The organism is Mesorhizobium sp. B2-8-3 (assembly GCF_006440815.1).
In the GTDB taxonomy this organism is placed as follows: Bacteria; Pseudomonadota; Alphaproteobacteria; order Rhizobiales; family Rhizobiaceae; genus Mesorhizobium.
Genome location: NZ_VFTW01000007.1, coordinates 1 through 110,006 on the forward strand (window position 1 = coordinate 1; position 110,006 = coordinate 110,006).

Below are 110,006 nucleotides of genomic sequence, written 5' to 3' on the forward strand. Positions count from 1 at the left end.
GTCGAGATATCGGCATGGCCTAGAAGCTGCTGCACCGCTCGGAGGTCGGCGCCGTTCTGCAGCAGATGGCTGGCAAAAGCATGGCGAAGCACATGCGGCGAGATTTTGGCCGCGGTTATCCCGGAACGCGCGGCCAACCCCTTGAGATCGCGGGCGAAAACCTGGCGGGAAAGATGCCCGCTGTCGGATGAGGCCGGGAACAGGAACGGGCTTTCGGCAAAGGCCGGGCGCTCGGCCCTCGCGGCAAGCCAGGCGCGCATGGCGGTTCGCGCCTTGGTCGAAAGCGGCACCATGCGCTCCTTGTCGCCCTTGCCGCGCACCATGAAGAAGCGGTCGTCGCGCAGCGCCACCGTCACCGGCAGGCCAATCAATTCGGAGACGCGCAGGCCGGTGGCGTAGAGCACCTCGACCAGCGCGTGCAGGCGCAACGCGGCCAGCCTGTCGCCGTCCGGGGCGGATTCGCCGGCTTCCAGCGCGGCGCGGTCGAGCAGGCGGCCGGTCTCGGCCTCGCTCATCGTCTTCGGCAGCGGCCGGCCCTTGCGCGGGCTGTCCAGCGTGCCGGTCGGGTCGTCGCCGCGCAGGCCTTCGGCGTAGAGGAATTTGAAAAACTGGCGGATCGCCGACAATTTGCGCGCCTGCGAGGTCGGCGCGAAGCCGCGCGCGGCGATGTCGTCGAGATAGGCGCGGATGTCGGAAGATCCAGCACCTGCAAGCCCGCCCTGGATCGTCTCGGAGGCATCCTCCAGGTCGCGGCGATAGGAGGCGAGCGTGTTTTCCGCCGCGCCGCGTTCGGCGCTCATCATTTCGAGGAAGGCTTCGATGCGGGCGGCGCTGTTCATCGGGCCGGGATCAGCTCTTTGTCGGTTTTCTTGGTCAGTTCTTCTTGGGGTTGAGCTTTTCGGCCGGAATGCGGATGCTCATTTCCGCTCTTTTCGGCTCCACGAACATGGCCAGCGCGAACATCGCGCCATAGGCAATGCCTGCAAGAACCGCCAGCGTCACGACGAAGCGAAACAAAGTCGGCATTCAATTTCGCCCGTCTTGTTGTTCTGCGTTTCCAAAGCCCTGTGCCCTTATGGGACGCCGATCCGGCCAATTCAAGGACGAAGGCTTCCGGTGAACAGAAGGTTTTGCCGGGAAGCTTCGCGCCCGGTTGTCCGGCCGTGCTTGACGCAAACAGGCTTTTGATGTCGATACGGCGCAAAGAGGCTCCGATGAACGCTCTGCCACCCAATCCGACGGACGAAGGCCGCGCCGCGCTGATCGAAGCGCTCGGCAGCCGCTCGATCGTCTTCGTCGGGCTGATGGGCGCCGGCAAGACGGCGATCGGCCGCAAGGTGGCGGCGATGCTTTCGCTGCCCTTCATGGACAGCGACCAGGAGATCGAAAGCGTCTCGCGCATGACCGTGCCGGAGCTGTTCGAGCGCTATGGCGAGCCGGAATTCCGCGCGCTGGAGCAGCGCGTGATCCTGCGCCTGCTGGAGAACGGACCGCAGGTGCTGTCGACCGGCGGCGGCGCTTTCATGAACGCGCAGACGCGCGAGGCAATCACGGCTTATGGCGTGTCTGTGTGGCTGAAGGCCGACCTCGACCTCTTGATGGAGCGGGTTTCGAAGAAGCAGAACCGGCCGCTCTTGAAGAATCCCGATCCGCGCGGCGTGCTGGAGCGGCTGATGGGCGAGCGTTACCCGGTCTACGCCACCGCCGACCTGACCGTGCCGACCCGCGACGACCGCAAGGAGATCATCGCCGGCGAAGTCGTCGCGGCGCTCTGCGCCCATCTCGGCGTCGACGCGATCGCGACAGGCGCTGCAAGCGCCACAACCGACGAGGTGCAGTCGTGAGCGATGCCGAACCGGTGAAGGTCGAGGTCGGGCTCGGCGACCGCGCCTATGACATATTGATCGGCTCCGGGCTGCTGGCGCGCTCCGGCGAAGAGATCGCGCGCCGGCTTCCCGGCACCCGCGCGGCCATCGTCACCGACGAGAACGTCGCCGCCGCGCATCTCGACACGCTGAAGGCGGGGTTGGAGAAAGGCGGTATCCAGTCCGCCGTCATCGCGCTGCCCGCCGGCGAAAAGACCAAGAGCTTTGCCCATCTCGAAGAGGTGGTCGACGGCGTCCTCGCGGCAAAGCTCGAACGCCGCGACCTGGTGATCGCGCTCGGCGGCGGCGTCATCGGCGACCTTGCAGGCTTTGCTTCCGGCATCGTGCGGCGCGGCATGAATTTCGTGCAGATCCCGACCTCGCTCCTGGCGCAGGTCGATTCCTCCGTCGGCGGCAAGACCGGCATCAACAGCGCCCGCGGCAAGAACCTTGTCGGCGTCTTCCACCAGCCCAGGCTGGTGCTCGCCGACACCCAGGTGCTCGACACGCTGCCGATCCGAGAGTTCCGCGCCGGCTATGCCGAGCTCGCCAAATACGGGCTGATCGACCGCCCGGCCTTCTTCGCCTGGCTTGAGCAGAACTGGGGGCAAGTCTTTGCCGGCGGCCCGGCGCGGGTCGAGGCGATCGCCGAGGCCTGCCGCGCCAAGGCAGACGTCGTCGCCCGTGACGAGTTCGAGACCGGCGACCGGGCGCTGCTCAATCTCGGCCACACGTTCGGCCATGCGCTGGAAGCGGCCACGCGCTATGACGGGGCGCGCCTCGTCCATGGTGAGGGTGTGGCCATCGGCGTGGCGCTGGCGCATCGCTTCTCGGCGCGCCTCAACCTGGCGAGTCCGGACGACGCGGAGCGCGTCGAAGCGCATCTTCGCGCCGTCGGCCTGCCCTGGCGCATGGCCGATATTCCGGGCGAGCTGCCGGATGCCGAGGCGCTGCTCGGCTTCATCACCCAGGACAAGAAGGTGTCGCGCGGCGCGCTGACCTTCATCCTGACGCGCGGCATCGGCCAGGCTTTCATCGCCAAGGACGTGCCGCCGTCGGAAGTGCTGTCCTTCCTCAAGACGAGCCATCCCGAAGGGTTCAAGACAGGCCAATCCGGAAGGCTCAAAGTGAGCCATCCCGAACGGTCCAAGAGGAGCCGTTCCGGATGATCGACGCCGGCTGGATCGTCGCCGCCGTCCTCGCCGTCATCGTGCTTTCGGCGCTTCTGTTCCGCGCCCGGTTGCTTGCCGCTTTCGGCTACGCGCTGCGGCCGCTCGAGCCGCCGCAGCGGACCGAGCGCAACGGCAAGGATGAAGGCAGCGACGATGCCCGCCGCGAGGGCGCGGCTGCCGGTGAGGAGCGCAATCGGCTCGAAGGCCTCTTCGACCTCGATGAACTCGAAGTGTCGGATATCATGGTCCACCGCACCAATATGCGCTCCGTCAATGCCGACAATGCGCCGGAGGCGGTGGTGCGCGAGATCCTGCAAAGCCCGCACACCCGCATGCCGTTGTGGAAGGGCTCGCTCGACAACATCGTCGGCGTGCTGCACGCGAAGGATCTTCTCAGGGCCCTCAACGAGGTCGGCAACGATTTCTCGCGGATCGATGTCATGAAGATCGCGGCGAAGCCGTGGTTCGTGCCGGACACCACCACCTTGCAGGAACAGCTCAACGCCTTCCTGCGCCGCAAGGCGCATTTCGCCATCGTCGTCGACGAATATGGCGAGGTCGAAGGGCTGGTGACGCTGGAAGACATCATCGAGGAGATCGTCGGCGAGATAGCCGACGAGCACGATGTCGACATGCAGGGCGTGAAGAAGGAAGCGGACGGCTCCGTCGTCGTCGACGGCACGGTGCCGATCCGTGACTTGAACCGCGCGCTCGACTGGGACCTGCCCGACGAGGAAGCCACGACGATTGCCGGCCTGGTCATTCATGAGACGCAGTCGATCCCGGAGGAGAAGCAGGCCTTCACCTTCCACGGCAAGCGTTTCGTGGTGATGAAGCGGGACAAGAACCGCATTGCAAGGTTGAGGATACGTCCCGCCAGCGAAGGCTAGTTCATTAACACAGAAATCTTGACTGGTCGGCTATGTCGCGTTGGCAGGTGGTATGCCTTGGAGATTGGCCGAAACGGTCCGGCCTCGTCATCCACGGGCGGAGCAAGGAGCGTAGCGACGCGCGCAGACCCGAGGATCCATTCCGTGACGCATGAGCGCTGCTGCGGTGCAGAATTCTGCTCCGCTGCGTTCTTCGATCAGGGTCACGGAATGGATCCCAGGGTCTCCGCGACGCCGCTTCGCGGCTGCTCCGCCCAGGGATGACGAGGTTGAGAGGCTTCAGCCAACCCCCAACGTCTGCGCTGATTTCACCGAAGCGAATGGTGAAAAACTTGGCGCCCGACAACCCTGCAACCTTTCAAAATCCCTACGCCGAAGAAACCAGGCGTCTCAGAGATCCGGCTCACAATTCCTTGGTCGAACGCTCGCTGAGCATCGCGCCGGTTCCAGCATCGATTGCCGCCAGGCTGACGTCATAGCCCCAAAGCCTGCGGATATGGCGCAGGGTTGCGTCGCGGCTCTGGGCCTCGAGCATGACGCCGTCCTTGATCTTGTGCTGGAGCCGCAGATGCCGGTCGCCCAGCAGGTCGACGTCAACCACCTGGATGTCGGGACGGCTGGCGCCAACATCGTAGCTTTGTGCGAGCGCCGACCGTATCTTGGCATAGCCGCGCTCATTGTGGATCGAGGCCACCTCATAGTGCGGCTCGTCGGCGCCGTCGGCGAGCACGAAGAGTCGCCATTTGCGGATCAGCGTCGGGCTCAGATATTGGCGGATGAAGGATTCGTCGCGGTGGTTGGCCCAGGCGTCGAGCAGGGTGTCGCGCCAGTCGCCGCGGCCGGCGATGTCGGGAAACCAGTCGCGGTCCTCGGCGGTCGGCGCGGTCGAGATGCGCTGGATGTCCTGCATCATGTCGAGACCCAGTGCATAGGGATTGATGCCGGAAAAGCGCGGATCGTCATAGGCCGGCTGGAAGATGACGTTCGAGTGGTTGCGCAGGATCTCCAGCATGGCGCCTTCGCCGATGCGGCCACGGTCGAACAGCGTGTTCATGAGCGTGTAATGCACGAAGGTGGCGCAACCTTCGTTCATCACCTGGGTTTGCCGCTGCGGGTAGAAATATTGCGCGATGACACGCACGATCCTGACGATCTCGCGCTGCCAGGGCTCTAGCACCAGGCTGTTCTTCTCGAGGAAATAGAGCAGGTTTTCCTCCGGCAGATTGAGCGATTTCTTGCGCTCGGCAAGGATTTCGTCCCCTGCTTCCGGCTTGTTCTTTCCCTGCGGGGGCGGCAGCGTTCGCCACAGATCGTTGAAGGAGCGTTCCTCGTATTCGAGGCGCTCGCGCAACCCCTCGCGCTGTTGCTCCGATGACAGTTTCGGCGGGCGACGGTAACGGAACACGCCTTGCTCCATCAGCGCATGGGCCGAATCCAGGATCGCCTCCACGGCGGCCAAGCCATGCCGTTCCTCGCATCGGGCTATGTAGCTTTTGGCGAAGTCCAGGTAGCTCAGGATGCCGCCGGCATCCGTCCATTGCCGGAAGAGATGATTGTTCTTGAAGAAATGATTGTGCCCGAGCGCGGCATGGGCGGTCACCAAGGCCTGCAGGGCCATGGTGTTTTCCTCCATGAGGTAGACGATGCAGGGGTTGGAGTTGATGACGATCTCGTAGGCCAGACCGCGAGCGCCCTTGCGGTAGAGAAGCTCGTCGTAAAGAAAACGTTTGCCGAACGACCAGTGCCGGTACATCAGCGGCATGCCGATCGACGAATAGGCGTCGAGCATCTGCTCGGAGGAAATGACCTCCATCTGCACCGGGTAGATGTCGAGGTGAAGCACTTCGCGGCCGATCGCTTCGATCTCGTCATAGACCTGGGACAGCTTGTTGAAATCCCAGTCGGACCCGGAAAACAGCAGTTCGGACTTGCGCGCCTGGCTGACCATCGCCGAAGCCCTCAAGCGCTCTTGCGCAAGCCGGGCTGCCTGGCGAAGAGCTCGCGGAAGACCGGGTATATGTCGGCCGGCGCGGCAATGCGCCTCATCTGGAAGTTCGGCCATTTGCCGTCGACGGCGTTGTAGGCGCGCCAGAGCGACGTGCCGTTCTCGGTCGAGCCGAAAATGTGGCTTTCCCGCTCATCGATGATCTCCACATAGGCGAAATACTGGCAAAGCCCCATGAGTTTGCGGTCCAGCAGTTCTATGCAGCGTTCGGAGTCGGTGGCGAAATTGTCGCCGTCAGAGGCCTGGGCGGCGTAGATGTTCCATTCAGAGGCCGGATATCGCTCTTCGATGATGCGATGCATCTCCTCGAGCGCCGTGGAAACGACGGTGCCGCCGCTTTGCGTGTGGTAGAAGAACGTGTGCTCGTCCACCTCCTTGGCCTCATGGGTGTGGCGAATGAAGACGATTTCGGTGCGCTCGTATCGTCGCGTCAGGAACAGATGCAGCAGCACGAAGAAGCGTTTGGCCAAATCCTTCTCTCGCTCGCCCATCGATCCGGAGACGTCCATCAGGCAGAACATAACGGCACTGGCATTCGGCCGCGGCTGCGGGTCGAAGCGATTGAAGCGGATGTCGACCGGATCGACATAGGCAATCCGCCTGCGCCGGCGCTCCAGCCGATCGAACTCGTCGCGCAGAGCCTCGATGCGTTCGCGTGTCTTTGCATCCGGCGGCCTGGATTCCAGCTCGGCGATCTGCCCGGCGATGGCGTCCACGTCTGCCTGCTTCGGACGCCTGAGCGCGATGCGGCGCCCGTGGCTGTTTCGCATCGTGCGCCCGACATTGATGTTGGTCGGCGCGCCGCTTGCCGCGAAGCCCGCCCGCTTCGGCTTGAAGCTGAGTATCTGCTTTAGACTGAGCTTGACCAGATCCGGCAGTTCGAGGTCCTCGAAGAAAAGGTCGAGCACTTCCTCGCGTGACAGCACGAAGCGGAAGTCGTCCTCGGATTCCGTGGTCCCCGGAGCCGAGCCGTAGCCTCCGCCGCCGCCAGGCTTGTCGATAAGATCGCCAGGGCTGAACGTCCGGTTGCCGGGCAGGATGTGCTGGCGCCGGCCGCTTTCCTTGTCGTCGCCGAAGGTCGGTTCGCCGGTGCCCTTGCGAGGCATCGGCACGGCGTGCTCGCGGTCGAGCTCGGCGATCCCGCCGGCGCGGACCTTGTCGCGGATGGAGCGCTTGAGCTCTTCGCGGGCACGCCTGAGGAAGCGCTGGCGATTGCCAAGGCTTTTGTCCTTCGGATTCAGGCGGCGGTCGATGAAGATCGGCATGGAACCGTCCCGGCTTTGATCAGCCCGCCTTGTTCACGCGCATATACCAGTCGACCAGCCGGCGCACCTGCCGCTGGGTATAGCCGCGTTCCACCATCCGCTGCACGAATTCGTTGTGCCGTTTCTCCGTGACGCTGTCCTGCTTGGAGCCGAAGCTGATCACCGGCAGCAGGTCCTCGACCTGGCCGAACATGCGCTTCTCGATGACCTCGCGAAGCTTTTCGTAGCTCGTCCAGGACGGGTTGCGGCCATGGTTGCGCGCCCGGGCGCGCAAGGTGAATTTGACCACTTCGTTGCGGAAGTCCTTGGGATTGGCGATGCCGGCGGGCTTCTCGACCTGGGACAACTCCTTGTCCAGGACCTCGCGGTTGAGGATCTGGCCGGTGTCGGGGTCCTTGTAGTCCTGATCCTCGATCCAGGCATCGGCATAGGCGATGTAACGGTCGAAGAGGTTCTGACCGTACTCGCTGTAGGATTCCAGATAGGCCTTCTGGATCTCGTGACCGATGAACTCGGCATAGCGCGCCGCGAGTTCCGACTTGATGAATTCGAGATAGGCGGCCTCCGTTTCCTTCGGGAATTGCTCGCGCTTGATCGCCTCCTCGAGGATGTACATCAGGTGCACGGGATCGGCCGCCACCTCCTTGGTGTCGTAGTTGAACGTCTGCGACAGGATCTTGAAGGCGAAGCGCGTGCTTACCCCGGTCATGCCTTCGTCGACGCCGGCGGCGTCGCGATATTCCTGGACGGACTTCGCCTTCGGATCGACCTCCTTGAGGTTCTCGCCGTCATAGGCGCGCATCTTGGTGTAGAGCGGCGAGTTCTCATGTTCGGCAAGGCGGGTCGAAACGGTGAAACGGCTGAGAATGTCCAGCACCTCTGGCGCGCAGGGACTGCTTGCCAATTCGCTTTCGCGCAACAGCTTCTCGTAGATGTGCCTTTCCTCGGTGATGCGCAGGCAATAGGGAACCTTGACCACGAGGATGCGGTCGAGGAAGGCCTCGTTGTTCTTGTTGTTCTTGAACTGCTGCCATTCCGATTCGTTGGAATGGGCAACGACGATGCCCTGATAGGGGAAGGCGCCGAAATTTTCGGTGCCGTTGTAGCTGCCTTCCTGGGTTGCCGTCAGCAAGGGGTGCAGGACCTTGATGGGCGCCTTGAACATCTCGACGAATTCGAGCAGGCCCTGCGTCGTCCGGTTCAGGCCGCCGCTGTAGGAATAGGCGTCCGGGTCGGACTGGCTGAAGTGCTCCAATTGCCTGATGTCGACCTTGCCGACCAGCGCCGAGACGTCCTGGTTGTTCTCGTCGCCGGGCTCGGTCTTGGCGATGGCAATCTGGCGCAGCCGCGACGGCATCAGCTTGACGACGCTGAATTTGGAGATGTCGCCCGACAGTTCGTCGAGGCGCTTGGCCGCCCAGGGCGAAATCAGTCCGTTCAGGCGGCGGCGGGCGATGCCGTATTTATCCTCCAGCAGATCGCCCATGCGGTCGGGATGGAAAAGGCCGAGCGGCGATTCGAAGACCGGGCTGATCTTGTTGCCGACCTTGAGCGTGTAGATCGGGCGCTCCTCCATCAGCTTCTTCAGCCGTTCGGCCAGCGAGGATTTGCCGCCGCCAACCGGACCGAGGAGATAGAGGATCTGCTTGCGCTCCTCGAGGCCCTGCGAGGCATAGCGGAAATATCCGGCGATGCGCTCGATCGTGTCCTCCATTCCGTAGAAATCGGAAAAGGAGGGATAGACCTTGACGGTGCGGTTGGAAAAAATGCGGCCGAGCCGCTCGTCCTTGCTGGTGTCGATCAGGTTCGGCTCGCCGATTGCCGCAACCATGCGTTCGGGCGCCGAGGCATACATGGATTTGTCCTCGCGGCAGGCTAGCAGGTATTGCTGGAGGCTTATCTCCTCCTGAGCCGCGTTGGAATAAATCTCCGAAAACAGATCGAAGACGTCTGTTTGATTCTCGCGCATGATGCTTTGCCTCGGAGCCGACAGGCTGCCAATCGGCTCATCGCTTCATCAACTGCCGGAAAGCATTGTGGTTCCCTTCACATGAAGGGGAGCTCTCCGCACTCCGACATCGGCCCCCCGGAGTTCCCGATTCGGCCGAAAATGCTCGCCTAGTAAGATACGTGGTGATTGCCGGCGGACCGTCAAGGACTGGATTTGTTTTCGCACCGAAAGTTGTCATTTTTGGTCAGTAAATGAGGTGCGTGGCCAGAGTCCGTGCGCTGTCGCCGCAACCTGACTGGAGATGACGATGATCAATCGACGCAGGCTCATCGTGGCATCGCTGGCGGCACTGTTGCCGCCAGGTGCGTCGGCGACCGGGCGTCCGGGCCAGCCGGAACCGCAAACCCTCGATTACGGTCCGGCCAAGCTCGATGTCCATGCAGGCGACGATGCGAACAAGCTGCCGGTGGTCTTCTTCGTCCATGGCGGCGCCTGGCGGTTCGGCAAGCGCAGCCAGGTCGGCGCCAAGCCGGGCTTCCTGCTCGCCAATGGCTTCGTGTTCGTCTCGATCGATTACCGCATGCTGCCGCAAGCGGATGTCGCCACCCAGGCCGGCGATGTCGAAAAGGCCTACGCCTATGTGCGCGCCAACATCGCCCGGCATGGCGGCGATCCGGACCGTATCGTCGGCATGGGCCATTCGGCCGGCTGCCATCTGATTGCGCTGACCGGCATGCGCGGCGGATTGCCCGGTGTCGCCGCGCTGATCCTCGACGACACCAGGGCCTATGATCTTGCCGCGCTTTCCAGGAATGGCGGTATGGTTCGGGCTTATGCGCGTGCCTTTTCCGACCCGGCACAGTGGGCGGCGCTGTCGCCGGCGAGCTATGTCGACGGCAGGAAGCATCCGCCGACCTTCATCGCCTATTCGCGGGCATCCGGGCGAGGCGAAGAATCGAAAGCTTTCGCGGAACGCCTGCGCGCCACCGGCACTAAGGTCACGCTGTTCGACGGCAGCGCCTATACACATATGTCGATCAACCGCGATTTCGGCAAGGACGGCGACGCCTTGACCATGGCGGCGCTGGCCTTCCTCAAGGCGACCGTCGGCTGACTACCAGCGCGTCTTCTCGCCGGGCGCGGCCGGCTCGATCGCCAGCGCATGCACGCCGGCTTTCAATTCGTCGGCGAGCAGTTCGTTGACGGCGCGGTGGCGCTCGACGCGACCCATGCCGGCAAAGGCGGCAGAGACGACGCGGACGCGGAAATGCGTCTCGCCGGCGCCGTCGAACGTCGCATGGTGGCCTGACTCGACATGGTGATGGCCGGCGTGAAGGTGGCTTTCGTTGATGACGGCGAGCCTTTCGGGCGAAAACGCCGCCTTCAGCTTGTTTTCCATCGTCGACTGTATGGACATCCTGGGTTCCCTTCCCCACATCTGCGGCACAGCCGCAAAATCTTGAATTTCGACCGCTTTTAAGCCGCGATTCAGCGGTTAGGGCGATCATCGGCGAAATGTCAATTCTTGTTTCGCACGTGCGAACAGCCCATAAATGGGTGAGATGAAAGCGTATCCCAAATATTTCGAGAAAATTCGAATCCGGCCGGAGAAGGACGCGGAGCTTAAGTCGCGCGCGCCGATCTGCCAGTGGGATGGCTGCAACGAGGCGGGAACGCATCGCGCGCCGGTCGGGCGTCTCAAGGAGGGCGAGTATTTCCGCTTCTGCTTCGACCATGTGCGCGAATACAACAAGGGCTTCAACTACTTCTCCGGCGTGTCGGACACAGAGATCGCCCGCTTCCAGAAGGAGGCGCTGACCGGCCACAGGCCGACTTGGCGCATGGGCGCCAATGTCGGCGGAACGCGCTCGGCGCCGGATTTCGCGCAACAGCGTTCGGGCCGCGCCGGCTACCACAACCGCATGCGCGACCCGTTCAATCTGTTCGGTTCAGGCGCGCGCGAGCCGCGCGAGCGCAAGGCAAAGCCGCTTGAGGCCAAGGCGCTGGAAACGCTTGGCCTTGATACAAAGGCGACTGGTCAGGACATCAAGGCACGCTATAAGGAACTCGTTAAGCGCCACCATCCGGATGCGAATGGCGGCGACAGGGGTTCGGAAGACCGGTTCCGCGATGTGCTGCAGGCCTATCGCGTGCTCAAGCAAGCAGGATTGTGCTGAGCGGCCCTACGGTCCCATGTCGTTTTCCAACTTTCATAAGGTTGGAAAAGGCTCTAAGACCGCCCCCGGACAAAATCGATTGCCGGCGAAACGCGGCGTTTCGCCCGTGGAGACGTTGATAGAGATGAACAAGGTCGATCGCGACATCGCCAACCTGCCCGACACGACGGTGTCGGTGAAGGAGAAATTCGGTTTCGATTCCAAGATGGTCGTGCCCGCCTATTCGGCGGCAACCGAGCATGTGCCGGACATCGACCCGGATTATCTGTTCGACAAGGCGACGACATTGGCGATCCTCGCCGGCTTTGCCTACAACCGCCGCGTCATGGTGTCGGGCTATCACGGCACCGGCAAGTCGACGCATATCGAGCAGGTGGCGGCGCGGCTCAACTGGCCTTGCGTGCGCGTCAACCTCGACAGCCATGTCAGCCGTATCGACCTCGTCGGCAAGGACGCCATCGTCGTCAAGGAAGGCCTGCAGGTCACCGAATTCCGCGACGGCATCCTGCCCTGGGCCTATCAGCACAATGTCGCGCTCTGCTTCGACGAGTACGATGCCGGCCGCCCGGACGTGATGTTCGTCATCCAGCGCGTGCTGGAATCGTCGGGCCGGCTGACGCTGCTCGACCAGAGCCGGGTCATCCGCCCGCATCCGGCGTTCCGGCTGTTCGCCACCGCCAACACGGTCGGCCTTGGCGACACCACCGGCCTCTATCACGGCACGCAGCAGATCAACCAGGCGCAGATGGACCGCTGGTCGATCGTCACCACGCTCAACTACCTGCCGCACGACAATGAAGTGAACATCGTGCTGGCCAAGGCCAAGCACTATCGCGACAGCAAGGGCAAGGACATCGTCAACAAGATGGTGCGCGTCGCCGACATGACGCGCTCGGCTTTCATCAATGGCGACCTGTCCACCGTGATGAGCCCGCGTACCGTCATCACCTGGGCCGAAAACGCCGAAATCTTCGGCGACATCGGCATGGCGTTCCGGCTGACCTTCCTCAACAAGTGCGACGAGCTGGAGCGTTCGGTGGTGGCCGAGTTCTACCAGCGCGCCTTCGGCGAGGATCTGCCGGAGAGCGCCGCCAACGTGGTGCTGGGCTAGGCGCGCAGCCGAAAGGCCTCCAGCCTTTCAGCACCAATCGCGCAAGGAATGATCATGGCGGGTCCGGGCGACAACACGCGCAACAAGCCGAAGAACGGGTCTGAAGCCGACAGCTTCAAGCGCGCCGTCACCGTGTGCATGCGCGCCGTCGCCGGCGACAAGGACCTCGAGGTCGGCTTCGCCAAGGACCGTCCGGCCTTGGCCGGCAACCGCGCGCGCCTGCCCGAGCTGCCGAAGAAAGCCTCCCGCAACGACATCGCGATCACGCGCGGCTTGGGCGATTCCATGGCGCTGAAGCGCGCCTGCCACGATCAGCGCGTCCACAACAAGCTAGCGCCGGAAGGCAAGCTGGCGCGGTCTATCTTCGACGCGGTCGAACAGGCGCGCGTCGAGGCGATCGGCAGCCGCGCCATGCAGGGCGTGGCCGACAATATCGGCTCGATGCTCGAGGACAAATACGCCAAGGCGAACCTCGTCGACGTCAGGGACAAGGCGGACGCGCCGCTCGAGGAAGCGATTGCGCTGATGGTGCGCGAAAAGCTCACCGGACGTCCCGTGCCGAAGAGCGGCGAGCGGCTGGTCGATCTGTGGCGCCCCTGGGTCGAGGAGAAGGCGAGCGGCGACCTCGACGGCCTGTCGGCCAAGCTCGAGGACCAGCAGGCCTTTGCCCGCGTCGTGCGCGACATGCTGGTTTCCATGGAGATGGCCGAGGAACTCGGCGACGACCAGGAAACCGACGACTCGGAGGAAAACGAAGAGAACGAGCAGCAGGGCGAGGAACAGAGCGAGGAAGGCGGCGAGGAGGATTCGGGCTCCGAGCAGTCGCAGTCTGAAGATGCCGAAGCTTCCGCGGACGAGGAAGAATCGGCCGAGACGGAAGCGACCGACGCCACTTCCGACGACCTTTCCGACGAGGACGATTCCGACGCCGAGACGCCGGGCGAGGCCAAGCGCAACGACAATCCGTTCCTGAACCTGCCGAAAGAGATCGACTACAAGGTGTTCACCACCGCCTTCGACGAGACGGTGGGCGCCGAGGACCTGTGCGAGGAGGAGGAGCTCGACCGGCTGCGCGCCTTCCTCGACAAGCAGCTCGCCAATCTCTCCGGCGTCGTCGGGCGGCTCGCCAACCGGCTGCAACGCCGGCTGATGGCGCAGCAGAACCGCTCCTGGGATTTCGACCTGGAGGAAGGCTATCTCGATCCGGCCCGGCTGGTGCGCGTCGTCATCGATCCGATGCAGCCGCTGTCCTTCAAGCAGGAGCGCGACACGAAATTCCGCGACACGGTGGTGTCGCTGGTGCTCGACAATTCGGGCTCGATGCGCGGCCGGCCGATCACCGTGGCCGCGACCTGCGCCGACATTCTGGCGCGCACGCTGGAGCGCTGCGGCGTTTCGGTGGAGATCCTCGGCTTCACCACCCGCGCCTGGAAAGGCGGACAGGCGCGCGAGAGATGGCTGAAGGACGGCAAGCCGCCGAACCCCGGCCGCCTCAACGATCTGCGCCACATCATCTACAAGTCCGCCGACCATCCGTGGCGGCGCGCACGGCGCAATCTCGGGCTGATGATGCGCGAGGGCCTGCTTAAGGAAAACATCGACGGCGAGGCACTGCTTTGGGCGCATAACCGGCTCATCGGCCGGCCCGAGCAGCGCAAGATCCTGATGATGATCTCGGACGGCGCGCCGGTCGACGATTCCACGCTCTCGGTCAATCCGGGCAATTATCTGGAGCGGCATCTGCGCGCGGTCATCGAGCTGATCGAGACGCGCTCGCCGGTCGAGCTGCTCGCGATCGGTATCGGCCACGACGTCACTCGCTATTATCGCCGCGCCGTCACCATCGTCGATGCCGAGGAACTGGCCGGCGCCATGACCGAGCAGCTCGCCTCGCTGTTTGGCGAGGAAAGCGCGCGCGACACGCGGCGCGGCGGATTGCGGCGCGCCGGATGATCTTTTCGGGGCGGCGGGCGCGGCGGACGCTTTTCGCCTGCGTGCTGGCCTGCGCCTTGCCGGCAATTGCCGCGTCGGGCGCTCCCGCCGAGACGGTCGAGATTTCGGCGCGGCCGATCAGCCAGTTCCATGTCGGCCACGACGAGACGCGTTTCGGGCCGCTCGAATTCGTCGGCGGACTGGAGATGACGTCGTCGGCACGCGATTTCGGCGCGCTGTCGGCCTTTCGCTTCCTGAAGCCGGGCAGCGACTTCATCGGTGTCGCCGACACCGGCTTCTGGTTCTTCGGCGCGATCACGCATGACGCCGGCAGGCGCCCATCGGGCGTTTCTTATTTCCGCATGCAGCAGATGGTCGACGCTTCGGGCCAACCGACCGACCGGAAGTGGGAGGTCGACGCGGAAGGGCTCGCCGTCAAGGACGGTATCGCCACCGTCGGCTTCGAACGCGACCAGCGTGTCGCCCAGTTCAAGATCGACCCCGACGATATGAAAGCGCCGATCCGGCAGCTCGATTACCTGGTGCCCGCCAAGGAGCTGCGCCAGAATCGCGGCTTCGAGACCGTCACCCATGCCAACCCTTACGGGCAGCACGCGGGAGGCCTGGTCGTGGTCTCGGAGAGGAGCCTCGACGAAGCCGGCAACGTCTATGCCGCCATCATCGAGGGGGCGCATAAGGGCGTCTTCACCGTCAGGCGCGACGGCGATTTCGACATTACCGACGGCGCCTTCCTGCCGGACGGTGACCTGCTGCTGCTGGAGCGCAGTTTTTCGATCGCGCGCGGGGTGAAGATGCGGCTGCGACGCATCTATGGCGAAAGCGTCGCGAAGGGCGCGGTCGCCGACGGGCCGGTGCTGATGGAGGCCGACATGGGCTACCAGATCGACAACATGGAAGGGCTCGACATCTGGACCCGCGACGACGGCGCGCTGATGGTGTCGCTGATCTCCGACGACAACCATTCGATCCTGCAGCGCAACCTCTATTTGGAGTTCATCCTGCACCAGGATTGAGCAGGATCGCTGGCAGAATCCAGCCGCCCTGGACTTGCTCTAGATCGTGATGGCGTTTCGTTGAATCGCCGTCACGATCTAACTCTTTGCTGGAGCATGGTCTTTCTCCGAAAACCGGTTCCCACTTTTCGGGATCATGCTCTAGCGGCCGACGTGGCGGACTTCGTTCATCACGAAATTGGCGGCGCGCTTGCTCCGGTTGCGGATCTTGAGCGTCGCGGTGTTGTCCACGAAATAGGTGTGAAGGATGCTGTCGCGGGTGCGGACCTCCGGCCCGACGGTATCGACCGCGTGCCAGGTGTCGGTGCCGACCGCAAAGGCGTAGCCGGTGTTCGGGGAAAACGACATCCGGTGCGAATTCTCGAAACGCCCGTCCGGCTTGCGTTCGGCGAATCGGGTGCCGATGTGGTTGATCGAGTCGTCCTCCGGCAGGTAGAACTGGACCGTGATGCCCTTCCATTTCGTGTCGGTGTGGAAACCGATCTTGTAGCCCGCCACGTCGCGCGTCAGCATCGGCACCGGATACATGCCGACCTTCATGAAATCCGACCCGAACCGGCGTTCCAATCCCGGGGCAAGGCGGCGCATGAATGCGTCCTTCAGTTGCGGCGCATGCAGTGCCTTTCCGACCAGGGACCAGACCCCCCGTTTCTCGTCCGGCAGATGGCGGATATATTCGGGGTAGAGGTCGATCTTGACCCGCGTCGCAGTGCCGTCGGCCTGAATGTTGACGTTGTTGCGCCCCTTGTGCGCACGATACTCGCGCGCCTCCGGCATGGCGGCACGCATGCGCAGATAAAGGTCCGCGGGGAAAACATCGGTCATTTCCAGATGCCAGAAAGGCGTTTCCACGAACGCGGCGCGGTTCACGGCGTCCACCATGTGGGAGACAACATGCTGCAGCGTTCGTCTGGCTGATGCTGGCGCCACCGCGCCGTCTATGGCCGACATGGATACCCTTTCCCCAATCTAAAGCCCCGAATCCAAATTTCCTGAATACATATATCGCCGCCCCGGCGAAATGCTAACCAAAGCACAGGCTGGATTGCAATGATCCACGGGACTGACTTCAATCGGGGTTTTCTAAATCACGGAGGGATGCTGCATCAGCGCGAAACGAGCGCGTTGCGAGGAGCGCGGTCGACGATGCTGACATGGCCGCAGGCCGATATTCAACGGACCTTGTAGATCTCGATCGGTCTTCCCGCGGTAGACTGGTCCAGTTCCAGCCATGCCGGCAGGTCGCCCCGCAGCAGCGCCGCGGCAAGGCCGTTCGGAGCGTCCAGGCCCAGCGATATCTCTTCCGTGTTGCCGCGGCAGATCGCGACCAGCCCCACATGCTCGCGCTCGATGACGGCGCGCGCGGCGTCCGGCGTTCCCATGAAAGCGTCGAGCATGGCAAGGTTACCGCCGACATTGCGGTGGTAAGGGCCGGCCAGCGCCCGGTGGCGGGTGAACATCAGTATTCCCGAGCCGAGATTGGACGAGGCAAGCACCGTCGTCGCCGGCATGGCGGCAAGATCGTGGAAGTCGCTTGGCTTGCCGCAGGTCACGGCGTGATCGGGATCGGAATTGATCCGCTGCGGCGCTTTCTGGACCACGGACTGCGCCGCCACCGCGACCCCGGCCCAAGTCGCGTTGAGCGAGACCAGCCACGCCATGACGATGCCGGTGGAAAGGCGCCATGAGGGCGCGGCGTCCGCCCGCAGGCGGATTTTCGCAATCCAGGCCGAGAGCGGCAATACGGCGAAGGCGACGGAAAAGGTCGAGCCGCGCACCTGCCAGAGGCTGACGCCGAAGGCGACGACAAGCAGGATGGCGGCGAGCATCTCCCCGCGGCGCAGGCGACGCGTTCGGAGTTGAAAGCCGATCAGCAGGATGGCGATGAAGGGCGTCACATAGCGCGCCGCCATCAGCTTCGGCTGGTGGACGGCGACGCTCCAGAAGGGCTGCGCTTCGACCACGTCGGCCAGCCAATAGGTGCGGATACGCTCGTCCATGCCCGCATAGGGCGACGCCAGGCATTGCGGGAAGAACAGCATCGCGGCGGCCGCGACCACCACCGCCAGCGCCAGCGTGGAGCCGAGCCGCGCCCGGGTTGTCGGCCCGGTCGATGCAGCGGCGATCGCCAGGCCGAAGCCGGACAGCGCGGCAACCGCGAACTGGAAGGACGAGAAGGCGTCGCAATGGGCCACGCCCCAGTCGGCCGGACGGACGGTAACCACGAAGACCAGCGAGGCGATGCCGGCAAATCCGAGGCCGAAGCCTCGTGCCGTGACGCGCTCCTTGTCGTCGAGGATGAACAGCACAGCGGCACAGATGCCGAGCACCGCCACATAGGGAGCGGTCTCCATGCCGACAGCCAACGTCAGGCCGGCGCAAATGCCCGACAGAAGGGCCGCGGGCCGCCAGGAGGGCGCTTCCATAAGGAGCCAGAGGCTGGCCGCCGTCAGCAACAGCTGGACATTGTGGTGATCGATCACGCCCGGGCTGTAGATCACCAGGAAGAAAAGGCCCGCCGTCGACAGGATGAGCGCCGGCATCGCGACATTCGCGCCGGCGAAGCGCTGCGAGGCGCGCATCAGCACGAATATTGTCAGCCCGTAGAGCAGGGTCGGCCAGATGATCTGCGCGGCGCGTTCGGCGGTGGCGGGGCTGGCGCCGAGCGCATCGAAGGCCATGATGATCAGCGCGAGCGGCGTGTCCACAAGCCGCGACCAGTGCATGACGAAGCCGCCCGAGGCGCCCATCCTGTATTGATGGAGGTCGAACCAGCCCTGGCCGCCGAGCAGGTCGCGGACCTCGACCAGCCGCAGCATGCTGTCATTGTCGGCGCCGTAGTTGGCAAGGGTGGGGAAGCCGGAAACCGCGTTGATCGTCAACACCACCAGGGTGGCGCACAACGCAAGCAGGAGATCGTTTTTCCAACCGGTGCCTTGCACGGTCATGCTGGTCGCAATGCCCTGGAGAATTTTCGCGATCCTGCATCATCGGGCGTAACAAAGCGTAAAGCCGCACGGGAATCCGGATTACGGCGTTCTGGCCGCGATCCAGATTACAGCCTTTTGGCTGCAATCCAGATTATAGGCTTTTGGCTGCAATCCAGATCACAGGCCTTTGGCTGCGATCCAGATCACAGGCCTTTGGCTGCGATCCAGATCACGTGGCGGGCGCCGCGCTTGCCGCGGGCCCGCGTGTTGATCTCCTCGACCGCGAAGCCGGCCTGCTTCAGCCGCCGGGTGAAGCCGCTGTCCGGTCCCTGCGACCAGACCGCCAGAACGCCGCCGGGCTTCAAGGCGGCGCGCGCGGCCGCGAGGCCGGCGGTGTCATAGAGCGCATCGTTGCCCTTGTAGACGATGCCTTCGGGGCCGTTGTCGACGTCGAGCAGGATGGCGTCCCAGGCGGCTGTCTCCGCCCCTATCAACTGGCCGACATCGGTCTCGCGAAGGGTGACGCGCGGGTCGTCGAGGCAGCCGTCGAATATCCCGGACATGGGCCCCCGCGCCCAGGCGACGACCGCGGGAACCAGTTCGGCGACGGTGACGGCGGCGTCGCGATCGAGCGCGGCGAGGGCGGCGCGCAAGGTGAAGCCCATGCCGAGCCCGCCGATGAGGATGCTTGGCCGCTTGCGGCCGGCAATCCGCTCGCAGGAAAGCCTGGCGAGGGCCTCCTCGGAGCCGCTGAGGCGGCTGTTCATCAGCTCGTTGGTGCCGAGCATGATCGAGAATTCATCCCCGCGCCGCTTCAGGCGAAGTTCCTGCGCGCCATCAGGCGTGCGGGCGGAATCAAGCTGAGCCCAAGGGATCACGGTCTCTCTTTTGGTTGGAGCACGATCTTTTCCAAAAACCGAATCCCACTTTTTGGGATCATGCTCTCTCTTTTTGTTTGGAGCATGATCTTTTCCAAAAACCGGATCCCACTTTTTGGGATCATGCTCTGACCGCGACCGCTGGCTGGCTCCAGCGCGCGGCGAGCAGCCGGTAGGGGATCAGCGCCACGACGGCAATGATCAGCTTGACCGAAAGGTCGCCAAGCGCCCAGGACACCCAGCGCATCGTCTCGACCGGCAGCACGCCCATCAGCGGCGCGGTCTCCAGCGCGAAGCTGTCACTGGGGCCGGCAAAGGCGAAGGCGGCGGAGAAGGCGACGCCGAAGAAGACGACGGTGTCGAACACCGAGCCGACCAGTGTGCCGACGATAGGCGCGCGCCACCAGCTCTGCCGGCGCAGCCGGTTGAAAACGGTGACGTCGAGCAATTGCGCGGTGAGGAAGGCGGCACCCGAGGCGGCAGCGATGCGCACCAGCCGGTCGGCGGCGGTCTCGAACTCGATCAGGCCGTGGCGGAACAGGAAAGGCGGGATCAGGATCGAGCAGGTCACCGCCGTCATGAAGCCGACGAACACCACTTTGCGCGCCACGGCCGGACCGTAGCGGCGGTTGGCGAGGTCGGTGACCAGGAAGGAGAAAGGATAGGTGAAGGCGCCCCAGGTGAGCACGTCCGCCAGCGCCAGACCGCCGACCTTGCCCTGCATCGGGAACTGGACAAGGATGTTGGAGGCCACGACGACAAGCGCCATGGCAGCCACGAAGGGCGAATATCGCGTCAGGAAATTCATTTTTTTATCCTGGGTAATGGAACCAGCCGAGCGCCATGCCGACGCCCCCCCCTTGTTTCGAGCACCGGTCTGGCCGGGGCTCGAGGCGGTCGTCCCCCGCCTGAAAGCTGCTTTAAGCGGCCGACTGCTCGGCCAGCTTCTTGGCGATCTGCTTCTTGAGCAGACGCGCGCGCTGCGACAATTCCTTGACGTCGGCCTTGGCCAGGAAGGCGTCGAGGCCGCCGCGGTGCTCGACCGAACGCAGCGCGTTGGCCGAAATGCGCAGGCGAACATTCTGGTTCAGCGCTTCGGAAATAAGCGTCACATTGACCAGGTTCGGCAGGAAGCGACGCTTGGTCTTGTTGTTGGCGTGGCTCACATTGTTGCCAGTCTGAACTGCCTTGGCAGTGAGTTCGCAGGTGCGGGACATTTGTCTAACCTTCAGTTTCTAAACCTGCCAAACCATTCTGCCCGCGCCGGGCGGCGCGCGGTCTCGGTCAGGCGGCCCTTGGAAAAGTTGGCGTTCCATAGTGGCATTTCACCACTGCGTCAAGCTCCGGCACGCGGCCCGTCGTCAGGCGCGCTCCATATAAAGGCCGGATTTCACAGTATAAGCCCATCGCGAAGGGATATGCCAGGCTGGAGCCGCTGCGTTCCGGCCGAACCGCCAGGGATTCGCCAGCCGCCATGCTCCGTCCATCTCATGCATTTGCCAGCCTGCTTGCCCTTGCCGTGCCGGCAACAAGCTTCGCCGCCGCGGCGCCGCAGTCCTTCAAGGGCGAGTATACGGTGTCCTATCTCGGCCTTTCGATCGCCAGGGCGACTTTTTCCAGCCGCTACGAAGGCGACAGCTATGCCATCGACGGCACCGTCTCGGCCGCCGGCCTCGGCAAGCTCTTCGACGACACGAAAGGCACGATTTCGTCGAAAGGCACGATTTCCGGCAAGCAGATGCAGCCGCATGCCTTCCGGGCCGACTATACATCCGGCAAAAAGGCCTCGATGGTCGAGATCCGCTTCAACAACGGTGCGGTCACCTCCACGCAGGTCGTTCCCGCGCCGAAGAAGCGCGATCCGAAGAGCTGGGTGCCGCTCGGCGATAGCGACTTGAAATCGGTGCTCGATCCGATGGCCGCGACCGTCATCCACGCCGACAGCCTGGACAACGTCTGCGGACGGACGGTCAAATTTTACGACGGCGAGATGCGCGCCGACCTGACCTTGACCTATGCGTCCAAGGGTTCGATCTCGGTGCCGGGCTACAAGGGCGACACGGTGACCTGCAAGATGGGCTTCGAGCCGGTGGCGGGCTATCGCAAGGGCCGCAAGGCGCTGAATTTCCTGAAGAACAAGAGCCGCATGCTGGTGACGTTTGCACCGCTCGGCCAATCCGGCGTATATGCGCCGATCCGCGCCACGGTCGGGACCCAGATCGGTCCGCTGACCATCAGCGCGAGACGGTTCGAAGCGGTCGATTAGGTCAGGCGCCACCGCGCGCCGGCGGGGGAACGAATGGCGCGCGCAACACTAATCGGGTTTTCGGCGGTCGCCATGTGGGCGCTGCTGGCGCTGCTCACCGACGCCTCGGGGCGGGTGCCGCCGTTCCTGCTGTCGGCCATCACCTTCGCCATCGGCACTTGCGTCGGCCTGGCAGCGCGGCTGTTGATGCCGGCGCCCGACCGGAGCCAGAAGATCCCGCCACAGGTCTGGGTGATCGGCATTGCCGGCCTATTCGGCTACCACTTCTTCTACTTCACGGCGCTGCGCAACGCGCCGGCGGTCGAGGCGAGCCTGATCGCCTATCTGTGGCCGCTGCTGATCGTGCTCGGCTCGGCGCTGATGCCGGGCGAGCGGCTTGCCTGGAACCATGTCGTCGGCGCGCTGCTCGGCCTTGCCGGCACCTTCCTGATCGTCACCAAGGGCGGCGCGCTCGCCTTCGACGCGCGCTACGCCTTCGGCTATGCGATGGCCGCCGTCTGCGCGCTGTTGTGGTCGTCCTATTCGCTCCTGTCGCGGCGCTTCCCGTCGGTGCCGACCTCGATCGTCACCTGGTTCTGCGTGGCGACGTCGGTGCTGTCGCTTATCTGCCATTTTCTGCTTGAGAAGACGGTGCTGCCGGATGGCCTTGGACAGTGGCTGGCCGTCATCGGGCTCGGCCTGATGCCGGTGGGCGCGGCCTTCTACGCCTGGGACATCGGCGTCAAGCGCGGCAACATCCAGGTGCTGGGCGCCGCGAGCTACGCCGCGCCGCTTTTGTCGACGTTGGTGCTGATCGCCGCTGGCGTCGCCGAGCCGTCGCTGCGCATCCTCGCCGCCTGCGTGCTCATCACCGGAGGCGCCGCGCTCGCGGCGAAGTCGCTGCTGATGCGCAAGCCGGCGGTCACAGAGCTCAACGCATGATGCCGTTTTCCGGCGGCATCGAGGCCAACGCCAACGCGACGCTGCTGTTCTCGTTCGTCGCGGCCGTGATCTACGCCTTTGCGCTCGACATGCCGCCGAAGTGGACGCGCAGCGCGGCAAAGACGCTTGCCGTGGCTTTGCTGGCCGTGCTTGCCGCCATGCAGGGCGGTCCGCTGCTGCTCGTCGCGGCGCTGGGCTTGAGCGCCGTCGGCGACGCCTTCCTGTCGCGCGACGGCGAAAAGGCTTTTCTCGGCGGGCTGGCGAGCTTTCTCACCGGCCACATCGCTTATGTCGCGCTGTTTTTGCAGGCGGGCGGCGGCCTCGGCCTGTTGAGCGCCGAATCCTGGCGGGGCGCGATTGCGCTCGCCATAGCCGCATTCAGCATCGTCATGCTTGCCGCGCTCTGGCGCCGCGTCGGCCCGCAACTGCGTATCCCGGTTGCCGTCTATGTCGCGGCGATCCTCGCCATGGGCATTTCGGCGCTCACCACGGACAAGGTATGGGTCATTGCCGGCGCGGTGCTGTTCATCGCGTCGGATGGGTTGCTGGCAACCGAGCGCTTCCTGCTTGCGGCGATCTCGCCGCATCGCGTGTGGATGCGCTACGCGGTCTGGGTGCTTTATTACGCGGCACAGCTGGCGATCACGCTGGGATTTCTTCTCAGTTAGGCGATCTTCGGCTGCCAGCCCGGCTCGGCCAGCTCGAAGGCGGCGAAGTCGAAGCCCGGCGCCACGGTGCAGCCGACCAGCGTCCATTCGCCGAGGCTGCGCGCCGATTGCCACCAGCCGGCCGGCACGACGATCTGCGGCCGCTCACCGGCGGCAAGGGCCGTGCCCAGCACCTGCTCGACGACCATGCCCGCGCCTTCCTCATGCATCGATAGTGCCAGCGGCGCGCCGGCATAAAAGTGCCAGACCTCGGCCGCGTCCTTAACCCGATGCCAGGCCGAAAGCTGGCCCTGCTCGAGCAGGAAATAGATCGCGGTCGAATGACCGCGCGAGCCGCCTGCGGCGTCGCGAAAGGTCTCGGCATACCAGCCGCCCTCGGGATGCGGCTTGAGGCCTAGCGTTGCGATGATCTCGGCGGCGCTGGTCATTGGCGGTCTTTGCTGCGACGAACGTCGAGCCTTTTGGTCGACATGCGGTGGAACTAAAAATTGTCCTTGCGCTTGCGGATCTCGGCAAACACCTCGGCGTCCGAGGCTTTCTCCATGCCGAGATGCTTGCGGATCGCCGGGTCGTGCCAACGCAGGAACGGGTTGGTCGACAACTCCTCGCCGATGGTCGTGGGCAATGTCGGCTTGTTGTCGGCGCGCAGCGCTTCGATCTTAGCCGCGCGCTGCTTCAGCAGCGGATTGCCCGGGTCGACCGTCACCGCGAAGCGGGCGTTTGCCAAAGTGTATTCGTGGCCGCAATAGATGGCGGTTTGCGCCGGCAGCGCCGTCAGTTTCTTCAGCGATTCATACATCACCGGCGGCTTGCATTCGAACAGGCGGCCGCAACCCAGCGCGAACAGCGTGTCGGCGGTGAAGGCCACCTTCGAGGCCGGCAAATAATAGGAGACATGGCCGGCGGTATGGCCGGGCGTCTCGATGACTTCGACCCTTTCCTCGCCAAGGCGCACGACCGACCCCTGGCCAACCGTCTCGTCGATGCCGGGGATCTTCGCCTTTTCGGCTTCCGGGCCGACGATGCGCAATTTGAAGCGCTCCTTCAGCGCCAGATTGGCTTCGACATGGTCGGCATGATGGTGCGTGGTGAGGATCAATGTCGGCGTCCAGCCGGTGCGCTTGATCGCGGCCAGGATCGGCGCCTCTTCCGGCGCGTCGATGATCGCCGTCTCACCGCTCTTCGAATCGTGGACCAGCACGCCGAAATTGTCGGTGCGGCACATGAACTGCTCGATTTCGACCGGCATCGCATGTCTCCCTTTGTCGTCGCAGACATAGGGCGGGCGGGCGCCGATGTCATCCGCGTTTGTTGAGCCTGGCGCGTTTGTTGAACCGGGTGCCTTTGTTGAACTTGGCAGGCTTCACGGCTACCGTCCCGCGCATGCATTCGGATATCGTCGACCTGCGCTCCTTCTACTCGTCCACGCTCGGCCGCCTGGCCGAGCATTCGATCACCATGGCGTTGTCGTCCATATGGGCAACCGTGCCCAATGAGCGGCTGGTCGGCCTCGGCTATACGCTGCCATGGCTGGAACGCTTCGGCGCCGATGCCGAGCGCGTCTTCGCCTTCATGCCGGCGACGCAGGGCGCGGTGGTGTGGCCGGTGTCGGGGCCGACGGCGACGGCGCTGGTCTTCGACGAGGAACTGCCGCTGGTCGATTCCTGCATCGACCGCGTGCTCCTGGTGCATTCGCTCGAACATGCCGAAAACCCGCGCGAGACGCTGAACGAGATCTGGCGCGTGCTGTCGCCGGCGGGCAGGGTCGTCATTGTCGTGCCCAACCGGCGCGGTGTCTGGGCGCGGTTCGAGCACACGCCCTTCGGCAATGGCCGGCCGTTCTCGCGCGGCCAGTTGACCGAATTGCTGCGCGAGGCGAATTTCACCCCGGCGACATGGAGCGACGCGCTGTTCTTCCCGCCGTCGCCGCGGCGTTTCATGATGCGTTTCCACAATGTGCTGGAGAGAGCCGGCCGGCGGTTCTGGCCGATCTTTTCCGGCGTCATCGTCGTCGAGGCGCAGAAGCGGCTCTACCAGGGCGTGCCGGTCGCGCAGCGCGCCTCTCGCCGCGTCTTCGTGCCGGTCTTCTCGCCGCAGGGCGCAACGCGGCTTGGCCGGCATGCGGCCGACGGCGCGCCCGGCCCAGTGACGCGTTCGTGATCGCCGCCGCGCCTTGCATCGCGCAGCGATCGTCACCCTATCTGAGGGCATGCTCGATCTGAGGATGCTCGCTTGGCGCGGTGTTCGTGACCGCCGAGGAAACCAGGAATATCCTTCATGGACAACCAGACCGATAAAAAGCCAGGTCCAAAAAAGGCCGCCGTCTCGGTCGAGGCGAGCAGCCTCGCCGACCAGGTGGCGACGATCAAGCTGGGGTTGAAGGCCTCGCCGGTGCGCAGGCAACTTGCCTGGGTCTCCATAGGCATCGTCGCGGTCATCATCGCAACCTCGATCGGACAGGTTCTGCTCAACCGCTGGAACCAGCCTTTCTACGATGCGCTGGCCCGGCGCGACATGGCTGCTTTCCTGCACCAGCTTCTGGTCTTCGCGATGATCGCCGGCGGGCTTCTGGTGCTCAATATCGGCCAGACCTGGCTCAACCAGATGATCCGCCTGCGGCTGCGCGAGGCGCTGACGCTCGACCTCATCGATCAATGGATGCGACCGGCGCGTGCCTTCCGGCTGGCCAATGCTGGCGCCATCGGCGTCAATCCCGACCAGCGCATGCAGCAGGATGCCGCTCACTTGTCGGACCTGTCGACGGATCTCGGTGTCGGCCTGCTGCAGTCGTTCATCCTGCTTGTCTCCTTCATCGGCGTGCTGTGGCAGCTGTCTTCCGGTTTCGTGTTCCACGTCGGCGGCTATTCGTTGGCGATACCGGGCTACATGGTGTGGGCCGCGTTCCTCTATGCCGGCATCGCCTCGTGGCTGAGCTGGCTGGTCGGGCGTCCGCTGATCAGTCTCAACAGCGAGCGCTACACCCGCGAAGCGGAGCTGCGCTCCTCCATGGTGCGGGTGAATGAGAATGTCGACGCGATCGCGCTCTATCATGGCGAGCCCGATGCCCGGCGCCGGCTCGAGCTCGACCTCGGCACGGTGCTGGGCGCCATGCGGCGCATCTTCACCGCGCAGATCAACCTATCCTGGGTGACCGACACCTATGGCTGGATAACGGTGGTGGCGCCCATCCTGGTGGCTTCGCCGGTCTATTTCTCGGGCGACATCTCGTTCGGCGGGCTGATGATGGCGGTCGGCGCCTTCAACCAGGTTCACTCGTCCCTGCGCTGGTTCATCAACAATATCGGCAGCATCGCCGACTGGCGCGCGACGCTGATGCGGGTGGCCGATTTCCGCATCGCGCTCACCGAAACCGACGCGCTGCATGACACGGAAAAACGCATCCGGTTCGGCGAAAACGCCAATGGCAGCCTGACCTTCGACACGCTTGAGGTGGCTTCGCCGGAAGGCTGCACCAAGCTTGCCCAGACGGACGTCGAGATCCACGCCGGCGAGCGCGTCATGATCACCGGCGAGCCGGGGGCCGGCAAGACATTGTTCTTCCGGGCCATCGCCGGCCTGTGGCCATGGGGGAGCGGCCGGATCGGCCTGCCGGCCGGCGAGACCCCCATCTTCGTGCCGCGCGTGCCTTATTTCCCGGCCGGCACGCTGCGCGAGGTGCTCGATCATCCGAACGGCGAAGCCCCGGCCGGCGATGCCGAGATCGCGGCGGTGCTTGCCGAGGTCGGCCTCGACCGGCTGGCAACCGCCCTTGATCATCCCGGGCGCTGGGAACGCGAGCTCAGCGACGACGAACAACGGGCGCTGGCCTTCGCCAGGCTCGCCTTGCGCAAGCCGAAATGGGTGATCATCGACGAGGCGCTCGATGCGTTCGACGGGCCGACGTTGCGGCGGGTTCTGGCCATGCTTCAGAAGCGCCTGCCCGAAACCGCGATCGTCAATATCGGACGTGGTCAGCACAACAATCAGTTTTTTCCGCGCTCGCTGAACATCGTCAAGGATACCGGCGCGCCGGCGCTGAAACCCGCGCGAGTCAGGGCCGGGGCGATCGAACCGCCGCCTCCGGCGGCTCGCCGCAAGAAGGAAACCACTGAAGCATAGGGCGTTTCACCGTTCCGCGGAAAACGGCTCTATCTCTTTGTTTTCACGCAGTTCCTGACGGAAAAGTGTGCAGCGGTTTTCGTCGGCGTCGCGTCAAGGAGGCAATCAGACCGCCCGGGCGCCATATTTGGCGCGGAACTCGTCGTAGCAGTCGCGCCGCCAGCGGCGGCCGACGACATAGCCGCGCAAGAGTTCGGCGGGCGAGTAGCCGAGCGACTTGGACGACCGGTTGGCGTGATAGCCCGAAAACGCCTGCGGCAACCTGCCCTTGAGGATATCGGCGATGATCTGGCGCGCAATCATGTAAGGCGGAACGTCGGGATAGCGGTCGGCGATATAAGGATGCTTGTCGATCAGACTGGCGTAGGCCTCGACATAGCCGTCGCGGCGGCCGGAGATCGAATTCTCCGAATTGTACTTCTTCCAGTCGATGTCCTCGGACAGCAAGGCGCCGCTGCGCTGGGCAAAGCGCAGCAGCAATTCGCGATCCTGCATGCGCGTGATGTCGCTGTCATAGCCGCCGATCGCGAGCAGCGACTCGTGCCTTGCCGTGATCGCCGAGCCGGCAATGAAGATGGTCTGCGAGACCAGGGCACGCTGCAGCGTGCTCTTGTCCAGGAAAGCGTCGCGATTGATGCATTTGGTGCTGCGGCTGCCTTTCAGCGACAAGAACGAGCTGATGAGGACTTCGAGCGAGGGATTCTGGTCGAAGCGCGCCAGCGTCCGCTCCAGCCGATCGGGCAGATAGACGTCGTCCGAATCGAGGAAGGTCACGACCGGCGCCCGGGCGCGCTCAATGCCCGCATTGCGCGCGGCATTGGCGCCGCGCCATTTGGCGCCGACATAGATCAGCCTCGGGTCGCGGATTTCGGCCAGCGCGGCGGCCGTCCCGTCGGTCGAACCGTCGTCGACCACGATGTGCTCGAAGCGCGTAAGTGTCTGCGCCAGAACGCTTTCCACCGCGCGCACGACCTGGCTACGCCGGTTGTGGGTCGGCGTGATCACTGAGATCAGCGGAACGTCCTGGTTCGACATCGGGCTGCCACTGCCGGTCGGATCTAGCGTTTGTCGGATGGGTCTGATGGCTATCCTCGCGTCCCACCTCTGATTTGCGACAGACGCTACAAAAAAGCCACGCTTGTGTCACGCAAAGCTATCCGAGAAACGCCGAATTAGTGGCTTTTCCGCAACATTGCGGTTTGATGGCAACACAATCGACGTTCTGGCTATGCGACAGCCCGCCGGGCGATGGCTTAAGGGTCGGTGTTGTCTCGATGACGTCCAAGGTAATCGACCGGACTACCTGACTTTTGCATGATGACCCAACGAGGCCGGCCGATCGGCTTCAGTCCCATGAAGGAGCAGGATCATGACCGCTTACGCCGTTGCCCACATGCGCCAAGTCACGTCGGGTCCCTGGATGATCGAGTACCTGGAGAAGATCGACGCCACGCTGGCGCCGTTCGGCGGACGCTTCGTCGTCCATGGCGGCGATGTCGAGGTCGTCGAAAACAACTGGCCCGGGCATCTGATCGTCATCGAATTCCCCGACAGCCAGCATGTGCGGGACTGGTACCGGTCGCGCGCGTATCAGTATCAACAGATCCTCGAGTTGCGCACCCACAATTCTGAATCCGACGTGATCTTCGTCGACGGCGTCGAGCATCCGCACAAGGCTATGGATGTGCTTGGCTAGCAGAACAGCGCGCCTTTCCTGGAATTGCCCTAACTGTGCACGACATAGTCGGGCACGATTTCAGGCTCGTCGCGAACGAGCCCCACCGCCAGGCTGAAATGGCCGAGAAATGCGAAAGTGTAGAACGTCAGGCCAACAATCGCCGCGAAGGGAATTTGCCAGACCGGCATGCCGGTCTGCGGTGCGAGGTTGACCACGCGCCGCAGCGTGCGCCACGACATTGTCCCCCAGCGCGTGAATGATTTGACGATACGCTGAACCCTGCCAGGCGCGTGGAGCTCGACGAATTTTCGATCGGCGTCCCTGCCGGTCACCAGAGCGCGCCAAAAGAAGAACCGCCAGCCGCGCGGGGAATAGTGGTGAACGCGCGCGTCCACATTGACTATCTTGTGGCCTTCGCTCCAAAGCTCATGCATCAGCAACGTGCAAGAGACCTTGAAGCCGTTGTGTGCTGGAAATGGGTGGCTGGATATCCAGTCGTGCCGAAAGGCGATGTTGTTGGCGTTGAGAGCACGTTTGGCTGCAAATTTTTTGTCCCCTTCGGCCAGGGGAAAGAACCAGAGCAGAGCAAAGGTCCGCGAGAAGAAGTCGTCGTGCAAAAGATAGGTGTAGCCGTTCACGCAGACGGTTTCCGGCCGTTTGAAGGGCGTCAACAGACCTGAAAGCCAATTTGGTTCGGCAACCGAATCCGAGTCGACGAAAACCACGATGTCGGCTTCGGTCAAAAGGACGCCATTGTTCTTGAGATCGTAGTAGCGGCCACCGGCACAGGCCGCGAAGACCAGCTCGGCGACTTGACCCAAGTGGGGTGCTTCGGCCTCGAACCTGCTGCGCAGCAAATCGCCGTCGGATGGCTCTCCGGCATGCGATATGATGACCGTGGGCCTGGCCATGCCGGCTTCGGAAACCGAGGCAATCTCGCGTGCGAGCGCGTTCAACCCTACGCTGACCTCAGCCCAGTCGATGAAGTTGGCATTCTCCATCTCGAGGACAACCGAATAGGTTGGTCGTTCCGCCATCATGTTCCACCCCGCCCGGCGCGAGGCTTAGCAAAAAGCCCGGGGCGAAGCCACCCGTCAGCGCCTCAACAAAAACACCGCCTGCTGGCCGAAGAAGTTCCAGAACCACCAGGGCATCGACAGGCCGATCTTCTGGCCGTTGGCGTCGAGCGCGGTCGCTTTCTCGACCGTCGCGCCGAGTTCCTCGCACAGGTTGACGAAGTCGCGAATGGTGCAGAAATGGATGTTGGGCGTGTCGTACCAGGAGTAGGGCAGGTCCTTGGTGACCGGCATTCTGCCCTTGATCAGCAGCGAAAAGCGCACGCGCCAGTGGCCGAAATTGGGGAAGGAGACGATGGCGCGGTTGCCGATCCGAAGCAGCTCGTCGAGCACGACCTTCGGGTTGCGCGTCGCCTGCAGCGTCTGCGACAGCACGACGAAGTCGAAGCCCTTGTCGGCGTAGAATTTCAGATCCGTGTCGGCGTCGCCCTGGATAACCGATAGCCCGCGCGCCACGCATTCATTGACGCCGCGCTGCGACAGTTCCAGCCCGCGGCCGTCGACCTGCTTGGTCTCCTGCAGGAGTTCCAGAAGCACGCCGTCGCCCGAGCCGACATCGAGGACGCGCGAATTGGCCGGAATGAGATCGGTGACGACCTCGAGGTCGACACGCTGGGCGCGATTGACGCTCATGGCCTTGCCTCCTGCATGGCGCGCGATCCGGCTCCGAAAAGTCTGCAACTTTCTGCGTTCGCTGACCTTCGGTTCGGGGTCATGCGCCGAGCCCCCTGGCGCGGGCGGCCGACGCGATGAAGCCGTTGATGGCCGCGAACAGCTCCGGCTCGTCGAGCAGGAAGGCGTCGTGGCCGCGATCGGTCTCGATCTCGACGAAGGAGACGGAAGCGCCCGCCGCGTTCAAGGCATGCACGATCGATCGGCTCTCCTCGGTCGGGAACAGCCAGTCGCTGGTGAAGGAGACCAGGCAAAAGCGCGTCTTGGTGCCGGCGAAGGCGTCGGCGAGGCGCCCGCCGTGATCGGCGGCAAGGTCGAAATAGTCCATCGCGCGGGTCAGATAGAGGTAGGAGTTGGCGTCGAAGCGGTCGACGAAGGTCATGCCCTGGTGGCGCAGATAGCTTTCGATCTGGAAATCGGCGTCGAAGCCGAAGGTCAGCGCCTCGCGGTCCTGCAAATTGCGGCCGAACTTGCGGTGGAGCGCTGCTTCCGAAAGGTAGGTGATGTGAGCGGCCATGCGCGCGACGGCGAGCCCCTTTTCCGGCCGCTTGCCGAAATCGAGATATTTGCCGCCATGCCATTCCGGATCGGCCATTACGGCCTGTCGGCCGACTTCATGGAAGGCGATGTTCTGCGAGGAATGGCGGGCGCCGCTGGCGATCGGCAGGGCGCAGAACACACGCTCCGAATAGCTCGCCGCCCATTCCAGCACCTGCATGCCGCCCATCGAGCCGCCAAGCACGCAGAACAGCTTTTCGATGCCGAAATGATCGACCAGCATCGCCTGCGCGCGCACCATGTCGCGGATGGTGATGATCGGCAGGTCGAGCCCATAAGGCTTGCCCGTCGCCGGATTGGTCGAGGCCGGGCCGGTCGAGCCGAGACAGCCGCCGATGACGTTTGCGCAGATGACGAAGAAGCGGTTGGTGTCGATGATCTTGCCTGGGCCGATCAGCACTTCCCACCAGCCAGGCTTGCCGGTCACCGGATTGGTATTGGCGACGTGCTGGTCGCCCGTCAGCGCGTGGCAGACGAGGATGGCGTTGGAGCGCGCGGCGTTGAGCGTGCCATAGGTCTGGTAGGCGATCTGGAAAGGCGAGAGGATGGTGCCGGCGTCGAGCTTCAGCGGCTTATCGGGGCCGAACTGCAGCACCGGGCTCGACGGATGGTCGGCCTCGTCCTTGGTCCTTGCAGCGCGCTGAGCGGCCATGTCCATCCTCATCCTGTCCCGCATCGGTCTCGTCCCGATGCGGTGTCCGGCCGGCGGCGGACAACAAAAAACCGGCATTGCCGTCGCAAAGCCGGTTACAGGTTGCAAACGGCCCTTTAGCGAGTTGTTTAACGTGGCTGCAAGCCGACCGGCCAAATCACCACGGAGAAGTCTGGCAGTTCTTCTAGGACCAGCGCAGCGCTTCGTCAACGGGTAGCCCTCGCGGCGCTCCAGTCGGTTCACCGCACCCAAGCAGGCCATTTCCTGCCAAGCCAACACATGGCCTGCCTTGTCTTGTCGCAGTTTCTTGCCGGAAAGCCGTGTGACGCCTTCACGGAATCTGTTCAGCGCTTCGACGCAACACCTAATTCGCTGCGCCGCCAGGCCGAAGGCGAAATGCCAACGGATCGCCTGAATTCGCGACCGAAATGATAGACGTCGCAAAAGCCGCATGTCTCGGCAATCTCGGCGATCGGCTGGTCGTCCTGCACAAGCAGCGACTGCGCGTGCATCAACCGCTCGCGCATCAGCCACTGATGCGGGCTGGTGCGAAGATAGCGCTGAAACATCCGCCGGGTCTGCGACGGCCCGAGCCCGGTGACGGCCGACAGGGCCGACGCGGTCCATGCGAAACCGAGCGCCCCGCGCATCGCTTCGATACCGGAAGCGAGCGGTTTCGGCAGGTCGTCGCTATCCGGCCCCGCCAACGCGCGATCGATCAGGAGCAGGAATTCGGCAACCAGTTGCGAAAGGCGCAGATCGAGGCTGGCGTCGCGGCGGCGCAACGCGGCAAACAGGCGCTCGAACCACGGGACTGGAGTTGTTCCCTCGGCGAAGCTGGCGCGCGGCGTGCCCTCTCCGAACAGCTTGCGCCGCAGGATGGCGGGCTCCGGGCCGTCCAGCCTGAACCAAAGCACCGTCCAAGGATCCCGGGGATCGGCGGAATGGACGTGCGGAGCCTCGTTCGCCATCCAGACCAATTGACCAGCCCCGACGTCTATCCTTTGCCCAAGCGTTTCGACATAGCCGGCGCCGGCAAGACAGTAGATGATGTCCTGTCCGGGATAGACGGCGCGTTCTATCCGGTAATCCGGTCCAGCGGCGACTTTTCCGGCGCGCAGCACGCTGAACGCGGCGCGGGTCCAGGCCGGGGCTGGCACATAGTGGAAACTCTCAATTACGGACGTTCTTTTGTGCATGCGCGTTTTATACAAAAAATACGTTCCCTTTGTCCATTTTGTTCCTCGGCGGAGGGGCTAAATTCTCCTCAAGAGCCTGGGATTTCCGGCCGGAAACGGATCGGGAGCAGGCCTTCAAAAAGGTTCAGGGGCGACCGTGCCGCATCGCGGGACGCTTTGGGGTTCCAGGGAGAATACCGATGCTCGCGATGACCAGACATGAAGCCGAGCTTTACGCTCGCGACGGCTACATCATTCGCCGTGGCCTGCTGGGCGCCGGTGAAGTCGCCAACTTTCGCGACCACGCCCGCAAGCAGCTCGCGGAGGAGCAGAGCAAGGGCGGCGTGATGTCCAAGGGCGACAAGGAGGGCAAGACCACGCTGCTGAAGATGTGGACCAAGGCCGAAGACGACAAATACGGCCTGCTGGCCCGCGACGAGCGCATGGTCGATCTGGCCGAGGACGCCGTCGGCAAGCCGATCTACCTCTACAGCCACAAGATGACGATGAAGCAGCCCAACGAAGGCGGCGCATGGGAATGGCACCAGGACTTCGGCTACTGGTACAATTACGGCTGCCTGGCACCGGAAATGATGAGCATCTACGTCGCGCTCGACAAGGCGACCCGCGAAAACGGCTGCCTTCAGGTGCTCAAGGGCACGCACAAGCTCGGCCGCCTCAATCATATCCGCGAGAACGAGCAGACCAATGTCGAGCATGAGCACCTGGAAGCTGCCCTGAAGCGCTTCGAGCACATCTATGTCGAGATGGAGGCGGGCGACGCCCTGGTCTTCGACGGCAACCTGCTGCACCGTTCGGACGCGAACCGCTCGGACACGTATCGCTGGGGCTATATCTGCTCCTACAACGCGGTCGAGAACGCGCCCTTCAAGAAGGTGCGCGAATACGGCAACTACGAACAATTGCGCAAGGTGCCTGCCGGTTCTTTCCAACAGGCTTCATGAGCAAGCGCGACCGGGTAGAAGCCCGGCTTGAGGACATCGAACCGGGCTTGGGCCCAGGCCGCGGATCGATGGGGAGATGAAGAACAGCGACGGACGGCTGCAGCCGTCGCGCCGCCGTCGAGGGAGGAATGGGATGGCCGATACGGTCAGGAGCGGCGCGCGCGCGGCAGCCGCAGGCCGGTTTGAATTGTCGCGACTCTTGCGGGTCCGTGAGGCTGGCGTGTTCATCGCGCTGGTCGTGATCTGCTTGTTCCTGACCTTCGCGACCGACAGCTTCCTCACGTCGCTGAACCTCTTGAACATAGGCCGACAGGTTTCGCTGCTCGGGATCATGGCGGTCGGCATGACGTTCGTGCTGATCTCCGGCGAGGTGGATCTGTCCGTCGGATCGACCTACGCCTTTTCGGGACTTGCCACCGGCATGCTGATCGTCGCTGGCTGGGGGCTGTTGCCGGCGCTCGCGGTCGGCCTCTTCGCCGGCGCCGTCATCGGCGTCATCAACGGTATCCTGTCCACCTACGGCCGCCTGCCCTCGCTCATCGCCACGCTCGGCATGCTCAGCATCGTCCGCGGCGCCGCGCTCATCCTGACCAACGGCCAGCCCGTCACCGTCAACGCGCGCAACGGCGCGCTTCCCGACGTTCTCGACACCTTCAACTTCATGGGTCAGGGCTATCTGTTCAGCATCATTCCGATGCAGCTCGTGTTCTTCGCCGTCATCGCCGTGCTGGCATGGCTGGTGCTTTCCTATTCGAACTTCGGTTTCAGGGTGTATGCCGTGGGCGGCAGCGCCAAAGCGGCGCGCGTGTCGGGCATTTCCGTCAACACCGTGAAGATCTGGGCTTTCGTGCTGATGGGGCTGCTCGCCGCCTTCGCCGGCATCCTCAGCCTCGCCTTCCTGCCCAGCGGGCAGGCCGGCCGCACCGGCCTCGGGCTGGAGCTCGACGTCATCGCCGCGACCATCGTCGGCGGCGCCTCGCTGTCGGGCGGCGAAGGCACCATCCTTGGAACCATACTCGGCGTGCTGATCATCGGCGTGATGCGCAACGGCCTTGTGCTGATGGGCGTGTCGCCCTTCGTGCAGGAACTGATGATCGGCCTCGTCATCATCATCGCCGTCGGCATCGACAAATGGACAACGCGCCGCGCGGCCTAGAACCGGATTCAGGTTCAGGCCGCATCAACCTGAAATCTGAATCCGGTTCCAAATCAGGGAGATAGAGCATGATGTCGTCCGAAAACCGCTGCACACTTTCGGCATCATGCTCTGAGGGCAATCAAGCCAAACAAAAAAGGGAGGACTATCCATGAAAATCAGACACGTCATTCTCGCGGCGGCGCTCAGCCTGCTGCCCACGCTCGCGCATGCCGAGGCCAAGCTCGCCGATTTCTCGCTCGCCGATCGCATCAAGGCCAAGATTGCCGCAGGCCAGCCGCTCGACATCTACGTTTCCTACCATGACGTCTCGAACGAATTCGCGCCGTTCATGAAGGCCGGCGTGCAGCGGGCGGCGACCGAGGACAAGGTCAGCGCGCAGTTCATTGGCCCGGTCGGCGCCGATGCCGACGGCCAGATCAGCGAGATCGAGACGCTGATGGGCAAGATGGACGGCCTGGCGATTTCATCGGTGTCGACCGACGCGCTGGCGCCGCTGATCGACAAGGTGATCGCCGCCGGTATCCCGGTCGTCACGTTCAACACCGACAATCCCGAAAGCAAGCGCCTAGCTTTCGCCGGGCAGGATCTCGTGCAGTCGGGCCGTGAGGCCGGCAAACTGATGGCCAAGGTCCTCGGCGGCAAGGGCAAGGTGATGATCACCACCATCGACGCCGCCGCCCAGTGGTCGCTCGACCGTGAAAAAGGCGCGCGCGAGGCGCTGAAGGCCGAGCCCGGCTTAGAGGTGGTCAGCACGCTGAACACCGGCACCGATCCGCAGAAGATCTATTCGGCGATCGAGAACGCCATGCTGGCGAACCCCTCGATCTCCGGCATCCTGTCGCTGGAGTGTTGCTCCACTCCCGCCGCCGGCACCTGGGTCGAGCGCAATAAGGCGGCCGACAAGGTGAAGGTGGTCGGCTTCGACCTGCTCGACCAGACCGTGCAGCTCGTGCAGAGCGGCGACGTGCAGGCCACCATCGACCAGGCTCCGGAAAAGCAGGGCTTCGCCGCGGTCGACCTCCTCGTCCAGTTCCTCAAGGGCCAGACGATCGAGAACCTCGACACCGGCGTCGGCGTCTACACCAAGGAGAACATTGCCGAGGTGGCCAAGAAGTAACAATGCCAGCGTGACGGGCCGGCGGGCCGCAGGTTCCGCCGGCCCGTCGAGCCAGCTCGATGACGGCCGCCCCCTCCTTCGCAAACATCGTCGAGATCGCCGGCGTAACCAAGCGGTTTCCCGGTGTGCTCGCGCTTGACCGTATTTCCGTCGGCTTCCGGGCCGGCGAGGTTCACGCCGTGATCGGCGAGAACGGCGCCGGCAAGTCGACGCTGATGAACATCCTGGCCGGGGACCTGCGCCCCGATGGCGGCAAGCTTCTGGTCGAGGGCAGGGAAGTGAAACTTTCCTCCCCGCTCGATAGCCGCGCCCACGGCATCACTGTCGTCTATCAGGAGTTGGCGCTCTGCCCGACGATGAGCGTGGCCGAAAACATCATGATGTCGGACATGGCGGCGCGCTCTGCCGTTTCGTTGCTGCCGCGCGATATGATGCGGCGGGAGGCGCGCGATGCGCTCACCCGGCTCGGCATGGGCGGCCTCGACCCCGACACCAAGGTCGGCCGCCTCTCGGTCGCCGAGATGCAATTGGTCGAAATCGCCGGCGCCATCCGCCAGAATGCCCGCGTGCTCGTGCTCGACGAGCCGAATTCGGCGCTTTCCAAACGCGAAAGCGAAAGGCTGTTCGAGGTCGTCAGGCAGCTCCGCGCCGAGGGCGTGACCATCATCTACGTATCGCACCATCTGCGCGAGGTGCTGGATATCGCCGACCGCGTCACGGTGATGCGCGATGGCCGCACGATCGTGACGATGGACAATGAGGGCCTGTCGGAGGACCAGCTCATTCGGGCCATGGTCGGCCGCGACCTCGACGCCGCCATGCAATGGTCGCTTCAGGTCGAACCCAGGCCTGAAGACGAGGATACCGTGCTGACAGTCGAGAAGCTCGAGGCGGCGGGGCTGGAGGACGTCAGCTTCAGCGTGCGCGGCGGCGAGATCCTCGGCATCGGCGGACTTCCCGATTCCGGCAAGGACGGACTTGGCGACGCGCTTTTCGGGCTCTGCACCCGGCGCGGCAAGGTCACCATCGACGGCAAGGAACTGCGCGGCGCCGATCCACTTGCCGCGATCCGCCTCGGCATGTCCTTCGTTCCGGCCGACCGGCGCGGTTCCGGCGGCCTTCTGCAGATGAGCGTGGCCGACAATGTCGTCTCCGCCTCGCTGCCGCGCTTTTCGCTGGCCGGCTTCGTGCGGCGCGGCGCGGTGAAACGCGAGGCCCGCGCCCAGGTCGCGCGGCTCGATGCGCGGATTTCACATCTCGGCCAGAAACTGGGAACGCTTTCGGGCGGCAACCAGCAGAAGATCATCCTCGGCCGCAGCCTCGTCACCAATCCGCGCGTGCTGGTGCTGCACGAGCCGACACGCGGCATCGATGTCGGCGCCAAGTCGGAAATCTACTCGATCCTGCGCGGCATCGCCGGCGAAGGCATGGCGATCGTCATGATCTCTTCGGAGATACCGGAGTTGATCATGAATGCCGAACGAGTGCTTGTGCTGCGCGACGGCCGCCTGTCGGGCGAACTCACCGGCCAGGCTATCACCGAGACGGCGATCCTCGCATGCGCCATGACATCGTGAGACGGGAATGCGGATGACCAAGCCAAAGATAACCATCGTCGGCAGCTTCGCGGTCGGGCTGACCATGCGGGCGCCCAAGCTGCCCATTTTCGGCGAAACCATGCTCGGCACCGATTTCGACATGGGTCCGGGCGGCAAGGGGTCCAACCAGGCCGTCGCAACGGCGCGTCTGGGCGCTTCGTCGTCGCTGCTCGCCATCCTCGGCACCGACAAGCTCGCCAGCATCGCCACCGATCTCTATGCAATCGAAGGCGTCGACACCGGCCTTGTGAGCACGCGGACGGAGCGGGCGACCGGCGTCGGCTTCATCATCCTCAACGACAAGGGCGAGAACTTCATCATCCTCGACATGGGCGCCAACGAGTTGATGGACGCAGCCACGGTCGACACGGCCGAGGCGCGCATCGCCGAAAGCGATGTCGTCATGACCGTGCTCGAGGTGCCGACGGCCGCCGCCACGCGGGCGATGGAGCTTGGCCGCAAGCATGGCGCAAGGACGATCCTCAACCCGGCGCCGGCGCGCCAGCTGCCGGACACGATCTTCGCCTGGGTCGATTACCTCACTCCGAATGAAAGCGAACTGCGCATCCTGCTCGGCCTGCCCGCCGACGATCCAAGGTCCTCGCGCGAACTCGCTCGGGAATTGCGGCGGCGCGGCGTGCGCAACGTCGTCGTCACACTCGGCCGCAGCGGCGCGCTGATCCTGACCGACGAGATCGACGTCATGGTGCCGGCGGTGCCGGTGGAGGTCACCGACACGACCGGCGCGGGCGATGCCTTCAATTCGGGCTTCGCCATGGCGCTTGCCGAAGGCCGCGGCATCGTCGAGGCCGTGCGTTTCGGCGTCGCCTGCGGCGCGATCGCCTGCACCAGGCTCGGCGTCATTCCCGGCCTGCCCCAGCGCGCCCAGGCCGACGCGCTTTATGCCGAAGCCATGAAAACCGTATGGAAGGAGCAACCGTGAACCGCAACCGACTGCTTAACGCCGAACTCGCTCACGCCATCGCCTCCATGGGGCATGGCGACCTGATGATCGTCTGCGACGCGGGTTTTCCCATTCCGTCGAGCGCATGGCGCATCGACCTCGCCATCGCGCCCGACGTTCCCGATCTCGAGACCGTGCTGACGCCGATCGCGGCCAACCTGATCGCTGAACGCGTCGCCTATGCCGACACGCTGCCCGTGCACAACGCGCCGCTGCTCGCGAAGGTGAAGCGCCTGTTCCCGGACGCCGACCATGAAACCGTCAAGCACGAGGCCATTCTCGGCGAAATGGCCGCCAAGGCCAAGGTGATCGTGCGCACCGGCGCCTTCGACCCCTGGGGCAACATTCTGCTCTATTCCGGTGTCGACGTTCCGGCCTGGTTCTCCAAGCCCGGCGTTGTCGCGCCCGACTACTACGCCAAGAAACTCAAGGGCTGAGCGTGCCGAAGATCTTCGATTTCGGCGGCCGCGAGGTCGAGCGGAGCATCACGGTGGCCGGCCTGCGCGCATTGCGGCAGGCTGGCCACCGCGTCGCCCAGGTGACCGCCGAGACGGCGGACGAGGCCGCCGCGGCCGAGGCGGCCGGCATCGAGATGGTCGTCTGCCGGGCGGCCAATGTGGCCCGCGTCCGCGAGGGGTCGCGCCGCGTCTTCGTAACGGCCGCGCTCGGCTTCGCCGACGCGGTGACCGGCGACGAGATCCTGCGCACCGCTTTTTCGGCAATCACCTCTGGCGCGGACGCCGTCATCACCGGACGCGGCTTCGACACGGTCCGCATTCTGGCCAATGAACGGATACCGGTCATGGGCCATCTCGGTTTCGTGCCGCGCAAATCGACCTGGGTCGGCGGCATCCGGGCGGTCGGCAAGACTGCGGCCGAGGCGGTCGAGCTCTGGGACCAGTTCCGGCGACTGGAGGATGCCGGCGCCTTCGCGGTCGAGTGCGAGATCATACCGGCGGCGTTGATGGCGGAAATCCACCGCCGCACCTCGCTGGTGACCGTGTCGCTCGGCTCGGGCGCCGAGCCGGACGTCATCTTCCTGTTCACGTCAGACATCTGCGGTGAGTCGACCCGTCTCCCTCGCCACGCGCGGGCCTGGGGCAAGCTGGCCGCGTTGCACCAGCAGGTACGCGACGCCCGGATCGACGCGCTCAGCGCCTTCCGCAAGGAGGTCGACGGCGGCAGCTACCCCGGCAAGGCCGAGATCGCGGCCATTGCCGAAGAGGAGTTGGAGGGGTTCCGCGCCCTCGTCGATTCGACGAAGTCATGACTGGCTCCTGAGACGCGGTGTGATTTCAAGGCCTGATCCTCGCGGGCGGTCCGCATGCACCAGGCGCCGGCACTCGACATTCCAGCCCGTGGCCTGTATTTCCGCTGCGGCCTTGAAGGCCTTCTCGATGGATTTGCGACATGAAGCAGGATCAGCCCCGTCCGACGCCCCGCGCGGGCATCATGGACATCGAGGCCTATGTGCCGGGAAAAAGCACCGCGCCCGCCGGCGTGACGAAAGTCTACAAGCTGTCGTCGAACGAAAATCCGCTCGGGCCCTCGCCGAAGGCGATCGAGGCCGCACGCGAAGTGGCGGCGAAGCTCGACGTCTATCCCGACGGCACCGCCCGCCGGCTGCGCGAGGCGATCGCCGAAGTGCATGGGCTGAACCCGGCAAACATCATCTGCTCCAACGGCTCCGACGAGATCCTCGGGCTCCTGGCGCAGACCTATCTCGCGCCGGGCGACGAGGCCGTGTTCACCGAGCACGCCTTCATGGTCTACAAGATCTACATCCAGGCGGCGGGCGCCAAGCCGGTCGCGGTCAAGGAAACCGACGAGCGCGCCGACATCGATGCGATTTTGGCCGCGGTGACGCCGGCGACCCGGATCGTGTTCCTCGCCAATCCGAACAATCCGACCGGCACCTATGTGCCGTTCCAGGAAGTGCGCCGGCTGCACGCGGCATTGCCGAAGGATGTGCTGCTGGTGCTCGACGCGGCCTATGCCGAATATGTGCGGCGCAACGACTATGAAGCCGGCATCGAGCTGGCGGGCAGCTCCGAGAACGTGGTGATGACCCGCACCTTCTCCAAGCTCGGTCTTGGCGGCGCGCGCATCGGCTGGATGTACGGCCCGGCACATATCGTCGATGCAATCAACCGCATCCGCGGCCCGTTCAACGTCAATGCCACCGCGATCGAGGCCGGCATCGCCGCGATCCGCGACCGCGCCCATATCGAGCGCAGCGCGACGCATAACGAGAAATGGCTGGCCTGGCTCAGCGCGGAGCTGACCGGGCTCGGCCTGCGCGTCACGCCCAGCGTCGGCAATTTCGTGCTGATCCATTTTCCCGACGGCAAGAAGCACTCGGCGGCGGCAGCGGACGATTATCTCAGTGCGCGCGGTTACATCCTGCGCCGTGTCACCGGCTACGGCTTTCCCAATGCGCTGCGCATGAGCATCGGCACCGAAGAGGCCAATCGCGGCGTCATCGACGCGCTCAAGACCTTCCTGAAAAGCTAGAACACCATGACATCACCGATGTTCGAGAAAATAGCGCTGGTCGGCATCGGCCTGATCGGCTCGTCGCTCGCCCGCGTCATCCGCCGCGAGGGCCTGGCGCGCCATATCGCCATCGCGACGCGCAGCGCATCGACGCTGAAGCGCGCCGAGGAGCTAAGCCTTGGCGATTCCTACACGACGGATGCCAGCGAAGCGGCGCGTGACGCCGACCTCGTCATCGTCTCGGTGCCGGTCGGCTCGTCCGGCGAGGTCGCGGCCGAGATCGCGCCGACGCTGAAGAAAGGCGCCATCCTTACCGATGTCGGCTCGACCAAGGCCTCGGTCATCGCGCAAATGCAGCCGCATGTGCCGGAAAGCGTGCACTTCATCCCCGGCCATCCGCTGGCCGGCACGGAAAAGTCCGGACCCGATGCCGGCTTCGCCGACCTCTTCGAGAACCGCTGGTGCATCTTCACGCCGCTGCCGGGCACCGATCCCGCGGCGCTCGAGAAGCTTTCGGAATTCTGGCGGCGTTGCGGCTCCAACATCGATACGATGGACCCGCAGCACCACGACATGACGCTCGCGATCGTTTCGCATCTGCCGCATATCATCGCCTACAACATCGTCGGCACGGCGGACGATTTGGAAGCGGTGACCAAGAGCGAAGTCATCAAATATTCCGCCTCCGGCTTTCGCGACTTCACGCGTCTTGCAGCCTCCGATCCCACCATGTGGCGCGATGTTTGCCTGCATAACAAGGATGCCATTCTGGAGATGCTGGCGCGTTTCTCGGAGGATCTGGCGTCGCTGCAGCGGGCGATCCGCTGGGGCGACGGCGAAAAACTCTTCGATCTCTTCACCCGCACCCGCGCCGTCCGCCGCTCGATCATCGAGGCCGGACAAGACATCGATGTGCCGGACTTCGGTCGGCAGGCCGTCGAGCATCCCAAAGGGAACTGATGTTCAGGTGAGGCCGGCCTGCAAATGGCAGCTCCCTGCGCTTCCGGTGCTCACGTACTTCAAGTACGCTCCGCTCCGGTTCTCGGGACCCACCATTTTCGACTCGGCCTGACCTGAATCTCAGCTCCCTTTGCCTTCTCGGGCTGGTGGCCAGTGCGCCGCCATCATCGCTAGCGTCTCGGCTCGATCCGGCGCGCCGAGGCGGCCGCCGAAGCGCAGGCATTTGAGCGCGGCGGCGGCGCTGGCGAAGCGCAGGGCCTCTTCCATGGGCATGGCCTCGGCGAGGCCGACGGCGAAGGCGCCGTGGAAGACGTCGCCGGCGGCGAGTGTGTCCACCGCCTTGACCTTCGGTGCCTCGACATGGCGCACGCGCCCGATCGCCCGGTCATGCCACCATGTGCCTGCCGCGCCGCAGGTCACCGCGACGAAGGCATCGGTGCGCGAGGCAAGGTCGGCGCAGGCGCTTGCGGGGTCGAGCGCGTGGCCGCAGACGATGCGCGCCGCCGGCTCCGAGGCGACGATGTGCGAGGCCAAGGGCAGCAGTCGCTCCAGCACCTCGATGGGCGCGGTGTCGGCATCCAGGATCGCCGGGCGGCCGATCGATCTGGCCGCGCTCAGAGCAAGCGCCGCGGCGCCCGGCCAGCGGACATCCACCAGCACGGCGTCGAAGGCGGAAAGGTCGGCGAGCGGCAGCGCCTCGGGATCGGCTTGCGCCTTCTTGTCGTAGAAGGGGACGATGACGCGCTCGCCATGCGCATCCACCAGGATCGCGGCCAGCGCCGAACGCGCGCCGGCGACGCGGCGGATGAGACTGCAGTCGACGCGTTCGGCCTCTATGTCGGCGATCAACTGGTCGCCGACCGGATCGTCGCCCGCGCTTGCCCATAGCGAGACCTCGGCGCCGAGGCGCCGCGCGGCGCAGGCGGCGCTCGTCGCCATGCCGGAGGCGATCTGGACGCCGTCGCTGGCGATGAACTTGCCTTGATGCGCGGGAAGCGCCTCGACGCGAAGGATCGTGTCGAGGGTGAAGGCGCCGACGCTGAGCAGTCTGACCGGCCGCGCCATCGCTGCGCTACTCTAACGGCTTGATCTTGCCAAGCGGGATGAAGCCCAGCGAGGCCTTGCCCTTGACGATCTTGAGCGGCAAGGACGGTTCCTTGCCAAGCATGGCAATGGCGGCAAAGCCCTGGTCGATTTCGTTTTTGTGCTCCGGCATGGCACCGCCAAGGATGGCCGCCACCGCCTTGGGGTCCTTGAGCTTGATCGTCAGGCTTGCGTCGATCAGGCCTTCCGCGTCGACGGAGACCGGCCCGGAAACGGTGATGCGCGCGGTTCCCGACGACAGGTCGAGCTTGGCGATGTCGATCGACTGGCCGCGCAGGCTCTTCGGCGGCGCGGCGATCAGCGCCACGCCGTTCTTCAGCGTTACGTCGCCACTGCCGTCCAACGCCGGCAGCACGCGTCCGTCGATGGCATCCGCATTGATCTCCAGATCGCCGAAGCTGCCGACATAGTTGATGTCCTGGCCGGCCGGCTGCAACTGGCCGGCCGCTTTGCCGGCGCTGAACAACTGCATCGGGTCTGTGTCGTCCTGCGGATCGGTCTGACCGTTCAAGCCTTCAGCCTGCAGCGAAACGCTCCGTGGCAGCGGCCACCACACTTTGACATTGGCCTGCAACTGGTCCCAGTCGATCCAGAGCGGCGGCATGCCGGGCGCCATCGTCCGCAGCGGCCCGCGCAGATCGGCGACCGGCGACAAGGGTCCGGTGATCCCGGCGACGGCATTGAAGCTTCCGGTGGAGGCGGCGACCTTCCGGGCGTCGTCCTCATAGGCGATGTTGTCGCAGGAGACCGTGAAGCTCATCGGATAGCCGGTGACGGCGAGGTTGGCGCAGCCGGCGGCGATCCCCTTGCTGCCCAGCCTCGCCACCGCCTGGTCGGCCTCGGTCTTGAGCCTGTCGGCGAGATAGAACCAGCCGCCGCTGTAAATGGCGAACAGCACGAGGATGAACGCGGCAAGCCAGAACAGCCGGCGGCGAGGTTTGGGTGATCGCTCGTCACTTGACGTCATGCTGCGGCTCTCGTTAACCCCTCATCCAGCGAGCGGGCATTCACTCTCACGCAAACAAGCGGGGGACAGAAGAAGCACCTTGGCGGTGCGGTGTCGTTCACTCGAATGCGATCAGGCTTGGCGATATGGGCGATTTTTGGGTTTTTGGCTATGGGTCGCTGATCTGGCGGCCCGGATTTGCCCATGTCGAGACGCGCCGCGCCCGGCTTTACGGCTATCGCCGCTCGCTTTGCGTCTATTCCTTCGTGCATCGCGGCACACGCACCCGGCCGGGCCTGGTGCTCGGCCTCGACCGGGGCGGCTCCTGCATCGGCCTGGCATACCGTGTTCCCGGCAATTTGCGCGACGAGGTGCTTTCCTACCTGCGCGAACGTGAGCTGGTGACCAGCGTCTATCTCGAACGCATGCTCGATGTCCGGCTGGATGGCGGCGGTTCGGTCGAGGCGGTCGCCTACACCGTCGACCGGCAGCATGAGCAATATGCCGGCGGGCTCGATGCCGATCACGCCGCAGAGGTCGTTCGCGGCGCCGTCGGCCAGTCCGGCCGGAACGAGGACTATGTCTTGAGCACGCTCGAGCATCTCAAGGCGCTCGGCATCCGCGATCACTGGCTGGAGGAGGTGGGCCGCCGGATCGCGCCTTCGTGAAGAGCATTTCCGGCGAAAATAATTTCGCCTTCAATGGGCTCTATCTCTTTGTTTTTACGCAATTCCGGGCGCAAGGCTACGCAAAACCGCCGAGCCCAACCGCTGCGCACTTTTGCTGGAATTGCCCTGGTCCGATCAAAAAGCAAAACCATGCCTTTGACCTCCGCCGGGCACGACCTAGCTTAGCGGCAACCCCATCCCTTGGGCCTCAAGCCCTTTCCAGCATCACGGAGATCAGTCTTGCAGAAACGCCGTCTCGGTCGCACCGACCTTTCCATCGCGTCGCTGGTCCTGGGCGGCAACGTCTTCGGCTGGACCGCCAACGAGAAGACCTCCTTCGACCTGCTCGACCGGTTCGTGGGCGCCGGCCTGAATGCCGTCGATACGGCCGATGCCTATTCGCGCTGGGTTCCCGGCAACAAGGGCGGCGAATCGGAAACCATCATCGGCAACTGGATGAAAAGCCGCGGCAACCGCGATCATGTCGTCGTCATCACCAAGGTCGGCTCCGACATGGGGCAAGGTAAGAAGGACCTTTCCGCCGCCTATATCGAAAAGGCGATCGACGCGTCACTGAAGCGGCTGCAGGTCGATGTCATCGACCTCTATCTGTCGCACTGGCCGGATCCGACCACGCCTTACGAGGAAACGCTCGGCGCCTATCAGCGCCTGCTCGAAAAGGGCAAGATCCGCTATGCCGGCTGTTCCAATCTCGATGCCGGGCAGTTGCGCGCGGCGCTCGACGTCGCCAGCCTGCGCAGCCTGCCGCGCTACGAGGTGCTGCAGCCTGAATACAATTTGTACGACCGCTCGTCGCTCGACGGACCGCTGCTCGACCTATGCAAGGCCGAGGATATCGGCGTCATCACCTATTTCAGCCTGGCCAAGGGATTTTTGAGCGGCAAATACCGCAGCAAGGCCGATCTCGGGAAAAGCGCGCGCGGCGAGGGCGTTGCCGGCTACCTCAACGAGCGCGGCATGCGCATCCTTTCCGCCCTCGATGCCGTGGCCGAGCGCCATTCGGCCAAGCAGGCGGAAGTGGCGCTGGCCTGGATCATCGCGCGACCGGGCGTCACCGCGCCGATCGCCAGCGCCACGACGCCCGCCCAGATGGACAGTCTGATCCGCGCCGCGTCGCTCAAGCTTTCAGCCGACGATATCGGGGCGCTGGACCGCGCCAGCTCATAGCATTTCGCACGATCGTCCAAGACGGCCATGACGATCCCTCGTAAATCCTGTCGCATCGCGGCAGGAGGAGGTACGGCATGGCCGACGGCATCTTGGGCGAAGCGCAGCCCTGGCAGCAAGTGCTGGCGCTTATCGTGGCCGCGACGGTCGTGATGGGCAGTCCGGGACCGGCGACGATCAGCGTCACCGCCATTGGCGCGGCGTTCGGCCTGCGTCCTTCCCTGCGTTACACCTCTGGCGTGGCGCTCGGCACGATCGCCGTGCTTCTGGCGGTGGCGGCCGGGATTTTCGGCATGCTGACCTCGCTGCCGGGAGTGGCGCCGGTGCTGGCGACCGCCTCGGCGGCCTACATCCTTTATCTCGCTTTCAGAATCGCGACCGCGCCGCCATTGGCCGAGCGCGGCAGCATGGCGACGAAACCTGATTTTCTCGGCGGCTTCATGCTCGCCATCGCCAATCCGAAAGCCTATGTGGCGATCGGCGCCGTGTTCGCCGGCGCAGCGTCGCGGGCCGATACGCTCGGCATTTCCACCAGGCTAATGGTGCTTGCCGCGATGATCGTCGCGATCCATGTGGCGTGGCTGCTTGCCGGAACGGCTTTCGCGCGCTTCCTGCGCCATCCGCTGGCCTCGCGGATCATCAATCTGGCGTTTGCCGCCACGCTCGTGCTGACGACTGCGCTGGCGGCGTTGCGGTAGCCGATCAGGTCTTCGCGGTCGCGCCGAGCTCCGCCAGCCGCTTCACTGCAGTCGGCGGCATGGGCGGCGGGTTCGGCGCTTGCGCCGCCTCGACAAGCATCTGATCGCAGGCGGCTTCGGTCTCGCCGATCAGCCGCTGCATGAATTCGTCCTTGCCGAGACCGGGCGGGATCGGCGGCAGGAAGCGGGCCTTGATGGTGCCGGGATAGCGCAGGAACTTGCGGCGCGGCCAGTAGAGGCCGGCGACATGGGCGACCGGCACCACCGGCACGCCCAGTTGCGAATAGATCTCGACAATGCCGTATTTGTAGGACGGCTCGGCGCCCGGCGGGCGGCGCGTGCCTTCGGGGTAGATGATGAGTTGGCGCGGATTGCGATCCATTTCCTGCCTGGTGGCGGCAACGACCGCCTTCAGCGCCTTCGAGCGGCTGCCCCGATCGACCGGGATCATGCGCATCTTCATGATGTACCAGCCGAAGAAGGGGATCCAGGTCAGCTCGCGCTTCAGGATGTAGAGGGCATCGTCGAGATGGGGGAAGAAGGCGATCGCGTCCCAGAAGGACTGATGCTTCGGCGCCAGGATGAAGGAGCCTTCGGGCAAGTTCTCGACACCCGTGATCTCACTCGTCGTCGCGGCGATCTTGTCATAGAGCCACATCGAGGTGCGCGACCAGAATTTCGGCACGAACCAGGCGCGGTGGCGCGGCGACAGGAAATAATAGGGCGTCCAGAAGATCATCTGGACGATCAGGTTGAGATAGAAGACGAGGTTGAACGCCAGCGAGCGGATGATGAGCATGCAAGGGGCCCGTGAGGAAGTGTGCGTTGGTTACACCAAGCGGCGGCAAAAAGGAAACGGCACGGGGTCGAATGCCGGCCACTCTTGCTTGCCGCAATTTCGGACGGAGGGTTACGGCGAAGTCGCCGAACCGAACCGCGATGCACTTTTCCGGGAATTGCTTAAAGCGACCGCGCCAGCCGCTCCTTCAGGCGCGGTGCCGCAAAATCGAGGAAGGCGCGCAGCTTCACCGGCAGCCGGCCCTGGCCGGCATGAACGAGGCTGACCGGCCAGGGCGGCGGCTCGAACGGCTCCAGCACCACCCGCAGCGCGCCGGCGCGCACGGCAGCGTCGGCCTGGTAGGACAGAACCCTGGTCAGGCCCAAGCCTGCAATCGCGGCATCGAGAGCTGCTTCCGCGGTGTTGACCTGCAGCCGCGAGCGCACCGGCACAACGATCTCCGTCTTGCCCGTGCCGAAAGTCCAGGTCGCGGGCGCGGCGAGACCTTCGAAAGTGACGCAGTTGTGGCCCGCGAGCTCTGATGGTTTCTCCGGCGTGCCATGTAGGGCGAGATAGGTGGGGCTTGCGCAGACGATGCGGCGGATCGAGCCGATGCGGATTGCAACCATGGCCGAATCCGGCAGCTCGCTGATGCGCACCGCCAGATCGATATGCTCCTCGGCCAGTTGTGTGATCCGGTCCGACAAGGTCAGGCGGACGTCCACTTGCGGATAGATGGCTAGAAAGCCAGTGATTACCGGCAGCACATGCAAGCGGCCGAAGACGACCGGCGCGGTGATGGCCAACTCACCGGTTGGATTGAGGTATTCGCCGGCAGCAGAGCGCTCGGCCTCGCTCACCTCGTCGAGAATGCGGCGGCAGGCGATGAGATAGGACTGGCCGGGATCGGTCAGCGTCAGCCGCCGCGTCGAGCGGTTGAGCAGGCGCGTCCCTAAGTGCTTCTCCAGTTCGGAGAGCTTGCGGCTGACGGTCGGCAGCGGCACGCCGACGCGCCGCGCCGCGGCGGACAGGCTGCCGGCCTCAACCGTGGCGACGAACAGCGACATGGCGTGGAGGCGATCCATTATTCTCCCGAAATCTGGAAGGATACCTTACAAATATGCTCCCTACATCCGATTTTCGGAAGGAGCTAAATCATGTGCGATCCTGTCAGAGGAGCGCCAGCATGAATGAATTCACCAGCGACGTCGCCTTCACGCCGACCGTCAAGGCCATCCAGTCCCGCAAGGGGTCGCGCGACTCCTATGCGCGCGTCGAGCAGCGCGGCGGCTGGCGGGCGACGATCACTGCCGACCTCGCCGCCTTCATCGAAGCGCAGACCAGCGTGTTCCTGGCGACGGCAAACGCCGAAGGCCAGCCCTACATCCAGCATCGCGGCGGGCCTGCCGGCTTCCTCAAGGTGCTCGACGAGCACAGGATCGGCTTTGCCGATTTTTCCGGCAACCGGCAGTTCATCACCCAGGGCAATCTCGAGGACAACGACCAGGCTTTCCTGTTCCTGATCGACTACATGCTCAGGCAGCGCATCAAGATCTGGGGCAGGGCGGGTGTCGTCGAAAATGACCCGGAGCTGACGGCGAGGCTGATGCCGCCGGATTACAAGGCGCGGCCGGAGCAGGCGATCCTGTTCACGGTCACGGCCTGGGATGCCAATTGCCCGCAGCACATCCCGCAGCGTTTCGAGGCGGCGGATGTCGCGGCGGCGCTGGCCGAGCGCGACCGGCGCATCGCAAGGCCTGGAGCAGGAGATTGCGCGTCTGCGCGAGAATGCGGCGGCTAAGGTTTAGTTCTTCACCATAGTCGATGCTTCCGCCAGCGTGACGCCCTCGGGCGCCGCGCGGAGCGGCAGGAAGCCGCGCGCCAGCGACAGCACATATTTGCTGTATTCGGTCAGCAGCACGCGCAGGGCCTCCGGCTTGGTCAGCCAGCCGCCATTGCCGAGATTGGTGTTGACCACCGGGTAGGGCTCGAGGCGCGCGCCATGCAGCAGCCGGCTCATTTCGAGCAGGCTGCGCGGCATGTGGTAATTGTTGGTGACGATGATGATGCTGCCATAGGCGTGGTTCTCCACCCATTTGGCGCTTTCCTCGGCATTGCCGATGGTGTCGAGCGCAGCGCGGTCGATATCGACGCAGCAGGAGAAGAGCTGCTTGTCGCCGCCCATTGCCGCCTGCAGCTGGCGCTTGGTGGCCGATGGATGGACGCCGCTGATCAGCAGGCGTTCGCCTTTGCCGGAGGCCAGCAGGTCCATCGCCGCGTCGAGCCGCGACTGACCGCCGGTGAGCACGATGATGGCGTCGGCCCTGGCCGGGTTGAGCGGGGTGGTCATATGGCTGACCTTGTCGGCGAACCAGCCGAAGCCGCCGGCAAAAAGCACCAGCGCGGCGAGAACGATGAAACCGCAGACGCGCAGGGCAAACCTCAAACGGCCCGACGTGGCGGAAGCAGCGGCGCGGGCATGCACCACCGGCATCCGTCCAGTTGTCCCGATCGACTCCCGCGCTTCCATCATCCCCAGGTTAATCCCGAAAGCATCCCATGGTTAACTCCGAAATGCGGCCTTTGATAGGTAAGACGGCGCACATTGCGTTACGGCAAGTGTCTCATCTGTGATCGTTGTCCTGTTTGGATATAACGCTTTGCGCCGATTTTCGGTCTGAACTCATGGGTCAGCCCGCATCCGGTTGGCGAACGTCGATGTCGCTGAGATAGGTGACGACGGTCGCGTGCGAGGTCGCCGCTGTCAGCGCGCCGATCACCAGCACCATCAGGCCGACGCCGAAATAGCCGGCGGAACCGATGGCGAAATTGCCGAACAAAGCGGTGGCCTGGTCGGCCTGGGGCGTGGCCATGTTGCGCGACGACCACCAGGAAAAGACGATGAAGACGGCGATCGCCAGAGCGCCGCCGGCAGCCGCGCCCTTCATGCCGGTGACCAGGAAATGCCAGCGGAATTCGCGCGCGATGAAGCGCGCCTCGGCGCCGACGAAATGCAGCACCTCGATGATATGGCCGTTGCCGGCCATGGCGCCGCGTGTGGCGAACACCACCGTCAGCACGGTCGCCGAAAGCATCAGCACCAGCACGGCGATGCCGATCGTCACCGTCGTGTGCGCCATGGCGACCAGACGGTCGACCCAGGTACGATGATCGTCGAGCGCGGCGGTCGGGATCTTGGGTGTGATGGCGGCGCGCATGGCGGCAAAGTCCGGCGGGCTGGCCTCGTCGATGGTGACGATGATAAGGCGCGGTACCGGCAGCTCGTCGATGTTGAGGCCGCTGCCCAGCCATGGCTCCAGAAGGCGCGCCGTCGCCTCGCGGTCGATGATCTTGGTGCCCTTCACGCCGGGGAACTCGCCGGCGATCTGCGAGGCCTGCGCAAGGGCCGCCTCCATGTCGAGGCCGTCGGCCGGCTTGATCTGGATCGTCGCCTCGCGCGAGATCTGGTTCTCCCAGACGGAGGCGGTATCGCGCACCAGCGTCACCGCGCCGAAGGTGAGGCAGGACAGGAAGGTCATGATGGCGATGACCAGTACCAATGCCCGCCCGGCGATGTTTTGCGCCGGCACGATTGGCGCCGTCTTGCGCTGCACACGCCGGACCGTCACCGGCGCCTCGGCGTCGGCTTCATCCTGCAGGTGATCGGCCGGAAAGTCAGTCATAGACGTCCAGCCTTCCGCCGGCCAGAATCATGCGGCGCGCATCGACCTGCTCCATCAGGCCGAGGTCGTGGGTGGCGATGACCACGGCTGTGCCCAGCCGGTTGAGCTCGATGAACAGCCTGAGCAGCCGGCGCGCCAGCGGCGGATCGACATTGCCGGTAGGCTCGTCGGCAAGCAGGATCTCCGGCTGCTCGATCAAGGCCCGGGCAATCGCGGCGCGCTGCTTCTCGCCGCCCGAAAGCACCGGCGGCAGGACATGCATGCGGTCGCCGAGGCCGACCCATTTCAGAAGCTCGGTCACGTCGGTGCGATAGCTCGCTTCCTCGCGCCCGCGCACGCGCAAAGGCAGCGCGACATTCTCGTAGGTGGTCATGTGGTCGAGCAGGCGGAAATCCTGGAACACCACGCCGATGCGGCGGCGCAGCAGCGGCAGTTCGCCGCGCGGGATGCGCGAGCGGTCCTTGCCGAAGATGGTGATCAGGCCGCGCGTCGGCTTCAGCGACATGAACAAAAGGCGCAGCAAGGTCGTCTTGCCGGCACCCGAGGGGCCGCTCAGGAACTGAAAGGAGCGCTCCGGAATGTGCAGGGAGATGTCGCGGAGGATCTCCGGACCCATGCCATAGCGGAGGCCGACATTTTCGAAGCGGATCACGTTCGGCGACCTGAAACTTTCGGCGGCGACGCGCCACAATCTACTTTAACAGACCATCGGCCGGCATGGTTAACCGGCGGTTAATTTTGCAACGTTCAGCGCGCATCAAAGCCATTCCGGTGGGGAAGCGTTAACCAATTCCGTTTACGCAAAAGAAACGAAGACTGCACTGGTGCCGTAATGGCTGACGAGAGAACCGCGCGCCCTGTTTCCGGCGAAATCATGACCGGCACGGCAACAAATGCCGCGCCGGAGCGCGTCATGTTCGATGCAGCCGATATCGTCGATGCCGATTATGTGGTGCTGCCGCGATTTGCCGCGGCGCCGTCGGCGCCCCCGCCGCAGATCCCTCCGACGCCTTCGATCGAAGGCATGGGCATGCTGCGCAAACCGGAAGCCGTGCCGTCGCGATCCTCGCGCGGCGGCCCGATGTTCTGGATCGCCGGCGTCGGCATAGCGCTGATCTCCTTCTGGGTGTCGGGCGGTCATGCGCTGGTCCGGCAAAGCCCCTTTTGGGCGGCCGCGGCGCCGGCGGGCGCGCTCACCATTTCCGGCGTAACGTCGCGCATCGATGAATCGGGCTTGAAGCCGGTGCTGTTCGTGGATGGCGAGGCGGCCAATGACGGGACGAGGTCGCAAACGCTGCCGCCGCTCGAAATCCGCGTCACCGACAACAATTCCAACATCATCCGCTACAGGCTGGGGACATCCAACCGCTCGCTGGCGCCCGGCGAAAGATTCGGCTTTTCCAGCCGCTTCGATGTGCCTAAAGACGGCGTAAGAACCGTCGCAGTCATCTTCGCCGGCTAGACGGGTCGATATTCAGGTGAGGCCGGCCTGCAAATAGCGGCTTCCTGCGCTTCCGGCCTTCGCCGGCCCAAGCACTTAGGAGTGGCGTGGCAGTTAAATTGAGGCTACGGCCGGCGTAGGCCGGTGCTCACGTGCGCCGATTTTTGAAGGAAAAACTATGCCAGTTGTGCGTGGCAAGGACATTGAGGTCCTGTTTTCGGCGTCGGCGATCGCGCGCCGCAATCTCGAGCTCGCCAAGGAAATCGCCGGGCGCGACTATCACGACCTGCTGGTGATCTCGATCCTCAAGGGCTCGTTCGTCTTCGCCGCCGATCTCATCCGCGCCATGCATGATGTCGGCCTGTCGCCGGAAGTCGAGTTCATCTTCATTTCCAGCTACGGCGCCGGCACCACGAGCGGCGAGGTCAGGGTGCTGCGCGACATCGACAATGAGGTCGCCGGCCGCGATGTGCTGTTGATCGACGACATACTGGAATCCGGCAAGACGCTTTCCTTCACCCGCGACCTGATGCTTTCGCGCGGCGCCAAGAGCTGCGCCATTGCCGTGCTGCTCGACAAGCGCATGCGCCGCCAGACCTCGCTCAACGCCGACTATGTCGGCTTCGACTGCCCGGACTATTTCGTCGTCGGCTACGGCATGGATGTCGCCCATGCCTTCCGCGAACTGCCGTTTGTCGGGGTGGTCAAGGGCGACGCCTGAGGAGGCGCAGGAGTCGTTCCGAAAAGCCGCCGTTCGTTAGAATTTTCAGAAAACGTCAACGTTTCGGCGGCATCTATCTCGGCATGGCAAAGCTTCTGATCGTCGAGGACGATGAGTCCGTCCGCACCCTCGCCGCCCGCGCCCTGGAGCGCGACGGCCACAATGTCACCATTGCCACCGACGGTGCGCAGGGCCTGGACATGATCCGGCGGGCCCGTGGCGGCTACGATCTGGTGGTGTCCGACATCCGCATGCCGGAAATGGACGGCATCGAGATGGCCACGGCGGCCGCGAGGGAATTCCCGACGATGAGGATCGTGCTGATGACCGGCTATGCCGATCAGCGCGAGCGCGCCGAGGAACTCAACGGCATCATCCTCGATGTCGTGCAAAAGCCGTTTACGCTTGCCGAGATCCGCGCCCGTGTCGGCAAGGCATTAAGCTGCTTCGCTTGAGACCGCGCCGGCCGCCGGCGCGGCCCTTCGCCGACGCCCGCCGCCGAGCGCAAGCAGGCCGGCGCCGATGATCAGCGCCGCGCCCAGCACGGTCGTTTCGCGCGGCACCTCGGCGAAGAACAGGAAACCCCACAGCGGCGACCAGAGAATGCCGGTGTATTCGAACGTGGCGACGCGGTTGGCCGGCGCCATGCGGTAGGCCTGCGACAGCAGGATCATGCCGGCGGAAGCGACGAAGCCGCAGGCGGCCATCTTCAGGAAATCCGGCATCGTCGGCCACACCCATGGCCGCACGAGGAATTCGATGCTCGGATGCGCCGCGTGGGTGATGCCGGCGAGATGAAAGACGGCCGCGACGGCAACGGCGCCGCTGAGGTAGGCGCCATTCTGGTAGAAGGCCATCACCGTCGACGATTCGGTGTCGCCGATGCGGCGCGCCATCAACTGCGAAAAGCCGTAGAGGAAGGCTGAGCCGAGCGACAGCAGCGCCGCCCAGTCGAACACGCCGGCGCCTGGACGCACCATCACCAGCACGCCGACCAAGCCAATCAGCACGGTCGCCAGCGTCTTCCACGAGACGCGCTCGTCGAGATAAGGGCCGGCCATCGCCATGATGAACAGCGGCGTCATGAAATAGAGCGCCACCGCGTCGGCCAGCGGCAAGGCGGCGATCGCCAGATAGTAGACCGTGTAGGACGAGAACTGGATGAAGGCGCGCAGCGTCAGCATGCCGAAGCGCTTCGACAGTACCGCCTTCAGGCCGACATCGGCCTGGACGAGCACGATCAGGATCGGCAGCGCGACGATGGCGCGGATCGCCATCACCTCGGTCACCGGATAGCCGCTCGACACCGCCTTCACCAGCGGATCCTGCAGCGAAAAGATCAGCACGCCGAGGCAGAGGCTCAGAATGCCTAGCACCATCCGGTTCTGCATCAATGTCGGCCCCCCGCGAGCCGTTGGTTATCCAATTCACGCAATTCCGGACGGAAAACCGCTGGGCACTTTTCCTGGAATTGCTCGTAGAGCAGGATGACGCTTCGTTGAACCGCCATCCTGCTCCAACTCTTGTCGTCTGAGCATGATCTTGTCCGAAAACCGGTTCCCGCTTTTCGGGATCATGCTCGTAAAAAGAACCCGCTACCATTTTCAGGCAGCGGGTACGAGTGAGGACTCTTCGATTGGTCCGCGGCCGATTTCGCGGTCGCATATCCAATGGGTATGGCGACTATCCTGCGGTGTTTGACATCTTGCAAACGAATTGGAATGATGCCAGCAATCAAATTTTCTTATGGCGGAAATCGATGAAGCCCGTGCTCGACAGCGACCTCCTGCGCACTTTCGTGGCGGTGGCCGAAACCGGCAATTTCACCCGCGCGGCGGAGAAAGCCGGGCGCACGCAATCAGCCGTGTCGATGCAGATGAAGAAGCTGGAGGACATGGTCGGCGACGATCTGTTCGAGCGCGGCTCGCGCGGCGTGGCGTTGACACGCCGCGGCAGCGAATTGATCTCGAACGCCCGGCGGATCGTCTCGCTGCTCGACGAGACGGCCGCCTCGCTGGTGGCGCCGCCGCTCGGCGGGCTGGTGCGCATTGGCATCCCGGCCGAATATGGCCGGTCGATCCTGTCGCGGGCACTCGGCGAATTCGCCAAGCGCCATCCGCGCGTCGAGGTCACGGTGCGCTACGCGCATTCTGATTCGCAGGTGAGGGCGCTCGCGGCGGGCGAGCTCGATCTCGCGGTGGTGTTCGAATGGGAGGGCTCTTCCGGCGGCGAGGTGCTGATGCACGACCCCACGGTGTGGGTGACGTCGACGCTGCACCACATGCATGAGGAACGGCCGGTGCCGATCGCGCTTTACAGCCGCAACGGCTGGTGCCGCGACTTCGCCATCAAGTCGCTGCAGCAGCGCGGCCTCGACTACCGCGTCGCTTATACGAGCGACACCAATGGCGGCCTGACGCTCGCCGTCACTTCCGGCCTTGCGATCGCGCCGATCTCGCGCAGCAACATCCCGGACGATTGCCGCGAGCTGACGGTAGCCGACGGCTTCGGCGACATCGATTCCTCCAATGTCGTCCTGCACCGCAATCCGCTGGCGACCGGCGAGGCGATCGACGGCATGGAGAATGCGATCCGCGAGGCCTTCATGCTGACCAGGCAGCCACCGGTTGCGGCCGGTCTTTGAATTCTGCAACTGTGTCCGGTTTGGAGCGGTTTGCCGATAGAATTCGGGCGCCTTGGCGATGTCGAACATGCGCAGGATCGGGGTGACGGATCCAAGTTTCGGCGTAGGTGACGGAAATCCGGAAGGCGTAGGCGAGCTTACTTCAGCTCCAGCAGCCGCTCGAGATAGCTGCGCTCGATATCGGGGCTGAGCGCATTGCCAAGCCGCTTGCGGATCGCGTCGAGGATCTGGCGCGCGCGCTGCACGTCGATCTCGTCGGGAACCTTGACCGAGGTGCCGTCATCGGGGCCGTTGGTGGCGCGCGGCCGCCCCAGCGGATCGCGGTCGGCGTCCTGCTGGCGGCCGCCCTGTTCGTTGCCGCCCTGATCGCCCTGCATGGCCTGCATCTGTTTCATCATGTCCTTGGCGCCACGGCGCAGCGCCTCCAGCGCGCGGCCCTGGTGGCCGACGGCCTGGTCGCCGTCGCCTTGGCCCAGCGATTGTTCGGCATTGCCCATCGATTTGCCGGCCTCGCCGAAGCCCTCATTGGGCTCCATGCCCATTCCCTCGAGTCCCTTCTTCAGCTGGTCGAGCTCGCTCTGCAGCTGGCCCTGGCCCTCCTGCAGCTGCTTCAGCGCATCGGCCAAATCCTTCGGCGACATTTTCGGACGTCCGAGCGGATCGCGGTCCTGGCCGGGACCGGGCCGCTGCTGCTGGTCGTCGAACTGGCCCTGTTCGCCGTCCTCGCCAAGCTGCTGTTGCTCGCCGCCTTCGCCACGCTGCCCGCGCTGCATCTGGTCCAGCCGGAATGTGTCGTTCATCATTTCCTGCTGGCGGCGCATGATGTCGCCGAGCTTGTCCATCTGCTGCCGCAGCTCGCTGTCCTGCTCGCCGCCCTGCTGCTGGCGGCCGGCCTGCAGGTTGTTCATCATGTCCTGCAGCTCGGAGAGAAGCTGCTGGGCCTTGTCGCGATCGCCCGATTTGGCCAGATTCTCGATCTGGTCCATCATGCGGTCGATATCGCTCTGGCGCAGCTCGCGGCCGTTCTGCTGCATCTGCGGCGCGTTCGGGTTCTGCTGCGCGCGCTGGGCGAATTCCTGCAGGAACTGGTTCATCGCCTCGCGCAGTTCCTTCATTGCCTTCTCGATCTCCTGATCGCTGGCGCCGTTCTTGATGGCATCCTGCAACGCCTGCTGCGCCTGGCGCAGCCGCCGCTCGGCGGCCGACAGATTGCCTTCCTCGATGCCGAGCGCGATCTCCCACAGATAGGACACGACGTTGCGCAGCTGGTCGTCGCTCTCGGAGAGCTTCAGCCGGCTCCTCGCGCTCATGATGGTGAGATAATTCGACATGTTGTCGAACGTGTCCTCGGGACGCAGCGTGATCGCGTCCATCAGGTCGAGGACGCGCGGCTTGGCATTGGTGTCGAGCGCCAGCAGCCGGCGCTGCTCGATCACCGCGCGGGCGAGCGGATTGGCGAAAGGCCGCTCCGGCATCACCATTGTCTTGGTTTCGCTGGTCGCGGTGTGGCCGGCATCGTCGGTGGCGCTCAGCGTCAGCTTGATGTTGGTGCCGGCCCAGACATGCTCGGTCAGGTCCTTGGTCGTCTTGGCCGCGTTCGCCTTGCCGCCGCGGCGCGGCAGCGTCAGCGGCATGTCGGGCGCGCCGTAGAGCGGATGGGCGTTGGCGGCCGGCGGGTTCGACGGCTCGAAAACGGCCTTGGCGGAGGCGGCGCCGTAGTCGTCGTCGATCTGGTAGTTCAGCTCGATGGCGCCGTTGACCGCGCGCTTCGGCTCGCCGACGAAGCGGATCGTCGGCGGCTTGTCAGGAATGACGGCAAAGGCCCAGTGGCCGAGATCGCCCTCGCCGGATTTCAGCGTCAGGGTGCCGTTGGTGTTCAGCTTGCCGGAGAACTGTCGCACCTTTGGCGCCGTCTGGCTGGCGGCGGCGGGCGCGGTCCCCTTGGCTGCTCCGGGGGGCGCCGCGGGCTCGATGGCGCGGTCATTGCCGCCTTGATCGGCATAGCTCAGCGTTTCCTCGCCCGAGCCGCCAGTGACGCGCAGCGAAACGTCGCTGCCTTGCGGAACGGAAAAAGTCTGGACGGTCTGGTTGGCATCGGCGGTCAGGAACAGCGGCGCCTTGCCGGTATAGGCGGGCGGCGTCACCCAGGCGTCGATGCGCGGCGGCAAGGCGTCGTGCGCGGCGCGGGCGACAAAAGCGTCGCTGACCCTGCCGCCAAAGGGTCCGAGGGAGAAGGCCAAAGCCGTAACGAACAGCAGCCCCGCCAGGGCGCGCAGGCCCCAGCGGTCATAATCCGGCACGCCGGTGCGCGGCCGATCGGCGCCGAGGCTCGAAAGCCGCTCGGCCATGCGCTTCTGGTGCTCGCGCCACAGCGCCTGCGAGAAGATGCTGTCGGCGCCGCTTGGCCGGTCGGTCTGCACCTGCACCGGGCTGTGCAGCAATTCGTTCGCCGCCTCGATGCGCCTGTCGACCTCGGCGGCCGAGGGCATGCGGAAGAAACGCAACGGATAGAGCGCCGCGACCGCCGCCAGCGCGAACAGGATCAGAAGGCCGATACGCGCCGAGTCCGGCAGGCGCGGGAAAAGGCCGAACCACGAAAAGCTGAAAAACAGGCTGGCGACGACCAGCAGCGGCAGCACGAGCGGCCAGGCGCGCTCGAAGGTCATCGAGGCCCGCGTCGCCAACCGGCTGAGCGCCAAGCGCCCGGCCAGGCCGCGTCCATCGCCGGCCCGGCCGCGTTCGCCGCTGGAAATGGGTCGTTCGGTCATCGGCCCTTCCTGCCCGGGCACAATAGCCCGGACATCATCACCAGAAGGATACCAGCAAACACGGCAAAGGCGAGGCGGGTTCCAAAAACGTGAAGCGGTTTGGCCGGGTTATGATCAGAAATTGGCGGGATTCGTGTTGGAACCGCAGACGAGGATCGCCACGCGCTCGCCCTCCGCCGGCACATAGCGCCCGGAAAGCATGGCGGCGAAGGCCGCGGCGCCACCAGGCTCGGCGATGATTCGCACGCGGTCCCACAGCGCTTTCTGCGCCGCGACGATGTCGTCGTCGCTGACCAGGATCGAGCGTTCGACGAACGCCTCGGCGATCGGGAACATCATTTCGCCGACGCGCTTCGGCGCCAGCGAATCGGCGGCAATGCCTTCGGCGGGCGCATCGACCGGCTGGCCGGCCTCCAAGGCGCGGTAAAGCGTCGGCGCCCCCTCGGGCTCGATGGCGACGATGCGGATGCGTCCCGAGAACCAGGCGGCGATGCCGCCGATCAGGCCGCCGCCGCCCACGGCGACCAGCAGCGTGTCGATTTCGGGCAAGTCGGCTTCGATCTCCAGGCCGAGCGTGCCCTGGCCGAGCAGCGTTTCCTCCTGGTTGAAGGCATGGATCTGCAATGCGCCGGTCCTGGCCGCAAAATCCTCGCTGGCGGCGAGCGCCTCTGCATAACGCGCGCCGACGACCACCAACTCGGCGCCGTAGCCGCGAATGCGCGCGAGCTTCGCCGGCGGGCTGACCTCGGGCACGAAGATGGTCGCCTTGTGGCCGAGCTTCATGGCGGCATAAGCGACGGCGGCGCCATGATTGCCGCCGGACGCGGCGACCACGCCGGCCTCGGGCACCTGGCGTTCGAGCAGGTTGGTGAAGGCGCCGCGCGCCTTGAAGGAGCCGGAATGCTGCAGGCATTCGAGCTTGAGATCGACCGGAAAGACGGGACGGCCGAAATCCGCCAGGTCGACGCGCATCACCGGCGTATGGCGGACATAGGGGCGGATGCGCGGTTCGACAGCGGCGATGCGCTCGCGCGTGATCGTCTTTTTTTCCAGCATGGCCAACTCCTTAAGGCGCGCCGCTCGGTTATTTCAGCCAGTCGGGAACCGAATCCAGTCCGATCAGGTCCTCATAGGTCTGGCGCGGCCGCACGACATGAAAACGGTCGCCGTCGACCAGCACCTCTGGCACCAGGAGCCTGGTGTTGTAGGTGCCGGCCTGCACCGCGCCATAGGCGCCGGCGGTGGAAACCGCGATCAGATCGCCTGCCTTCAATCTTGGCAGGTCGCGGTCGAGACCGATGAAATCGCCGGTCTCGCAGACCGGGCCGACGACGTCGACCTTCATGCGCGGGGTGGAGGCAGGCGGCTGCACCACCGGCCGGATGTCGTGGAAGGCGTCATAGAGCGTCGGCCGGATCAGGTCGTTCATGGCGGCGTCGACGACGAGGAAGTTTTTGGCGTCGCCTTCCTTCACATAGATGACCTCAGACACCAGGATGCCGGCATTGCCGACGATCAGGCGGCCGGGCTCGAACATCACTTTCAGGCCCAGACTGGTGACGTGCTTCCTGACGATCTCGGCATAGGCGTCGGGCAGGGGCGGCGGGCTGTTGTCGACGCGGTAGGGAATGCCGAGGCCGCCGCCGAGATCGACATGCTCGATCGAATGTCCGTCGGCGCGCAGCGCCCCGACCAGTTCGACCAGCAATGCGAAGGCATCGTCGAACGGCTGCAATTCGGTGATCTGGCTGCCGATATGGGTGTCGATGCCGGCCACCCTGATCCCGGGCAGTTCAGCCGCGCGGGCATAGACCTGCCGCGCGCGCTGCCACGGAATGCCGAACTTGTTCTCGGCCTTGCCGGTCGAGATCTTCTTGTGGGTCCTGGCATCGACATCCGGATTGATGCGCAGCGAGATGGGCGCCACCTTGCCGAGGGCCGCGGCACGCGCCGACAGCAATTCCAGCTCCGGCTCGGATTCGACGTTGAAGCAGAGAATGCCGGCCGAAAGCGCGAAGTCCATCTCGCGCGCGGTCTTGCCGACGCCGGAAAACAGGATCTTGCTGGCCGGGACGCCGGCGGCCAGGGCGCGGCGCAACTCGCCTTCCGAGACCACGTCGGCGCCTGCGCCCTGCCTGGCCAGCGTCCTCAGCACGGCCTGGTTGGAGTTCGCCTTCATGGCGTAGCAGACCAGCGCGTCGAGGCCGGAAAAGGCCTCCTTGAAGACGCGGAAATGCCGGGTCAGCGTCGCCGTCGAATAGCAATAGAAGGGCGTGCCGACCTCGGCTGCGATGTCGGGGATGGCGACGTCCTCGGCATGGAGCACGCCGTCGCGGTAGTCGAAATGGTTCACGGGGTTCGGTTCCGGAAGGTTGAAGCTCGATGAGATCGGGTCGATCTCATCGGCTCTAGAGCAGGGGATCGAGGATGAACTTCCTGTCCTTGACCGGTTTTTCCGGCTCGGGCGGCACCGGCTGCTTGGCCTTTTCCGCATCCTTGCGCGCCTGCTCCGCCGCCTCATAGGGCGTGTCTAGGCCGGTCTTCCTGCCGCAGGCCGTGACGGTGACAACCGCCGCCAGCAGCGCCAGCGTCACCAAAATCCTGCTACGGGTCATCGATCCATCCGTTCGAAACTGTTTCTTGTGACGCCGCTTTTAGCCGAGTTTTCAGCGCTTTGCATCCCGGCAATTGCTTTGATGCATGTCGTTGTCCCAGAACCGCTGCACACTTCTGGGCGACATGCATTAAGCCTTGGCGAGCCGCTTTTTCCAATAGCGGATCTGCTTTCGCACTTCCGACGGCGCGGTGCCGCCGAAGCTTGTGCGGCTCTTCACCGAATTCTGCACGGCAAGCACCGAAAAGATATCGTCGGTGATGCCTGGATGGATCGAGCGCAGGTCGTCCAGCGAGAGCTTTTCCAGCCCGAGCTTCTTCTCCTCGGCAAGCGCCACGGCGCGGCCGGTGACATGATGGGCCTCGCGGAAGGGAAGGCCGAGATTGCGCACCAGCCAGTCGGCAAGGTCGGTCGCGGTGGCGTGACCGGCGCCGGCCGCCTTCTTCATGGCGGCGGCGTTGACGGTCATGTCGCGCACCATGCCGGCGGTCGCCGCCAGCATCAGGTCGAGCGTCTCGGCGGCGTCGAAGACCGCTTCCTTGTCTTCCTGCATGTCCTTGCCATAGGTCAGCGGCATGCCCTTCATCACGGTCAGCAGGCCGACGAGATGGCCGTTGACGCGGCCGGTCTTGCCGCGCACCAGCTCGGCGGCGTCCGGGTTCTTCTTCTGCGGCATGATCGAGGAGCCGGTGGAGAAGGAATCCGACAGGCGGACGAAGCCGAATTGCGGCGTCGACCAGATGATGATCTCCTCGGCGAGCCTGGACAAATGCGTCGCGCAGATCGCGGCGAGGCTCAGGAATTCGAGCGCGAAATCGCGATCCGAAACGCTGTCCAGCGAATTGCGCGTCGGCTCGCGGAAACCCAGCGCCTTCGCGGTCATGTGGCGGTCGATGCCGAAACTTGTGCCGGCAAGGGCCGCCGCGCCGAGCGGGCTTTCGTCCATGCGCTCGATGGCGTCGCGGGCGCGCGCGAGGTCGCGGCCGAACATCTCGACATAGGCCATGCAATGGTGGCCGAAAGTCACCGGCTGCGCCGCCTGCATATGGGTGAAGCCGGGCATGACGGTCGCCGCATGTTCCTCGGCGCGTTCGAGCAACGCGGCGATCAGGTGCTTCAACGCCCGGGTGACGCGCTGGCATTCCTGCTTGACCCAGAGCCTGAGGTCGACCGCCACCTGGTCGTTGCGCGAGCGGGCGGTGTGCAGGCGTCCCGCCGTCGGGCCGATCAGGTCGGCAAGGCGGGCCTCGACATTCATGTGGATGTCTTCCAGCTTGGTCGAGAATTCGAACGTGCCGGCCTCGATCTCTTTCAGGATCGTGTTCAGCCCGTGAGCGATTTTTTCTTGATCTGCCGCCGAAATAATGCCCGTTTCGGCCAACATCTCGCTATGGGCGATCGATCCGCTTATGTCCTGCGCATAGAGCTTGCGGTCGAAGCCGATCGACGCGTTGATCGCTTCCATGATTGCGGCCGGACCCGAGGCAAAACGTCCGCCCCACATCTGGTTGCTGGCCTTCTTGTCGCTCATCGCTATAACCCGTGCTCCGGAGCAGTTTTGAAAATGGCAGACGGCAAGAGATTCTTTTTTCCGGCTACGCGCCTCATCCTGGCCGCCTTGCTGGCGGGCGTGCTGGCGGGCGCGGTCGCGGTATATGTCAGCGAGAGCGGTTCTGGCAACAACGCTCCCGAGAAGGTCGCAGCGGCTGCCGGCAAGGATGATGCCGCCTGCGCGGCCAAGGCCGGGCGCGCCAAGCAGATCGCCGCCAAGGCCGTCGGCCAGGTGGCCGCGCTGCAGCCGGCCGACCCGCCGCAGTCGCTGAAGAGCCTGGCCTTCAACGGCCCCGACGGCAAGCCGATGACGCTGGCCGACCATGCCGGCAAGACGGTGCTGCTCAATCTATGGGCGACATGGTGCGCGCCGTGCCGCGCCGAGATGCCGGCGCTCGATGCGCTGCAGAAGGAAAAGGGCGGCAATGCCTTCGAGGTGGTCGCGGTCAATGTCGACACCGGCGACGACACGAAGCCGAAGAAGTTCCTCAACGAGATCGGCGTTCAAACGCTTGGTTTCTACCGGGACCCGACGATCGCCCTGTTCAACGAGGTCAAGACGCGCGGGCTGGCGCTCGGGCTTCCGGTGACCATGCTGATCGACGCGGATGGCTGCCTGATCGCACATATGAACGGCCCGGCCGAATGGTCGAGCCCCGATGCCAAGCGGCTGGTGGAAGCGGCGCTCGAACCCTGATCGTATCAGGCTGAGCGCGCCGCCGCGGCAGGCTCGAGCATCAGGATGCTGCCGCCGCTCCTGCCGGCAGGCTTGACGCCGTCATCGGCGGCCGAAACGCCGGTCAGCTCGCCGAACGCCTCGATCGGGCCAGGCCTGCCGAGATAATATCCCTGGCCGATGTCGCAATCCTCGGCATCGAGAAAGCGCAGCTCGTCCAGCGTCTCGACGCCTTCGGCCAGGACCGGCAGGCTGAGGCCGCGCCCCAAACCCAGCACGGCGCGCACGATGGTCGCCACCTGGTCGTTGCGGTCGACAGACTTGATGAAGGATCCGTCGATCTTGATCTTGTCGAAAGGGAAGGCGCGCAGGTTGGACAGCGACGAATAGCCGGTGCCGAAATCGTCCATCGCCACCCGCACGCCGAGCGCCTTGATCTGGCGCAAGGTGGCCAGCGCCCGCGGCATGTCCTTCACCAGCGCCGTCTCGGTGATCTCGAGCTCGAGCCTGCCCGCCGCCAGGCCTGAACGAAGCAGCACCTCATGCACCCGGCGGCTGAAATCGAGGTTGTGAAGCTGCACCGCCGAAACGTTGACCGCGACCGTCAACGGGTTCTTCCATGTCGCGGCCTCGTTGCAGGCCGTCGCCAGCACCCACTCGCCGATCTGGGCGATCGAACCGCTATCCTCGGCCACCGGGATGAACACCGAGGGCGGAACCTCTCCGCGTTCGGGATGCTGCCAGCGGAGCAAGGCCTCGAAGCCGACCATCCTGCCGCTGCTGATTTCCTTCTGCGGCTGGTAGACGAGCCGGAATTCGCCGCGCGCCACGGCCTGGCGCAGGTCCTGCTCCATGATGCGCCGGTCTCGCGCCTCGGCGCCCATCGAGGCCTCGAAGTAGCGGAACGTATCCTTGCCCTCGGCCTTGGCGCGATAGAGCGCGGTGTCGGCATGGCTGATCAGCGCCGCCTGTTCGTCGGCGTCGAGCGGGTAGAGCGCGATGCCGATGCTGGCCGAAACCATGCCGCCGGGCGACAGCCGGTTTTCCTGACGCAGCGCCGAAAGCACCGCTTCGGCAATGCGGCCGGCCGCCCGCGGGTCGGGAAGGCTGGGGGCTATGATGGCGAATTCGTCGCCGCCGAGCCGGGCCAGCATCTGGCCGTGGCGCAGCACGCCGGAGGCGCAGTGAGCCACCTTTTGCAACACGGCGTCGCCGGCGGCGTGGCCGAAGAGGTCGTTCACTTCCTTGAACCGGTCGAGATCGAGAAGCATGAGCGCCAACTGGCCGTCTTTGCCGCCTTCCCCGGACGCGGCGATCTCGGCTTCCAGGCGGCCGGTGAAGCTGCGGCGATTGGCAAGCCCGGTGAGCGGGTCGTAATGCGCGAGGCGTATGATCTCCTGCTCGGCCTTCCTGCGCTCGCGAATATCGCGGACGGCAACGACCAGGTGCGGCTTGCCGCAATAGTCGATGCTCCTGGCGATCAGTTCCACCGGAATCCGGCTGTCGTCCTGGCCGCGCAGGTCGACCTCCTGCGCCTGCCCGTTGCCGGCGGCGACGGCGGAAGCAATCCGCTCGCCGAACAGGTCGCCCAGCGTCATCGCGTTCAGCGTGCCGGCGGCGATACCGCTCAGCGCAGCGATGCTGTCATTGGCGCTGACGATGCGGCTGCCGTCGCAGACGATGAGGCCTTCGACGGCGGCATTGGCAAGGCCGTGCATACGCTCCGCCTCTGTCCTGTGGCGGCGGAAGCGCAGGTCGATCCACAGCGCCGTGGCCGACAGCACCAGGATGACGAGGCTTGCCGCCGCGGCGGCAAAGGCCTGCGACATCGGCGCAATCGTGAATTTCGAGATCTCGATCGAGGAATCCGGATAGATCGAGACGGCGGCCATGGCGATGAAATGCAGCGTGCAGATCGCCAGCGTGAGCAGGACAGCGCCGGCGACCGTCGCCTGTGTGGACGGCCGGCGAAGCACGACAAGCATGGAGAGCGCGGCAAGCGTTACACCCGAGGCCAACGATGCGGCGACCAGCAACCGGTTCCAGACGATCCGACCTTCGACTTCGAAAGCCGCCATGCCGGTATAATGCATCGTGGCAATGCCGATGCCGAGCACGGCGCCGCCGACGAGGTAGTGGTCGATGCTACGGCGCACCGTCGCGATCCACATACCGGCCGCGGTCAGGATGACGGACATCGCCAGCGAAGCCACCGAAAGCTCGGCGTTGTAGGCGTTGGGTATTCCCGGCGTGAAGGCGATCATGGCGATGAAGTGCGTCGCCCATATGCCGAAGCCGGTCGACGCGGCTGCAATCAGCAGCCACACATGACGGTTTCGGCTGGTCGATTGGTCGACATGGCGAAGCAGGTTGACGGCGGAGAAACAGGAGATTCCGCAAATGAGCGCGGCCAGTGCCACCAGTCTCAGGTCGTGCTCGTTCACGATGCAATTATAGACGGTCAGCATCTTGCTTCACCTGATCTCCCCCATCAATCAAGGCAACATGATTGATTAGGACCGGACGGCTGAAGAATCGATTATGCTGCCCGCAACCGTTGCGTGCCTTCCAGGTTGTATTGATGCGCCGGAACGATCTCGGGATCGATTGTGTCGATCCGGCAGGCTGTTACTTCACCCGCACCGTGACCACCAGCGCCTCGTGATCGGCGCTCGGGCTGCCGTCCGGCAAGACCGCCGGCAGCGTCGCCGGCGCGCTTGCCGTGAGGCCGCGGGTGAAGAACCAGTCGATATGGCCGGCCGGCGTCAAGTCGCCGACCGCGCGCCGCTGGGTGGGCTTGTCGAAAGCATTGGCCGTCTTCCAGTCGTAGCCATGCTCGGCAAACACCGCGAACAAAGGCTCATGGCGCTCCGGATACATCAGCCGGTCCGGTTCGGCGGCAACGCGCTTTAGCCACGCCGCAGGATCGTCATTGCGTTCCGGGTATGTGGCGGTCAACGTGTTGAAGTCGCCGCCGATCAGGACCGGCGCCTCCGCGTCATACCTGTCGATGGCGTCGAGGAGATGGCGCGTCTGGTCGGCGCGGCCGGCAGGCGTGGTGCGGTTTTCGAGATGCACCGAAACGACGGTGACCCGATGGTCGCCGACCACCACCTGCCCGCCAAGCGCCATGCGGCCGCCAATGCGCGGCTGGCCGTGCTCCGGCAGGAACCAGGCGCCGGCCGCGTCCAGGCGAATGAGAAAAGGCCGCAGCAGCGGAACGGCACTGGTTACGGCGTTGCCATGGAAGCCCTCCGTGTTCTCGGCGCCGCCATTTGCCACTTGCTCCGTCTCATTGCCGGTGCCGAGTTCCAGGAACTCGACGCCATAGGCGTAGGAATGACCCAGACGATCGGCAAGCCGGCTCAACAGATGGCCGTTGCCGGAGCGGGCCATGCCTTTGTCGACCTCGGACAGCAGCCCGACGTCCGGCGCCCGGCCGGCGATCGTTGCGGCGATGGCATCGACATGACGCAGCCGCTCGACGTTCCAGGCCATGACGGTCAGGCTCCCGCCGACGCTCCCGCGCGTCGCCTGGCCGCCGATCTCGATCTCGCCCAGGGCGGGAATGGCGGCGGCGTGGCGCAGATGGGTGGCGCTGTCGCGCGGTCCGTTCCGCATCGCGTTGCGGGCGGCGACAGGCACGTGCGTGAGCTGCGGGACCAGCATGTCTCTTCTCATCCAGTTAGCCGGTTAATCACGGAAGGCCTTTTCGGCGCTTCGAGGCGCCCTAGCTTCCTAGAGCGCCGATGTGACGTTTTCATGCCGGCGCGACCGCTGCCAGGGGAGGAGAGACTGGCTGTCCACAGGAACCGCTTACCGGTCCAGGGGCCACAACAGAACTGTCACATACCTTCTCTATGAGAGCGGGCAAGGACTTGCGCAAAACCCTTGTCACACTGCCAATCAAGAGGGAAAAACCATGACGATCATCAAGCGGGGCTTTGCCGCCCTTGCCGCCGGCGCGCTCAGCACCGCGCTCGCGGTTCCTGCTTTTGCGGAGCCGGTCAAATTCGATTTCTGGTTCGGTCTTTCGGGCGATCTCGCCGGCGTCGTCGATACGCTGTGCAAGAACTTCAACGAATCCCAGAAGGACTACGAGGTCGTCTGCACCAGCCAGGGCAATTACGACGCCACGCTGCAGAACACGATCGCCGCCTTCCGCGCCGGCAAGCAGCCCACCGTCGTCCAGGTCTATGACGTCGGCACCGCCACCATGATGTTGTCGGGCGCCTACAAGCCCGCCGACAAGCTGATGGAAGAAAACGGCTACAAGATCGACTACAGCGACTATTTCCCAGGCATCGCGCGCTATTACGCGACGTCGAAGGGCGAGATGCTGTCCTTCCCGTTCAACTCGTCGACCGCGCTGATGTACTGGAACAAGGACGCCTTCGCCAAGATCGGCAAGACCGAGGCGCCGAAGACCTGGGAAGATGTCGCCGCCGACCTCCAGGCTCTGAAGGACGCCGGCTATGATTGCCCGATGGCGATCAACATCTCGGCCAACGAAAGCTGGCAGCTGATGGAGCAGTTCTCGGCGCTGCACAACCAGCCGGTCGCCACCAAGAACAACGGCTATGACGGCCTCGACGCCCGCCTCGAAGTCAACAAGACCAAGTTCGTCCAGTACGTCACCGACCTCAAGAAGTGGTATGACGCCGGCTTGGTCAAGATCAAGTCGAAGGATCTCGGCCAGGATATGGTTCAGGCTTTCGCCACCGGCACCTGCCAGCTCATCCTGACCTCGGTCGGCGACCACGGCACGGTCGGCCGCACGCAGAAGGAAGGCATGAACTGGGACGTCGCCGAGCTGCCGGTCTATGCCGGCACCGAGCGCAAGAATTCGCTGGTCGGCGGCGCTTCGCTGTGGGTGCTGTCGGGCAAGTCGGACGGCGAATACAAGGGCGCGGCCGCGTTCCTCAACTTTATCCACGACCCCAAGACCGCTTTGTTCTGGTCGACCAACACCGGCTACATTCCGGTGACGAAGTCGGGCTTCGATTTCATGAAGTCCAACGGCTTCTACGACAAGGCGCCCTATAAGGGCCGCGAAGTGGCTATCGCCAGCCTGACCGCGTCGGAGCCGACCGACATCACCCGCGGCGTTCGCCTCGGCAACTTCACCCAGATCCGCGCCGAGTTCGGCACGCAGATGCAGGCGATCTTCGCCAACAAGGTCAGCGTGCAGGAAGGCCTCGACGCGCTGGTCAAGAATGGCGACGCGATCCTCGATCGCTTCCAGCAGACCTATCCGGGTAAGACCCTGCCCTGATCCCGGATACTGGAACGGCCGCCCGCCGAGCATCGACGGGCGGCCATTTCATATGGGTTTTTGATTTACGCATGTCTTTGTCCCGAAACCGGTTCCCACTTTCGGGAGACATGCTTTAGTCTTGTGCCGCGAGAGCGGGTTGCGGTTCAACGACATCGGCGGATCGATGGAAAAACGCGTCACTTTCAGCAAATGGACGATCGGCATCCTGTTCGCCGTGCCGCAGCTTTTCCTGATCTTCACCTTCTTTTACTGGCCGGCCGGGCAGGCCGTGTACTGGTCGCTGACGCTGCAGCAGCCTTGGGGCGGCGGCAATATCTGGGTCGGGCTCGACAATTTCCGCTCGATCCTGTCCAACGCCAGTTACTGGGACTCGATTACCGCCAGCATGATCTTCGCCGGCATCAGCACGGGTCTGGCGATGACAATCGCGCTGGTGCTCGCCGCCTTGACCGACCGGCAACTTGCCGGCTCATGGCTGTATCGCGTGGTGCTGATCTGGCCCTACGGCATTGCCGCGCCGGCGCTTGCGCTGGCATTCCGCTTCATCCTGGCGCCGGAAGCCGGCTTCATGGCCGTCGTCAACCGAGCCTGGCCCGGCTTCTGGGACCCGGGCCTCGACGGCGCCGACGCCATGGCCTCGATCATCATCGCCTTTTCCTGGAAATATGTCGGCTACAATTTCATCTTCTTCCTCGCCGCTTTCCAGGCGATTCCGCGCTCGCTGATCGAGGCGGCGGCGATGGACGGCTCCGGCGTCATCCGGCGCTTCTGGGATATCCAGTTCCCGCTGATCACGCCGACCATCTTCTTCCTGCTGGTCATCAACATCACCGAGAGCTTCCAGGACTCCTTCGGCATCGTCGACATCATGACCGCCGGCGGCCCGGCCAACGCCACCAATCTGATGGTCTACAAGATCTATTCCGACGGCTTCAAAGGTTTGGATTATTCAGGCGCCGCCGCGCAGAGCATCATCCTGATGCTGCTGATCATCGCCCTTACCATCGTTCAGTTCCGCTTCATCGAGCGGCGCGTGCATTACCGGTGAGGCGGCCATGGTCGAGCGCACCCCGATCCTCAATTTCTTCACGCATCTGATCCTGTTCGCCGGCTTTGTATTCTGCGTGGCGCCGTTTGTTATCGTCGCGATCGCCGCCTCGCACAATCTGAAGGACGTCAACGACGTGCCGATGTCGCTGCTGCCCGGCAGCGATTTCTGGGTCAACATCAAGACGGCGTGGGCGACCGCCGATCTCGGTCCGAAGCTGCTCAACTCCTTCATCATGGCGTTTGGCGTGGCTGCCGGCAAAGTGATCATCTCGGCGCTGACCGCCTTCTCGATCGTCTATTTCCGCTATCCCGGCCGCATGCTGATGTTCTGGCTGATCTTCATCACGCTGATGCTGCCGCTCGAGGTGCGCATCGTGCCGACCTACGCGGTGGTCGCCAACGTGCTCGAGCCCTATCAGGCGATCATGGACCTGACCGGCCTCTCCTGGCTGATCGAAAAGGTCTCGGGCGTGCAGGTTTCGCTCAGCCTGGGACTGCTCAACTCCTATAGCGGCCTGATCCTGCCGCTGGTCGCCACCGCCACCGGCACCTTCCTCTACCGCCAGTTCTTCCTGACCGTGCCGGACGAGTTGACCGAGGCGGCGCGCATGGACGGCGCCGGCGCGCTGCGCTTCTTCGTCGATATCCTTCTGCCGCTGTCGCGCAACAACATGGCGGCACTCGGCACCATCATGTTCCTGTGGGCCTGGAACCAGTATCTGTGGCCGTTGCTCATCACCACCGACCAGTCGCATGCGATGGCGGTGACCGAGCTGAAGCAGCTCATACCCAATGTCGGCGGCGCGCCGGAATGGCATATCGCCATGGCCGGCACGCTGATCGTCATGCTGCCGCCGCTGATCGTCGTGGTCTTGATGCAGCGCTGGTTCGTGCGCGGCCTGATCGCCACCGAAAAATAGGGAGACAAAAATGGCCTCCATCACCATTCGCGGCGTCAAGAAGAACTACGCCAAGACGCAGGTCGTGCACGGCGTCGACCTCGACTTCGCCTCGGGCGAATTCGTCGTCATCCTGGGGCCGTCGGGCTGCGGCAAGTCCACGCTGCTCAGGATGATCGCCGGGCTGGAAGAGATTTCCGACGGCACGATCGCGATCGACGGCACGGTTGTCAACAGGCTCGAGCCGCGCGAGCGCGGCTGCGCCATGGTGTTCCAGAACTACGCGCTCTACCCGCATATGAGCGTGGCACAGAATATCGGCTATTCGCTGAAGGTAGCCGGCGTTGCGTCGGCCGAGCGCGCCCAGCGCGTCCAGGCGGTGGCGCGCGTCCTGGAGCTGGAGCACCTGCTCGACCGCAAGCCGATGGCGCTCTCCGGCGGCCAGCGCCAGCGCGTCGCCATGGGCCGTGCCATGATCCGCGAGCCGAAGGTGTTCCTCTTCGACGAGCCGCTCTCCAACCTCGACGCCAAGCTGCGCGTGCAGATGCGCTCCGAGATCCGCAAGCTGCACCGGCGCCTCAGCGCCACCTCGGTCTTCGTCACGCATGATCAGGTCGAGGCGATGACGCTGGCCGACCGGCTGGTGGTGATGAATGGCGGCCGCGTCGAGCAGGTCGGCACGCCGGCGGAAGTCTACAGCCGCCCGGCAAGCCGCTTCGTCGCCACCTTCGTCGGCGCGCCGGCGATGAACATGCTCGAAGGCACCGTCACGCTCGACGGGCTGTCATTGCTCGGCGGCAGCCGCAAGCTCAATGTCTCGCGCACGGGCGTTCCCGTGGGCGCGAAAGTCGCGGTCGGGATTCGGCCGGAGGCGGTGCGCATGGTGGCGCCGGGCATGCCGGGAGCGCTCGCGGCGACTGTCGATCTCATCGAGGAGTTGGGCGCCGGCCGCGTCGTCTATGTCGATCTCGACGGCGCGCCGTTCTCCATCGTGACGTCGGAGACCGTCCACCCCGAACCGGGCAGCACGATCGGCCTGCAGTTCGCCGAAGCGGACCTGCATTTCTTCTCCTCGGAGACGGGCGGCAGGCTCGACGTGTTCAAAGCCTCGGTGCCGGAACCGGCTCCGGCGACGTTGTGAATTTGATTTGAGGGTTCATGCAATGAAAATCATCCAGGTCACCGACGTCCATCTCGGTCGTCGGCGCGAGATACGCTACGGCGCGAACCTGAATGAACGACTCGATCGATGCATCGATCATATCAATCAACGTCACAGCGATGCGACGCTCTGCATCTTCACCGGCGACCTGACCGATGACGGCGAAGCCGAGAGCTATGCCGACCTGAAGGCGGCGCTGAGCCGGCTGACCGTGCCTTACCGTCTATTGCCCGGCAACCACGACCGGCGCGCCAATCTCATCGCCGCCTTTCCCGAGAATGGAACCGACGGCAACGGCTTCGCGCAATCGGTTTTCGACACGCCGGAAGGGCGGCTGGTTTTTCTCGACAGCCTGGCGGAGGGCCGCGTCACCGGCGAGTTGTGCGACAACCGGCTTGCCTGGCTCGATGCACGGCTTGGCGAGGCGGCAGGCAAGGCGGCCTATATCTTCCTGCATCATCCGCCGGTAGAACTCGGGCTCACGCTGCTCGACCCGCTCGGCCTCGAACAGCCGCAGCGGCTACTCGATGTGCTGACCCGCCACGGCAATGTCCGCTACATCTTCTTCGGCCATGTCCACCGCGACATAGCCGGCACCGTCGCCGGCATTCCCTTCTCGGTGCAGCGAGGCCTGCATGCCCGCTTCATGCTCGATCTCGTCGGCGACGAGGTCGTCGAGCAGGCGCCGCCCGCCTATTCGATCATCCTGATCGACAGCCAGCGCGTCGTCATCCACAGCTGCGATTTCCTCGAGCAATGGCCGCTATGGTCGCCAGCGACGGGACAGCGCGTACGGTAGAAATCACCCGAGCAACAGTGTGGGCGTTCCCTGCCCATCGACCAGCTTTACCGCTTTCCTATCGAAGGACACGAAGGTTTCGCCGCCGAGCCACTGACCGTCGAACGCGATCACGCCATCCGCGAAATCTCCACCAGCGTCGAGCACAACCAGGCCCGCTTCGATCGTTGGTCGGTTGGCTACGACGTTGCGCATATCGAGGATGCGGCGGATCGAAGCGGATATATCCGGCCGCGTAACCCGGTAACTTCTATCCAGCACCCAAACAAACTCGCAGAGCGCTTGAACGCTGATCGCGACCAACTCGGCCCCTTCCAGGGTCTCGGCTGCTGTCCGTTGCTGCGCTTCGTCGTCTCCGACAACAAGGCGCAACAGCACGTTGGTGTCGAGGTTGACCTTCACTTGCGCTCGATTCCGCGCATCCCGCTCGAAGCACCGGCGCCGGCGATCGCATCGTTGATCTCCTCGATCGAAAGCCGTGCGCCGTTCGTTTTGCCCTTGAGCATCCCGCTCAGCTCTTGCCACGAGCCCTTGCCCTGGTCAGCTTTCAGCTCCGCCCGTCCACCAGGCAGAAGATCAAGCCTGATCTTGTCGCCGGGCTGGATGCCAAGGTGCTTGAGCACGTCCTTCCGGAATGTGACCTGGCCCCGTGCGGTAACCGTCAATGTCGTCATGATGTGGCCTGCTAGAGTGGTTCACCGTTTCATGGAAACGGCGAACCGCTCTATCTCCTTCTTTTGTCGCAATTCCTGACGGAAAACCGCTCACACTTTTCCTGGAATTGCTCAAGCGCTAAAAATAATGCAATATTGCATTATTCTCAAGACGGAGATCAAGCAAAGACATGCGCCTTGCCGGTGAAGGTGAGGCGCACGATCTCGCCGACAGCCGGCGCGTCCATGCCTGTCCTGCGCAGGATGAGCGGCGTGTTGCCGATGGCGGCGGCATCGGGCGGATCCGGGCTGTTGAGCAGCCGCACCGCGACGGTGCAGACCGAGCCGGCGAACTCGCAGTCCGTCACTTCGCCGAACAGCATGTCCGGCGTGCCGGACATGCCCTCGCGCGAGGTCCGCTTGAGCAGGACCTGCTCGGGCCGCAGCATGATGCGCGCGACATCGCGCCGTTCCTTTGTGTCGACCGCGATGCGACCGAGCCGCGACACGGCAAAACCGTCCGCGATCCTCGCCGGCACGATGATGGCGTCGCCGAGGAACTCGGCGACCATCCGGTCCCTGGGCTGGAAATAGAGCTCGCGCGGGGTGCCGACCTGCGAGAACAGGCCGTCGCGCATCACCGCCACCTGGCTGGCGAAGGAGAGCGCCTCGGCCTGGTCGTGCGTGACCAGTATGGTGGTGATGCCCGCCTCTTCCAGAAGCTCGGCCACCGCCTTGCGCATCGACGCGCGAAGCCCGGTGTCGAGCGCCGAGAACGGCTCGTCGAGCAGCATCAGCCTGGGCTTCATGGCCATGGCGCGGGCAAGCGCCACGCGCTGCTGCTGGCCGCCGGAAAGCTCGTGCGGCCGGCGCTTCAGGATCGCCTTGTCCAGTCCGACGATGTAGGCGAGCTCGACGATATGCTCGGCTCGTCTATCGGCATTGCGCGCGATGCCGAAACCGATATTGTCGGCAATGGTGAGATGTGGGAACAGAGCGCCGTCCTGCGCGACGACGCCGATACCGCGCCGATGCGCCGGCACGGCCGCGCCGCCATTGGCGAGCACCTTGCCGTCGAGCGCGATGCGACCGCGGTCCGGCGCCTCGAAGCCGGCGATCAGCCTGAGCAAGGTGGTCTTGCCGCAGCCGGACGGCCCGACGATCGCAGTGCGGCTGCCGCTCTCGACAGCCAGGTCGACGCCGGCGAGCGCCGCCACGGGGCCATAATTCTTCGCGACGCCACTGAGTTCGAGAAAGCTCATCGTCCGGCCATCCGCTTCGATTGGACGTAGAGCCACCAGGTCATCGGCAACGACATCGCCACCATGATCAGCGCGTAAGGGGCGGCGGAGGCGTAGTCGATCTCGCCGCTGTAGGACCAAAAGGCCATCGCCAGCGTGCGGGTGCCGTTGGGCGCCAGCATCTGGGTGGCGGTGAGCTCGTTGGTGATGCCGAGCGCCACCATCGCCATGCCGGCTGCCGCACCCGGCGCCGACAGACGGATGGTCGTCGACCACAGCGCCTTGACCGGCGGACGGCCGAGGCTGGAAGCGGCGCGCTCTAGCTCCACCGGCGCCTGCGCGATCGAGGCGCGCAGGCTTATCAGCGCGCGCGGCAGGAACATCAGCGCGTAACCGAACAGGATGGTGAACAGCGTCTGGTAGAGCGGCAGCGCGACGCGCACGGTGATGGTCACCAATGCCAGCGCGATGACCACGCCCGGCAACGCGCCGACGATATAGTTGCAGCTCTCGAGCAGTCGCTGCAGCCGTCCCGGCGCGCGGATCGAGATCCAGGCCATCGGCATGGCGGCAATCGTTGCAAGCACCGCGCCGGCGATGGCGAGGAACAGCGTCTGGCCGAGCGCCAGGCCGATCTCGTCCCAACGCCAGACTTCCGTGCCGCCGGCGAGCAGCCAGCGGCTGACCGTGACGAAGGGCACGCCGAGCGACAGCAGCGCGACGCCCGCCGGCAAAAGCAGGCAGGGCAAGGTGGCGCGGCCCAGGCGAGCGCGCTGCTGCTGGCGCGCGGCGCCGGAACCGACGCGGGCATAGCGCTCCTCGCCGCGTATCATCACCTCGAGAGCGAGTAGGAAAAGGCAGCAGACCACCAGCACGGCGGCCAGCATGTTGGCCGCCGGACCGTTGAAGGTCGACTGGAACTGGTCGACGATCGCGGTGGTGAAGGTGTCGAAGCGGATGAAGACATAGAGGCCGTATTCGGCCAGCAGATGCAGGCCGACCAGCAGCGAGCCGCCGCAGATGGCGAGCCTGAGCTGCGGCAGCACGACGCGCGCGAAAACCCGCCAAGGATCAAGACCAAGTGCCGCGGCCGCGTCCTCCAGCGCCGGATCGAGCCGGCGCAGCGCGGCGGCGATCGGCAAGTAGAGGAAAGGGAAATAGGCGATGACGGAGACCAGCACGCCGGCCCACAGCCCGTGCAGGCCCGGAACGAAGCTGATCCAGGCATAACTGTGCACGAAAGCGGGAATGGCGAGCGGCGCGACCGAAAGCCACGACCACCAGCGGTTACCTGGCAGGTCGCTGCGCTCGGTCAGCCAGGCCAGCGCCACCGACAGCACGATGGCGATCGGCACGGCGACAACGACGAGGAGCACGGTGTTGACCAGCAATTCGCCGACGCGCGGGCGGAAGATCAGCGCCGCCACGGTATCCCAGCCGGTCTGGATCGCCACCCAGACGATGAAGGCGAGCGGCAGCAGCGCGATAAGCGCGATCAGAGCGGCGGCGAGCGTGATCCACGAGATGGACCGGTGCTTCTTCATCCCGGCCGCCGGCAGTCTTGCCGGCGTCATGTCGATCGCCGACTGCATCAGGCAGGCCGCTGCGCCGCTGCCGCCGGGCGGCGGAAGCGATCTGATACGCCGCGCGAGCGGCTCGAAGCGCAGTCGATCGTCATCGACGAAGCCATCTCCAAACAAAAACGCTCCCGCGGAAGGCGAATTGCCGCGGGAGCACGGTCGTTTGCCCTTTTAGGACCAACGCGAACTAAAGCAAGCCGGCTTGCGTCATCAGGTCGATGACCTTCTTGGAATTCAGCGTCGCCGGATCGACTTTCGGCGCCTGCAGGTCGGGGAGCGGCACCAGCTTAGGGTTGGATTCGGCACCCTTGCCGACCGCATATTCATAGGACGTGCCGGTCTTCAGCACGTCCTGGCCGCCCTTGCCGGTCACCCACTTCAGGAATGCCTGGGCTTCCTTCGGATGCTTGCTGGAAGCCAGCACGCCGCCGCCCGACACCGAAACGAAGGCGCCCGGGTCCTGGTTCTTGAAATAGTGCAGGGCGACATTCCCGCTGTTTTCGCCCGTCTTGGCCTGATCGCCGAAATAGTAATAGTGGTAGATCACGCCGCCATCGATCTCCCCGGCATTGACCGCCTTCATCACCGTCGAGTTGCCCTTGTAGGCGGTGAAATTCTCCTTCATCGCCTTCAGCCAGTCGGCGGTGGCGGCTTCGCCCTTGATCTGCAGCAGCGCGCTGACGATGGCCTGGAAGTCGGCGCCGGACGGCGAAGCGGCCCAGCGGCCCTTCCAGCTCGGGTCGGCAAGATCGAGCACCGACTTGGGCAACTGGTCTTTCTTGAGCTTGTCCTTGTTGTAGGCAAAGACGGTGCTGCGGGCGGCGACGCCGACCCACTTGCCGCTCGACGGCTGGTATTCCTGCGGAACCTGCGCCAGCGTATCGGCGTCGACCGGCGCGAACAGGCCGGCCGCCTCGACCAGCGCCATGGCCGGCGAATTCTCGGTCAGGAACACATCGGCCGGCGAGGCCGCGCCCTCGGCGACGATCTGGTTGGAAAAATCGCTGTCGCCGCCGTTGCGCAACGTGACCTTGATGCCGGTTTCCCTGGTGAAGCCCGCCGCCCATTCCTTGGCGAGGCTCTCATGCTGGGCATTGTAGACGATGATGCCTTGATCCTCGGCCATGGCCGGGGCGATCAGGCCGAGCGCCAGCGCGGTGGCGAGCGTGGAAAGGGCAATCTTCATGGGCATCATCCTCAAATCTGGAGACAGGGTTCGGGCACGGCTGCACCTATCAATACCTGATTATTGTAGTCAACATTGTGACCCTGCTTCAATCGGTCGCCGTGCCGCAAACTTTCGTGATTTTGCGGTAGTTTGGCTTGGACATTATTTCGCCGGCCACGTAACAAACCAGGGCCGAGACGCGAACATCTGGGGGTAAACTCTTGTGACCGGCAAGGACGAGGCCGAGCTTTCCCGGCTGCTCAGGGCCGCGATCGGTGGAGACGAAAGGGCTTATGCCGACTTTCTGCACCGGGTCGCCACCCTCGTTCGCGGCTTTGTCCGGCGCAAAATCGTTCAAGGCGGGGTCGACCCCGAGGATGTCGTGCAGGAAACCTTGCTGGCCATTCATGTGAAACGCCACACTTGGCGGCCGGATGCGCCGGTGTTGCCCTGGATCTATGCGATCGCCCGCTTCAAGCTGATCGACGCGTTCCGCAGGCGCGGGCGGCGCATCGAGGTCGAGATCGACGAGATCGCCGAAACCTTCGCCGAGCCGGAGACGGAGACGGTGAGCGAGCGCGATATCAACCGGGCGCTCGACGGGTTGCCGCCCGCGCAACGCTCGGTGGTCTCCTCGATCTCGGTCGACGGGCAGTCGATCGGCGAGACGGCGGCCAAGCTCGGCATCAGCGAGACGGCGGTGCGGGTGTCCCTGCATCGCGGCCTCGCAGCGATCGCCAAAAGATTCGGACGACAGTGACATGAGGACCGAGGATCTCATCAAGGCGCTCGACGCCGATGCCCGCGACAAGGCGATGCCGATGGGCAACGCCTGGTGGCTGGCGGTCGGCGTGGCCGTGGTGATCGCGGCGGTGGTTTTCTTTGCGACCATCGGGCCGCGCCCCGACATCATGCTGGCCATGCACACGATGCGCTTCATGTCGAAATTCCTGTTCACGCTGGTGCTTGCGGTCAGCGCCTTCGCGCTGATCCGCGCGCTGTCGATGCCGGGTGCTTCGACCAGGCGGGCAATGGCCTGGATGATTGCCGCGCCGCTTCTGGTCGTGTTGGCCGTGATCCTCGAGCTATTTGTCGTGCCCGAGGCCGATTGGGGCAAGCGGCTCGTCGGCACGAACATGATGATCTGCATGAGCTTCATCCCGCTGATCGGCATCGGTCCGCTGGCGATTTTCCTCGGCATGCTGCGTTACGGCGCGCCGACGCGGCCGGTGCTTGCCGGCGCCGTCGCCGGCTTGCTCGCGGGCGGGCTCGCGGCAACCTTCTATGCCGCGCATTGCTTCGACGATTCACCGCTCTTCGTTGCCACCTGGTATACGGTCGCGATCGCCTTCCTCACGCTGCTCGGAGCCATCGGCGGCCGGCTCTTCGTGCGCTGGTAGCCGCCGCACACCGATTCTTCGGTACAGTTTGGAAACAGTACCTTAAGCATGCCGGCAATTGTTTGCCGGTTAGCGGAGTGATCGCCAGCGTCCACGCAACCATTCCTTAAAACCGATCCGCCAGGGTTGTGGCAACGTGCAGTTGCGTGTTGGGTGGGATCGCATCGTGGCGTGGTTGAACTGGAAAGGGCTCCGTGCCGACAGGCACGCTGCGCAGGGTCTGCTGGCGGTCGGCCTGGTTGCCACCGCCGTGTCGATCCTGCTGCCGCGCCTTGAACTGGGCACCGACGCGCTGAGGCTCTGCCTGCAGATATCCGTCGCCATCACCGCCGCGACGCTGTTTTTGTCGGCGCTGTTCATTCACCGCATCGTCGACGATCGCCGGCAGATAGCCGAGAGCGAGCAGCGCTTCCGCCGCGCCATGGAGGATTCGGCGATCGGCGTCGCCATTGTCGGCCTCGACGGTCGCATCCAGCAAGCCAACCCCGCCTTCGCCGCCATGCTCGGCTACAGCCGCGCGGAGATCGAGGCGCTGACCTTCCCGCAGATCACGCATCCGGACGATCTTTCGATCGGCCGCGAGACGATGATGAACGTGCGGGAAGGCCGGATCAGCTCCTACCATTTCGAAAAGCGCTACCTCAGGAAAGACGGGACCCCGGTCTGGGCGCAACTTGCCGGCTCGGTCATCCGCGACGAGGACACAGGCAAGCCGCTTTATCTGGTGTCGCAGATCGAGGACATCGACGCCCGCAGGCAGGCCGAGGCGCGCATCGCCGAGGCCGAGACCCGATGGAATTTCGCGCTTACCAGTGCCGGGCAGGGCATCTGGAGCCTCGATATGCGCAAGGGCGGCACGACCTATTCCGAAACCTGGGTGAAGATGCTGGGCTATGCCGACGGCGAGCTCGACGGCGACCCCGACCGCTGGCTGACCATGATCCACCCCGACGATCGCGAGCGCGTCGCCGAGGCGGATCGCGCGCATCTTGCCGGCGAGACGGCCTTTTTCGAGGCGGAGTTCCGGATGCGGCACAAGGACGGCCACTGGGTCTGGATCCTCGACCGCGGCAAGGTGATCGAGCGTGACGGCGAGGGCCGGCTGGTCCAGGCCATCGGCAGCCTGACCGATATCACCGAGCGCAAAGAGGCCGAGGCGCGGCTGATGGTCTCGGCGGCGATGCTGGCCGACGAGAAGGAACGTCTCAGGGTGACGCTGCAGTCGATCGGCGACGCGGTGATCTGCACCGATGCCGCCAATCGCGTCACCTTCATGAACCCGGTTGCCGAAAAGCTCACCGGAGTTGACGTTGGCGAGGCTATGGGCAAGGTGCTCGGCCATGTTTATTGGGCGGTCGACGAGGAAAGCGGGCAGAGGATCGGGCTGACGCGCCCTTCGACGAGCGAGCGGCCGCACTGCGACCAGAACACGCGGGCTGTCCTTGTCCGGCGCGACGACACGCGCTGCAGCATCCGCCAAGTGGTGTCGCCGATGATGAACGACCGCGACGAGTTCTGCGGCCTCGTCATCGTCTTCCAGGATTTCACCGACGCGCGCGCCCTGCAGCGCCAGCTGGCCTACGCCGCCGCCCATGACGCGCTGACCGGGCTCGCCAACCGCTCGAGCTTCATCCGCACTATGGAGGAACTTGTCGACCAGTGCCGTCTCAATGGCGGCGAGCATCAGTTCATGTTCGTCGACCTCGACCACTTCAAGGCGGTCAACGACACCGGCGGCCATGCCGCGGGCGATGCGCTGCTCAAGCGCGTGGCCGACACCCTGCGCAATGTGCTTGGCCTGGAAGACATCGTCGCGCGGCTCGGCGGCGACGAGTTCGCTGTCATCCTCAAATCGGGCGCCGCGGCGCGCGGGCCGATCGCGGCGCGCTCTGTCATCGACGCCATCCGCAACCTCAATTTCAGCTGGGACGGGCGCCCGCATTCGATCGGCGCCAGCATCGGGCTCGCGCCGATCCGCGCCGGTTGCGGCGAAGTGGACGAGATCATCGCCCGCGCCGACTCCGCCTGCTATGCCGCCAAGGCGGCAGGACGCGGCTGCGTTTCGGCGGCACCCGACGAAGTTTCGACCGAGGATGTTTCGAAAGGCGTCGTGCGACCTCCGCCGCTTGCCGCGGCCTCCTGAGCCGCGCCGAAGGGTTCAGCCGGCGAAGATCAGCGCGTCGGCACCGGATGGTCGCCGCGATAGTCGTAGAAGCCGCGGCCGGTCTTGCGGCCGAGCCAGCCGGCCTCGACATATTTCACCAGCAGCGGGCAGGGGCGGTATTTCGAATCCGACAGGCCCTCATGCAGCACCTGCATGATCGACAGGCAGGTGTCGAGGCCGATGAAGTCGGCGAGCTGCAGCGGTCCCATCGGGTGGTTGGCGCCGAGCCGCATGGCGGTGTCGATGGCGTCGACCGTGCCGACGCCTTCGTAGAGCGTGTAGATCGCCTCGTTGATCATCGGCAGCAGAATGCGGTTGACGATGAAGGCCGGGAAATCCTCGGAAACGGTGATCGTCTTGTCGAGGTGCTTCACATAGGTCTTGGCCGCCTCGAAGGTCTGGTCCTCGGTGGCGATGCCGCGCACCAGCTCGACCAGCTTCATCACCGGCACCGGGTTCATGAAATGTATGCCGATGAAGCGCTCGGGACGATCGGTCTGGGCGGCAAGCCGGGTGATCGAGATGGACGAGGTGTTGGTCGCCAGGATCGCTTCCGGATTGAGCTGCGGGCAGAGCTGCGCGTAGATCTTGCGCTTGACCGTCTCGTCCTCGGTCGCCGCTTCGATCACAAGGTCGGCGGCGGCGAGGTCGGCCATGGCCGGGGCGGCGGAGATGCGCGCCATCGCTTCGTTGCGCGCCGTCTCCTCCAGCTTGCCGGAACCGACCTGGCGCGCCATGTTGCCGCTGACGGTGGCGATGCCCTTCTCGATCCGGTCGGGCGACACGTCGTGGATCAGGACCTTGTAGCCTCCGAGCGCCGAGACATGGGCGATACCGCCACCCATCTGACCCGCGCCGACAATGCCGATCGTCTCGATCTTGCTCATTACCCCGATCCCGTCCGGAGCATCTTCCGCTTCTTTGAAGCGCGGAAACGCTCCTATTTGTTTATTTCCTGCAATCCGGATGCAAAACCGCCGGATTGGCTTCAGGCCTTGATGGCCCGCTTTTTGTGCAGTGCAAACTAAAAGGGCGGGGCGACTTCGTCTACCCCACCCTTCGGATTTTAATATGCCGGAACCGGCTGCGTCAAAGCGCCTTTTGCAGCTCCGGCAGGATGACGAAGAGATCGCCGACCAGGCCGTAGTCGGCAACCTGGAAGATCGGGGCTTCCTCGTCCTTGTTGATGGCGACGATGACCTTCGAATCCTTCATGCCGGCCAGGTGCTGGATGGCGCCGGAGATGCCGACGGCGATGTAGAGGTCGGGCGCGACCACCTTGCCGGTCTGGCCGACCTGCCAGTCGTTCGGCGCGTAGCCGGCGTCGACCGCGGCGCGGGAGGCGCCGACCGCGGCGCCGAGCTTGTCGGCGACCGGCAGGATCACCTCCTGGAACTTCTCCGAGGAGCCGAGCGCGCGGCCACCCGAGATGATGATTTTGGCCGAAGTCAGTTCCGGCCGATCGTTCTCGGAGAGCTTGTTCTCGACGAAGGAGGAGAGGCCCGGATTGGCGGCGGCGTTGGCCGTTTCGACCGAGGCCGAGCCGCCTTCCGGCGCCGCCGAGAAGGATGCGGTGCGCACCGTGATGACCTTCTTGGCGTCGGTCGACTGCACGGTCTGGATGGCGTTGCCGGCATAGATCGGCCGCTTGAAGGTGTCGGGCGAGACGACCTCGATGATCTCGGACACCTGGGCGACGTCGAGAAGGGCGGCCACGCGCGGCGCGACGTTCTTGCCCGACGAGGTGGCGGGCGCGACGATCGTGTCGTAGCCGGCAGCCAGCGAGACGATGAGAGCCGCGGTCGGCTCGGCGAGGCGTTCCGAAAGCTCGTCGGCCTCGGCGAGCAGCACCTTGCGGACGCCCTTCAGCTTGGCGGCGGCGTCGGCGGCAGCCTTGGCGCCCTTGCCGGCCACCAGCACGTCGACATCGGAGCCAATCTGCAGCGCGGCCGACAGCGCCTTGGCCGTCTGGTCGGAAAGACTTGCGTTGTCGTGTTCGGCGATGAGGAGAATTGCCATTTTCTTTATCCTTTCCTGACCGCTCAGAGCACGCCGGCTTCGTTCTTCAGCTTCTCGATGAGTTCGGCCACCGACTTCACCTTAACGCCCGCCTTGCGGCCGCTCGGTTCCTCGGTCTTGACCACCTTGAGGCGCGGCTTGACGTCGGCGCCGTAGTCAGCCGGGCTCTTCTCGTCGAGCGGCTTCTTTTTGGCCTTCATGATGTTGGGCAGCGAGGCATAGCGCGGCTGGTTGAGGCGCAGGTCGGCGGTGACGATCGCCGGCATCTTCAATTCCACCGTCTGCAGGCCGCCGTCGACTTCGCGCGTCACCTTGGCGTGATCGCCTTCGAGCACGATCTTGGACGCGAAGGTGCCCTGCGACCAACCAAGCAGTGCCGCCAGCATCTGGCCGGTCTGGTTCGAATCGTCGTCGATCGCCTGCTTGCCGAGGATGACAAGGCCGGGCGCCTCGGCCTCGACCACGCCCTTCAGCACCTTGGCGACGCCCAGCGGCTCGGTCTGCTCGTCGGTCTTGACCAGGATGGCGCGGTCGGCGCCCATGGCGAGCGCGGTGCGCAGCGTCTCCTGCGCCTGCTGCGGGCCGACCGAGACGACGATGATCTCTTCCGCCTTGCCGGCTTCCTTGATGCGGATGGCTTCCTCGACCGCGATCTCGTCGAACGGGTTCATCGCCATCTTGACGTTGGCAAGCTCAACGCCCAGTCCATCGGCTTTCACCCGGACCTTGACGTTGGCGTCCACAACCCGCTTCACGGGCACAAGGATCTTCATTTTCCTGTCACCTCTCCTGAGATAGTCGGGGCGCTATACCAGCGTGCGCCCTGTCAGAGTTGTCGAAAGCCGACATTACGGGCGGAATATCCGCCCAACGGTGCCGTTTCCGTAGTGGCGGCAAATCGGCGCGTCAATATCCCACGACGCACCCAAATCGGTTCAGTCGCGGGGCGTCGCTGCTCCACGGCCCCATTGCGACGCCGGCTGGGCCGGGTCGCCAGCGGCCGGTTCGACAGGAACAGGCGGCTGCTGGACGTTGGGCGTCGGGTCCGGCTCGCCGTCGGCGCCGGCCAGCAGCGGCACGCCGCGGCTGCGCAGCACCAGCACCAGGATCGATCCGGCGATGATGCCGCCGATATGGCAGGCCCAGGAGATCTGGTCCTCGCCGCCCGCTGCAAACATCACAATCTGGAACAGGATCCACAGGATCAGCGGAATGAAGGCCGGGATGCGTAGCGGAATGCGGGCAAAGGCCAGCACCCAGACTTTCACCTGGGGGTAGAGGATCAGATAGGCGGCGACGACGCCGGCGATGGCGCCCGAGGCGCCGATCAACGGCACCTGCGAATCCCAGGCCACCAGCCCCTGGAAGAAGGCGCCGGCGACGGCGCAGGCGAGATAGAAGATCAGGTAGCGTATGTGGCCGAGCGCGTCCTCGACATTGTCGCCGAACACCCAGAGGAACAGCATGTTGCCGCCGAGATGGAAGATATCGGCATGCAGGAAGGAATAGGTGAGATAGCTCAGGCTCTCGGGGATGACGACGAATTCGGGCGAGAGCTCGACCTTGTCGTGAACCACGGACGGGATGAAGCCGAGACCGAGAATCGCGGCATTGGTGAAGTTTTCACCGCCAAGCGTGGTCGCCAGATAGACGAGCACGTTCGCCACGATCAGGCCGATCGTCACATATTGCAGGCGGATGTGGCGCAGCCTGTTGGTGTCGTAAAGCGGGATGAACATCGGACCCTCCCGCCCCCAAAGTTCAGCGGTTCTTGCCAGGCACCCATAGCACGTCGGCCTCTCCATTGTCATTGACCGCGCGGGCGGCGACGAACAGGAAATCCGAGACACGGTTGATGTATTTGAGCGCCTCGTGGTTGATATGCTCGGCCGGATCCTGCGCCAGCGCCACCATCAGGCGCTCGGCGCGGCGCGCCACGGTGCGGGCCAGATGGAGCGCGGCGGCCGCCGGCGTGCCGCCGTTCAGCACGAAGGATTTCAGCGGCTGCAGGCTTTTGTTGAGCGCGTCAATGTCCTGTTCGACGCGGTCGGTCTGGGCGGCGACGATGCGCAGCGGCTCGTATTCCAAGGGCTTGCCGTCGTCCGGCACGGCGAGGTCGGCTCCCAGATCGAACAGATCGTTCTGGATGCGCGACAGCATGGCGTCGATCGCGGGATGCGCCGCGCCGGTGTGAAGGCGGGCCATGCCGATGCAGGCATTGGCCTCGTCGACGGTGCCGTAGGCATCGACGCGCAGGTCGGATTTCAGCCGCCGCTCGCCGGTGCCGAGCCCTGTCGTGCCGTCGTCGCCGGTGCGGGTGTAGATCTTGTTGAGCTTGACCACGCGATCCCCCTCAGCCGCGCTATTTGCGCGTGAAATACACCACCAGCAACAGCAGCGCCAAGGCCACGGCCTGCAGCATGATGCGCGTCTGCATCAGCTTGTTCGAGGTGATGCCGGAGCCGCCGCGCATCATGTTGATCAGACCGCGGACCAGCACGATCACCACGGCGGCCATGGCGACGACGGCGAGGATCTTCAAGGTGATGAGCATCTGGCTGGCTCCGGTTCAGGTTCGGTCAGGCGCGTCTGGCGAGCACGCGATAAAGCAAGGATGCCGGCAAGACGCGTTTCAGCGCCACACCGATCCTGGCCGGCACCGTTACCACATAGTGCGGGCGCGGGCGCTGTGACAGAAGCACGTGGCGCAACGCCCTGTGCACGATCTCCGGCCCTGGTTTCAGCTTCGACACGCTGCCGCCCGCCTGAAGCCGGGCGAGCTGCGCCTGATAGTCAGCGCGGTGGACGGAATTCTCGACATCGATGTTTTTCAGGAACCAGGGCAGACCATTGCTGGCGATCTTCGACGTCACCGGTCCCGGTTCGATGAGGGAAAGGTGGATGCCGCTGCCTTCGAGCTCCTGGCGCATGCACAGCATCAGGCCTTCGATGGCGTGCTTTGAGGCCGAATAGGCGCCGCGGAAGCGGACCGGAGCCAGCCCGAGGATCGAGGAGCAGTGGACGAGCCGGCCGTGCCCCTGGCGACGCATGACCGGCACGATGCGCCGGGTAAGATCATGCCAGCCGAAGAAATTGGCCTCGAACTGCTCGCGAAGTGCCGCGACCGGCAGATCCTCGACGGCGCCGGGCTGGGCGTAGGCGCCGTTGTTGAACAGCGCGTCAAGCGTGCCGCCGGTACGCTCCAGCACCGCATCGACCAAGGCGGCGATGGATTGAGGTTCTCGATAGTCGAGGTAGAACGCCTCTATGCCGTCCGCCTCGAGGATCGAAATATCGGCCGGCTTGCGCGCCGTGGCGAACACCCGCCAGCCTTCCGCCTTCAACGCCCGCGCGCAATAGGCGCCGATGCCGGAGGAGGCGCCGGTGACGATGACGGTGCGCAAGTCTTTGGCGGCGGGGCGCGTTGTGGGACCTGGGGTTGCCATTTGCCGCAATCCCTTCCCATATTCGCGGCGTCGACACAATCGAGCGGAGCGCGGGTCCTTGCTGCGGAATATCGTTGCCCTCAAGCGCGTGCTCTACGATGCAATTGGACATTTCAACACCGATGACGGCTGGGCAATGGCCAGCCATCTGGCGATCACCTCGCTGATGGCGCTGTTTCCGTTCCTGATCTTCGCCACGACGCTCGGCAGCTTCCTCGGCGCGCGCGCCTTCGCCGACACGGCCGTGCATCTGGTCTTCGACACCTGGCCCGAGCAGATCGCCAAGCCGATCGCGCATGAGGTGCAGAACGTGCTCACCGTGCGGCGCACCGACCTTCTGACCTACGGCGTGCTGCTTGCGGCCTATTTCGCCTCGAACGGCATCGAGGCGCTGCGCACCTCGCTCAACCGCGCCTATCGCGTCACCGAGACGCGCGGCATCGTCCACCGCAGGGTGCAGAGCATCATCTTCGTCCTGATCGCCACCGCCTGCTTCCTCGCCATCAGCGTGCTTCTGGTGTTCGCGCCGCTGCTCGCGCGGCTGGCGGAAGCGCATCTGGAATGGATCAAGCCCTATATGGGAACGATCACCATCTGGCGTTACGTGATTGCCTCGACGGTCATCGTCATCGGGCTGTTCTCGGTGCATATCTGGCTGCCGGCCGGCAAGCGCCGCTTCGTCTCGATCATACCGGGCATCGTCTTCACGCTGGTCGCCTGGCTGGTCGGGTCGACGATCTTCGCCACCTATCTCGACCATTTCTCGTCCTATGTGACGACCTATGCCGGGCTCGCCTCGATCATGATCGCGGTCGTCTTCCTCTACATCATCTCGGCGATCTTCATCCTGGGCGGCGAGCTCAACGCCGCGATCAGCCGCTATCTGGAGGCGCGCGCGCGCGTCGGTTGAACCCCGTTAGATCTGGCGGTTGCCAGTGCGACGCCGAGCGTGGCGATCGCCATGCCGGCGATCTGCAGCAGGTTGAGCCGCTCGTTGAAAAGCACCCAGGCGATGACCGCGGTTACGGCCGGCACGAGGTAGAACAGCGAGGCGACCTTAGACATCTCACCGTCCCTGATCATCACCATCAACAGGAATATGGCGCCGATCGACAGCACCAGGACCAGCCAGGCCATGGCGAAGATCAGCTCGCCATTGACGGTGACGGCGCGCGTCTCGAAAGCGAGCGAGCCCAGGATCATCACCGCGGAACCGCCGACATACTGCCACATCGTCGCCGACACCAGATCGCCGCCGGAGGCATAGCGCTTCTGCCAGATGGTGCCGGCGCTCATGCCGAGTACGGAGACGAGCGAAGCCGTCAGCGTCGCCGGCGTGACGCCGCCGCCAAGCGTGCCCAGCTTCGGCCAGAGCACGATGACGACGCCAAGCAGCCCGACCGCAAGGCCGGCCCAATGGCGCGGCAGGATCGCTTCGCCGAGGAATTTTCCGGCAAGCACCGCCGTGATCAGCGGCTGCAGGCCGACGATCAGTGCCGATAGACCCGCCGGCATGCCCCTGTGGATCGCCCAGAAGACGGCGCCGAGATAGACGCCATGCATGAGGACGCCGGCCACCGTTGCGTGCAGCGCCTCTTCGCGCGTCGCCTTGTGCGAGCCGAGCAGCACGGTCAGCCCCGCAAACAGGATCGCCGCTATCACGAAGCGGATGGCAAGGAAGGTAAAGGGTTCCGCCCAGGGCATGGCATAGCGCGCGCCGATGAAGCCGGTCGCCCATAGAACGACGAAGGAGGCGGGGATGAACCGCTTGATGCTCTGCATGGGGGAGGCTGCCAGGGTGAACGGTTGATGACGGCAATTGCTCTAAAGCCGTTCAATCCCGCAAGCAAAACGAAACGGTTGATCCATAAGCTAAGTCGAATTCAACAAACCGTGCCAAGAGGGGCATGGCGCGTGGTCGCGCCATGGTGAGGCATGTTTTTGCATCTCGACACGACCTGGCTTCTGTTCGCCTTCGCGATCATCGCCGGCTTCGGCTTCTTCTTCGGCACGGCGCTCGACGCGATCATGAAGGAGAGCGGTTTCGGCCCGACCGGCAATACGCTGCTGTTCATCTTCGGCTTTTTCGTCGCGGTGGCGGTCGCCAACAAGCATGGCATCAGCCTGAGCGATCTCAAGCTGGCGGTTGCCTGCGGGCTGGGCGGCGCCTTTGTCTTCATCAGCGTGCTGGCGCTGATCAAGGCTGGGATGGCGCGACTTTAATCAAGTTCGAGAAGACGCCTGACGTCCCGTACCGGCACGCCCGCGTCTCGAAGCGCGGCAAGACCGGTGTCCTTGAAGCTCTTGGACAGTTTGCGGCCGTCCGGGCCAAGGATCAAGCGGTGGTGGAAATAGCGTGGCTGAGGCAGGCCGAGCAGTTCTTGCAGCAGGCGCTGCACCCCGGTCGCCGAATAAAGGTCCTGGCCGCGCACGACGTGGCTGACATCCTGCAGCGCGTCGTCGACGATGACGGCGAGATGGTAGCTGGTCGGGATGTCGCGGCGGGCGACGATGATGTCGCCCCAATCCTGTGGTCGTGCTGCGACGGTTCGCGTCGCCGACATCGTCTCATCGATGAACTCCGCCCATGACAGGCCGGCCGCGAAGCGCGCCATCGCCGCTTCGACGTCGAGCCGCCAGGCAAAAGGCATGTTCTCGGCAATCCGCCGCTTGCGCTCCCTGGCGGGCAACGCCTTGTCGAGCGGCGGGTAGAGCGGCACGCCGTCGGGATCGCGCGGCCAGTCGCGGCCGCCGGTCTCGGCGATGAAGGCGCGGATCTCGCCGCGGCTCATGAAAGCGGGATAGACGAGTTCCTCGGCGATCAAACGGTCGAGCACCGTGCGGTATTCGGCGAAATGCTCGGACTGGCGGCGCACCGGCCGCTCCCAGTTCAATCCCAGCCATTCGAGGTCGCGGAAAATGCCGGCCTCGAATTGCGGCGTGCAGCGGGCGACGTCGATATCCTCGATGCGCAACAGCAGGCGTCCGCCCGCTTGCGCCGCCATCCGCTGGTTGAGCAGGGCCGAGTAGGCGTGGCCGAGATGCAGTTCGCCATTGGGGCTCGGCGCGAAGCGGAATGTCAGGAGCGTCATCTTTCAGGCGGCATTCGGGTTGAAAGGCGCGTTTGCCAATTGGTATTTAGCCCTCCATTGCCACTTCGCGGGCGCCCTGGGAACAAGCAACGTGCAACGCATCGCCTCGCTCGACGACATTGCGACAGGGCTCGACGCGCTCTGCCGGATCGATCCGCGGCTGGAGACCATACGCGGCAAAGCGGGCGAAGTGCCGCTTCGGCTGTCGGAGCCAGGGTTCAGGAGCCTCGCTTCCATTATCGTTTCACAGCAAGTTTCCCGCGCGAGCGCCGACGCCATCTTCGGGCGGCTGGTGAAGCTGGTCGATCCGCTGACGCCGCAGGGGATTCTTGCCGCCGGTGAAGGGATTTTTCGCGAGGCCGGGCTGTCGCGGCCGAAGCAGCGCGGGCTGCTCGCCGTCGCGCAAGCCGTGGCCGGCGGGCTCGATCTCGATCACCTGTGCACGCTGGACGCCGGCGAGGCGATCGCGGCGATGACGGCCGTGCCCGGCATCGGCCCATGGACGGCCGAATGCTACCTGCTGTTTGCCGCCGGCCATCCCGACGTGTTCCCCGCGCGCGACGTCGCTTTGCAGACGGCGGTTGGCCATGCGCTCGGCATCGATCCGCGTCCGCCGGAGAAAATGCTTATCCGGCTGGCCGAATCATGGAGCCCGTGGCGGGGTGTCGCGTCGCGGCTTTTTTGGGCCTATTACCGGGAATTGAAGGGCAGGGATGCGGCGCCGCCTGTCGAAATGGTCAAAAAAGCATGAAAATCATGCGTTTTTGACGGCTTCGGCGAGAGACAATCCGCTTCACATCCCTGTCATGTCGGGCTTACAGTATCCGCGCCGTTCGGTTCTAGAAGCAAGGAGGCGAGGACGTGACGGTTGCCGTATCTCCGGATGGGCTTCCCGCGCTGGTGCTGAATGCGGACTACCGTCCGCTCAGCTATTACCCCCTGTCGCTCTGGTCGTGGCAGGACGCCATCAAGGCCGTCTTCCTCGACCGGGTCAACATCGTCGCCGAATACGAGCACGCCGTCTCCTCGCCGACTTTCTCCATGAAGCTGCCGAGCGTGGTGAGCCTGAAAGCCTATGTGAAGCCGTCGCGGCATCCGGCCTTCACCCGCTTCAACGTCTTCCTGCGCGACCGCTTCCAGTGCCAATATTGCGGCACGCCGGAGGATTTGACGTTCGACCATGTCATCCCGCGCCATCGCGGCGGGGCGACGACCTGGGAGAATGTCGTCGCCGCCTGCTCGCCTTGCAATCTTCGCAAAGGCGGCATGATGCCGGCCCAGGCCAAGATGTGGCCGCTGCAAAAACCCTATCAGCCGACGGTACACGACCTGCACAACAACGGCCGCCTGTTCCCGCCCAACCATCTGCATGAAAGCTGGATGGATTATCTCTACTGGGATGTCGAACTCGAACCTTAGAGTTCGGCAGAAATTCGCCATGCTGGTCGCCTGCCGCAGCTTTCTGCGCTTCCGGTGCTCACGTACCTGACAGACCGTGATTATCAGACACACCCTGATATCGGACCAACTCGGTCATCCCTACTTGTCAATCGCTTCGCGTTTAAGGACGGGCTTCCCCCACTCCGTCGCTGCTTCGCAGCGCCACCTCTCCCCCCTCCGGAGTCCCTCCGGAGGGAGAGGAAAGCCTGCTTGAAGGAGCGCTGGCTACTAGGCTCGCGCCGTTCCTCTACCCCGTCGATCGGGGGAGAGGTGGCTCGGCGAAGCCGAGACGGAGTGGGGGGTCGACCTGGCTCGGACGTCGAAAGCCGCGCCATTCGACTCAGCCTGCCGAATTTTTGCTCGAACCCTGCGCCGCTGAATCCAATCAATCTCGCTCAATCCCGCGCGAGCGCGCTGCGGAAGGCGACGGCGGCGAGAATGAGGCTGGCGATGGCGTTCCAGCCGGCGAGCGACAGGCCGAGGATGCGCAGCGCCGCCTTGTCGCAGGAGGGCGGCACGAATTTGTCGAGCGCGTCGAGCACGCCCTTGCCGCCGGTGTCGACCGGGCCGGCGCCGGCGGTGCAGTCGGCCGGACCTTGCCACCAGGCCCATTCGACACCCGAATGGTAGACGCCGAGATAAAGGCCGTAGAGCATCAAAAGGCCGCCGATCGCGAGCAGGCCGCGCGTCACCCAGGCCGGCGCGCGCAGCATCGAGGCGATCACCGCCAGCACCATCAGCGGCACGCCGATATAGTAGGGGGTGCGCTGCTCGAGGCAGAGGTGGCAGGGGATGTAGCCGCCGATATATTGGAAGGCCAGCGCCGAGCCGACGGTCGCCGCCATGGCGACGGCAAGAAAGAGCGCCGCGCGCGTGCGCTGGCGTCCGGTGTCGGCAATCATGGTCGCTGTCATCGATGGAGATCCGTTGTTGCGTCGCTATCCGTGGGCGTATCTGACGAGGATATAGAGCAAAATCAGGGCAGCGGCGCCGGCGCCGACAATCAATCCCAAACGCTTTTCGATGAACTCCCTGATCTTTTCGCCATAGCGGCGCAGCAGCCAGGCAAGCAGCAGGAAACGGGCGCCGCGCGCCACGATCGCCGAGACGATGAAGACCAAAAGATTGACGTGAAGCGCCCCGGCCAGAATGGTGACCACCTTGATCGGCGGCAGGTGCGCGGCGCCGGATGTGACGAGCAGCACCAGCATCAGCCCGGCGCCGGACGACTGCCATTTCTCGAACGTGGATAGGCCGCCGAAATGCTCCAGGATCGGGCGTGCTATCGTGTCGTAGGCATAGTAGCCGATCAGCCAGCCGGCTATGCCGCCCAGCACGGACGCAACAGTAGCCGTCAACGCGTAGCGATAGGCGCGTTTGGGCGCCGCCAACGCCATGGGCAGGAACAGCACGTCGGCCGGTATGAAGAACACGGAGCTTTCGACGAAGGCGATGAAGGCCAGCCACCATTCGGCGGATTTGCGCGCCGCCAGCGACAGGGTCCAGTCGTAAAGTCCGCGAAGCATCGGCTCTCCTGATTTGGTTCCGAACGGCGGAGTGGTTTTCGGGCACCGGCATGCACGAAACAAGGACCCAAAGCGCCGCAGCCGGCGTTTCCAGCCAGACGCGATAAGTTTCGTTTCTCTAGAAAGATTTTACGCGCCGCACAATGGCGGCGCCCTTACGGAACCGTAAGGCGCGGTCCGGGCGCGGCTACCACTGGTAAATCGGCAACAGGCCAGTTGACGAAAGCCCGTCCAACCGTATAGTCCGCGCCCATCCAGGCCGCCCGGCCTGAGCCCCTATGGCGGAATTGGTAGACGCGCTCGACTCAAAAGCGACTACCCAACCTACCTCCCAGCACACAGTCCACCGCGAGAACCCAGGAAAGGCAAGGCCTCATGCTTTCCGCCCTCACTACGCTTCTGCACAGAGTGTCGAGTAAATGTGCCCCTTCCGCGCCACCAGTGGCAGACGCCAAAAAGCAGTGGCCGGCAACCCACCGGACACCCGCCGAGAACTTCAAGACCATGAAGCTCCTCTACCGCGTCCATACGGTCGATGACCTGGGGCGGTGGTGGAGGATCGAGACCCGCCAGTGCCAATGGACCGGCACCATCATCAGAGAACAGACGAGGATTTCCGACTAATGGACGAGACATCATTCAAGGAAGAGTTCCGGCGCGAGACCGAGAAGGCCATCCTCCGCAAGCTCAAGAACCAGAAGCCCCACGAGAGGGCGATCATGGCGGGTATGTGCATAGCCACCCTGAAGGTTTTCGGGCAGCACTTCCAGGCGAACGGGAAGGAGCGGGTCACCCAATGAACTCCCCCTATACGACCCTCCTCAACGATGCCCTCCAGCGGGGCCTCCTGGAAATGGGCCTGATGCCACCGCTCACCGGGGCGGAGACCAGGGTGCCGGACCAGTGGGTCCTGTACGCCAAGGTCGGCGGTGCCCGTTACCGCGTCCATAGCCTCACCCAGGCAGAGTACCACGAGCTTACCGCCAAGGAGACCGCATGAACCAACCCGCTTACCTCCACGACCGCTGGGACGACCAAGTAGCCTTCGAGGAGGAGATGATGGAGACCGGCAAGCAGCGCATGAAGGCCCGCATCGACAAGGCAAGGGAGAAGCACAACCTGGGCGGCCTCCGTCCCCATCGGAGCCTCCTCTATGAGTGGGTCGTCCCCGTGTCGCAGGCCCTCCAGCGCTGGCTCAACACCCCCAAGCGCGGCACCGTGCCAATCTCCCGAGCACCCCTACAGCAGCTCAACGCCGACACCGCCGCGATGGTCGCACTCAAGGCGGTCCTTCGGATGCTTGGCATGGAGCACCGCAACCTCCTGTCCATCGCCATGGAGATCGGCACCAATTGCGAGCACGAGGCACGGATGCAGTTCTGGAAGGAGAGCGACCCCGAAGACTGGCGCACCCTCCAGCAACGCTTCCGAGACCGGAAGTCAACCTCCATCCACCAGCGCCGCTCCACCATCGCCATCTTCAACAAGTCCAAGCACGATGAGCTGGGGTGGCTCGACTGGACATCCACGGAGCGGGAGCGGGTGGGCCTCACCATGATCGATATGGTGATCGAGGGCACCCAGCGCTTCCACGTTGTGGGCGATCCCGCCTGGGAGCCTTACCGGATCAAGGGAGGAGCCTGGGCGCAACGACCCAAGGTCCTCATGCCGGACAACGAGCTGGCCCAGTGGATGGATAGCGCCCTCGACGATGAACTCCTCCACCAGCCGGCCTTCGCACCGACCCTCATTCCGCCCCTCGACTGGGATGGGCCTCGCGGTGGCGGCTACCATACGCCCTTCGTCAAGTCCCCAGTGCTCATCCGCTTCAAGGCCAACCACGAGGAGCAGCGCCAGGTCGCCCTGGAGGAGTTCGAAGCCCTGGACATGCCGGAGGTCTACGCGGCGGTGAACTACGTCCAGCGGACGCCCTGGGCGATCAACACCAGGGTCCTTGAGGTGGCCGAGCGCATCTTCGAAAAGGACCTCGCCATCGCCGGCATCATCCGCCAGGAGAAGATCGACCCCCCGGCCTTGCCCGAGGGTGTCGTCAAGGATACCCCAGAGTACAAGGCCTGGGCCAAGATCGCAGGGGACATCCACGCCGAGAACGCCTTGCGGGTCTCCAGGTTCATCGCCCAGCGCCGGACCCTGACGCTCGCCCGGAGGCTGGCCGAGGAGGGGGAGTTCTTCTTCCCCCATCACCTCGACTTCCGGGGCCGCATGTACAGCATCGTGTCAGACCTCTCGCCGCAAGGGAGGGACCTGGACCGGGGTCTCCTGACGTTCGGGAGGGGGAAGCCCGTCGAGGAGGACGATGAGCAGTGGCTCGCGATCCACCTGGCCAACGTGCATGGGGTGGACAAGACGGACTACGCCGAGCGCATCAAGTGGGTGAAGGACCGTGAGGCCCGCTGGCGGCAGATCGCGGCGGACCCCCTGGACAACCGGCTCTGGGCCGACGAGGACGACCCGTGGCAATGCCTCGCGGCGATCTTCGAGTGGGTGCGCTGGCTGGACGAAGGCCCCGGCATGATCAGCTCCCTTCCGATCCGGGTGGACGGCACATGCAACGGCATCCAGCACCTCTCCGCTATGGTGCGGGACGAGGAGGGTGGCCGCAAGGTGAACCTGGTACCGGGCAACCGGCCTAGGGACATCTACATGGACGTGGGGAACATCGTGCAGCAACTCCTGGACGACCAGCCCCTCAACCCCCACGTCCGTATGTGGGGCCGTCTCTTCGGGGCTACCGTCCCGAGGGAGGTGGCCAAGCGCCCCGTCATGATCGTGCCCTACGGCGGGACCAGGAGCGCCTACTTCAAGTACACCCTGGCGTGGCTCAAGAAGCACGACAAGGACGGCGCGGCGATCCCCAAGGACCAGCGCAAGGATGCCGTCAACCTCCTGGTGGACTTCCTCCTCAAGGCGGTCAAGGAGGTCGTCATCCGTCCTATCGAGGTGATGGAGTGGATACAGCACAACTGCGCCATCGCGTCCCGGAGCGGCAAGGCCCTTTGCTGGTGGACCCCTGCTGGCTTCTACGTCCGGCACTTCTACGCCACCGAGGAGGAGTACCGGATCGAGACCAAGCTGGATGGTCAGTTGCTCAAGCTCCGGGCCTACCGGGAGACCAAGGAGCTGAACACCGCGAAGCAGTCCTCGGGGGTCGCCCCGAACTTCGTCCACTCGATGGACGCCTCGGCCCTCATGACGTGCGCCAACATGCTCCGGGAGGCAGGGGTGGAGTGCTTCACCTGCATCCATGATGCCTACGGCACCGTGGCGGGGGACATGTGGACCCTGGAGCAATGCTTGAGGGAGGCCTTCATCTTCACCCACGAGCAGCCCGTCCTGGCCCAGTTCCTGGACGCCTGCAAGTACGTGGCCAACGGGGATGAGACCGGAGAGTGGAGGGAAGTGCCCCCGATGGGTTCGCTGGACCTGGGGCAAATCAGGCAGTCGGACTACTTTTTCGCCTGACGCTACGCATCTGCACATAATGCCGACCTACTTGATAAAAGGAGATAGCAGCTCAATGATCGTCAATTCGCTGTCATCGCGCATCGACCCTACGCAACTGCACATGGTGTCCCGCGACACCGTGGCGAATGCCGCTCATGCCCTCCTCCATGGGGGCTCCCACGAGAAGGGCGAGGTGGTGGTTGCCGCCGCTGCCGTCCTCTTCGCCGTGATGGCCGAGCGGGCTGCGATGGACCCCCAGGACCTCTTCCGCCTGGGCCGCCGCATCCTGACCGCGCCGTCCGACTTCCACACCAAGCCCAACGTCCAGATGGAGGCCCTCCGCGACTACGCCGGCCTGCACATCCGCGACCAGCCTGTCATCTAAGGAGACCACTCATGGCCAACTTCCATTTCAGTCACTTCGGCACCTTCGTCCACCCGTGGCTCAACAAGCCGGACACCGAGTACAACGCGGACGGCCTCTACCACACCGACCTGGACAGCTCCGGCCCCGAGGCCGAGAAGTGCGCCGCCGACATCGAGGCAGCCTCCAAGGCCTACCTCGCGGAATACACCAAGGACATGAAGCCTGCCGAGGCCAAGAAGTGGTCTCTCTACCTTCCGTTCGAACGCCTGGAGGACGACGAGGGCAACCCGACCGGCGTCATCCGGTTCACCTTCAAGCAGAACGCCAAGATCAAGTCCGACAAGGAGCCCTCCGGCTTCAAGACCGTGAAGATCGAGCTGCGTGACAGCCAGAACCAGGTCATCGACGTGCCGGTCTGGAATGGCTCCGAGGGCCGCACCCTGTACTCCATGCGGGGCATCGCGGTGTCGTCCTCCAAGACTGCCGGCGTTCGCCTCGACCTCGCCAAGGCCCAGATCACCAAGCTGAAGCGCGGTGGCGGCGGCGGCCAGGGCTTCGGCACCGTGGACGGCGGCTTCGTGGCTGACCAGGCGGATGCCGGGTTCGACAACAAGGCTCCCCAGGACAACGGCCCGGACGAGACGGGCGGCGACTACTGATGATCGACTTCGTGGTCCAGATCATCATGGCCATCTGCATGTCGGCGCTCATGGGGACCTCCTTCGGTCTCCTCGCCGGCATCACGGTGGACAACGGGGTGGTCGGGCTACTCTCCGGCCTGGTGGCCTTCTCCGTCAGCATGTCCCTGTTCTTCGACTCCGAGAATGGGCGTTAGCAGGGGCAACTGGCGGCAGGCTCGCAAGACATCCTGGAACCGTACCGACAAGTCACCGGAGGCCGTTGGCCTTCGGCAGGGCTTCCGGTCGGGCCTGGAGGAGATCAACGCCCGCCACCTGGAAGCTCACGGGGTCGAGGTTCGCTTTGAGACGCTGAAGGTGCCCTACGTGGTGCCGGAGACGCGGCGCACCTACACCCCGGACTTCCCACTACCCAACGGGATCATCGTGGAGACGAAGGGGAAGCTGGAGCCCAAGGACAGGGCCAAGCACCTCTTCATCAAGCTCCAACATCCCGAGCTGGACATCCGGTTCGTCTTCCAGCGCCCCCACGACAAGATCGTGAAGGGGTCCAAGACCACCTACGCCATGTGGTGCGACAAGTACGGCATCAAGTGGGCCACCAGGGTCATCCCCGTGGAGTGGCTCAAGGAGCCCGGACCCACCCGAAAACCCGAGGAAGTTCTCAATGGATAGCTCCACCATCGACCGCGTGGCCGCCCGCCCTGCCACCCTCCTGACCTGGCTCGATAAGGCCAACAAGCAGGCCATGGCGGCGATTCTCGCAGGGGACATGTCTCCCCAGACCACCAAGATGTTCCTCATCGGCAGCGCGGCGGCGGTCGCCATGTGGCTCCGGGGCCGGCTCCACTATGAGCGCCCCGAGTACCTGGCCCACGTCCTCAACATCATGGATGCCCTACCGAAGGACGCCGAGGTCCTCAAAGACCCCCTGGACAAGCTCGCCCAGGCGGAGGTGGAGGGGACCGCTTGATCCGCTACAAGGACCGCAAGGAGACCAAGCTGGTCATCCTGCACGACAGCCACACTCAACCGGGCACCGCCATGGATGTCCCGAGGTGGGCGGCCCTGGCGCATGACGGCGGCCTCAAGATGGGGCTCCTGGCCGTGGGCTACCACTACATCATCGAACGCGATGGTGAGCTGGTTCACTGCCGGGGACGCGAGAAGATCGGCACCCACACGCCGGGTCTCAACCTGGAGTCTATCGGGGTCTGCCTGGTGGGCGGCAGGGAGGAGCCTGGCGGAGACGGGGTGGACAACTTCACGACCGCCCAGCGCCACACCCTTCTGAGCCTCCTGCACGAACTGCGGCAGGCCTACCCCGGCATCAAGGTTCGGGGCCACACCGAGGTCCAGCGCTATCGACGCGCCGGCCACCCAGCCTGTCCTCCAATCGACATGGACCTCCTCCGGGAGGACCTCGACCTCTACGCCCAGGGCATCGTGCTCTAGGCCCACCCTCCCAAATCGAAAGGCTACTTCATGCGCTTCTATGCAGCGATCACCGGGCTTGTCTTCGCGGCACTCGTCGCCCTGACCGTCCTGTTCGGCTCCTGGTACACCATCGATGAGGGTGAGCGGGGCATCCTCCTGACCAACGGCAGCTTCACCTCGGTCGAGGGTCCGGGCCTGCACTTCAAAACCCCGTGGTTCCAGTCGGTGCGCAAGATCAGCACCCGCCAGGGCAACCTCAACTGGGAAGGCACCTCCGCCCTCCTGTCCTACTCCAAGGACCAGCAGACCGCGAGCCTTGCCGTGACGGTGACCTATCATGTGCCCGAGGGCGACGTGAAGGATGTCTACCAGCACTACGGCAGCATCGAGACCCTCTTGAGCCGGACCATCGAGCAGACCGTACCGGCGAGCGTCAAGACGGTGTTCGGCCAGTACACGGCGGTCAAGGTCATCCAGGAGCGCGGCACGTTCAACTCCGAGATCGCCAAGGCGGTGATCGAGGGCGTCAACGGCCCCATCGTGGTCGATAGCGTCCAGGTCAAGAACATCGACTTCTCGGATGCCTACGAGCAGACCATCGAAGCCCGCATGATGGCCGAGGTCGAGGTCCAGAAGCAGAACCAGGTGCTCGCCCAGGAGAAGGTGAAGGCGGACATCGCCGTCGCCCAGGCCAGGGGTCGCGCGGACAGCCTCAAGGCGGAAGCCGACGCCAACGCCTACAAACTCAAGGCCGAGGGTGAGGCCAGCGCCTTCAAGCTCAAGGCTGAGGGTGAAGCCACCGCCGCTGCCATCGAGGCCCGCGCCAAGGCCCTGGCCGCTAACTCCGCCCTGGTGGAGCTGACCAAGGCCGAGAAGTGGAACGGCGCTCTGCCGGTCACCATGCAGCCGAACGCGGCGATCCCCTTCATGAACGTGGGCAAGGGCGAGTAGCCGTGGGCCTCACCTTCACCATCGCAACCGCCTGGGTCCTCATCGTGCTGGCCATCACCGGCTACCGATGGGGAGCCCCCGAGATCACCCGGAGACCCTCATGACCAAGACCAAGAAGCTGTCCGACGCGGACATCATCAACCTCGGCCCCCAGCAGCGCCTCGTCTACGACTACCTGATGACGGGCCGCCAGCTCTCCCGCCAGGTCGCCATCAACACCCTGGGCGTCCAGGAGGTCACCACCCGCATCTCCGAGCTGAACAAGCTGGGTCTCGACATCCAGACCGAGTGGAAGCGGGACTTCGGCGGCACCCGCTACAAGGCCTACTGGGTCGAGGTCGGGGTGGACGCATGAGCGAGCGCCTCAAGATCACCGTCTTCGACGCCGGCAACCGGAAGCGCAAACTGGGCTTCATGTACGCCGACAAGATCGGCCAGATGCATGGCAAGTGCTGGGAGTTCGTCGCCTGCCAGTACCCCTTCCACGAGCCCTGGTACATGAGGAACCCGGACCCTACGGAGACCGTGACGACCGTCCGGTTCACCGTGGCGGACTGCGAGGAGACCGCTCCCGGTAGCCTTGGCTGGGTCCGCCAGATGGCCCTGGTGACCGACGCTCCGCTCACGGACCTCATGCGTCTCTCGGGCTTCCACCTCCCCGGCGAGACCGACCGGGAACATGCCATGAGGCACAACTCCTACCGTTGGCCCTGACATGCAGGAGGACAGCACGGTCATCTCCAAGGGGCCGTGCCCAGAGTGCGGCTCCAAGGACAACCTCGCGACATACAGCGACGGCCACCAGTTCTGTTTCACCCCCAACTGCGGCCTGCGGCGCAAGGCGACACACTCCATGGATACCGACGACCCAGGCTTCGGGGCGGTCCCGACAAGGACCCCCGAGGCCGCCATTCCGTTCACCACCGAGTACATGCCGGATGGCCTGAAGTCCCGAGGCATCAAGCTGGAGACCCTCCAGCGCTTCGGGTACTTCGTCCATAAGGAGCGGGGCAAGACGCGGCAGATCGCGCCGATCTACAACCAGAAGGGCGAGCTGGTCCACCAGAAGTCCCGCGACAAGGACAAGCAGTTCTGGTTCGACCCCGTGGTGGACAATGCGCCGGCCCCGAGGCAGTGCCAGCTCTACGGGCAGCACGTCTGGGGCGACAAGTACGACCGCAAGGTGGTGATCACCACCGGGGAGCACGACGCTCACAGTGTGGCCGAGGCGATGGCCTTCAAGGTGCCCGCTGTCTCGGTGGTGGGTGGAGACGGCTCCGCCCTCGACCAGCTCAAGGCGAACTACCGTTGGCTCGACCGCTTCGAGGAGATCATCCTCTGGTTCGACAACGACGAGAGCGGCCAGAAGGTCGTGGCCGACTGTGCTGCCCTCTTCGAGCCTGGCAAGGTGAAGACCATCAAGGTTCAGGGCGTCAAGGATGCCAACCAGCTCGCCCAGGCCGGCAAGAGCGGGGACATCTACGCGGCGGTCTATGGGGCGACCCTCTGGGCTCCTGACGGGATCGTCAACGCGGCCCTCTGCATCACCGACATGGATGAGCCCGAGGCCGAGACCATTTGCTCCTACCCCTGGCCAGCCACCGAGGCGATGACCCGTGGCATCCGGGAGAAGGAGGTCATCTACCATGTGGCCGGCACCGGCATCGGCAAGACCTCCATCATCGTGGAGATCATGGAGCATCTCCTCCAGAACAACATCAAGTTCGGGGTGATGCGCTTCGAGGATACCCGCCGCAAGGCCCAACTCGACCTCATGTCCGCCAGGGCCAACCGCCGACTCCACCTCAATCCCCTCCCCAAGGAGGAGCTTCGGACCCTCCATACGGCAGTCTTCGGATCGGGCCTGGTGGAGCTGTTCGACCCCGAGGTGGCCGAGTGGTCCTTCAACGCCCTGGAGCGCTACATCCGGTACATGGCCAAGGGCCTGGATTGCAGGGTCATCTTCATCGACCCGCTGTCCTTCATCGTGGCCGCCGTGGATGCCCAGGACGAGCGCAAGGCGCTGGACAAGGTGTCCTACAACTTCGCTCGCCTGGTGAAGCAGACCGGAGCCAACCTCCAGATCACCCACCACCTCAATCGCGGTGAGGGGAAGGCCTTCGAGGAAGGCGGCCAGATCAGCCTCAAGAACATCCGTGGGTCTGCCGGCGTGGCGAACTTCTCCATGGGCGTCCATGCCTATGAGCGGAACCAGCAGGGCGAGCGCCCAGACCTCACCCAGGTCCGCATCCTCAAGAACCGGCATGTCGGCACGACAGGTGTCGCGGACGTGCTGAAGTGGATGGAGGACGTGGGCCGCCAGGTGGCTACCAACGAGCCATATCCAGACAACGATAACGACGAGAAGGCTCCGTCCTTCCCAGCAGTACAGGGTGATTACTGACGTGAACGACAAATTGCAGAAAGAGATCGAGGAGGTCCGCAAGGAGGTCCACGTCCTGGGGGTGAGGCTGACCCTGGCCCAGGCATGGGTGGGCTTCCTCAACTTCGCCTATGACGCCCTCCTCCACCATGGGGTCAACTACCGATCCCTCAAGGAATACACCAACTCAACGGAACTCGACGATGCCCAGAAGCTCCCGGTCTCGGCAGCCCGCGACAAGATCGTCGGCTGGCTTGGAGGCCTCCAAAGCGCCATCCATGCGGCGGTCAGGAGGAAGCAGTTCAAGGTCCATACCCACGACCCTAGCTGACATCGACGGGGAGCCGGACGGCGAGAACTACCTGGCTCGAGAAATCCACGAGGACGGCTTCAACCCTGACCACCAGGGCTTCATCGGCTTCATACCCCCCAAGGACGGCCCCATGACACCCATCGAGAAGACGGCGAAACGCATTGCCGCCGAGCTGGTCCTGACGCCGCGCTCCAAGCGCCCCAAGGGGTATGACGAGGAGTACCTCCGCCAAACCGCTGGGTGCCGCTCCTGGCACCGCCTGAAGTGCGCCCACTGCGATTGCTGGAAGGCAGACTGAAATGACCCTTCAAGAGATTGTCGAGATCATCGGCAGGATCACCTACAAGCCTGGCTGGTCGCTCCTCCTCGGCTGGGACGGCGGCAGGCCCTACCTCCAGGTCGAGGTCTCCACCGAGGCGGAAGCCTCCCTGGACAGCCAGAAGCGGGACGGCACCAGGGAGCCCTGGAAGTCCCGCAAGCAGCACCTCTCCCTCCACATGTGCCGGCAAGAGGTCGTCGGCGCGGCGTTCGGCCTCATCAAGGATGCCGAGCTGCATGAGGTCCACGAGTGGTTCCGCTATCGCGGGGCCTCCATCTTCAACCCGCACCTGGACCCCGATGTCCTGGCCGAAGTGGCGAGGAAGAAGACCTCCTTCGTCACCCGTCTCAATGCCATGAGCATGGAGGAGCCTGGATGAGACTGGCGTTCGATATCGAAACGAACGGCCTCCTCCCAGAACTGACAACCATCCACTCCCTGGTCCTCAAGGACCTCGACACGAGGCAGCTCTATAGTTGCCACGCGGAGGATGGGCCGTACTCAATCCTGTACGGGCTGTCACGCCTCCAGGAGGCCGACTACATCACCGGCCACAACATCCTCTCCTACGATATCCCGGCCATCCAGAAGCTACACCCCTGGTGGAAGCCGGAAGGCACCGTCCGCGACACCCTCATCATGGCCAAGATGATTTGGCCAGTGGACCGGCTCAAGGACCTGGACTTCCCGAGGTGGAGGGCAGGCAAGCTCCCCGGTCAGCTCATCGGCGCTCACAAGCTGGAAGCCTGGGGCTACCGCATGGGGCAGATGAAGGGCGAGTACTCCGCGACGGTCAAGGAGTACGCCAAGAAGCTGAAGGAGGAAGGCCTTGACGCCGTACCAGAGGAACTTCGAGTCCTGGTCACCGTGGACAGTAAGGGCGAGCCCACACTCGACCCCTGGCTGGCCTGGAACAAGCCCATGCAGGATTACTGCGTCCAGGACGTTGAGGTCACCCACGCACTCTGGAACCTCATCCAGGGACACTTCGACGGCACCGGAAAGGCAGCCGGAGGAGTAGGCTGGTCGGAGCGCTCCATCGACCTGGAGCACCGCACCTGGCTGCACATCGACAAGGAGACCCAACGCGGCTACGGCTTCGACAAGGAGGGGGGCGTCAAGCTCGCCGCCAAGATCAAGACCCGCCAGGCCGAGCTGGAGAAGGAGCTGGTCAAGGCGTTCGGCTCCTGGTGGGAACCGCAAGACGACCCGAAGACCGGCGCAGCGCCGGCCAGGGCCTACAGCGAGAAGCTCACCCAGTTCCCCGACATCACCGTGCGCCGGGTCTCCGAGAAGACGGGCAAGGAGCTGACGCCCTATGTCGGCCCGCCCCAGGCCCACTATTCCCCGGACGCTCCCTTCGTCCGCATCAAGCGGGTCACCTTCAATCCGAAGTCCAGGCAGCACCTCGGGGATCGCCTCCAGGCTGTCTACGGCTGGGTGCCCACGGAGTTCGGCGGCAAGAACAATGACCAGGCCAAGGTGGATGAAACCACCCTGAAGACCATCCCGGAGTCGGTCCTCCCGAAGGACCTCCGGGAGGTCATCCTGGAGTTCTTGGTCAATGCCAAGACACTGGGTCAGCTCTCGGACGGTAACAAGTCCTGGATCGGCCTGGTGCAGGAGGATGGCCGGATACATGGCCGGATGGACACCCTGGGTACGGTATCCCACCGCGGCGCCCACAAAGATCCGAATAAGGGGCAGGTACCCTCCGTCACCAAGGCGAAGGACGCGGAGGGTGTCGAGCGGGAAGTCCTGGGCTGGAAGGGTGGCTTCGGGGTGGAGTGCCGGACCCTATGGGGACCTGGCAAGCCCTTCCCCTGGCAGACCGGCGTGGACTGTTCCGGCTTGGAGCTACGGCTTCTCGGCCACTACCTCTGGGAGTTCGACGGTGGGGAGTTCGCTCGACGTGTCTCGACCCCAGGCCTGGACATCCATGCGGAGAACGCCAAGATCACCGGCCTCTCCCGCGCCGCTACCAAGACAGTGACCTATGCCTTCCTCTACGGGGCAGGGGCCTTGAAGATCGGCCTCGGGGTCGGGGTGCCGGACGAAGAGATCGACGCCCTGGCCGACAGTCCAGCGGCCAAGAGCTACATCGCCTGGGTCAAGCGGACCATGAAGGGCAAGTTCATCATGCCCGATCGCTCGACGCTCGCCCACACCATGCGCGGCCAGGAGGTCAAGAAGGCCTTCCTGGAGGGCATCGCCGGCCTCAAGGACCTCAACAAGTCCCTGACCGACCAGGCCAAGGCGCAAGGCTTCATCGTCGCACTCGACGGTCGCAAGCTGTCCATCCGCAAGGAACACGCAACGCTCAACCAGGCCCTCCAAGGCGGGGGTGCCATCGTGTGCAAGGAGTGGATGCTGGAGACCGACCGGGTGCTCAAGGAAGAGGAGCGGTGGGTGGAAGACAAGGACTTCGGCCAGATGGCCTGGGTCCACGACGAGTTGCAATTCGAGCATATGGAAGAGGCCCAAGGTGCAGTCATCCAAGCGGCCTCCAAGAAGGCAGTCCAGAACGTCGCCCAGTCCCTCGGCTTCCTCGGAGCCCTCGATACGGACGGGCGCACCGGACACAACTGGAAAGACTGCCACTAAGGCCAGGTCCAGGGCCTCCTCGGGGGGCTACTTCGGGGAGTACCCGGACGGCCTATGGGAGATCGTGGACAAGGCGTGGTTCGACCCGCCGTCCATCTCTTCGAACTACTCGCGCGAACGCGCACCCCTCATCGCACTGGCCGCCTCCCTGGGGTGGATCAGCATCATCGCCCCTGACGGGCTCTCCCTCTCTCGCTCCTGGCACGTCACCGCTGAAGGCCTCTCGGCTATGCGGCACCGGGACCTCATGCAGCCGAAAGGAACACCGTAATGCTCCTCGCCTTCGTCATCTACCTCATGGTTGCGATCAGCGTGGCCACCTTCACCAATATCGAGATCAAGGCCGTCGAGCCGGCGCTCGCCCGGAAGCTCCTGGTCATCTACCTCCTGCCCGCCGAGTTGGCCTGTGGCGTCATCATCTCCGTGGCCGAGTACCTCAATGGGGTCCGCGTCAAGGAGATCGTGGAGGACTGGTACCTCCTGGCCGCCGAGGTGCAGGAGGCCTGGAATGGCTACTAAGAAGACCATCATCCTCCTCGACGGGGACACGATGGCCTTCAAGGCTGCCGCCGCAGTCCAGCACCAGGTGTTCTACCCCTCCGGCATGGTCGAGCCTATGGCCCGGACCTGGGAAGGGGAGTCGTGCATGGACAACATGATCGACTGGATACGCCGGAGCCTCAAGGCTGACGAGCTTCGCGTCTTCCTGTCCTGCCCCACGGCTGACAACTGGCGGCTCAAGGTGGACCCCTCCTACAAGTCCAACCGCAAGGACAGCGTGAGGCCGATGCTCCTGGAGCACCTCAAGAACTACCTCCGCCTCCGCTACGACGCGACCAACCTGGCGTACCTAGAGGCCGACGACGCGATTGGCATCTGGGGGACCGCCCCCGAGCTGGCCGAGCATAACGTCATCATCGTGGGCCGCGACAAGGACTTCGCGACGATCCCCGGCCAGCACTACCAGCTCCGGGACGATGACGAGAACGGCAAGCCTATCGTCCGCACCGTCACCCCCATGGAGGCGGCCAAGTGGCACTACACCCAGGCCCTCTCGGGGGACGCGGTGGACGGCTACCCAGGGTGCCCTGGCATCGGCAAGACCCGCGCCCAGCGCATCGTGGAGGAGCCGGTCAAGCTCTACCCCAAGGAGGGGGTGATCCCTCGGGGCAAGGACAAGGGGCAGAAGACCATCAAGTGGCACACTGGGGAGCCGTGCTCCATCTGGGAGGCCATCGTCTGCAACTACGAGAAGGCCGGTCTCACCGAGGCGGACGCCCTCAAGACCGCTCGCCTGGCCCGCATCCTCCAGTGGGGCGAGTACGACCTCGAAACCCATACCGTCACCCTCTGGGTGCCCGGAAAGGAATAACCATGAACGTATCTGAATTGCTTGGACCTGGGGCGGATCGCTCCGGGGCCATCACCGCTGGCAACACCGCCCAGCAGCTCGCGCCGGCTAACCCCAGCCGCCGCTCTCTCACCTTCCAGAACATCTCCGCAGCGGACCTCTGGATCAACCCTCATGGCAACCCGGCGGGCATCGACACGGCGGGTAGCTACAAGCTGGTCTCGGGAGCCTTCTACCAGGTCCAGACCAACAAGGCGGTCAGCGTGATCGGCGCGACGACCGGCCAGAAGTTCACCGCAACGGAGGTCTGACATGGACAACGCAATGGAACCCATCCAGCCGGACATCCCAGGACCCGGTGAGAAACGCCTGGAGCCGGTCGAGGTGGACGTGATCGACAACCTCCTCAACGCCCAGGCCGCCTACCTGGAGGCCATCGCGGTCGCCGGGGATCACTTCGGGCTCCGACTGGACGATGACATCGCCACGGAGATCACCAAGAAGCTGGCCTTCCCGATTGGCTTCATCATGTCGGGCGTCGCGGCCAGGAGGGTCTGATGCTGGTGATCAACCTCTGTGCCGGCCCTGGCGCGGGGAAGTCCACCACGGCAGCCGGCCTCTTCAACATCATGAAGCTCAAGGGCCACAACTGCGAGCTGGTCACTGAGTTCGCCAAGGACCTGACCTGGGAGGGGAGGTTCAACACCCTCTCTAACCAGCTCTACGTCCTGGCCAAGCAGGAAGCCCGCCTGTCCCGTCTCGTGGGGAAGGTGGACTACGTGGTGACCGACAGCCCGCTCCTCCTGGGCCTGGTGTACGCCAACGAACGCTTCGACAAGGAGTGGTATCGGCAGGCGGTGCGCGGGGCCTTCGACCTCTACGAGAACGCCCTGTTCTATCTGAAGCGCGTCAAGCCGTACCAGACGGTGGGCCGCAACCAGACCCTTGATGAGGCCCGCGTCCTGGACCAGGCCATCTGGGGCATGCTGGGGATGCAGGGTCTCACCGTCACCATGGTCCCCGGCGATGAGCTGGCGGCCAGGGCCATCTATCAACACGTCTTCGGGGAGCCCGCCGAATGAGCAACCTCCGCAAGGACCTGATGTTCCAGGTCTTCCTCCACGTCAATCGCGAGCTGACCGACTTCCAGCGGGAAATCCTCAAGCTCATCGTTGGGCCGGAGGCCTCGCCTGCCACCATCCAGGAGGCCCACCTCCGCATCAACCAGCAGATCAAACTCCTCACGGATGCCGGCTGGAAGCCCAACAAGGTCACCGGGGAGCAGGTCCTCAAGCCGAACCACTACGACCGCCTCCCGATGGAGCCGACCTACTTCCTGGTCGAGTCCGGGGGCTACCACTGGTGCATCGAGAACGCCGTCAAGTATACCTCCAGGTTCCCCTGGAAGAACGGCATCGAGGACCTCGGCAAGGCAGGCAGGAACCTCTTCATGTACCTGGCCTACCTCGCGGGCGACCCAGCATGGTCGCGGTGAAGCAACCCCGGATCGGCCTCGACCTCATCGACTACCTCCGCAAGAACTTCCCGCCCAAGTGCATCGGTCCCGACGAGACCATGGCGGAAGCCCAGCGCTACGCCGGCAAGGTGGAGCTGGCCCGGAAGCTCATCCGCATGGGCAAGGGCGATGAGGATCACGACCTCCCTCAAGACGACGAGGACTAGCCATGTGCATTGGCGGCCAGCCTTCAGCACCAATCAACAAGCCGGCCTATGCGCCGGAGGAGGCGGACGCCCACTTCGTCTCCAAGATCAAGAACCCGGACGGTACCGAGCAGACCCTCAAGCAGGGCGGCCCGGTGGACGCGACCCCAGCGGTTGCCGTCAAGCCGACCGTCAAGACCACCCCACACCCGATAAGGATGTAACGACAGCATGTGCCTTGGAAAGCAACAGAAAGCGGAGGAGCCCGCAGCGGCCCCAGCTCCGCCCCTCCCGGCCCCTGATGCTCCCGCCGTGGGCCAGACCCGCAAGCAGGAGACGATGGACAACTTTGGCGACGACGCCCCGAACTACCGCGTCAAGCGGACCTCGAAGAAGCCCACGGTGACGCCCTCCGGCTCCATCCAGATGTGAGGTGATCCATGGACACCCTAAGTGACACCGACCTGGGGATCACCGCCGAGGACTTCTACGAGAGCCAGCTTGCGGATCGCACGGGTCCGGTGGAACTGGGTCGTCGCCTGGCTGCCATCTCCAGCCCCTCCACCTTCCCCCCGGAGCAATACAAGACGGGCGACCCTCTGGAGGTGACCAACCAGTCCATCAACGCAAACGCCATCAACACGCTAGCCTCCAAGATGATGCTGACGGGTCTCCCTCCGGGGCAGGCCGGCTGGAAGTTCATCCCGAGGGAAGACAAGATCGACCCGGAGATCAAGCAGGACCCCGAGATGTACGGCCAGGTGCTCTACGCCCTGTCCCGCCGTGAGGAGATGCACCGGGTCCGCCTCGAAGCCACCCAGGCCCGAGCGGCGATCACCAAGTACTACAAGCTCCTCCTCCTGACCGGCAACTCGGCCTGCCTCTGGCTGGAGATCGATAACCCGGTCATCTACAACATGCACAACTACGTGGTGAAGCGTGACGCCGGGGGTGTGCCCCTGGTGGGTGTCATCAAGGTCTCCGTGTCCCGCATGGTGGCCGACCAGGACATCATCGACGCGGCGGACTTCCACAAGGCCAAGGTCGAGCCGGGGAGCAATCCTTGGGATGACGAGATCACCATCTTCCACTGCCAGAAGCTGGTCGTCCGTGAGGGCGGCAAGAAGGAATACGTCTACTGGCAGGAGGTCGAGGGCGGCCATGTGGTGGAAGGTACCGAGGCGGTCACCGACTTCGACACCCCGACCATCCACTTCGGCGGCATGATCCCGGAGTATGGCTCCAACTGGTTCCTGCCCTACTGCCAGGACTACGAGGGCGACATGATGGCGGTCGAGAACTTCTCGGCGGCGCTCCAGGACGGCGGCGCGGCAGCAGCCCGCTTCCTGACCCTGGTGGACCCCAACGGGACGACCGAGATCAAGGACATCCTGGAGGCCGACAACCTGGACGTGGTGCCAGGCCGTGAGCAGGACGTGAAGACCCTCCGAGCCGACAAGGGCGGTGACCTCGCGGTTACCTCCCAGGAGTGCGAGAAGGCCGTCAAGCGTCTCGGCCAGGCGTTCCTCATGTTCTCCTCCGTGCAGCGCACCGGGGAGCGGGTTACCGCCGAGGAATGGCGCATCCTCGCCCAAGAGATCGACCAAGCGATGGGTGGCTTGTGGTCCGCCGTCGCGCAGACCTCCCAGAAGTACTTCGTGCTCCGCTTCATCATGATGCACGAGGAGGTCGAGGACATCGGGAAGCTCCCCGAGGGTCTGGTCCGTACCAGCATCATCACCGGCATCGACAGCCTAAGCCAATCATCCGAGGCCAGCCGCCTCCGGGAAGGCATGGCGGAAGCCAAGGAAGTCCTGGGCGATGCCCTTGCCCAGTTCATCAACCCGACCGGCTACCTCCGC

The 110,006-nt window shown here is 64.5% G+C and carries 117 protein-coding genes, 1 pseudogene and 1 riboswitch (1 of these 119 running past the window's edge); of the genes and pseudogenes, 69 read left to right on the forward strand and 49 right to left on the reverse strand.

Features of this window, described 5'->3' with window-relative positions; genetic code table 11:
* A partial coding sequence (locus FJ418_RS13080) for a site-specific tyrosine recombinase XerD (protein WP_140865954.1) occupies nt 1–839 on the reverse strand: 839 nt, incomplete at its 3' end.
* 34 nt (nt 840–873) lie between these two features.
* Complete coding sequence (locus tag FJ418_RS13085) at nt 874–1,026, reverse strand: histidine kinase (protein ID WP_140648190.1); 153 nt, start codon at nt 1,024–1,026, stop codon at nt 874–876.
* Between the two features lie 188 nt (nt 1,027–1,214).
* Between FJ418_RS13085 and FJ418_RS13090 the strand changes: the two genes are divergently transcribed.
* The 3 genes from FJ418_RS13090 to FJ418_RS13100 are packed head-to-tail and all read left to right on the forward strand — an operon-like array spanning nt 1,215 to nt 3,927.
* Nucleotides 1,215–1,844 carry a shikimate kinase gene (locus tag FJ418_RS13090; RefSeq protein WP_140865957.1) on the forward strand — a complete coding sequence of 210 codons (630 nt, stop codon included), beginning with the start codon at nt 1,215–1,217 and terminating at the stop codon, nt 1,842–1,844.
* Nucleotides 1,841–3,034: a 3-dehydroquinate synthase gene (aroB, locus tag FJ418_RS13095; RefSeq protein WP_140865960.1), complete on the forward strand. Its 1,194-nt coding sequence runs from the start codon at nt 1,841–1,843 to the stop codon at nt 3,032–3,034. The genes FJ418_RS13090 and aroB overlap by 4 nt, the downstream gene beginning before the upstream one ends.
* Nucleotides 3,031–3,927 (forward strand): transporter associated domain-containing protein, encoded by an 897-nt coding sequence (locus FJ418_RS13100; RefSeq protein ID WP_140865963.1) that lies wholly within the window; start codon nt 3,031–3,033, stop codon nt 3,925–3,927. Before aroB ends, FJ418_RS13100 begins: the two co-directional genes overlap by 4 nt.
* 403 nt (nt 3,928–4,330) lie before the next feature.
* Here FJ418_RS13100 and FJ418_RS13105 read toward each other — a convergent pair whose 3' ends face one another.
* The 3 genes from FJ418_RS13105 to FJ418_RS13115 are packed head-to-tail and all read right to left on the reverse strand — an operon-like array spanning nt 4,331 to nt 9,166.
* Nucleotides 4,331–5,875, reverse strand: coding sequence for a SpoVR family protein (locus FJ418_RS13105; RefSeq protein ID WP_140866457.1), 1,545 nt, complete (start codon nt 5,873–5,875; stop codon nt 4,331–4,333).
* A gap of 11 nt (nt 5,876–5,886) precedes the next feature.
* Nucleotides 5,887–7,197 carry a YeaH/YhbH family protein gene (locus tag FJ418_RS13110; protein ID WP_140659657.1) on the reverse strand — a complete coding sequence of 437 codons (1,311 nt, stop codon included), beginning with the start codon at nt 7,195–7,197 and terminating at the stop codon, nt 5,887–5,889.
* A 19-nt stretch (nt 7,198–7,216) separates the two neighbouring features.
* A complete protein-coding gene (locus tag FJ418_RS13115; protein ID WP_140645146.1) occupies nt 7,217–9,166 on the reverse strand; it encodes a PrkA family serine protein kinase in 1,950 nt (649 codons plus the stop codon).
* Nucleotides 9,167–9,455: 289 nt separating this feature from the next.
* On the opposite strand from FJ418_RS13115, the gene FJ418_RS13120 reads away from it, so the two are divergent.
* Nucleotides 9,456–10,262: an alpha/beta hydrolase gene (locus FJ418_RS13120; protein ID WP_140865966.1), complete on the forward strand. Its 807-nt coding sequence runs from the start codon at nt 9,456–9,458 to the stop codon at nt 10,260–10,262.
* On the opposite strand, the gene FJ418_RS13125 is transcribed toward FJ418_RS13120, so the two are convergent.
* Entirely contained in the window at nt 10,263–10,565 is a 303-nt protein-coding gene (locus tag FJ418_RS13125; protein WP_140645148.1) for a BolA family protein, read from the reverse strand.
* Nucleotides 10,566–10,701: 136 nt separating this feature from the next.
* Between FJ418_RS13125 and FJ418_RS13130 the strand changes: the two genes are divergently transcribed.
* The 4 genes from FJ418_RS13130 (at nt 10,702) to FJ418_RS13145 (ending at nt 15,402) form a co-directional block, all read left to right on the forward strand.
* Nucleotides 10,702–11,325 carry a J domain-containing protein gene (locus FJ418_RS13130; protein ID WP_140659654.1) on the forward strand — a complete coding sequence of 208 codons (624 nt, stop codon included), beginning with the start codon at nt 10,702–10,704 and terminating at the stop codon, nt 11,323–11,325.
* A 124-nt stretch (nt 11,326–11,449) separates the two neighbouring features.
* A complete protein-coding gene (gene cobS, locus FJ418_RS13135) occupies nt 11,450–12,436 on the forward strand; it encodes a cobaltochelatase subunit CobS (RefSeq protein ID WP_140633012.1) in 987 nt (328 codons plus the stop codon).
* A 54-nt stretch (nt 12,437–12,490) separates the two neighbouring features.
* Nucleotides 12,491–14,389 (forward strand): cobaltochelatase subunit CobT, encoded by a 1,899-nt coding sequence (cobT, locus tag FJ418_RS13140; protein ID WP_140645150.1) that lies wholly within the window; start codon nt 12,491–12,493, stop codon nt 14,387–14,389.
* Nucleotides 14,386–15,402, forward strand: coding sequence for an esterase-like activity of phytase family protein (locus tag FJ418_RS13145; protein ID WP_140865969.1), 1,017 nt, complete (start codon nt 14,386–14,388; stop codon nt 15,400–15,402). Before cobT ends, FJ418_RS13145 begins: the two co-directional genes overlap by 4 nt.
* Before the next feature lie 141 nt (nt 15,403–15,543).
* Here FJ418_RS13145 and FJ418_RS13150 read toward each other — a convergent pair whose 3' ends face one another.
* From FJ418_RS13150 to rpmB, 5 genes are all read right to left on the reverse strand, one after another.
* Nucleotides 15,544–16,353: a hypothetical protein gene (locus FJ418_RS13150; RefSeq protein ID WP_140865972.1), complete on the reverse strand. Its 810-nt coding sequence runs from the start codon at nt 16,351–16,353 to the stop codon at nt 15,544–15,546.
* Nucleotides 16,354–16,574: 221 nt separating this feature from the next.
* Nucleotides 16,575–18,350: a GtrA family protein gene (locus tag FJ418_RS13155; RefSeq protein WP_140865975.1), complete on the reverse strand. Its 1,776-nt coding sequence runs from the start codon at nt 18,348–18,350 to the stop codon at nt 16,575–16,577.
* A gap of 185 nt (nt 18,351–18,535) precedes the next feature.
* Nucleotides 18,536–19,210, reverse strand: a complete 675-nt coding sequence (locus tag FJ418_RS13160) for a hypothetical protein (protein ID WP_140865978.1) — start codon at nt 19,208–19,210, stop codon at nt 18,536–18,538.
* A 121-nt stretch (nt 19,211–19,331) separates the two neighbouring features.
* The gene (locus tag FJ418_RS13165; RefSeq protein WP_140865982.1) at nt 19,332–20,018 is read right to left on the reverse strand and encodes a queuosine precursor transporter; all 687 of its coding nucleotides are present in this window, start codon (nt 20,016–20,018) and stop codon (nt 19,332–19,334) included.
* Between the two features lie 112 nt (nt 20,019–20,130).
* Nucleotides 20,131–20,427, reverse strand: coding sequence for a 50S ribosomal protein L28 (gene rpmB / locus FJ418_RS13170; protein WP_095767449.1), 297 nt, complete (start codon nt 20,425–20,427; stop codon nt 20,131–20,133).
* 257 nt (nt 20,428–20,684) lie between these two features.
* Here rpmB and FJ418_RS13175 point away from each other — a divergent pair, with 257 nt between their 5' ends.
* The 3 genes from FJ418_RS13175 to FJ418_RS13185 are packed head-to-tail and all read left to right on the forward strand — an operon-like array spanning nt 20,685 to nt 23,065.
* Nucleotides 20,685–21,476 carry a DUF3108 domain-containing protein gene (locus tag FJ418_RS13175; RefSeq protein WP_140865985.1) on the forward strand — a complete coding sequence of 264 codons (792 nt, stop codon included), beginning with the start codon at nt 20,685–20,687 and terminating at the stop codon, nt 21,474–21,476.
* Between the two features lie 33 nt (nt 21,477–21,509).
* On the forward strand, nt 21,510–22,397 hold the full coding sequence (locus FJ418_RS13180; protein WP_140865988.1) for a DMT family transporter: 888 nt from the start codon (nt 21,510–21,512) through the stop codon (nt 22,395–22,397).
* Nucleotides 22,394–23,065 carry a lysoplasmalogenase family protein gene (locus tag FJ418_RS13185; RefSeq protein ID WP_140865990.1) on the forward strand — a complete coding sequence of 224 codons (672 nt, stop codon included), beginning with the start codon at nt 22,394–22,396 and terminating at the stop codon, nt 23,063–23,065. The genes FJ418_RS13180 and FJ418_RS13185 overlap by 4 nt, the downstream gene beginning before the upstream one ends.
* Here the strand turns inward: FJ418_RS13185 and FJ418_RS13190 are convergent.
* Nucleotides 23,062–23,493 (reverse strand): cupin domain-containing protein, encoded by a 432-nt coding sequence (locus tag FJ418_RS13190; protein WP_140865993.1) that lies wholly within the window; start codon nt 23,491–23,493, stop codon nt 23,062–23,064. The genes FJ418_RS13185 and FJ418_RS13190 overlap by 4 nt on opposite strands.
* A 53-nt stretch (nt 23,494–23,546) precedes the next feature.
* Nucleotides 23,547–24,314: a hydroxyacylglutathione hydrolase gene (gene gloB, locus FJ418_RS13195; protein ID WP_140784037.1), complete on the reverse strand. Its 768-nt coding sequence runs from the start codon at nt 24,312–24,314 to the stop codon at nt 23,547–23,549.
* A gap of 134 nt (nt 24,315–24,448) precedes the next feature.
* On the opposite strand from gloB, the gene FJ418_RS13200 reads away from it, so the two are divergent.
* Both FJ418_RS13200 and FJ418_RS13205 read left to right on the forward strand, forming a co-directional pair.
* The gene (locus FJ418_RS13200) at nt 24,449–25,225 is read left to right on the forward strand and encodes a methyltransferase domain-containing protein (protein ID WP_140865996.1); all 777 of its coding nucleotides are present in this window, start codon (nt 24,449–24,451) and stop codon (nt 25,223–25,225) included.
* 117 nt (nt 25,226–25,342) lie between these two features.
* Entirely contained in the window at nt 25,343–27,184 is a 1,842-nt protein-coding gene (locus tag FJ418_RS13205; protein ID WP_140858641.1) for an ABC transporter ATP-binding protein/permease, read from the forward strand.
* A 105-nt stretch (nt 27,185–27,289) separates the two neighbouring features.
* Here the strand turns inward: FJ418_RS13205 and FJ418_RS13210 are convergent, their stop codons facing one another.
* Nucleotides 27,290–28,219, reverse strand: a complete 930-nt coding sequence (locus FJ418_RS13210; RefSeq protein WP_140658753.1) for a glycosyltransferase family A protein — start codon at nt 28,217–28,219, stop codon at nt 27,290–27,292.
* Between the two features lie 334 nt (nt 28,220–28,553).
* Here FJ418_RS13210 and FJ418_RS13215 point away from each other — a divergent pair, with 334 nt between their 5' ends.
* A complete protein-coding gene (locus tag FJ418_RS13215; protein ID WP_140858637.1) occupies nt 28,554–28,880 on the forward strand; it encodes a DUF1330 domain-containing protein in 327 nt (108 codons plus the stop codon).
* 29 nt (nt 28,881–28,909) lie between these two features.
* On the opposite strand, the gene FJ418_RS13220 is transcribed toward FJ418_RS13215, so the two are convergent.
* The 4 genes from FJ418_RS13220 to FJ418_RS13235 form a co-directional block, all read right to left on the reverse strand.
* Nucleotides 28,910–29,902, reverse strand: a complete 993-nt coding sequence (locus tag FJ418_RS13220) for a glycosyltransferase (protein ID WP_140865998.1) — start codon at nt 29,900–29,902, stop codon at nt 28,910–28,912.
* Between the two features lie 54 nt (nt 29,903–29,956).
* The gene (gene metW / locus FJ418_RS13225) at nt 29,957–30,571 is read right to left on the reverse strand and encodes a methionine biosynthesis protein MetW (protein WP_140645165.1); all 615 of its coding nucleotides are present in this window, start codon (nt 30,569–30,571) and stop codon (nt 29,957–29,959) included.
* 79 nt (nt 30,572–30,650) lie between these two features.
* Nucleotides 30,651–31,820 (reverse strand): homoserine O-acetyltransferase, encoded by a 1,170-nt coding sequence (locus tag FJ418_RS13230; protein ID WP_140866001.1) that lies wholly within the window; start codon nt 31,818–31,820, stop codon nt 30,651–30,653.
* Nucleotides 31,821–31,916: 96 nt separating this feature from the next.
* A riboswitch (SAM riboswitch) is annotated at nt 31,917–31,994 on the reverse strand.
* 170 nt (nt 31,995–32,164) lie between these two features.
* Nucleotides 32,165–33,019 (reverse strand): AraC family transcriptional regulator, encoded by an 855-nt coding sequence (locus FJ418_RS13235; RefSeq protein ID WP_140866004.1) that lies wholly within the window; start codon nt 33,017–33,019, stop codon nt 32,165–32,167.
* A gap of 188 nt (nt 33,020–33,207) precedes the next feature.
* On the opposite strand from FJ418_RS13235, the gene FJ418_RS13240 reads away from it, so the two are divergent.
* The 9 genes from FJ418_RS13240 to FJ418_RS13280 all read left to right on the forward strand — a co-directional run bounded on the left by FJ418_RS13240 (nt 33,208) and on the right by FJ418_RS13280 (nt 42,257).
* The gene (locus FJ418_RS13240; protein WP_226892106.1) at nt 33,208–33,963 is read left to right on the forward strand and encodes a phytanoyl-CoA dioxygenase family protein; all 756 of its coding nucleotides are present in this window, start codon (nt 33,208–33,210) and stop codon (nt 33,961–33,963) included.
* A gap of 133 nt (nt 33,964–34,096) precedes the next feature.
* Nucleotides 34,097–35,119 carry an ABC transporter permease gene (locus tag FJ418_RS13245; RefSeq protein ID WP_140866008.1) on the forward strand — a complete coding sequence of 341 codons (1,023 nt, stop codon included), beginning with the start codon at nt 34,097–34,099 and terminating at the stop codon, nt 35,117–35,119.
* Nucleotides 35,120–35,270: 151 nt separating this feature from the next.
* On the forward strand, nt 35,271–36,239 hold the full coding sequence (locus FJ418_RS13250) for a sugar ABC transporter substrate-binding protein (protein ID WP_140704860.1): 969 nt from the start codon (nt 35,271–35,273) through the stop codon (nt 36,237–36,239).
* Nucleotides 36,240–36,298: 59 nt separating this feature from the next.
* Complete coding sequence (locus tag FJ418_RS13255) at nt 36,299–37,816, forward strand: sugar ABC transporter ATP-binding protein (RefSeq protein WP_140866011.1); 1,518 nt, start codon at nt 36,299–36,301, stop codon at nt 37,814–37,816.
* 13 nt (nt 37,817–37,829) lie between these two features.
* Complete coding sequence (locus FJ418_RS13260) at nt 37,830–38,780, forward strand: ribokinase (protein WP_246683037.1); 951 nt, start codon at nt 37,830–37,832, stop codon at nt 38,778–38,780.
* Nucleotides 38,777–39,238, forward strand: a complete 462-nt coding sequence (gene rbsD, locus FJ418_RS13265; RefSeq protein ID WP_140858623.1) for a D-ribose pyranase — start codon at nt 38,777–38,779, stop codon at nt 39,236–39,238. Before FJ418_RS13260 ends, rbsD begins: the two co-directional genes overlap by 4 nt.
* A gap of 2 nt (nt 39,239–39,240) precedes the next feature.
* Nucleotides 39,241–40,071 carry a 3-methyl-2-oxobutanoate hydroxymethyltransferase gene (locus FJ418_RS13270; RefSeq protein ID WP_140866017.1) on the forward strand — a complete coding sequence of 277 codons (831 nt, stop codon included), beginning with the start codon at nt 39,241–39,243 and terminating at the stop codon, nt 40,069–40,071.
* Between the two features lie 140 nt (nt 40,072–40,211).
* Nucleotides 40,212–41,315: a histidinol-phosphate transaminase gene (gene hisC / locus FJ418_RS13275; RefSeq protein WP_140658765.1), complete on the forward strand. Its 1,104-nt coding sequence runs from the start codon at nt 40,212–40,214 to the stop codon at nt 41,313–41,315.
* Between the two features lie 6 nt (nt 41,316–41,321).
* Nucleotides 41,322–42,257 (forward strand): prephenate/arogenate dehydrogenase family protein, encoded by a 936-nt coding sequence (locus tag FJ418_RS13280; protein WP_181166924.1) that lies wholly within the window; start codon nt 41,322–41,324, stop codon nt 42,255–42,257.
* A 120-nt stretch (nt 42,258–42,377) separates the two neighbouring features.
* Here the strand turns inward: FJ418_RS13280 and FJ418_RS13285 are convergent, their stop codons facing one another.
* Entirely contained in the window at nt 42,378–43,322 is a 945-nt protein-coding gene (locus tag FJ418_RS13285; RefSeq protein ID WP_140866023.1) for a sugar kinase, read from the reverse strand.
* Between the two features lie 7 nt (nt 43,323–43,329).
* The gene (locus FJ418_RS13290) at nt 43,330–44,328 is read right to left on the reverse strand and encodes a DUF2125 domain-containing protein (protein ID WP_140866026.1); all 999 of its coding nucleotides are present in this window, start codon (nt 44,326–44,328) and stop codon (nt 43,330–43,332) included.
* Nucleotides 44,329–44,453: 125 nt separating this feature from the next.
* Here FJ418_RS13290 and FJ418_RS13295 point away from each other — a divergent pair, with 125 nt between their 5' ends.
* The 3 genes from FJ418_RS13295 to FJ418_RS13305 all read left to right on the forward strand — a co-directional run bounded on the left by FJ418_RS13295 (nt 44,454) and on the right by FJ418_RS13305 (nt 46,861).
* Nucleotides 44,454–44,975 carry a gamma-glutamylcyclotransferase gene (locus tag FJ418_RS13295; protein WP_140784054.1) on the forward strand — a complete coding sequence of 174 codons (522 nt, stop codon included), beginning with the start codon at nt 44,454–44,456 and terminating at the stop codon, nt 44,973–44,975.
* A 240-nt stretch (nt 44,976–45,215) separates the two neighbouring features.
* Complete coding sequence (locus tag FJ418_RS13300) at nt 45,216–46,163, forward strand: aldo/keto reductase (RefSeq protein ID WP_140866029.1); 948 nt, start codon at nt 45,216–45,218, stop codon at nt 46,161–46,163.
* Between the two features lie 77 nt (nt 46,164–46,240).
* Nucleotides 46,241–46,861 (forward strand): LysE family translocator, encoded by a 621-nt coding sequence (locus FJ418_RS13305; RefSeq protein WP_140866032.1) that lies wholly within the window; start codon nt 46,241–46,243, stop codon nt 46,859–46,861.
* Nucleotides 46,862–46,865: 4 nt separating this feature from the next.
* Here the strand turns inward: FJ418_RS13305 and FJ418_RS13310 are convergent, their stop codons facing one another.
* A complete protein-coding gene (locus FJ418_RS13310) occupies nt 46,866–47,660 on the reverse strand; it encodes a 1-acyl-sn-glycerol-3-phosphate acyltransferase (protein WP_140658772.1) in 795 nt (264 codons plus the stop codon).
* Nucleotides 47,661–47,821: 161 nt separating this feature from the next.
* Entirely contained in the window at nt 47,822–48,724 is a 903-nt protein-coding gene (locus FJ418_RS13315) for a LysR family transcriptional regulator (RefSeq protein WP_140866035.1), read from the reverse strand.
* Nucleotides 48,725–48,825: 101 nt separating this feature from the next.
* Here FJ418_RS13315 and FJ418_RS13320 point away from each other — a divergent pair.
* Nucleotides 48,826–49,447, forward strand: a pseudogene (locus FJ418_RS13320) (pyridoxamine 5'-phosphate oxidase family protein).
* Here FJ418_RS13320 and FJ418_RS13325 read toward each other — a convergent pair.
* The 3 genes from FJ418_RS13325 to ftsE form a co-directional block, all read right to left on the reverse strand.
* The gene (locus tag FJ418_RS13325) at nt 49,444–50,172 is read right to left on the reverse strand and encodes a YdcF family protein (protein ID WP_140866038.1); all 729 of its coding nucleotides are present in this window, start codon (nt 50,170–50,172) and stop codon (nt 49,444–49,446) included. The pseudogene FJ418_RS13320 and the gene FJ418_RS13325 sit on opposite strands and share 4 nt — an antisense overlap.
* Nucleotides 50,173–50,329: 157 nt before the next feature.
* Nucleotides 50,330–51,322 carry an ABC transporter permease gene (locus FJ418_RS13330; RefSeq protein ID WP_140858606.1) on the reverse strand — a complete coding sequence of 331 codons (993 nt, stop codon included), beginning with the start codon at nt 51,320–51,322 and terminating at the stop codon, nt 50,330–50,332.
* Nucleotides 51,315–51,974: a cell division ATP-binding protein FtsE gene (gene ftsE / locus FJ418_RS13335; protein WP_140645185.1), complete on the reverse strand. Its 660-nt coding sequence runs from the start codon at nt 51,972–51,974 to the stop codon at nt 51,315–51,317. Before ftsE ends, FJ418_RS13330 begins: the two co-directional genes overlap by 8 nt.
* Before the next feature lie 180 nt (nt 51,975–52,154).
* Between ftsE and FJ418_RS13340 the strand changes: the two genes are divergently transcribed.
* From FJ418_RS13340 to FJ418_RS13350, 3 genes are all read left to right on the forward strand, one after another.
* A complete protein-coding gene (locus tag FJ418_RS13340) occupies nt 52,155–52,784 on the forward strand; it encodes a hypothetical protein (RefSeq protein WP_140866040.1) in 630 nt (209 codons plus the stop codon).
* A 157-nt stretch (nt 52,785–52,941) separates the two neighbouring features.
* Nucleotides 52,942–53,484: a hypoxanthine phosphoribosyltransferase gene (hpt, locus tag FJ418_RS13345; protein WP_027167478.1), complete on the forward strand. Its 543-nt coding sequence runs from the start codon at nt 52,942–52,944 to the stop codon at nt 53,482–53,484.
* Nucleotides 53,485–53,567: 83 nt separating this feature from the next.
* Complete coding sequence (locus tag FJ418_RS13350) at nt 53,568–53,939, forward strand: response regulator (protein ID WP_140704891.1); 372 nt, start codon at nt 53,568–53,570, stop codon at nt 53,937–53,939.
* Here FJ418_RS13350 and FJ418_RS13355 read toward each other — a convergent pair.
* Nucleotides 53,922–54,875: a DMT family transporter gene (locus FJ418_RS13355; protein WP_140866044.1), complete on the reverse strand. Its 954-nt coding sequence runs from the start codon at nt 54,873–54,875 to the stop codon at nt 53,922–53,924. The two genes, FJ418_RS13350 and FJ418_RS13355, sit on opposite strands and share 18 nt — an antisense overlap.
* Nucleotides 54,876–55,243: 368 nt before the next feature.
* Between FJ418_RS13355 and FJ418_RS13360 the strand changes: the two genes are divergently transcribed.
* Nucleotides 55,244–56,128 carry a LysR family transcriptional regulator gene (locus FJ418_RS13360; protein WP_140866047.1) on the forward strand — a complete coding sequence of 295 codons (885 nt, stop codon included), beginning with the start codon at nt 55,244–55,246 and terminating at the stop codon, nt 56,126–56,128.
* Nucleotides 56,129–56,265: 137 nt separating this feature from the next.
* Here FJ418_RS13360 and FJ418_RS13365 read toward each other — a convergent pair whose 3' ends face one another.
* The 5 genes from FJ418_RS13365 to argH all read right to left on the reverse strand — a co-directional run bounded on the left by FJ418_RS13365 (nt 56,266) and on the right by argH (nt 63,041).
* Complete coding sequence (locus FJ418_RS13365; RefSeq protein WP_140866051.1) at nt 56,266–58,896, reverse strand: TIGR02302 family protein; 2,631 nt, start codon at nt 58,894–58,896, stop codon at nt 56,266–56,268.
* Between the two features lie 114 nt (nt 58,897–59,010).
* Entirely contained in the window at nt 59,011–59,952 is a 942-nt protein-coding gene (locus FJ418_RS13370; RefSeq protein WP_140866054.1) for a threonine/serine dehydratase, read from the reverse strand.
* Nucleotides 59,953–59,980: 28 nt separating this feature from the next.
* Nucleotides 59,981–61,249, reverse strand: a complete 1,269-nt coding sequence (gene lysA, locus FJ418_RS13375) for a diaminopimelate decarboxylase (RefSeq protein ID WP_140866057.1) — start codon at nt 61,247–61,249, stop codon at nt 59,981–59,983.
* Nucleotides 61,250–61,304: 55 nt separating this feature from the next.
* Complete coding sequence (locus FJ418_RS13380) at nt 61,305–61,511, reverse strand: lipoprotein (protein ID WP_127253283.1); 207 nt, start codon at nt 61,509–61,511, stop codon at nt 61,305–61,307.
* A 129-nt stretch (nt 61,512–61,640) separates the two neighbouring features.
* The gene (gene argH, locus FJ418_RS13385) at nt 61,641–63,041 is read right to left on the reverse strand and encodes an argininosuccinate lyase (RefSeq protein ID WP_140866059.1); all 1,401 of its coding nucleotides are present in this window, start codon (nt 63,039–63,041) and stop codon (nt 61,641–61,643) included.
* 33 nt (nt 63,042–63,074) lie between these two features.
* On the opposite strand from argH, the gene FJ418_RS13390 reads away from it, so the two are divergent.
* A complete protein-coding gene (locus FJ418_RS13390; RefSeq protein ID WP_140866061.1) occupies nt 63,075–63,758 on the forward strand; it encodes a TlpA disulfide reductase family protein in 684 nt (227 codons plus the stop codon).
* Between the two features lie 5 nt (nt 63,759–63,763).
* Here the strand turns inward: FJ418_RS13390 and FJ418_RS13395 are convergent, their stop codons facing one another.
* Entirely contained in the window at nt 63,764–66,205 is a 2,442-nt protein-coding gene (locus FJ418_RS13395; protein ID WP_140866063.1) for an EAL domain-containing protein, read from the reverse strand.
* A 160-nt stretch (nt 66,206–66,365) separates the two neighbouring features.
* Nucleotides 66,366–67,406 (reverse strand): endonuclease/exonuclease/phosphatase family protein, encoded by a 1,041-nt coding sequence (locus FJ418_RS13400; RefSeq protein WP_140866065.1) that lies wholly within the window; start codon nt 67,404–67,406, stop codon nt 66,366–66,368.
* Nucleotides 67,407–67,659: 253 nt separating this feature from the next.
* Here FJ418_RS13400 and FJ418_RS13405 point away from each other — a divergent pair, with 253 nt between their 5' ends.
* The 5 genes from FJ418_RS13405 (at nt 67,660) to FJ418_RS13425 (ending at nt 72,925) form a co-directional block, all read left to right on the forward strand.
* Nucleotides 67,660–69,012 (forward strand): extracellular solute-binding protein, encoded by a 1,353-nt coding sequence (locus FJ418_RS13405; RefSeq protein ID WP_140866067.1) that lies wholly within the window; start codon nt 67,660–67,662, stop codon nt 69,010–69,012.
* Between the two features lie 166 nt (nt 69,013–69,178).
* Nucleotides 69,179–70,063, forward strand: coding sequence for an ABC transporter permease subunit (locus tag FJ418_RS13410; protein ID WP_140658787.1), 885 nt, complete (start codon nt 69,179–69,181; stop codon nt 70,061–70,063).
* Between the two features lie 7 nt (nt 70,064–70,070).
* The gene (locus FJ418_RS13415; RefSeq protein WP_140866069.1) at nt 70,071–70,985 is read left to right on the forward strand and encodes an ABC transporter permease subunit; all 915 of its coding nucleotides are present in this window, start codon (nt 70,071–70,073) and stop codon (nt 70,983–70,985) included.
* 10 nt (nt 70,986–70,995) lie between these two features.
* Nucleotides 70,996–72,105, forward strand: coding sequence for a sn-glycerol-3-phosphate ABC transporter ATP-binding protein UgpC (gene ugpC, locus FJ418_RS13420; RefSeq protein ID WP_140866072.1), 1,110 nt, complete (start codon nt 70,996–70,998; stop codon nt 72,103–72,105).
* Nucleotides 72,106–72,127: 22 nt separating this feature from the next.
* Nucleotides 72,128–72,925: a phosphodiesterase gene (locus FJ418_RS13425; protein WP_140645201.1), complete on the forward strand. Its 798-nt coding sequence runs from the start codon at nt 72,128–72,130 to the stop codon at nt 72,923–72,925.
* 3 nt (nt 72,926–72,928) lie between these two features.
* On the opposite strand, the gene FJ418_RS13430 is transcribed toward FJ418_RS13425, so the two are convergent.
* The 5 genes from FJ418_RS13430 to FJ418_RS13450 form a co-directional block, all read right to left on the reverse strand.
* The gene (locus FJ418_RS13430; protein WP_140866075.1) at nt 72,929–73,327 is read right to left on the reverse strand and encodes a type II toxin-antitoxin system VapC family toxin; all 399 of its coding nucleotides are present in this window, start codon (nt 73,325–73,327) and stop codon (nt 72,929–72,931) included.
* The gene (locus FJ418_RS13435) at nt 73,324–73,599 is read right to left on the reverse strand and encodes an AbrB/MazE/SpoVT family DNA-binding domain-containing protein (RefSeq protein ID WP_140645203.1); all 276 of its coding nucleotides are present in this window, start codon (nt 73,597–73,599) and stop codon (nt 73,324–73,326) included. The genes FJ418_RS13430 and FJ418_RS13435 overlap by 4 nt, the downstream gene beginning before the upstream one ends.
* Before the next feature lie 158 nt (nt 73,600–73,757).
* Complete coding sequence (locus tag FJ418_RS13440) at nt 73,758–74,840, reverse strand: ABC transporter ATP-binding protein (protein WP_140866077.1); 1,083 nt, start codon at nt 74,838–74,840, stop codon at nt 73,758–73,760.
* Nucleotides 74,837–76,393 carry an iron ABC transporter permease gene (locus tag FJ418_RS13445; RefSeq protein WP_246683045.1) on the reverse strand — a complete coding sequence of 519 codons (1,557 nt, stop codon included), beginning with the start codon at nt 76,391–76,393 and terminating at the stop codon, nt 74,837–74,839. Before FJ418_RS13445 ends, FJ418_RS13440 begins: the two co-directional genes overlap by 4 nt.
* Before the next feature lie 193 nt (nt 76,394–76,586).
* Nucleotides 76,587–77,585 (reverse strand): iron ABC transporter substrate-binding protein, encoded by a 999-nt coding sequence (locus tag FJ418_RS13450; protein WP_140866080.1) that lies wholly within the window; start codon nt 77,583–77,585, stop codon nt 76,587–76,589.
* A gap of 205 nt (nt 77,586–77,790) precedes the next feature.
* On the opposite strand from FJ418_RS13450, the gene FJ418_RS13455 reads away from it, so the two are divergent.
* The 3 genes from FJ418_RS13455 to FJ418_RS13465 all read left to right on the forward strand — a co-directional run bounded on the left by FJ418_RS13455 (nt 77,791) and on the right by FJ418_RS13465 (nt 81,110).
* Complete coding sequence (locus FJ418_RS13455) at nt 77,791–78,327, forward strand: sigma-70 family RNA polymerase sigma factor (RefSeq protein WP_140784000.1); 537 nt, start codon at nt 77,791–77,793, stop codon at nt 78,325–78,327.
* Nucleotide 78,328: 1 nt separating this feature from the next.
* The gene (locus FJ418_RS13460) at nt 78,329–78,967 is read left to right on the forward strand and encodes an NrsF family protein (protein WP_140866083.1); all 639 of its coding nucleotides are present in this window, start codon (nt 78,329–78,331) and stop codon (nt 78,965–78,967) included.
* 166 nt (nt 78,968–79,133) lie between these two features.
* A complete protein-coding gene (locus tag FJ418_RS13465) occupies nt 79,134–81,110 on the forward strand; it encodes a PAS domain S-box protein (RefSeq protein ID WP_246683038.1) in 1,977 nt (658 codons plus the stop codon).
* Nucleotides 81,111–81,139: 29 nt separating this feature from the next.
* Here the strand turns inward: FJ418_RS13465 and FJ418_RS13470 are convergent, their stop codons facing one another.
* The 7 genes from FJ418_RS13470 to FJ418_RS13500 form a co-directional block, all read right to left on the reverse strand.
* Nucleotides 81,140–82,018: a 3-hydroxybutyryl-CoA dehydrogenase gene (locus FJ418_RS13470; protein ID WP_140658797.1), complete on the reverse strand. Its 879-nt coding sequence runs from the start codon at nt 82,016–82,018 to the stop codon at nt 81,140–81,142.
* A gap of 202 nt (nt 82,019–82,220) precedes the next feature.
* Nucleotides 82,221–83,150, reverse strand: coding sequence for an electron transfer flavoprotein subunit alpha/FixB family protein (locus tag FJ418_RS13475; protein ID WP_140866090.1), 930 nt, complete (start codon nt 83,148–83,150; stop codon nt 82,221–82,223).
* Nucleotides 83,151–83,173: 23 nt separating this feature from the next.
* On the reverse strand, nt 83,174–83,923 hold the full coding sequence (locus tag FJ418_RS13480) for an electron transfer flavoprotein subunit beta/FixA family protein (protein WP_140866094.1): 750 nt from the start codon (nt 83,921–83,923) through the stop codon (nt 83,174–83,176).
* Nucleotides 83,924–84,085: 162 nt separating this feature from the next.
* Complete coding sequence (locus FJ418_RS13485; RefSeq protein ID WP_140866097.1) at nt 84,086–84,889, reverse strand: rhomboid family intramembrane serine protease; 804 nt, start codon at nt 84,887–84,889, stop codon at nt 84,086–84,088.
* A 22-nt stretch (nt 84,890–84,911) separates the two neighbouring features.
* The gene (locus FJ418_RS13490; protein WP_140866100.1) at nt 84,912–85,493 is read right to left on the reverse strand and encodes a cob(I)yrinic acid a,c-diamide adenosyltransferase; all 582 of its coding nucleotides are present in this window, start codon (nt 85,491–85,493) and stop codon (nt 84,912–84,914) included.
* Between the two features lie 19 nt (nt 85,494–85,512).
* Nucleotides 85,513–85,704 carry a twin transmembrane helix small protein gene (locus tag FJ418_RS13495; protein ID WP_140866102.1) on the reverse strand — a complete coding sequence of 64 codons (192 nt, stop codon included), beginning with the start codon at nt 85,702–85,704 and terminating at the stop codon, nt 85,513–85,515.
* A 25-nt stretch (nt 85,705–85,729) separates the two neighbouring features.
* Nucleotides 85,730–86,596 carry an SDR family oxidoreductase gene (locus FJ418_RS13500; RefSeq protein ID WP_140866105.1) on the reverse strand — a complete coding sequence of 289 codons (867 nt, stop codon included), beginning with the start codon at nt 86,594–86,596 and terminating at the stop codon, nt 85,730–85,732.
* A gap of 58 nt (nt 86,597–86,654) precedes the next feature.
* Between FJ418_RS13500 and FJ418_RS13505 the strand changes: the two genes are divergently transcribed.
* Complete coding sequence (locus tag FJ418_RS13505) at nt 86,655–87,506, forward strand: YihY/virulence factor BrkB family protein (protein WP_140645216.1); 852 nt, start codon at nt 86,655–86,657, stop codon at nt 87,504–87,506.
* Here the strand turns inward: FJ418_RS13505 and FJ418_RS13510 are convergent.
* Nucleotides 87,476–88,378 (reverse strand): DMT family transporter, encoded by a 903-nt coding sequence (locus FJ418_RS13510; protein WP_140866107.1) that lies wholly within the window; start codon nt 88,376–88,378, stop codon nt 87,476–87,478. The two genes, FJ418_RS13505 and FJ418_RS13510, sit on opposite strands and share 31 nt — an antisense overlap.
* Before the next feature lie 153 nt (nt 88,379–88,531).
* Between FJ418_RS13510 and FJ418_RS13515 the strand changes: the two genes are divergently transcribed.
* A complete protein-coding gene (locus tag FJ418_RS13515; RefSeq protein ID WP_140658855.1) occupies nt 88,532–88,819 on the forward strand; it encodes a hypothetical protein in 288 nt (95 codons plus the stop codon).
* Here FJ418_RS13515 and gluQRS read toward each other — a convergent pair.
* Nucleotides 88,816–89,688 (reverse strand): tRNA glutamyl-Q(34) synthetase GluQRS, encoded by an 873-nt coding sequence (gene gluQRS, locus FJ418_RS13520; protein ID WP_140866110.1) that lies wholly within the window; start codon nt 89,686–89,688, stop codon nt 88,816–88,818. The two genes, FJ418_RS13515 and gluQRS, sit on opposite strands and share 4 nt — an antisense overlap.
* 91 nt (nt 89,689–89,779) lie before the next feature.
* Between gluQRS and FJ418_RS13525 the strand changes: the two genes are divergently transcribed.
* Nucleotides 89,780–90,439, forward strand: coding sequence for a DNA-3-methyladenine glycosylase (locus FJ418_RS13525; protein ID WP_140866113.1), 660 nt, complete (start codon nt 89,780–89,782; stop codon nt 90,437–90,439).
* 110 nt (nt 90,440–90,549) lie between these two features.
* Nucleotides 90,550–91,107 carry an HNH endonuclease gene (locus FJ418_RS13530; protein ID WP_027167440.1) on the forward strand — a complete coding sequence of 186 codons (558 nt, stop codon included), beginning with the start codon at nt 90,550–90,552 and terminating at the stop codon, nt 91,105–91,107.
* Between the two features lie 416 nt (nt 91,108–91,523).
* On the opposite strand, the gene FJ418_RS13535 is transcribed toward FJ418_RS13530, so the two are convergent.
* Nucleotides 91,524–92,042: a disulfide bond formation protein B gene (locus tag FJ418_RS13535; protein WP_140645221.1), complete on the reverse strand. Its 519-nt coding sequence runs from the start codon at nt 92,040–92,042 to the stop codon at nt 91,524–91,526.
* Between the two features lie 24 nt (nt 92,043–92,066).
* Entirely contained in the window at nt 92,067–92,654 is a 588-nt protein-coding gene (locus tag FJ418_RS13540; protein WP_140866116.1) for a YqaA family protein, read from the reverse strand.
* Between the two features lie 623 nt (nt 92,655–93,277).
* Here FJ418_RS13540 and FJ418_RS31900 point away from each other — a divergent pair.
* From FJ418_RS31900 to FJ418_RS13655, 25 genes are all read left to right on the forward strand, one after another.
* A complete protein-coding gene (locus FJ418_RS31900; protein WP_181166926.1) occupies nt 93,278–93,454 on the forward strand; it encodes a hypothetical protein in 177 nt (58 codons plus the stop codon).
* Complete coding sequence (locus FJ418_RS13545) at nt 93,451–93,654, forward strand: hypothetical protein (protein ID WP_140866119.1); 204 nt, start codon at nt 93,451–93,453, stop codon at nt 93,652–93,654. The genes FJ418_RS31900 and FJ418_RS13545 overlap by 4 nt, the downstream gene beginning before the upstream one ends.
* A complete protein-coding gene (locus FJ418_RS13550; protein ID WP_140866122.1) occupies nt 93,651–96,137 on the forward strand; it encodes a DNA-directed RNA polymerase in 2,487 nt (828 codons plus the stop codon). The genes FJ418_RS13545 and FJ418_RS13550 overlap by 4 nt, the downstream gene beginning before the upstream one ends.
* A gap of 55 nt (nt 96,138–96,192) precedes the next feature.
* Nucleotides 96,193–96,504 carry a hypothetical protein gene (locus FJ418_RS13555; RefSeq protein ID WP_140866125.1) on the forward strand — a complete coding sequence of 104 codons (312 nt, stop codon included), beginning with the start codon at nt 96,193–96,195 and terminating at the stop codon, nt 96,502–96,504.
* 11 nt (nt 96,505–96,515) lie between these two features.
* On the forward strand, nt 96,516–97,145 hold the full coding sequence (locus FJ418_RS13560; RefSeq protein ID WP_140866128.1) for a hypothetical protein: 630 nt from the start codon (nt 96,516–96,518) through the stop codon (nt 97,143–97,145).
* Entirely contained in the window at nt 97,145–97,321 is a 177-nt protein-coding gene (locus FJ418_RS31905; protein WP_181166927.1) for a hypothetical protein, read from the forward strand. The genes FJ418_RS13560 and FJ418_RS31905 overlap by 1 nt, the downstream gene beginning before the upstream one ends.
* Complete coding sequence (locus tag FJ418_RS13565) at nt 97,311–97,799, forward strand: hypothetical protein (protein ID WP_140866131.1); 489 nt, start codon at nt 97,311–97,313, stop codon at nt 97,797–97,799. Before FJ418_RS31905 ends, FJ418_RS13565 begins: the two co-directional genes overlap by 11 nt.
* The gene (locus tag FJ418_RS13570; protein WP_140866134.1) at nt 97,792–98,097 is read left to right on the forward strand and encodes a hypothetical protein; all 306 of its coding nucleotides are present in this window, start codon (nt 97,792–97,794) and stop codon (nt 98,095–98,097) included. Before FJ418_RS13565 ends, FJ418_RS13570 begins: the two co-directional genes overlap by 8 nt.
* Nucleotides 98,094–98,579: an N-acetylmuramoyl-L-alanine amidase gene (locus tag FJ418_RS13575; protein WP_140866137.1), complete on the forward strand. Its 486-nt coding sequence runs from the start codon at nt 98,094–98,096 to the stop codon at nt 98,577–98,579. Before FJ418_RS13570 ends, FJ418_RS13575 begins: the two co-directional genes overlap by 4 nt.
* Before the next feature lie 30 nt (nt 98,580–98,609).
* On the forward strand, nt 98,610–99,512 hold the full coding sequence (locus tag FJ418_RS13580; RefSeq protein WP_140866140.1) for a prohibitin family protein: 903 nt from the start codon (nt 98,610–98,612) through the stop codon (nt 99,510–99,512).
* Between the two features lie 100 nt (nt 99,513–99,612).
* Nucleotides 99,613–99,867 (forward strand): helix-turn-helix domain-containing protein, encoded by a 255-nt coding sequence (locus tag FJ418_RS13585; protein WP_181166928.1) that lies wholly within the window; start codon nt 99,613–99,615, stop codon nt 99,865–99,867.
* Nucleotides 99,864–100,226, forward strand: coding sequence for a hypothetical protein (locus FJ418_RS13590; protein WP_140866146.1), 363 nt, complete (start codon nt 99,864–99,866; stop codon nt 100,224–100,226). Before FJ418_RS13585 ends, FJ418_RS13590 begins: the two co-directional genes overlap by 4 nt.
* A 1-nt stretch (nt 100,227) precedes the next feature.
* A complete protein-coding gene (locus tag FJ418_RS13595; RefSeq protein ID WP_140866149.1) occupies nt 100,228–101,916 on the forward strand; it encodes a DnaB-like helicase C-terminal domain-containing protein in 1,689 nt (562 codons plus the stop codon).
* Nucleotide 101,917: 1 nt separating this feature from the next.
* Nucleotides 101,918–102,226 (forward strand): hypothetical protein, encoded by a 309-nt coding sequence (locus FJ418_RS13600; protein WP_140866152.1) that lies wholly within the window; start codon nt 101,918–101,920, stop codon nt 102,224–102,226.
* Nucleotides 102,227–102,507: 281 nt separating this feature from the next.
* Nucleotides 102,508–102,906 carry a hypothetical protein gene (locus FJ418_RS13605; RefSeq protein ID WP_140866154.1) on the forward strand — a complete coding sequence of 133 codons (399 nt, stop codon included), beginning with the start codon at nt 102,508–102,510 and terminating at the stop codon, nt 102,904–102,906.
* A complete protein-coding gene (locus tag FJ418_RS13610) occupies nt 102,903–105,131 on the forward strand; it encodes a DNA polymerase (RefSeq protein WP_140866157.1) in 2,229 nt (742 codons plus the stop codon). Before FJ418_RS13605 ends, FJ418_RS13610 begins: the two co-directional genes overlap by 4 nt.
* A gap of 270 nt (nt 105,132–105,401) precedes the next feature.
* Nucleotides 105,402–105,650 carry a hypothetical protein gene (locus FJ418_RS13615; RefSeq protein ID WP_140866160.1) on the forward strand — a complete coding sequence of 83 codons (249 nt, stop codon included), beginning with the start codon at nt 105,402–105,404 and terminating at the stop codon, nt 105,648–105,650.
* Nucleotides 105,640–106,503 (forward strand): hypothetical protein, encoded by an 864-nt coding sequence (locus FJ418_RS13620; RefSeq protein WP_181166929.1) that lies wholly within the window; start codon nt 105,640–105,642, stop codon nt 106,501–106,503. The genes FJ418_RS13615 and FJ418_RS13620 overlap by 11 nt, the downstream gene beginning before the upstream one ends.
* Nucleotides 106,504–106,505: 2 nt before the next feature.
* A complete protein-coding gene (locus FJ418_RS13625) occupies nt 106,506–106,793 on the forward strand; it encodes a hypothetical protein (protein ID WP_140866165.1) in 288 nt (95 codons plus the stop codon).
* A gap of 1 nt (nt 106,794) precedes the next feature.
* Nucleotides 106,795–107,040: a hypothetical protein gene (locus FJ418_RS13630; protein ID WP_140866167.1), complete on the forward strand. Its 246-nt coding sequence runs from the start codon at nt 106,795–106,797 to the stop codon at nt 107,038–107,040.
* Nucleotides 107,040–107,564 carry an AAA family ATPase gene (locus FJ418_RS13635; protein WP_140866170.1) on the forward strand — a complete coding sequence of 175 codons (525 nt, stop codon included), beginning with the start codon at nt 107,040–107,042 and terminating at the stop codon, nt 107,562–107,564. Before FJ418_RS13630 ends, FJ418_RS13635 begins: the two co-directional genes overlap by 1 nt.
* Nucleotides 107,561–107,977, forward strand: a complete 417-nt coding sequence (locus FJ418_RS13640; protein ID WP_140866173.1) for a DUF3310 domain-containing protein — start codon at nt 107,561–107,563, stop codon at nt 107,975–107,977. The genes FJ418_RS13635 and FJ418_RS13640 overlap by 4 nt, the downstream gene beginning before the upstream one ends.
* Entirely contained in the window at nt 107,965–108,165 is a 201-nt protein-coding gene (locus FJ418_RS13645; RefSeq protein WP_140866176.1) for a hypothetical protein, read from the forward strand. The genes FJ418_RS13640 and FJ418_RS13645 overlap by 13 nt, the downstream gene beginning before the upstream one ends.
* Before the next feature lie 2 nt (nt 108,166–108,167).
* Nucleotides 108,168–108,368: a hypothetical protein gene (locus tag FJ418_RS13650; protein ID WP_140866179.1), complete on the forward strand. Its 201-nt coding sequence runs from the start codon at nt 108,168–108,170 to the stop codon at nt 108,366–108,368.
* Between the two features lie 216 nt (nt 108,369–108,584).
* A protein-coding gene (locus FJ418_RS13655) for a portal protein (protein WP_140866182.1) crosses the window boundary here: on the forward strand, nt 108,585–110,006 show its 5' portion. Its footprint extends 210 nt past the window's final position; the window shows 1,422 of its 1,632 coding nt (coding positions 1–1,422); its start codon is at nt 108,585–108,587; its stop codon lies beyond the right edge, outside the window.

Coding starts and splice junctions, on each gene's coding strand:
- FJ418_RS13085 (WP_140648190.1), bottom strand. CDS start 1,026: ATGCCGACTTTGTTTCGCTTCGTCGTGACGCTGGCGGTTCTTGCAGGC.
- FJ418_RS13090 (WP_140865957.1), top strand. CDS start 1,215: ATGAACGCTCTGCCACCCAATCCGACGGACGAAGGCCGCGCCGCGCTG.
- FJ418_RS13100 (WP_140865963.1), top strand. CDS start 3,031: ATGATCGACGCCGGCTGGATCGTCGCCGCCGTCCTCGCCGTCATCGTG.
- FJ418_RS13105 (WP_140866457.1), bottom strand. CDS start 5,875: ATGGTCAGCCAGGCGCGCAAGTCCGAACTGCTGTTTTCCGGGTCCGAC.
- FJ418_RS13110 (WP_140659657.1), bottom strand. CDS start 7,197: ATGCCGATCTTCATCGACCGCCGCCTGAATCCGAAGGACAAAAGCCTT.
- FJ418_RS13115 (WP_140645146.1), bottom strand. CDS start 9,166: ATGCGCGAGAATCAAACAGACGTCTTCGATCTGTTTTCGGAGATTTAT.
- FJ418_RS13120 (WP_140865966.1), top strand. CDS start 9,456: ATGATCAATCGACGCAGGCTCATCGTGGCATCGCTGGCGGCACTGTTG.
- FJ418_RS13125 (WP_140645148.1), bottom strand. CDS start 10,565: ATGTCCATACAGTCGACGATGGAAAACAAGCTGAAGGCGGCGTTTTCG.
- FJ418_RS13130 (WP_140659654.1), top strand. CDS start 10,702: ATGGGTGAGATGAAAGCGTATCCCAAATATTTCGAGAAAATTCGAATC.
- cobS (WP_140633012.1), top strand. CDS start 11,450: ATGAACAAGGTCGATCGCGACATCGCCAACCTGCCCGACACGACGGTG.
- cobT (WP_140645150.1), top strand. CDS start 12,491: ATGGCGGGTCCGGGCGACAACACGCGCAACAAGCCGAAGAACGGGTCT.
- FJ418_RS13145 (WP_140865969.1), top strand. CDS start 14,386: ATGATCTTTTCGGGGCGGCGGGCGCGGCGGACGCTTTTCGCCTGCGTG.
- FJ418_RS13150 (WP_140865972.1), bottom strand. CDS start 16,353: ATGTCGGCCATAGACGGCGCGGTGGCGCCAGCATCAGCCAGACGAACG.
- FJ418_RS13155 (WP_140865975.1), bottom strand. CDS start 18,350: ATGACCGTGCAAGGCACCGGTTGGAAAAACGATCTCCTGCTTGCGTTG.
- FJ418_RS13165 (WP_140865982.1), bottom strand. CDS start 20,018: ATGAATTTCCTGACGCGATATTCGCCCTTCGTGGCTGCCATGGCGCTT.
- rpmB (WP_095767449.1), bottom strand. CDS start 20,427: ATGTCCCGCACCTGCGAACTCACTGCCAAGGCAGTTCAGACTGGCAAC.
- FJ418_RS13175 (WP_140865985.1), top strand. CDS start 20,685: ATGCTCCGTCCATCTCATGCATTTGCCAGCCTGCTTGCCCTTGCCGTG.
- FJ418_RS13180 (WP_140865988.1), top strand. CDS start 21,510: ATGGCGCGCGCAACACTAATCGGGTTTTCGGCGGTCGCCATGTGGGCG.
- FJ418_RS13185 (WP_140865990.1), top strand. CDS start 22,394: ATGATGCCGTTTTCCGGCGGCATCGAGGCCAACGCCAACGCGACGCTG.
- FJ418_RS13190 (WP_140865993.1), bottom strand. CDS start 23,493: ATGACCAGCGCCGCCGAGATCATCGCAACGCTAGGCCTCAAGCCGCAT.
- gloB (WP_140784037.1), bottom strand. CDS start 24,314: ATGCCGGTCGAAATCGAGCAGTTCATGTGCCGCACCGACAATTTCGGC.
- FJ418_RS13200 (WP_140865996.1), top strand. CDS start 24,449: ATGCATTCGGATATCGTCGACCTGCGCTCCTTCTACTCGTCCACGCTC.
- FJ418_RS13205 (WP_140858641.1), top strand. CDS start 25,343: ATGGACAACCAGACCGATAAAAAGCCAGGTCCAAAAAAGGCCGCCGTC.
- FJ418_RS13210 (WP_140658753.1), bottom strand. CDS start 28,219: ATGTCGAACCAGGACGTTCCGCTGATCTCAGTGATCACGCCGACCCAC.
- FJ418_RS13215 (WP_140858637.1), top strand. CDS start 28,554: ATGACCGCTTACGCCGTTGCCCACATGCGCCAAGTCACGTCGGGTCCC.
- FJ418_RS13220 (WP_140865998.1), bottom strand. CDS start 29,902: ATGATGGCGGAACGACCAACCTATTCGGTTGTCCTCGAGATGGAGAAT.
- metW (WP_140645165.1), bottom strand. CDS start 30,571: ATGAGCGTCAATCGCGCCCAGCGTGTCGACCTCGAGGTCGTCACCGAT.
- FJ418_RS13230 (WP_140866001.1), bottom strand. CDS start 31,820: ATGGCCGCTCAGCGCGCTGCAAGGACCAAGGACGAGGCCGACCATCCG.
- FJ418_RS13235 (WP_140866004.1), bottom strand. CDS start 33,019: ATGCACAAAAGAACGTCCGTAATTGAGAGTTTCCACTATGTGCCAGCC.
- FJ418_RS13240 (WP_226892106.1), top strand. CDS start 33,208: ATGACCAGACATGAAGCCGAGCTTTACGCTCGCGACGGCTACATCATT.
- FJ418_RS13245 (WP_140866008.1), top strand. CDS start 34,097: ATGGCCGATACGGTCAGGAGCGGCGCGCGCGCGGCAGCCGCAGGCCGG.
- FJ418_RS13250 (WP_140704860.1), top strand. CDS start 35,271: ATGAAAATCAGACACGTCATTCTCGCGGCGGCGCTCAGCCTGCTGCCC.
- FJ418_RS13255 (WP_140866011.1), top strand. CDS start 36,299: ATGACGGCCGCCCCCTCCTTCGCAAACATCGTCGAGATCGCCGGCGTA.
- FJ418_RS13260 (WP_246683037.1), top strand. CDS start 37,830: ATGACCAAGCCAAAGATAACCATCGTCGGCAGCTTCGCGGTCGGGCTG.
- hisC (WP_140658765.1), top strand. CDS start 40,212: ATGAAGCAGGATCAGCCCCGTCCGACGCCCCGCGCGGGCATCATGGAC.
- FJ418_RS13280 (WP_181166924.1), top strand. CDS start 41,322: ATGACATCACCGATGTTCGAGAAAATAGCGCTGGTCGGCATCGGCCTG.
- FJ418_RS13285 (WP_140866023.1), bottom strand. CDS start 43,322: ATGGCGCGGCCGGTCAGACTGCTCAGCGTCGGCGCCTTCACCCTCGAC.
- FJ418_RS13290 (WP_140866026.1), bottom strand. CDS start 44,328: ATGACGTCAAGTGACGAGCGATCACCCAAACCTCGCCGCCGGCTGTTC.
- FJ418_RS13295 (WP_140784054.1), top strand. CDS start 44,454: ATGGGCGATTTTTGGGTTTTTGGCTATGGGTCGCTGATCTGGCGGCCC.
- FJ418_RS13305 (WP_140866032.1), top strand. CDS start 46,241: ATGGCCGACGGCATCTTGGGCGAAGCGCAGCCCTGGCAGCAAGTGCTG.
- FJ418_RS13310 (WP_140658772.1), bottom strand. CDS start 47,660: ATGCTCATCATCCGCTCGCTGGCGTTCAACCTCGTCTTCTATCTCAAC.
- FJ418_RS13315 (WP_140866035.1), bottom strand. CDS start 48,724: ATGGATCGCCTCCACGCCATGTCGCTGTTCGTCGCCACGGTTGAGGCC.
- FJ418_RS13325 (WP_140866038.1), bottom strand. CDS start 50,172: ATGATGGAAGCGCGGGAGTCGATCGGGACAACTGGACGGATGCCGGTG.
- FJ418_RS13330 (WP_140858606.1), bottom strand. CDS start 51,322: ATGACTGACTTTCCGGCCGATCACCTGCAGGATGAAGCCGACGCCGAG.
- FJ418_RS13340 (WP_140866040.1), top strand. CDS start 52,155: ATGGCTGACGAGAGAACCGCGCGCCCTGTTTCCGGCGAAATCATGACC.
- hpt (WP_027167478.1), top strand. CDS start 52,942: ATGCCAGTTGTGCGTGGCAAGGACATTGAGGTCCTGTTTTCGGCGTCG.
- FJ418_RS13350 (WP_140704891.1), top strand. CDS start 53,568: ATGGCAAAGCTTCTGATCGTCGAGGACGATGAGTCCGTCCGCACCCTC.
- FJ418_RS13355 (WP_140866044.1), bottom strand. CDS start 54,875: ATGCAGAACCGGATGGTGCTAGGCATTCTGAGCCTCTGCCTCGGCGTG.
- FJ418_RS13360 (WP_140866047.1), top strand. CDS start 55,244: ATGAAGCCCGTGCTCGACAGCGACCTCCTGCGCACTTTCGTGGCGGTG.
- FJ418_RS13365 (WP_140866051.1), bottom strand. CDS start 58,896: ATGACCGAACGACCCATTTCCAGCGGCGAACGCGGCCGGGCCGGCGAT.
- FJ418_RS13370 (WP_140866054.1), bottom strand. CDS start 59,952: ATGCTGGAAAAAAAGACGATCACGCGCGAGCGCATCGCCGCTGTCGAA.
- FJ418_RS13380 (WP_127253283.1), bottom strand. CDS start 61,511: ATGACCCGTAGCAGGATTTTGGTGACGCTGGCGCTGCTGGCGGCGGTT.
- argH (WP_140866059.1), bottom strand. CDS start 63,041: ATGAGCGACAAGAAGGCCAGCAACCAGATGTGGGGCGGACGTTTTGCC.
- FJ418_RS13390 (WP_140866061.1), top strand. CDS start 63,075: ATGGCAGACGGCAAGAGATTCTTTTTTCCGGCTACGCGCCTCATCCTG.
- FJ418_RS13395 (WP_140866063.1), bottom strand. CDS start 66,205: ATGCTGACCGTCTATAATTGCATCGTGAACGAGCACGACCTGAGACTG.
- FJ418_RS13400 (WP_140866065.1), bottom strand. CDS start 67,406: ATGCTGGTCCCGCAGCTCACGCACGTGCCTGTCGCCGCCCGCAACGCG.
- FJ418_RS13405 (WP_140866067.1), top strand. CDS start 67,660: ATGACGATCATCAAGCGGGGCTTTGCCGCCCTTGCCGCCGGCGCGCTC.
- FJ418_RS13410 (WP_140658787.1), top strand. CDS start 69,179: ATGGAAAAACGCGTCACTTTCAGCAAATGGACGATCGGCATCCTGTTC.
- FJ418_RS13415 (WP_140866069.1), top strand. CDS start 70,071: ATGGTCGAGCGCACCCCGATCCTCAATTTCTTCACGCATCTGATCCTG.
- ugpC (WP_140866072.1), top strand. CDS start 70,996: ATGGCCTCCATCACCATTCGCGGCGTCAAGAAGAACTACGCCAAGACG.
- FJ418_RS13425 (WP_140645201.1), top strand. CDS start 72,128: ATGAAAATCATCCAGGTCACCGACGTCCATCTCGGTCGTCGGCGCGAG.
- FJ418_RS13435 (WP_140645203.1), bottom strand. CDS start 73,599: ATGACGACATTGACGGTTACCGCACGGGGCCAGGTCACATTCCGGAAG.
- FJ418_RS13440 (WP_140866077.1), bottom strand. CDS start 74,840: ATGAGCTTTCTCGAACTCAGTGGCGTCGCGAAGAATTATGGCCCCGTG.
- FJ418_RS13445 (WP_246683045.1), bottom strand. CDS start 76,393: ATGACGCCGGCAAGACTGCCGGCGGCCGGGATGAAGAAGCACCGGTCC.
- FJ418_RS13450 (WP_140866080.1), bottom strand. CDS start 77,585: ATGAAGATTGCCCTTTCCACGCTCGCCACCGCGCTGGCGCTCGGCCTG.
- FJ418_RS13460 (WP_140866083.1), top strand. CDS start 78,329: ATGAGGACCGAGGATCTCATCAAGGCGCTCGACGCCGATGCCCGCGAC.
- FJ418_RS13470 (WP_140658797.1), bottom strand. CDS start 82,018: ATGAGCAAGATCGAGACGATCGGCATTGTCGGCGCGGGTCAGATGGGT.
- FJ418_RS13475 (WP_140866090.1), bottom strand. CDS start 83,150: ATGGCAATTCTCCTCATCGCCGAACACGACAACGCAAGTCTTTCCGAC.
- FJ418_RS13480 (WP_140866094.1), bottom strand. CDS start 83,923: ATGAAGATCCTTGTGCCCGTGAAGCGGGTTGTGGACGCCAACGTCAAG.
- FJ418_RS13485 (WP_140866097.1), bottom strand. CDS start 84,889: ATGTTCATCCCGCTTTACGACACCAACAGGCTGCGCCACATCCGCCTG.
- FJ418_RS13495 (WP_140866102.1), bottom strand. CDS start 85,704: ATGCTCATCACCTTGAAGATCCTCGCCGTCGTCGCCATGGCCGCCGTG.
- FJ418_RS13500 (WP_140866105.1), bottom strand. CDS start 86,596: ATGGCAACCCCAGGTCCCACAACGCGCCCCGCCGCCAAAGACTTGCGC.
- FJ418_RS13510 (WP_140866107.1), bottom strand. CDS start 88,378: ATGCAGAGCATCAAGCGGTTCATCCCCGCCTCCTTCGTCGTTCTATGG.
- FJ418_RS13515 (WP_140658855.1), top strand. CDS start 88,532: ATGTTTTTGCATCTCGACACGACCTGGCTTCTGTTCGCCTTCGCGATC.
- gluQRS (WP_140866110.1), bottom strand. CDS start 89,688: ATGACGCTCCTGACATTCCGCTTCGCGCCGAGCCCCAATGGCGAACTG.
- FJ418_RS13535 (WP_140645221.1), bottom strand. CDS start 92,042: ATGACAGCGACCATGATTGCCGACACCGGACGCCAGCGCACGCGCGCG.
- FJ418_RS13540 (WP_140866116.1), bottom strand. CDS start 92,654: ATGCTTCGCGGACTTTACGACTGGACCCTGTCGCTGGCGGCGCGCAAA.
- FJ418_RS31900 (WP_181166926.1), top strand. CDS start 93,278: ATGGACGAGACATCATTCAAGGAAGAGTTCCGGCGCGAGACCGAGAAG.
- FJ418_RS13545 (WP_140866119.1), top strand. CDS start 93,451: ATGAACTCCCCCTATACGACCCTCCTCAACGATGCCCTCCAGCGGGGC.
- FJ418_RS13550 (WP_140866122.1), top strand. CDS start 93,651: ATGAACCAACCCGCTTACCTCCACGACCGCTGGGACGACCAAGTAGCC.
- FJ418_RS13555 (WP_140866125.1), top strand. CDS start 96,193: ATGATCGTCAATTCGCTGTCATCGCGCATCGACCCTACGCAACTGCAC.
- FJ418_RS13560 (WP_140866128.1), top strand. CDS start 96,516: ATGGCCAACTTCCATTTCAGTCACTTCGGCACCTTCGTCCACCCGTGG.
- FJ418_RS31905 (WP_181166927.1), top strand. CDS start 97,145: ATGATCGACTTCGTGGTCCAGATCATCATGGCCATCTGCATGTCGGCG.
- FJ418_RS13565 (WP_140866131.1), top strand. CDS start 97,311: ATGGGCGTTAGCAGGGGCAACTGGCGGCAGGCTCGCAAGACATCCTGG.
- FJ418_RS13570 (WP_140866134.1), top strand. CDS start 97,792: ATGGATAGCTCCACCATCGACCGCGTGGCCGCCCGCCCTGCCACCCTC.
- FJ418_RS13580 (WP_140866140.1), top strand. CDS start 98,610: ATGCGCTTCTATGCAGCGATCACCGGGCTTGTCTTCGCGGCACTCGTC.
- FJ418_RS13585 (WP_181166928.1), top strand. CDS start 99,613: ATGACCAAGACCAAGAAGCTGTCCGACGCGGACATCATCAACCTCGGC.
- FJ418_RS13590 (WP_140866146.1), top strand. CDS start 99,864: ATGAGCGAGCGCCTCAAGATCACCGTCTTCGACGCCGGCAACCGGAAG.
- FJ418_RS13595 (WP_140866149.1), top strand. CDS start 100,228: ATGCAGGAGGACAGCACGGTCATCTCCAAGGGGCCGTGCCCAGAGTGC.
- FJ418_RS13605 (WP_140866154.1), top strand. CDS start 102,508: ATGACCCTTCAAGAGATTGTCGAGATCATCGGCAGGATCACCTACAAG.
- FJ418_RS13610 (WP_140866157.1), top strand. CDS start 102,903: ATGAGACTGGCGTTCGATATCGAAACGAACGGCCTCCTCCCAGAACTG.
- FJ418_RS13615 (WP_140866160.1), top strand. CDS start 105,402: ATGCTCCTCGCCTTCGTCATCTACCTCATGGTTGCGATCAGCGTGGCC.
- FJ418_RS13620 (WP_181166929.1), top strand. CDS start 105,640: ATGGCTACTAAGAAGACCATCATCCTCCTCGACGGGGACACGATGGCC.
- FJ418_RS13625 (WP_140866165.1), top strand. CDS start 106,506: ATGAACGTATCTGAATTGCTTGGACCTGGGGCGGATCGCTCCGGGGCC.
- FJ418_RS13630 (WP_140866167.1), top strand. CDS start 106,795: ATGGACAACGCAATGGAACCCATCCAGCCGGACATCCCAGGACCCGGT.
- FJ418_RS13635 (WP_140866170.1), top strand. CDS start 107,040: ATGCTGGTGATCAACCTCTGTGCCGGCCCTGGCGCGGGGAAGTCCACC.
- FJ418_RS13640 (WP_140866173.1), top strand. CDS start 107,561: ATGAGCAACCTCCGCAAGGACCTGATGTTCCAGGTCTTCCTCCACGTC.
- FJ418_RS13645 (WP_140866176.1), top strand. CDS start 107,965: ATGGTCGCGGTGAAGCAACCCCGGATCGGCCTCGACCTCATCGACTAC.
- FJ418_RS13650 (WP_140866179.1), top strand. CDS start 108,168: ATGTGCATTGGCGGCCAGCCTTCAGCACCAATCAACAAGCCGGCCTAT.